The organism is Mesorhizobium sp. M1C.F.Ca.ET.210.01.1.1 (assembly GCF_004791585.1).
Classification (GTDB): domain Bacteria; phylum Pseudomonadota; class Alphaproteobacteria; order Rhizobiales; family Rhizobiaceae; genus Mesorhizobium.
The window spans coordinates 1-82,424 of sequence record NZ_SRUU01000029.1 but is presented as its reverse complement, the minus strand read 5'-3'; the positions used below and the strand labels follow the sequence as shown (position 1 = coordinate 82,424).

The following is an 82,424-nucleotide window of genomic DNA, read 5'->3' as shown; positions in this document are numbered from 1 at the left end:
ACCGACCTTGCGGCCCGCTCCGGCTCCAAGAAACTCGCCATCATCGCCGTCGCAAGGAAGCTCCTGGTCGTCCTCAACGCCATCATTCGAGATAAAACAGCTTTCGCATGAACACAGTTGCCATGCCGTGGCGCTAAGATGTTGCAACGATTACAGAATTCTGCGCCGTTGCGCTCTATGACTGAGGTCACGGCATGGATCCTCGGGTCAAACCGAGGTTAACGAAGTGCCAGGGGATGTCAGCTAGTTGCCGCGCTCCGGAAACATCGCTTTCAGGCTTTCGCGCGAGGCTTTCGCCACGCCGCGCTCTGTGATGAGTCCTGTCACCAATCGTGCCGGCGTTACGTCGAAGGCCGGATTTGCCGCAGGCGTTGCGTCGGGCGAGACACGCACCTGCGCGACCTTGCCATCGGCCGTCTTGCCCCACACCAGAGAGACCTCGTCGCCGGAGCGTTCCTCGATCGGGATCTCGGCAAGCCCGTCGGCCACCGTCCAGTCGATGGTGGGCGAGGGGAGCGCGACGTAGAAGGGCACGTCGTTGTCGGCGGCGGCCAAAGCCTTGAGATACGTGCCGATCTTGTTGCAGACGTCGCCATTGGCGGTGGTGCGGTCGGTGCCGACGATCACCATGTCGATGTCGCCATGCTGCATCAAGTGGCCGCCGGCATTGTCGACGATCAGCGTGTGCTGCACGCCGTGGCCGGCCATTTCCCAGGCGGTCAATTGGGCGCCCTGGTTGCGCGGCCTGGTCTCGTCGACATAGACGTGGACCGGAATGCCCGCCTCGGTCGCCAGGTAGATCGGCGCGGTGGCGGTGCCGTAGTCGACAGTCGCCAGCCAGCCGGCATTGCAATGGGTGAGGATGTTGACGGTCTCGCCCGGCTTCTTGCGCGCGGCGATCTCCCTGATGATGGCAAGTCCGTTCTCGCCGATGGCGCGGTTCAGCCCGACATCCTCGTCGGCGATCGCCGCGGCCCGCTTGTAAGCCGCCTCGGCGCGCTGCTCCGGCGCGAGCGGTTTCAGGAAGCGGCGCATCTCGTCCAGCGCCCAGCGCAAGTTGATCGCCGTCGGCCGCGTCCTGTGCAGCGTCTCCCACACCGCATCGAGCGCTTCGTCCGACGCATCGTCCGTCATCTGGATGGCGACGCCATAGGCGGCGGTGACGCCGATCAGCGGCGCGCCGCGCACCCACATGTCGCGGATCGCGGTGGCGATGCCGGCGACGGTTCCGATCTTCTCGATGCGGAACTCATGCGGCAGCCAGCGCTGGTCGATGATCTCGACCGAGCGCTTGTCGTCGCTGAGCCATATGGTGCGGTAGTGGCGTTCGCCGACGTTCAAATTCTATTCTCCTGTTCGACCAGCGCGGCCAGGGTGTTGACCTCGTCGATGCTGTGGATCTGGCGCCGGTTGACGGCGATGTGGCGGCCGAACTTGAGTGCCTTGGCTTCACAACTGGCGCGCAAGTCGGCGTCGGCAATGGTCTCGAAATCCGCATTGTGGGCGAGGCCGAGGATGCGCCGGTGCACCTCGATGCCGGCAAAGCCGAGCAGGTCGGTCCAGATGCCGGAAAGCATGTGGTCAAGCGCCTGCTCGGAACCGAGCAGGTCGCCCTGATCCTCGAACAGGCTCTTTTGGTACAGCATGCCGGTGCGCTCGGTGCGCCACAGATGCGAGAACTCGGCGCGGAATATCGCCCAGGTCTCGGCCGAGACCCTGAGCAGATAGGCGCGCATCGAGTCGCGGCTGCCGTTCTCCTGGTGGCCGCGCTGCGAGAAGAAGGCCATCCAGAAATTGGCAAGCAGCATGCCGACGTCGAAGGCGATCGGGCCGTAGAAGGCGAATTCCGGATCGATCATCCGGGTCTCGGTGTCGATCACCATGATCGAGCCGGAATGCAGGTCGCCATGCAGCAGCGTCTCGGCATTGGCGGCGAAGAGGTGCTTCAGCCGCTGCGCCTCGACCTTGAGGTCGCGGTCGGCGCGCAGTTCGGCCACCAGGCCATCGAGCTGCGGGCTGGTGTGCCGGTTCATCTCGGCGTCGAAATAGGGATCGGAGAACACCAGGTTCTCGGTGATGTCGCAGAGCTCGACATTGTCGGCGAACAGCGCGAGATCGGCCTTGCGCTCGCGCGTCACCATCGAAAGGTCGGAGCCGCGAAACAGCGTGCGCGCCATGAACAGGCCGATGTCGCGCGCGATGTTCGGCAGCTCGCGGCCCTCGATCAGCGCGCGCCTGAGGATGACGTGCGGCGACAGATACTCCATCACGATCAGCGCCTGGTCCTCGTCGAAATGGTAGATCGCCGGGACCGAACCGGGCGCCCGGCGCTCTTGTCTGGTCAGCGCATGGTATTCGAAGAAGGAGCGCTTCAGCGGCAGCGGCCAGCTGTCGCCGACCAGCCGCACATAGGGCAGCGCCTGTTTCACCACCGCTGCACCTCTGTCGCCCTCGACGATGAAGACGAGGTTCAAATTGCCGTCGCCGACCTCGCGTACCTTCCACTGGCTGGCGTCCTTGCCGATGCGCTCTGTCAGCGCCTCGTTGGCGCCGAGGCGCTTCGGCAGCGTTTCCACCGACAATGCTTCGAACTTCCCGGTCATCCTCTCCCCTCCTGCTCGTGGTCTGCGACGATAGCGGAGCCACGGCGGCAAGGCCAAGCTAGGTAGCACTCTGGCAATTGTCAATCGTGTTGACAATTGACGATGTAGCCCATAGCGTCATGGTCAGGGAGGAACGAATGGGCGCAGATGCCGTGTTCCGTGTGGAGGGCCTGAGGAAATACTTCGGCCAGAACGAGGTGCTTGGCGGCATCTCGCTCGACCTCTATGCAGGTGAAGTGACGGTGCTGATGGGCGCCAACGGCGCCGGCAAATCCACCCTCGTCAAGATCATCAGCGGTGTTTACACGCACGGCGGCGGCACGATGCGGCTCGCCGGCCGGGCCTTCGATCCGCAGACCCCCGCCGAAGCCATCCGTGCCGGTGTCGTTACCGTGCACCAGAACATCAATGACGGCGTGGTGGCCGATCTCGACGTCGCCACCAACCTGACGCTCGACCGGTTGAGCGGCAAGGGCGCGTCGTTGCTGTTCAAACCCGCCAATGTCCGCACCGAGGCCAGGGCTGTCGCCGACCGGATGGGGCTTGCCATCGACCTGGGAGCGCGTGTTGCCGACCTCTCGCTTGCCGACCGGCAGATGGTGGCGATTGCGCGGGCCATGGCGCACCAGCCCAAGGTGCTGATCCTCGACGAGCCGACCTCTTCGCTGTCGAGCGCCGAGGCCGACCGGCTGTTTTCGCTGATCGATCGGCTGCGCGGACATGGCGTCGCCATCCTCTACATTTCGCATCGCATGTCCGACATCAGGCGGCTCGCCGACCGCATCGTCTCGATGCGCGACGGCGTCATCTCCGGCGTCTTCGACAAGAAGCCGCTCGACTACGAGGGCGCCGTCAACGCCATGCTCGGCCGCAAGATCCATCTCGACCGGATCGTTGCCAGAAACTCGGCGCGCGCGGTCTTCACCGCTGAAGGCCTGCAGCTTTCACAGGGTTCGAAGCCGATCTCGATGACGCTCGGCGCCGGTGAGGTGGTGGCGATCACAGGCCTTGTCGGCGTCGGCAAGACGGCGCTGGCCGAAGCGCTGTTCGGCGTGCGCAGGCCGCTTGCCGGCACCATGCATTTGGACGGCAAGCCCTATGCGCCGCGATCGGCGCGCGAGGCGATCGCCGCCGGCGCCTTCCTCGTCGCCAAGGACCGCGCTGACAGCGGCATCGTCGGCGGCTTCAACATCGAGCGCAACATCAGCCTGCCGTTCCTCAAGCGCATGTCCGGCCTCAGTGTCATCAGGCGCCGCGCCGAGCGTGCGGCCGCCCGCCGCCAGATCGATGAGCTCGGCATCGTCTGCCGTTCGGAGAAGGACGAGCTGTCGGCGCTCTCCGGCGGCAACCAGCAGAAGGTGATGGTGGCGCGCTGGATGTCGCAGCCCTCGCGCCTGTTCATCCTCGACGAGCCGTTCCAGGGCGTCGACATCTCCGCAAGGCGCGACATTGCAGCCAAGCTGAGGGCAAGCGCCGATGGCCGCGCCACGCTCATCTTCGTCACCGAGCTCGACGAGGCGCTGGAGACCGCCGACCGCATCCTGGTGATGTCGGAACAGACGATCGTCGGCGAGCACAGGAACGCCGACATCGATCTCGATCGGCTGCTGGCGCAAGTGGCCGGCGGGCCGCTGCAAGGCGCTGCGTGAGATCGTGCGGATGACGAGACTTGGAGTGCAGGCATGAGTTCCAGTTTGGCGGAGAGGGCAACAGCGCGGGAGCGTTCGATGACATTGCGTGACTATGCCATCCGCTACGGCTTCATCGTCCTGTTGGTCGGGTTGATCGCCTATTTCGCGATCGCCGCCGACGGTTTCGTCTCGCCGCAGAGCGCGGTCTTCATCTTCCAGTCGGTGGCGATCACCGGCGTGCTGGCGCTCGGCGTCACCGCGACGCTGGTCGTTGGCGGCTTCGACCTGTCGATCGGCTCTGTCGCCACCAGCGCCATGATGGCGGCGTCCTATGCCATGGTGGTGTTGGAGCAGAACGCCATCGTTGCCGTCATCGCCTGCCTGGTGATCGGCGTGGTCGTCGGCCTGATCAACGGCTGGCTGATCGTCTATATGCGCGTGCCCGATCTCTTGGCGACGCTCGGCATGATGTTCCTGCTGCTCGGCCTGCAACGCATCCCGACCGAAGGCCGCTCGATCGCCACCGGCATGACCATGCCCGACGGCTCGGTCGCCAACGGCAAGTTCTCAGAGGCCTTCCTGGCGCTCGGACGCCACCGCATCGACTTCTTCATTCCGAGCCTCATCCCGGTGTCGGTCGTGGTGCTGATCGTGCTTGCGGTGCTGATCTGGTTCTTCCTCGAATACACCCGCTTCGGCCGCATGATGTATGCCGTCGGCAGCAACGAACGCGCCGCCGAACTCGCCGGCGCGCCTGTCAAGGCATACAAGATCTGGGCCTACGTCATTTCAGGAGTTTTTGCCTCGATCGGCGGGATTTTGCTCGCCGCCCGGCTTGGACGCGGCGACATCGCCTCGGGTAATAATCTGTTGCTCGACGCTGTCGCGGCGGCGCTCATCGGCTACGCGGTGCTCGGCGCCGCCAAGCCCAACGCCTTCGGCACCGCCGTCGGCGCGGTGTTTGTCGGCGTCCTGCTGCAAGGCCTGACGATGATGAACGCCCCTTACTACACGCAGGATTTCGTCAAGGGCGCCGTGCTCGTCGTCGCCCTTGTCTTCACCTTCGCCCTTTCCGGCAGGGGCAAGAGATAGTTTCGACCGGGGCAAACAACGGAGGAAAACGACGTGAGCATCACAAGAAGACTTTTGGGGAAGGCCGCACTTGGCCTTGCGGGCGCGGCGCTGCTGATGCAGGGCACGGCACTTGCAGCGGACCGCCCGGCGCCATTCGACAAGCCGGGCGTCAAGATCGCGCTGGTGCGGTACCTTTCGACCGGCGACTTCTTCCAGGCCTATCTCTCCGGCGTCGAGGCGCAGGCCAAGGCGCTCGGCGTCGACCTGCGCGTGCTGGACAGCCGCCAGGACGCGGCGCTCCAGGCCGACATGGTCGACCAGGCCATCGCGCTCGGCGTGCAGGGCATCATCATCCAGCACGGCCTCACGGAATCGATGAAGGACGCCGCCCAGCGCGCGGTCGATGCCGGCATCAAGGTCGTCGCCTTCGACGTCAATGTCGAGAACCCGAAGATCCCGCAGATTGAGCAGTCCGACCGCGACCTTGCGCGCCTGGCCCTCGAGCAGGCGGTGACGGACAATGGCGACAGCTGGAAGGCCGGCTATGTCTATGTCGCCGGCATCGCGCCGCTCGACCGCCGCAACGAGACATGGATCGACGTGAAGAAGAAGCATTCGGGCATCAGCGAGGTCGCCATGTTCGGCACGCTCGACAACCCGATCGCCAACTCGGTCGCCAACCAGGCGCGTTCGGTGCTGCAGGCGCATCCCGATATCAAGGTGATGTTCGCGCCCTATGACGAGTTCGCCAAGGGGGTGAAGATCGCCGTCGACGAGGCGGGGCTGAACAAGGGCATCAAGATCTACTCGGCCGACATCTCGACATCCGACATCGCCGCGATGCGCGAGCCGGACAGCGCCTGGGCCGCCACCGCCGCCACCAACCCGGCCGTCGTCGGCCAGGTCTCGGTGCGCGCGCTGGCACAGCTGCTTGCCGGCGAGGATCCCGGCCACAACGTCATCGTGCCGCCGACGCTGATCACCCAGAAGGAGCTTGTCGACAAGGACATCAAGAACATGGAGGACCTGTCGGCCAAGCTGCCGCAGTTCGCCCATGCCGATGTCGCGATGCCGGCCTGGATGCCGAACCCGAACGCCAAGTAGCGCTCGATCATCCGCCAAGGCAAAGAGTGGCTCTCGGGCCGCTCTTTTGCTTGCCGGGCTTGTTCTTGCTGCTTCTCAGGCCGATCGGGCGGCGCGCGCCAGCCCATGCGCCACCAGCCGGTCGATGACCTCCGGGTAGCTGACGCCGCTTGCCGCCATTGCCTTGGCATACATGCTGATGTCGGTGAAGCCTGGAATGGTGTTGAGCTCGTTGATCAGGAACGTCATGTCCGGCATCAGAAAGAAATCGACGCGGGCCATCGCGTCACAGCCCAGCGCCCGGAATGCTCTCGCCGCCGTCTCGCGCATCTTGCTTTCGACTTCGGCCGGCAATTCGGCCGGAACGATCAATGCCGCGCCATTTTCATCGATGTATTTGGCGTTGTAGTCGTAGAAGCCGTGACTTTCCGCGGGCACGATCTCGCCCGGCCGCGAGACGAAGAGTTCGCCCGTGGCATCTTCCAGCACGCTGTATTCGATCTCGCGGCCGCGAACGAACTCCTCCGCCAGCAGCTTGCGATCGTGCCGGAAGGCTTCCGCAAGCGCCCGATCGAATTCCTGGCTGGCGTTGACCTTTGCGACGCCGACCGACGAGCCTTGCCGCGCCGGCTTGATGAACAGCGGCAGGCCAAGCTGGTCTTCCAGAACGGCGAGGGAAGGCGCCGCACCCTGATCGATCGTCACCGAGCGCGCGACCGGCATCCCCGCCGCCTTCAGCAGGCGCTTGGCGATGTCCTTGTCCAGCGCCGTGGCGGAACCCAGGATGCCGCAGCCGGCAAGCGGCACGCGGGCGACTTCCGCCAGCCCCTGCACGGCGCCGTCCTCGCCATGCAGGCCGTGCAGTACGGGAAACAGGATGTCGATGGCCGGCAGATCGCGCGGCGGCCCGTCGGTCGGGACAGCCAGCATTCGCCCGTGCCCGCCCGGCACCAGGCAGACCTCGACGCCGCTTGAAGGGCTCGCCAGCGCGCCGTCCTCGAAGTGGCTGAGCAGCCATTGCCCTTCGCGGGTGACGAAGATCGGAACGGCATCGTATTTCGCCGGCTCCAAAGCGGCCATGACATTGGTCGCTGAAAGCACCGACACGTCGTGCTCGGCGGAACGCCCGCCGAAGAGCACGCCAATACGAAGTCTTTTCTTAGCCATCGACATCTCCACAATGGTCAAGGATGGAAACCGACGGCGATGCCGCGTCGGGCGAAATAGCGGTCGAAGGCAGCAAGCGGCAGCGTGACGTTCGCCTGGCTCTGCCGGTCGTGGCCGGACGGGTTGTGAAAGCGGATCGTCTCGGGCGAGGCCGCCGTCACCAGCACCAGGTGCCCACCCTTCAAAGGCGGCTCGCGCTCGGGCCAGCGAATCCCGGGATGCACGGAGGCGATGAAGTAGCGCCACCGCAAAAATAGCCCGGGCACCATGGCTACATCGACGTTCGTCATCGTCTCGGCGGACAGGTTGAAACGGTCGCTGACAAACCTGACGAAGGGCTCGTAGATCAATCCTTTGATCGAGCCGTCGATTTCATTGACGACATAACCGCCATAGGCCGTGCAGGCGCGGGCAAGTTCCAACGTGGGGTGGATTTCACCCCGCGCGGCAAGGATCATCTTCAGGCAGGCCATGCCGCAGGCATTGACGGCCCAGCGCGCATAATCCTCGATGGTCTCGGCGCCGGAGTTGCGCCACAGCGGATCGCGGTGCAACGCCGATGGTCCCTCCGCCAAGAGCGGCAAAGTCATGCCGGGCGATTCCCACTGGCTGAAATAAGGCACTTCCCTGGATTGCATGGCGGCTCCAGCCTTGTGTCTCACACGCGAGGCGCAAGCCACCCCCTTAACGCTGCTGGAGCAATAAGCGAAGGGTTTGAGCGGATTTTGACCAGTTAGAGCAGTTTTCCAACAGACGGGTCCGGAACTGCTTCAAACACAAGGGGAAAGTTGGAAAGAGCGGTTCGTCGTTTTCGTGAAACGACGAACCGCTCCAAGAGTGAGGTGCCCTTGCTTCGTCAGCGCAGCGCCGCCGCGATGTTGCCGCCGTCGACGGTCGTCACGTCGGCGGTGGTGCGTTCCGCGAGCGCCTGGTGCAGGAAGGCCTGCGCAACGTCGTCGGCCGTGACTTCCTGTCCAAGCAAATTGCCGGACATATATTCCTTTTCCGACACGCCGCGCGCGCCGGAGCGGCTGGCGATCATGGTGTCGGTCAAAAGCCCGGAGCGGATGCGGTCTGCGTTGACCGCATTCGAGCGGATGCCGTGCGCGCCGTAATCCAGCGCGTATTGCCTCGACAGGAACAGCGTCGCCGCCTTGGGCAGGCCGTAGGCGCCGAATTTCGGGCCTGGATTGACCGCCTGCTTGGAGGTGTTGAACAAGAGCACGCCGCCGGTGCCCTGCTCCAGCAAGATGCGCACGGCATTCTGCGCCGCCGACTGGTGGGCGAAGAAATTGAGCTCGAAGCTCTTGCGCAGCAGCGCGTCGTCGAGTTCGCCGATCCGGCCCTCCCAGGCCGCGCCCGCATTGGAGACCAGTATGTCGACGCCGCCATAGACGGCGACCGCCTTGTCGAAGGCGGCGCGCATCTCGGCCGGGTTGGTGATGTCGGCGCCGACGCCGATCGAATTGTTGCCGGCCGCCTTTGCCGCTTCCGCGGCCTTGGCCGGATCGAGATCGACGATGACCGCATGCGCGCCGTTGGCGGCGAACAGTTTTGCGGTCGCCGCGCCGATCGCGCCGGCGCCGCCGGTGATCAGCACCACCTGGCCGGTCAGCGGCTTGGGCTTGTTAGAGGCGAGCTTGGCCTGTTCCAGCGACCAGTATTCGAGCGGGAACAGGTCGGCCTTGGAAAGCGGCTGGAAATTGCCGATGGCCTCGGCGCCGCGCACCGCCTCGATCCACATCTCGCCGACGTCAGAGGCGATTTTCGCGTCCTTCAGCGTGCGGCCATGGCCGAACATGCCCAGCCCTGGAACCAGCGTCAGCCGCGGCATCGGGTCGAGCATGGTGCGCTTGACGTCGTCAAGCGCGTCGTTGCTCTCGAAATAGGCGCGGTAGTCCTTGGCGAAGGCCTCGACATGGCCGCGGATCACCGCCTTGTAATCGCCGAGCTTGTCGGCGTCCGGCGCCGGCACCGCCATCGGGCCGGTCTTGATGCGGATCGACAGATCCGGCGTCGACACGCCGCGCCCGGCATAGTCGGCGATCTTCGCTGAATTGATGAAATCGACGATCGCGTCCGAAGTGCGGAAGTCGCTGATCATGCGGTCGAAGCGGCCCTCGCCGCGCGCCACGGCCACCGCGCCGCGCAGCATCGGCGCGATGTCGCTCGCCTTGGCAAGCTTCGCCGGCAGCGCCGCCTTGGCCGTCTTCGGCGTGCCGTTTTTCGCGACATAGTCCTCGGCGACGGTCACATAGTGGATCATCCGGTCATAGGCCTGCCTGGCGTCGTCGCCGAAGGTGAAGATGCCATGCTTGTCGAGGATCAGGCCCTCGACGTTTCGGTCGGCGTCGAAAACTTCCGCCGCGACCTTTGCGAGGTCAAAGCCCGGCTTGATGTAAGGCACGTAGCCCATCTTGCCGCCGAACACCTTTCCCACCAGCGCCTCGCTGTCCTCCTGGTCGACGATGGCGAGGATCGCGGTCGAATGCGTGTGGTCGACGAATCTGTGCGGCAGGAAGGCGTGCAGCAGCGTTTCGACCGACGGGTTGGGGGAGGCCGGGTCGATGAGGTTGGAGCGCTGCAGCGCCACCATGTCCTCGTCGGAGAGACGTTCCAGCCCGCGCGCCTTGAGCAGCGCGCCCATCTTCACCGCCGGCAGGCCTTGCGGCTCGATGACCGCCATGTCCCAACCGCTGCCCTTGACGCAGAGCACATCCCATTCGTCGCCGACGAGATCGGTGGCCCTGGTCTTGCAGGAGGTGTTGCCGCCGCCATGCAGCACCAGCCGCGGCTCGCCGCCGAGCAGACGGGTCGTGTAGACGCGCAGCGCCAGAGCCCGGCCGACGCCCTTCTTGCCGTAGTCGGCGACCATCTTTTCCGCGTCGGCGTCGTTCCAAAGGTTCTTCATGTCGTCCCGTCCGATACTCGTCTTTTTGCTCATGAACAGAAAGCCGCGACGTCTTGATGACAGAAGCGGCGAGGGTGGTTTTTCCAGAGCATGATGCCGAAAAGTGTGCAGCGGTTTTCGGACGACATCATGCTCTATCTCTTTGATCTAGAGCCGGATTCAGATTTCAGGTCGATTCGACCTGAAATCATCCGGCTCTAGGGGGCCGTCTTGCTTGCCGCGCCCGCGTGTTCGAGAAGACGCCCGGCCATATGCGCGCCTATCACCAGATGCGTGCAGAGCCCGCCGGCGATTGCCGCCAGCAACGGCTCGAACTTGCTGTCCTCCTGCACCACCATCAGCCGCTTTTCGATGGCGCGCAGCGAGCCGAGCTCGGCGGAAATGACCCGCCGGTTGTAGTCGCAGTCGAGCACCTCGCCGCCGGCGTCGATGACCTGCCCGGCAATCACGCCGGCAGCACCTTGCTTGCGCAGCGCCGTCATCTCGGCCGGCGTCAGCGCGCCGCATTTCACCAGATGGCTGTCGGCGTCGACAGCGCCGACGGAGTAGAGCGCGAGATCGCAGTCGCTGATGCCGGCAAGCTGGTCGCGGATCACCGGCTCGGCGCGCAGGCCGCGCGCCAGTTCCTCCGTCGACAGCACCAGCGGCGCGTAGAAGTTCAGGCCCTTGGCGTTCAACCGCCGGGCGATCTCCATCGTGCATTGGTCGGGCCGGTAGGAATAGGGCGCGCCGAGATTGCCGCAGAGCTGCACCACGGTGACGTCCTGCAGGTCGGCATAGGACATGATGTCGGCGATGGTGTAGACGGTGCGGCCCCAGGCGACGCCGATACGGTCGCCCTTCTTCACCAGTTCGAGGAAGACGCTTGCCGCCAGCACCGCGATGTCGGTCGAGGGATCGGCGACATAGGCGTTTTCCGGCGCGATCCAGACGGCGTCGAGCTTGAAGGCGTCCTCCACCTTTCGCGCCATGACGTCGTCGGTGAAGAGCTGCGTCGAGGTCGAGATGTTGACGATGCCGGTCTCGCGCGCCTTGCGCAGATACATAGCGACCGATGCGCGCGAAATCTTGAGCTGGTTCGCCACCTCGTCCTGGCGAAGGCCATGGGCATAGTAGAGCCAGGCGGCCTTATGGATGAGCTGTTCTGCCGGTCTGATCGCCATGCCGCCTCCTCGGCTGACATTAGTCACGGCTCTCGACAAAAGTCAAATCAGGGGAGGGTCGGTGCGAATGCCTGCCGCTGCGGCCCGATCGAGACAACCGTTCTACCGAGCGCACATATCATAGCATTTCCCCGTCGTTCAGGGGGATGGCATGATCGCGGGCCTGGGGCTAGAAAGGTCGAAAAGACTTTTGGGGAGGACGGGATGGCCAATCCCTACGAACAGGATCTCGACCGGAACGCCGCCAACCATCAGGCACTGACGCCGCTGACCTATCTGGAGCGGGCGGCCAAGACCTATCCCGATCACATTGCCATTATCCATGGCAGCCAGCGCATCTCCTATCGCGATTTCTGGCGCCGCTCGCTGAAGCTCGCCTCGGCGCTGTCGAAGCACGGCATCGGCAAGGGCGACACGGTGACGGTGATGCTGTCGAACACGCCGCCGATGCTGGAAGCGCATTTCGGCGTGCCGATGGTGAAGGCGGTGCTGCATTCGCTGAACACAAGGCTGGACGCCGCCGTGATCGCCTTCCAACTCGATCATGCCGAAACGAAGGTGCTGATCGTCGACCGCGAATTTTCCGGCGTGATCAGGGAGGCGCTGGCATTGGCCAAGGCCAAGCCATTGGTCATCGACTATGACGATCCCGACTATGCCGCCGACGCGCCCTATCCGAAGGGCGAGCGGATCGGCACGCTCGACTACGAAGACTTCGTTGCCGGCGGCGACGTGGCTTTCGCCTGGTCCATGCCCGACGATGAATGGGACGCCATCTCGCTCAACTACACCTCCGGCACCACGGGCAATCCGAAGGGCGTCGTCTACCATCATCGCGGGGCTGCGCTGATGGCCTACACCAACACCATCCATGCCGGCATGGCCAAGCACGCCGTCTATCTCTGGACGCTGCCGATGTTCCACTGCAATGGCTGGTGCTTCCCCTGGACGCTCGCTGTCCAGGCCGGCACGCATGTCTGCCTGCGCTGGGTGCGGGCAAAGCCGATGTATGACGCAATCGCCGACCACGGCGTCACCCATCTCTGCGGCGCGCCGATCGTCATGTCGGTGCTGATCAATGCGAGGGACGAGGACAAGCGCCAGTTCCGGCAGACCGTCACCTTCAACACGGCCGCGGCGCCGCCGCCGGAGGCGGTGCTCTCCGGCATGGCCGACGCCGGCTTTGCCGTCACACATCTCTACGGCCTGACCGAGACCTATGGGCCGGCTGTCGTAAACGAATGGCACAATGAGTGGGATGCCCTGGAGAAGGGGCCGAGGACGGCGAAGAAGGCGCGCCAGGGCGTGCGCTACGCAGCGCTTGAAGGCCTCACGGTGATGAACCCCGAGACGATGACGGAGACACCGGCCGACGGCGAGACCATTGGCGAGGTCATGTTCCGCGGCAACATTGTCATGAAGGGCTATCTGAAAAACCGCAAGGCGACCGACGAGGCCTTCGCCGGCGGCTGGTTCCACTCCGGCGACCTCGGCGTCATGCACCCCGACGGCTATATCCAGCTCAAGGACCGCTCCAAGGACATCATCATCTCGGGCGGCGAGAACATCTCCTCCATCGAGGTCGAGGACGCACTCTACAAGCACCCTTCCGTCGCTTCCTGCGGCGTAGTCGCCCGCGCCGACGAGAAATGGGGCGAGGTGCCGGTCGCCTATGTCGAGCTGAAGCCGGGCAAGGCCGCGACAGAGGCCGAGATCATCGAGCATTGCCGTGGGTTGCTCGCCCGCTTCAAGGTGCCGAAGGCGGTGGTGTTTGCCGAGATTCCGAAGACCTCCACCGGGAAGATCCAGAAGTTCCGGTTGAGGGAAATGGCGAAGGGGGCGTAGTTCCCTCCTTCCAATGTGGCCGTGGCATTGATCGTTTAGCTCGAGCGCTCGCGACGTCGTCATCCTTGGGCGTAGCGACGCGAAGCGGAGCGAAGACCCAAGGATCCATGCCGTGACCTCGCGGCAGTGCTCCGGCGGTCGAGAATAGCCAGCCGCGGATGGCAGGCGCTGACCAGTGTAAGTTCTTGATCCGTCTCGACGTTGGCCGACGTTACGGCATGGATCCTAGGGTCTGAGCTGCGTCGCTTCGCTCCTTGCTTCGCCCTAGGATGACGAACGCGTCAGCGTCCGTCGCTAATCGCGAGCGTCGGTATCACTGTCACCATCTGTCACCAATTATACGCGTACGTCGATTCCGCGTTGACTCTTCGCCGTTTTCGATTTACGACTGACGAAAATTGAAATTCGTCACTCGTCAAACGAAAGCGCCAATGTCAGAAGCCGCCAACATCGTGGCCGACCCCGCCAGACAGGAGAATGTGACGCGCATTCTCGACTGCGCCGAGCGCCTGTTCCGGCATTACGGCTACGGCAAGACCAATGTCGCCGACATCGCCCGCGAGCTCGGCATGTCGCCGGCCAACATCTACCGCTTCTTCGCCTCCAAGGTTGAGATCCACCAGGCCGTCTGCGGCCGCATGCTCGGCGCCAGCTACGCGATGGCCTACGAGATCATGCGCCTGCCGCTCAGCGCCGAGGAGCGGCTGCGCCGCTATGTGCATGCGCAGTACAAGATGACGCTGGAGGTCATGCTCGACGACCAGAAGGTGCATGAGATGGTCATCGTCGCACTGGAGCGCGACTGGGGCGTCATCGACAAGCATGTCGACCGCATCCACGACCTGTTCGCCGAGGTTATCCGCGAGGGCATCGAAGCCGGCGAGTTCAGGAAGCAGGATCCGGTGATCGCTTCGCGCTGCTTCGGTGCCGCCACCGTCATCCTTTGCCATCCGCAAATGGTCGCGCAGTGCCTGGCCAAGACCAACCGGGCGATGCCAGACGATCTCATCGATTACGCAATCAGAGCCTTGAAATAGCCGCCGCCCGCCGGGTGCCGGTCGACATTCATCTCCATTTCGGGAGTGCTAAGGTGTCTTTGTCCAGTTCCATCCTCCACAGGCTGCCAGTCGCCGGTTTCCCAGCCGTCGGCCTCATTGTCGCCGCGCTCGGCCTTGCCGGCTGCAGTCAGGAGAAGGCGGCGGTCGTCCAGGAAGTCGTGCGGCCGGTGAAGGTCGTCGAGATCGGCAAGGCCGAGACAACGCGCCAGCTCGACTATTCCGGCTCGGTGCGCGCCCGCACCGAAATGAATCTCGGCTTCCGCATTGCCGGCAAGGTCACCGAGCGCCTTGTCGACATCGGCCAGCATGTGAATGAGGGTGACGTGCTAGCCCGCGTTGATCCTTCCGATTACGAGCTGTCGGTGAAGAGCGCCGAAGCGAGCCTCGACGCCGCCGAGAGGCAGGTCGAGACGGTCGATCTCGCCAGGAAGCGTGCCGAGCAGCTCTATGCCAAGAACTTCGCGCCGAAGTCGCAGCTCGATCAGGCGGCGCTGAGCTATGATCAGGCGGTGGCAACCCGCGATGCCGCCCGCTCGACGCTGGCCCAGGCGCAGAACCAGGTCCACTACACCGACCTCAAGGCCAGCAAGGCTGGCATCGTCACCGCCATCTCGGCCGATATCGGCCAGGTGGTTGGCGCCGGCACGCCTGTCATGACGGTCGCCGTCGACGGCGAGAAGGAAGTGCTGATCGCGGTGCCGGAAATGGACATCGCCGGCTTCCGCCCGGGCAAGGATGTCAAGGCGAGCTTCTGGTCGGACGACGCGCTGACCCTCGACGGCAAGGTCCGCGAAGTGGCCGGCAGCGCCGATCCGCAGTCGCGCACCTTCGCGGTCCGGGTGTCGCTGCCCAACGATCCGCGTGTGCTGCTCGGCATGACCGCCAATGTCGAGGCGACCGTCGACAGCAAGGCGCAACTCGTGTCGATCCCGCTGACCGCGATGGCCGAGAAGGACGGCAAGCAGATCGTCTGGACGGTCGACCGCGCGAGCGACACGGTCCACCCGCGCCCGATCAAGGTCGCAAATTTCACCGCCGATGGTGTCGCCGTGGCCGATGGCCTCAAGCAGGGCGACGTGGTGGTAGCCGCCGGCACTCAGTTCATGGCCGAGAACCTGAAGGTCAAACTTTCCAGCGACACTCAGCAATCCGCCTCGGCGGAGGATGACGTCGCGACCACCAGCAGCCTGCGCTAGCCAGGCTCAACGAAAGCCCGTCCCGTCGTCGCGGCGCGAGCCGCGAACCGGGGAGGGCATGGGTTCCGGGCGGCAGGCGCCCGATCGTGAGATGCCGGCGGCTGGCTCCCCCGCAGCAGTGCCGCGTCAAACGTGATTGCGAGTCTCTCCGCTGAGGTGCTCGCCGCCCGGAAGCCCGACCGAGAATTCATGAGCAGCACGGCAAGCGTGGCTTGCCGACCCAATTGGACTGGACTTGCGCCATGACCACCGACAGCAGCACCGAAAAGCGGCCCTTCAACCTCTCGCGCTGGGCGATCGGACATCCGAGCATCGCGCGCTTCCTGTTCGGCCTGATCATCCTGGCCGGCGCGCTCGGCCTGATGCGCATGGGTCAGAAGGAAGATCCGGATTTCACCTTCCGCGTCATGGTGGTGCAGGCGATCTGGCCGGGCGCCTCGATCCAGGACATGGAAGACCAGGTCGTCAACAAGATCGAGCGCAAGCTGCAGGAGACGCCGCATCTCGATTTCGTGCGCTCCTACACCCGCGCCGGCAGCGCCATCATCACCTTGCAGGTCAAGGGCGACACCAACGCCGACCAGGTGAAGGACGCCTTCTACCAGGTGCGCAAGAAGGTCGGCGATATCGCCAATGAACTGCCGCAGGGTCTGCTCGGGCCGTACTTCAACGACGAGTTCGGCGACACCTTCATCACGCTGCATTCGATCAGCGGCAACGGCTTCACCTATCCGGAGCTGAAGAAGTTCGCCATCCAGGCGCGCGACATGCTGTTGACGACGCCCGGGGTCGAGAAGGCCGTCATCATCGGCGACCAGCCCGAGAAGATCTATATCGACGTCTCGTCCAAGGCGCTCGCCGAGCGCGGCCTGACCATCGTCGACCTGCAGAACGCCGTGAAAGGACAGAACGCCGTCGATCCGGCCGGCTCGGTCGACACCGGCCTTCGCTCGGTCCGCATCTCGGTCGAGGGCGACGTCACCAGGGCCGCCGACATCCGCGAGCTGAGGCTGCGCGCCGGCAATCAGGTGACGCGCCTCGGCGACATCGCCACCGTCTCGTCCGGCCTCGAGGATCCGTACCAGCGCAAGTATCGCTTCAACGGCCACGAAAGCGTCCAGGTCGGCGTCGTCATGGCCAAGGGCTTCAACGTCAGGGACGTCGGCAAGGATGTCGAGGCGACCTACCAGCGCTTCGAGGAAGGCCTGCCTTACGGCGTCGCGGTCGATCAGATCTCCGACCAGCCCGAGGTCGTCAAGGACGCCGTCAACGAGTTCATGGAGGCGCTTGGCGAAGCGTTGCTCATCGTGCTCGTGGTGTCGTTCCTGTCGATCGGCTGGCGCTCCGGCCTGGTGATCGCGATCGCCATTCCGCTGGTGCTCGCCGCCACCTTCGCCATCATGTACGAGATCGGCATCGACCTGCAGCGCATCTCGCTCGGCGCGCTGATCATCGCGCTCGGCCTCCTCGTCGACGACGCCATGATCGTTGTCGAGATGATGGAGCGAAAGCTGGAGGAGGGGCTGGTCAAGATCGAGGCGGCGAGCTTCGCCTACTCCTCGACCGCCTTCCCGATGCTCACCGGCACGCTGATCACCACCGCCGGCTTCATCCCGGTCGGCTTCGCGGCCTCCACCGCCGGCGAATATGTGCGCACGCTGTTCTACGTCGTCGGCATCGCGCTGGTCGTGTCGTGGTTCGTCGCGGTCTATTTCACGCCCTGGCTCGGCTACATGATCCTGAAGCAGCGCAAGCACGCCGGCACCCACCACGATGTCTTCGACACGCGCTTCTACCGGCGGCTGCGCTCGACGGTCACCTGGGCCGTGCGCCATCGCATCATCGTGCTGGTGATGACGCTGGTCACCTTCGGCACCAGCCTGTGGGCCTTCCAGTTCATTCCGCAGAACTTCTTCCCGCAGTCTTCGCGCCCCGAAATCCTGGTCGATCTGTGGCTGCCGGAGGGCACCTCGATCAAGGAGGTCGAGACCCAGGCCAAGGCGCTGGAAGCCAAGATGATGGACGACCAGGACAAGCGCTTCATCGCTACCTATATCGGCGAGGGCGCGCCGCGCTTCTTCCTGCCGCTCGACCAGCAGCTCCGCAATCCGAACTTCGCCCAGCTCTTGGTGATGGCCAAGGACGAGCCGGCGCGCGAGCGGCTGATCGTCAAGCTGCGCGGCATTCTCGCCAAGGACTTCCCCTCGATCCGCGGCAAGGTCGACCGTCTGTTCCTCGGGCCGCCGACCGGCTGGCCGGTGCAGATGCGCATCATGGGTCCGGACCGCCAGGAAGTGCGCCGCATCGCCGACGAGGTGAAGGCAAGGTTCCAGGCCAATCCGCTGCTCGGCGCCGTCCATGACGACTGGCTGGAGCCGGTGCCGGCGATGAAGCTGGTGATCGACCAGGATCGCGCCCGGGCGCTCGGCGTCACCTCGCAGCGCATCCGCCAGATGCTGCAGGCCACCATGTCCGGCGCGCCGCTCGACGACTTCCGCGACGGCGAGGAAACGGTCTCGATCGTCGCCCGTGAGCCGGAGGCCAGCCGTCACCTGCTCTCCTCGGTCGACTCCGTCTACATCCCGACCGACTTCGGCGGCTCTGTCCCGCTGTCGCAGGTGGCCAAGGTCGTGCCCGTCATGGAGCAGGGCATCGAATGGCGGCGCGACCGCCTGCCGACGATCACCGTGCGCGGCACGCTGCCGGACGGCGTGCAGTCGAACGACGTCGTCACCAAGATGTACAACGACATGAAGGACCTGCGCGCCGGCCTTGCCCCCGGCTACAAGATCGAGATCCAGGGCGGCGCCGAAGACTCGGCTGAAAGCCAGGCCTCGATCGCCGCCAAGGCGCCGATCATGCTTGCCATCATCGTCATATTGCTGATGGTCCAGCTGCAGCATTTCGGCAAGTCGATGCTGGTGCTGGCCACCGGTCCGCTTGGCATCATCGGCGCCGCGGCGGCGCTTCTGATCAGCGGCGCGCCGTTCGGCTTCGTCGCCATCCTCGGCGTCATCGCGCTGCTTGGCATCATCATGCGAAACTCGATCATCCTGGTCGACCAGATCGACCAGGACATCGCGGCCGGCATGGAGCGATCGGAGGCGATCGTCGGCGCCGCCGTGCGCCGCTTCCGGCCGATCATGCTGACGGCGCTGACCGCGGTGCTGGCGCTGATCCCGATCTCGCGCGCCGTCTTCTGGGGTCCGCTGGCCTACGCCATGATGGGCGGCATTCTGGTCGCCACCGTGCTCACCATCCTGGTGCTGCCGGCGGGCTATGCCCTGTTCTTCGGCCGCGAGCCCAAGAAGGCGAAGACCGACGAGCAGGCGCCGGAGCCGGAGCAGATCGAAGGCATCGAAAGACCGCAGCTGGCCTTGGCTGCGGAATAAAGGTGGCAACCTCGGATCGTCCGCCATTGGCGAAAGTCGGTGGCGGACGATTTGCGTCTACAAGGCAACCAGTTCTCGGCGCCATCATGCGCAGGGCAGGCATTCCAACCGGCGTGAAAAGGTCGGGCGCGCCGACGCGCGCCCGATCCTCTTCGGCTTGCCACGTCAGATGACGAACAGCCAGTTGGCGATGAGCATCACAATCACGCCGGCGGCCAGCGTCAAGTAGGGCAGCATGCCCGCCTTTTTGACCGACAGGTCGGTTCCTGCCATGCCGAGATCGTCCAGCATGTGGTCGGGGAAGTTGCCGCCGTCCTGGATGTAGTGCCGGAAGCAGAACACCGGGATGATCAATTCCGCGGTGATCAACCCGGCCCACAGCGCCATCGGTTTTTGGCGTGCGCCCACCATGGCTGCCCGGGCGCCGGGCAGCCGACAGTCTCACGACATGATCAGGCCGCCATCGACATTGATGGTCTGGCCGGTGATGTAGGCTGCGTCGTCGCTGGCAAGGAAGCTGACCAGCCCGGAGACGTCCTCGCCGCTGCCGGCGCGGCCCATGGGGATGTTCTTCACCCATTCAGCCATCAGCTCGCCCGGCTTGTAGTCGCCGAGCAGCTGGCCCCAGGCGGTGTCGTTATAGGCCCACATGTCGGTGTCGATGATGCCGGGGCAGATGGCGTTGACGGTGATCTTCTCCTTGGCGACCTCCTTGGCGAGGCTCTGCGTGATGCCGACGACGCCGAACTTCGAGGCGGCATAGTGCGGCGTGTAGATGAAGCCCTGCCGCGCCTGGCCGGAGGCGGTGTTGATCAGCCGGCCGCCTTCGCCATGCTTGCGCATGCGCAGGATCGCTTCCTGGCAGCACAGGAACACGCCCTTGGTGTTCACCGCCATCACCTTGTCCCACTCGGCTTCCGTCATCGCCTCGATCCTGGCGATGGTGATGACGCCGGCGTTCTGAATGGAAATGTCGACGCGGCCGAATTCCTTCTCGGCGAGGTCGTAGAGCGCTGCGATCTCGTCCTTCTTCGTCACGTCCATGCGCATCGAGGCGACCTTCGCGCCCGCGGCCTTCAGTCCGGCGGCGACCTCGTCGACGCGCGGATCGATGGCACTGACGACGACCGCTGCACCCTCCGCCGCGAAGCGTTTCGCCATGGCCGCACCGATGCCGCCGCTGGCGCCCGTGACGACCGCCGTCTTTCCTTCAAAACGCTTCTGCATCTTCTCTCCCTACCAGCAGACGAAGCCGCCATCGACGATGAGGTCGACGCCGGTGACGAAACTCGCGGCGCGGCTCGCCAGGAACACGGTCGGCCCGACCATCTCCTCCGGCGTCGCCATGCGGCCCATCGGCGTGTCGCGTGCGAATATCTTGACCTGGTCGGCAACCTCCGGCCGCTTATTCATCGGCGTCAGCGTGTAGCCGGGGCTCACCACATTGACGCGCAGGCCGCGGTCGGCCCATTCCATGGCGAGGCTCTTCGACATGTGGATCACTGCCGCCTTCGACGAATTGTAGTGCGCCTGCGTCAGGCCGCGGTTGATGATCGAGCCGGACATCGAGGCGATGTTGACGATCGAGCCTTTGCGGCGCGGCAGCATCACCCGCGCCTCGGCCTGGCAGGACAGGAACACGCCGCTGACATTGACGTCGTAGATCTTCTGCCACTTTTCCATAGGCAGCGTTTCGGCCGGCTCGGCGCCGGCGACACCGGCATTGTTGACGGCAATCGTCAGCGCGCCGAGTTCCCTTTCGATACGATCGACCGCCGCTGCGAGGTCGCTCTCTGACGTCACCGTGCCGGTCAGCACCAGGGCCTTGCGGCCGAGCGCCTTGATCTTGCCGGCAGTCTCCTCCAGCCCGCCTTTCGAGCTGTGGCCGAAGCAGGCGACATCGGCGCCGGCTTCCGCCAGGCCGATGGCGATTGCCTGGCCGATGCCGCTGCCTGCCCCTGTCACCAATGCCACGTCGCCGTGAAGATCGAACAATCTCATCTTTTTCCCTCTCCTCAGATGAAGGGGCGCCAGTCCTGCTGGCGCCCCGCGCGGTCCGGTGCCTGGGAGGGTATCACCCGCTGCGCTTTGTTCCCATCCGCTGTGTCTCAGCTCGTGGCGAGTTCCATCACGGCGACATTGCTTGCTTCATCGCGGTCGAGGATGCCGCGCTGGCGGCCGCGGCTCAGCACCAGCACGCGGTGCGAAAGCCCCAGCACCTCCTCGAGGTCGGAACTCACCACCACCACAGCCATGCCGGAGCGGGCAAGGTCAGCGATGACGTCATAGATCGCCGCGCGCGCGCCGACATCGATGCCGCGCGTCGGCTCGTCGAGGATGAACACCTTGGGCGGTCGCGACACCCATTTGGCGATGATCACCTTCTGCTGGTTGCCGCCGGAAAGTTTTGACACAGCCTGGTTCGGCCTGCCCTTGACGCCGAGCCTTGAAATGCCGGCCTCGGCGAATTTCTGCACCGCCTTGGGAAACACCCAGCCCTTCGGCGCGACATGGTCGAAATTGCCGATGGCAAGGTTCTCGCCGATGGTCTGTTCGAGCACCACGCCTTGCGCCTTGCGGTCCTCCGGCACCAGCACGACACCGGCCTTGATCGCTGCCGCCGGCCCGCTGAGATGGATGGGCTGACCCGCGACGCGCACCGCGCCAGAAGAGATCGGGTCGGCGCCGGCGATCGCCCGCACCAGCTCCGTGCGGCCTGCGCCGATCAGTCCGGCGATGCCGAGGATCTCGCCCGATTTCACCGAGAAGGAAACGTTGTTGAAACTGCGCTCAGGCGACGACAGGTTCTCGACCTCGAGCAAGATCTTGTCGCCAGGCGGGGACAGCTTCGGGAACATGCGCTCGACGCTGCGCCCGACCATCTGCTCGACCACGGTGCGCACCGGGATATCAGCGCGCTCGTGCCGGGCGACGATGCGGCCGTCACGCATCACCACCACGCGGTCGGCGATCTGCGCGATCTCGTCGAGGCGGTGGCTGATATAGATGAAGGACATTCCTTCGGCCTTGAGCTTGCGGATCTGCTGGAACAGCAGTTCCGTCTCCTCACCGCCGAGGGCCGCGGTCGGCTCGTCGAGGATCAGGAGTTCGGCGTTCAGTGTCAGCGCCTTGGCGATCTCGACCTGCTGCTGGGCCGCGACGCGCAGCGTGCGCACCTTGCGTTCGGGCGAGACATCGAGGCCGAGGCGCTTCAATTGCGCCGAGGCCTTGGCGTTCATGGTCGTGCGGTCGATGCGGCCGCCGCGCATCGGCAGGCGCCCGACATAGACATTCTCCGCCACCGAAAGGTCAGGCAGCAGCTTCAATTCCTGGTGGATCATGCCGACGCCGGCCTCGATGGCCGCGGCGGGGTTGGCGGGGGAATAAGGCTTCCCCCGCCAGATGATGGTGCCGGCATCGGGCTTGATCGAACCGGCGATGATGTTGGAGACGGTAGACTTGCCAGCGCCGTTCTCGCCAAGCAGCGCCACGACTTCGCCCGGCCGCACCTCGAAGCTCGCATCGGCCAGGACCTGGACCGGTCCGTAGCTTTTGCAGAGGCCGTTGACGAAGAGCCCGTTGTGCGGGCTTCCGCCGGTGTGGGGATCAAGGGACATCGTGGCGCTCTTCAGGTCTCAGCCGTTCGCCCTTACGGATGCTTCTCGATGAACTGCGCGACATTGTCCTTGGTGGTCAGCGTCGCGTCCTGCAGCTGGTCGGCTGCCAGCTTGTCGCCGGCCACCAGCTTGATGGCCGAGTCGACGGCGAGCCGGCCCATGCCCTGGGTCTGCTGCGTCGCGGTCACGTCGAACACGCCGTCCTTCAGCGCCTTCAGCGCCGCCACGTCGCCGTCGAAGCCAGCGATCCAGATCTTGTGGTCGGGATTGGCGACCTTGACCGCCTGCGCGGCGCCCAGCGCCAGCGCGTCTGCCTGGCCGAAGATGATCGAGACATTGGGATGGGCCTGCAGCAGGTCCTGCGCCAGCTTGAAGCCCTCGTCCTGGTGCCACTGGTCGCTCCAGAGCTCGCCGACCACCTTGATGTCCGGATAGGCCTTCAGCGCTTCGCCGCAGCCCTTGGAGCGGTCGACTTCCGGCGTCGTGCCCTTCTGGCCATGGATGATCACCATCTCGCCCTTGCCGCCGGCCTGCTTGGCGATGTAGTCGCACACGCCCTTGGCCGAGTTGACGCTGTCGGTGGCGATGAAGGTGTCGCCGGGCGCGCCGTCGGCGTTGCGGTCGACATTGACCACCGGAATGCTGGCGGCCTTGGCGGTCTTGGTCGGAACGGTCGCAGCCGTGGCGCCGGCCGGGATGTAGATCAGCGCGTCGATGTTCTGCGTGACCAGGTCCTGCACCTGGCTGACCTGCGTTGCCGAGTCGCCCTTGGCGTCGACGGTGATGACCTCGATGCCCTTCTCCTTGGCATAGGCTTCTACCGACTGCTTGATCTGGTTGAAGAAGTCCGCCTGCAGGTTGGCGACGGCCAGCCCGAGCTTCTTGGCGTCCTTGGCCGAGGCGGCGTCGGACAGGCCGAGCAGCGGGACGATGGCTGCGGCCGCAAGCAGCAGTGAACGTTTGGTCAGCATGTTTTTCCTCCGTTGGTGTTCAATCCCGTCCAGCCTGCGCATCGCGGCGCCCCCGGCCGGACAGTCCAGTCTCGGATCGACCGATCCGTTTCGCCCGGACATCCGGGCGAATTCTCATTGCGCCCAGCTTCTCATTGCGTTCGGCGCCGCCAGGTGTCGGTGGCGACCGCCAGCGCGATGACCACGCCGATCACCACCTGCTGGACGAAGGGCGAGACGCCGAGCAGGTTGAGCCCGTTGCGCAGCACGCCGATGATCAGCACGCCGATCGCCGTGCCGCCGATCGAGCCGATACCGCCCGAAAGGCTGGCGCCGCCGATCACCACCGCCGCGATCGTGTCGAGCTCGTAGCCGACGCCCGAGCTCGGCTGCACGGAATCGAGCCGGGCTGCGAGCACGATGCCGGCGAGCCCCGCCAGCAGGCCGCAGATCGCATAGACCCAGTTGGTCAGCGATTTCACCGGAATGCCGGAAAGGCGGGCGACCTCGGCGCTGCCGCCGATCGCGTAAAGGCTGCGCCCGGTGGCGCGATAGTTGAGGAAGACGGCGAAGACGATCGCCAGCACGATCATCAGCCCGACGGTGACCGACAGGAAGCCGAAATGGCGCACGATCGACAGGTTGGTGAACCAGTCGGGAAAGCCGACGATCTGCGAGCCGTCGGTGATCATGTTGGCGAGGCCCCGCGCCACCGACATCATGGCGAGCGTCGCAATGAAGGGCGGCAGCTTCGTCACCGTCACCAGCAGGCCCGAGACCAGGCCGCAGAGGGCGGCGACGACCAGCGCCGCGGCGATGCCCACCGGAACGCCGAGATTGAGATAGTCGGGGTAGGCGACGTAGCCCATCACCATCGAGGCCAGCGCCAGAACAGAACCGACCGAAAGGTCGATCCCGCCGATCAGGATGACCAGCGTCATGCCGATCGCCATGATGCCGAGCACCGTCACCTGGTCGAGCACGTTGAGGATGTTGCGAAAGGTAAGGAACGTGTCGGTGGTCAGCGCCAGCGCCAGGCACAGAAGCACCAGGCCGATCATCGGCCCCATCGTTCCGGCAAACAGAGCCGAAAGCTTCGCACCTGAAGCGGCCTGCGCGGCGCCGGTGCCAGCCTTCAACTCGCTCGTCTCGTTGCTCACGGCCACTTCGTCTCCTCCGTCAGCGAGCCGGCGATGGCCCGCCGGCTGCTCTTGTTCACCAGGCACCTCCCTTGTGAACAATTTATCTTTGATATGCAATTTTGTTCAGCTAAAACGTTCATCAGAAAATTGTCAAGTGCCGCCGACGCTTTGGGCGGCGGTTTGCACGAACCGACGGTTTGCCATAGGGAAAGCCCAGCGCATGCGGGAGGCATAAGGATGGCGGTGATCGAGAACGAGAAGGCCTCGCGCTTCCCGGATGCCGAGCTCAAGGCCCGCGCCGCCTGGCACTATTATGTCGAAGGCCTGACGCAGGAGCGGATTTCAGAGATCCTCGGTGTTGGCCGCATCAAGGTGCACCGGATACTCTCCGCTGCCCGCGAGGAGGGCGTCGTCCAGTTCCGCATCCGCGACAGCGTCGTCGAATGCGTGCAATTGGAGGAAAGCCTGAAGCAGCGCTTCGGTCTCAGCCAAGCCGTGGTCGTGCCGTCGGCCGCCGACCGCAGCAACACGCCGCTGCTGATCGGTCATGCCGCCGCAGCCTATCTCGCAGACAACGTCAATCCCGGCGACGTGATCGCGCTCGGCTGGGGCAGGACGCTAAAATTCGCCATCAACGAATTGCCCAGGCGACCGATCGCCAGGACCACCGTGGTCTCGATGCTCGGCGGCCTCACCCATGCCCAGCCGCTCAACCCGACCGAGAGTGCCTGGGAATTCGCCGAGAAGATTGGCGCCGAATGCTATCTCTTGCCCGTGCCCGTCTATGCCGACAGGCCGGAGCAGCGTGATGCCTTCATGAGCCAGCGCAGCGTCCAGGACGTCGTCTTCCGGGCGCGGCGCGCCAACATCGCCGTGCTCAGCGTCGGCTCCTTTTCCAACGACAGCCCCATCGCCAATTACGGCTTCATCAAGCCGAGCGAGCTGGAGGAATTGCAGGCCGCCGGCGCGGTCGGCGATATCCTTTGCCATTTCATCGACGCCGAGGGCTGCACGGTCGACCATGAGGTCAACCGCCGCGTCTGCGCCTATCCGCTGCAGGACCTCTCCGACATCCCGACCACCATCCTGGTTTCGGGCGGGCAGGAGAAGATCGCCGTGATGCGCGCGGCGCTCGCCAACACGAAGGTTTCGGTGTTGATCACAGACGAGGACGCGGCCAAGGGCCTGCTCAGTCGTTAGTCCAGCCTGCTAGAAAGTCGCAGACCTTGGGGCGCTTCTCGTAAGACCAGTCTTTCAGCGGGACGGGCTTGAACCGGCCCTTGACCGGTTTGCCCTTTTCCAGGTCCCTGGAGACGGTGCCCTTGCCGGTGAGATAGTTGATGTCGCAGTCGCCGAGCATCGTCTCGACGGTGTCATCGGACGTCCGGTTGCCCCAGTCCCAACTGCGGCTGTAGCCGCCGACCATGAATTGGCCGTGGCGATAGACGATGGTCAGCGTCTCTTCGGTCGATTTGCTGGCGCCGCAGCCGAAGCAGGAGGTGATCGCCAGCGATCCCTTGCCCTTGGCCTCGAGATCGAGGATCCGGTCCTCGGTCAGCGCTTTCCTGACGAAGTCGGGCTTTCGCCAGGGACCGGGCTTTTCCGCTCCCACCCCCAGATAGATGTAGAGCTCGGCTGGACCATCGTCCTGGATCACCACGGCGCGGTCCATCGTGCCGTCCTGGTCGATGTCGAGCGAAAGCTCGAACGCCGGCTTGTCGCCGGCAAGCGCCGGCACGGGCATTGCCGCCAGCGCAACAAGCCAGGCCGCATGGTGAAGCGCTGTCGTCATGAGCAATCGTCCGCCGCGTGCCGGGAGCGTAGCACCGGCAGGGCAAGGCGCAATATGCGTCGGTTCACACAGGTTTCAGCCCGCGCCCAGCCGCGCGTGGATGTCGCGCGTCGCGTGGTAGAGGTCGCGGTAGATTTCCTTGCGGGCGCGATAGGTCGGCACCATTGCCTCGACGGGATCGACCTGCCGTGCCGGTTCTGCCGCCATCGCCTTGGCCGCCTCTTGCGGCGAAGCGAACCAGCCGATTGCCGAGGCCGCCAGCATGGCGGCGCCAAGCGCCGCCGCCTCGTTGACCGGCGACACCAGGAGCGGCCGTTCCAGCACGCTCGCCAAGATCTGCATCAGCAGCGTCGAATTGGTGCCGCCGCCTGCGGCGATCATCGCGCCGGCCTTGCCGGTCTGCTCCTCCATCGCATCGGTGGCGATCGCCTGCTCCAGCGCAATGCCTTCCAGCACGGCGCGGAAAAGATGTTTTGGCTCATGGTCGAGCGACAGGCCGACGATGGCGCCGCGCGCCGCGCCGTCCCAGTACGGGCTCATGACGCCGGCCCAGTAGGGCATGACGAGCAGCCCATCGCTGCCTGGCGCTACGTCCATCGCCGCCTTCTCCAGCACGGCGGCCGAAGGCGAGCCGGCGGTGCGCACGATCCAGTCGACCAGCTGCATGCCGGAGCGCAGCACCGTTTCCAGCATGAAGCCGGAGCCGGTCGGCGAGACCAGCGTGCGGAACGCGTCCGATGTCGTGACCTTGCCGGAATAATTGCCGCTGACCACGCCCGAGCCCAGCGACAGATAGCTCTTGCCGGCGCCGTAGACGCCCATGCCGAGCCCCATCGCCTGGCCATCGCCGGCGCCGGCGATGACTGGCGTGCCCGCCCTCAGGCCCGTCGCCGATGCGATGCTCTCGGAAAACTCGCCACAGACGCCACCCGGCCCGACCAGCTGGGGCAATTGCTCGGGCCGCAAGCCTGCAGCCTTGACCAGCCCGGGGTGCCAATTGCCGCTAGCGATGTTGAGCAGGCCGAGCGGATCGGCGCTCGCCGTGCTGGTGACCAGACGCCCCGTGAGCCGGCGGACGAAGAAGGCATGCACGTCGACCAGCGCCGCCGCCTGACCGAGCGCCTCCGGCCTGTGCTCCGCCAGCCAGGCCAATGCGTAGAGCGCCGGCGTCGGGTCCGGCGGCTTGCCGCTCCAGTCGCGGATCGCCTCGCGGCCGAGCTCTGCCGAAAGCCTGGCGACTTGCGGGCGGGCCCGCTCGTCCAGCCACAGGATCGCCGGGATGAGTGGTTTGCCGGCACCATCGATCAGCGTGAACGTCTCGCGCTGGTGGGCGATGGAAATCGCCTTGACGCGCGCCGCGCCGACCTTGTCGGCGACCTGCTTCAGCGCCGATAGCAGCGCCGTCCACCAGTGCTCGGCATCCTGCTCGAAATGGCCGGGCGCAGGATTGGACAGCGGATAGGTCTCGCGTGCCTGAAAAAGCTCCGCGCCGTCGCGCGCGAAGGCGATCGCCTTCACGGCCGTCGTCGAGGCGTCGATCCCGATTACGACATCGTCCATCACGCGGGGATCCGGAAGGTTAGTGCATGTCGCGCAAAAGTGTGCGGCGGTTTTGCGAAAACGACATGCATGAAAACAAAGACCTAAAGCGCGTCGCCTGGATCCGTTTCATCGCGGCGCGCTTTAGGCGGCGTTGGTAACGAACCGTCCGTCCGACTGGTCGAGACGACGACGGATCTGGGTTATCACCATCGAATCGTCGGGTACACAATTTTCATAGGTCAGGAAGTCGCCGGCCTTCACCGGCTTCACCACTCTGGCGCGTTCGGCCAGCCCGAGCGGCAGCGCGCCCTTGGCGCGCGCGTCCTCCCAGGTCATGGCGAAGCCGCGATAGTCGTTCTCGCCGATCATGCCGAGCGACTGGCCGGCGCCGAGGTTGGTCTTGGCGACCGCCACCGCCTCGGCGACCGGATGATCGAGCGGCTCCATGTCGGCGCGCTTGTAGACCACAGCGCGCGCCGCCGAGAGCGGCACTTCGAGGCTGGTGAGGTGATAGGGACGGAAGATCGTGAAATAGGGACCCTTGCCGACCTTGAGGTCGATCATGCGCTCCAGCACGCGCGGATGCTTGGTTTCGATGATGCAGAACACGCCGGGCGCCACGCCCTTGCCGATCGAATAGTCTACAACGCCCTTGCGGTGCAGCACGCCGCCATCCTCGCGCGGGCAGAGCACGCTGGCCAGTTCCTCCAGCGTCGCCGTCGGGCCGTGCATGCCGGGCACGTCGGGCACGAGGCCGGTGGCGTTGGCGATCGCCACCATCTCGATCGCCGTCTTCGAGCCATCGACGAACTCGACCAGCATGCGCGCATTCATGTTGCGCTCGGCCGCTTCCTTCTCGTAATCGGCAGGCACCGCGTCGATGTTCAGCGGATTGTTCTTGCCCTTGCCGGCGGCAACTATTGTGAAGCCGAGGCTTTTGGCGAAGCCGATGATCTCCAGCGTGCAGGCGGGCTCGTCGCCGGCGGCACCCGTGTAGATGACGCCGGCCTTGCGCGCCTCCTCTTTCAGGAAACGGCCGATGGTGATGTCGGCCTCGACATTGAGCATGACGATATGCTTGCCGTTCTTCATCACCTCGAGGGCAAACAGCGTGCCGATGTTGGGATTGCCGGTGGCGTCGATGATGACGTCAATGCGGCCGGCCGCGGCGAGCGCATGCAGATCCTCTGTGACGGCGATCTTGCCGGCCTCGATGGCGCGGTCGATGGCCGCCGCATTGGGCGCCTGCACGATGTCGGAACGATCGTGGCCGGCAAGCAGCGCGGCGTCGATTGCTGCCTGCGGCCGCACCTCCGAAATGGCGCCGATGCGCATGCCCGGCATCAGCGCGACCTGCACGACGATATCCGTTCCCATCTGCCCGGCGCCGGCGAGACCGATTGTGATCGGCCCTTGCTTCTCAGCGCGCTGCAGGAGTTCCGCTGCGAATTGCGGATGGGACATGTCGCTTCCTCCACTTGCTAGCGCGCCGAGGCGCCGCGATCGTTGGTTGAACATTCCTATTTCCATTTGAAAAATATTTCAACCGGCATTTCGGCATTACTCGGAGGAATCAATTCGAGGTTGGCCGGACAGCGCCCCCCTCTGTCCTGCCGGACATCTCCCCCACAAGGGCCCACAAGGGGGGGAGATCGGCCATCGCTGCCGTTTCGCTAATTTTCAACGTTGAGGAATGAGCGCATCGCCCAAGCTGCCAATCTCCCCCACAGTGGGGGAGATGTCCGGCAGGACAAAGATCCCATGATGAGTGGTGGACAGCGGCCTGAGGGAGATCAGAGTCGGTTTGCTACCAACCACTCTGAAGGGATTTGCCATGACAGCAGAACCAAACTCGCCCCGAGCCGCTATCCGGGTTGATCTTGGCGCAATATTCGTCTCGTTGGAACTGTCGAAGTCGACGTGGCTGGTGACGTCGCTATCGCCCGGCAGCGAGAAGATGTCGCGTCATTCGGTAGCCGGCGGCGATCTGCCGGCATTGCTGACATGCCTGAGCCTCTTGCGCGAGAAGGCGCGGGCGCGGGAGGGCAGGCTCTATCGCGTGGTTGTCATCCAAGAGGCGGGGCTCGATGGTTTCTGGCTTCACCGCGCGCTCGCGGCGGAATGCTGGATCACCAGCCATGTCGTGGATGCCGCCTCGATCGCGGTGTCGCGCCGGCACCGCCGGGCGAAGACCGACAGCATCGATGGGGAGACACTGGTTCGCACGCTGATGGCGTGGATGCGGGGTGAGCCTCGGGTCTGCGCGATGGTCCGTGTGCCGGCGATTGAGGATGAAGATCGCCGCCGGGTCGGCCGCGAGCGCAAGGCACTGGTTGAGGAGCGTAAGAGACACGTCAACCGGATCAAGGGGCTGCTCTTCACTGTGGGTGTGCGCGGTTATGAGCCTGCGCGTCGCGACCGGCGCGAGCGTTTGGATGACCTGCGCACGGGGGATGGCCGGCCGCTGCCCGCCCATCTCAAGGCGCAGCTGTGCCGTGAGCTCGACCGGCTCGAATTGGTGAACGAGCAGATCAAAGCAGGCGACCGCCCCGCAAGCGATGCTCGAAGAGATCAAGGGCATCGGCGCGGAGTTCGCCAGCACCCTGGCACACGAGGGGCTGTTCCGTCAGTTCGGCAACCGGCGCCAGATTGCAGCCTATGCAGGGCTCGCACCCTCGCCATGGCGAAGCGGCTCGATCGATCGTGAGCAGGGTGTCTCGAAGGCAGGCAATCCGAGGCTGCGCACGACGATGATCCAACTGGCCTGGCTCTGGCTGCGCTATCAGCCGGCCTCGGCCCTGACGCGCTGGTTCCATGAACGGGTCAGCATGAGCGGCGGGCGCAGCAAGAAGGTCGCGATCGTGGCGCTGGCGCGAAAACTGCTCGTCGCCTTGTGGAAATATGTGACCAACGGTGTCGTGATCGAGGGAGCCGTCATGGCCAGGGCCTGAGCAGCCTTTTGATCAACTCAATCCTCGGGGCCTGAGCAGCCCTGACGGATCCAGGCGAACGGACCGAAGCCCCCCATGGCTTCAAGCGCCGCTCCAAAGAATGGTCCCGTTCTCCTGAGCCCAGCCCCCGCACGCGGGATTGTGGTGCAGCCGCCTCCGAGCGGCGACCGGATATGAGGTGGTACAGGTTCATATGAGGGGGGCGCGAAGGAACGCGACGGGTGTCGATTCCTTGCTTCGTTTTCGGGGCGACGTGGAGCTTAGAAATACCCGTCGGACGCCGCAGTCGCTTCCTTGGGGATCTCCACCCCGTCGACCAGGATCTTGTCGACCAGCTCGTGATGGAAGCACACCAGCCCCTTGATGCGCTCGGCCTCGTGCACCGGCTCGGGATAGTACCAGACCAGGTTCTCGTGCCGCTTCTTGGGCGTCGTCACATGGTAGTAGTTGGAGATGCCCTTGTAGGGGCAGCGCGAGATGTAGCGGCTGGGCGAGAACATATCGAGCCGGGTGTCCGAGATCGGCAGATAGTGGCGCACCGGATGGCCGGTCTCGAACAGGAACACGCCGCGCCGTGAATCGGCGACCTGCTCGCCGTCGAGGATCACCTGCACGCGCCGCGACGAGGGCAGGCAGTCGACACGCCGGAACGGGTCGCGGGCATGCACGAAGATCTCCTCGTCCTCCTCCCACCAATGCGTCATCTTCGGCCAGTAGAAGGACATGTAGTCCGCTATCGGCGGGCAACCTTCGACCGGATCGAGGTAGCGCCAGGCGGCATCCTCGACCAGCGTGATGCCGGTGTTCAGCGAGTAATGCGTGGCGGTGCCCTTGAACGGATCCTCCGTCGTCGTCCTGCTCGGCAGCAGGAACTCCTCGCGCACGTCGCTCATCGGGAAGTAGTAGACCGGCAGATGGTCGCTCTCGTAGAACACCAGCGCCCTTGTGGTGTCGGCGACGATCATCGGCCCGACCTGCACGCGCAGCCGCTTGGGCGAGGGCATGGTGAAGGCGACATAGCCCGGCTCGAACTCGTACTGCACGATATTGTCGAGCAGCGGGAAATGCGGCCCGCGGCCGCGCAGATGAGGCTTGCGAATGGCAGTCGTCCTTTTCTCGTCTTTTGCGGCCAGGCTCTTGCGCGCGAGCATGGTCAACCTACCGATACCCGATCGAGCAGCAGCCCGGCGGCGATCGGTGGCAGGCCGCTGACGTTCTTGCGCACCGGCACCAAGAGATCCGGGAAATAGCTGAAGATCACCGGCGTCTCGTCGAGCAGCAGTTTTTGGATGTCGGAGGCAGCCTTGCGCTGCGCGTCGAGGTCGAGCGCCTTCAGGTAGCCGGTGACCAGCCCGTCATAGGCCGTGTTCTTGAAATGCGCCGCGTTCCACGGACCGTCGCTCACCAGTGGACTCTTCAGGAACACGTTCGGCACGCTGCGATGCGCGTAGTCGGTGATGCCGAGCGGGCTGTCCAGCCAGTCCGACTGGCCGAACACGGCCTTGCCGTAATATTTGTCCTGGTCCTCGATGTTGAGCGAAATGCGGGCGCCGATCTCCTTGGCGAAATTCTGGAAAAGCTGCGCGTAGCCGGGGATGTCGGAATAGCGCAGCGTCGTCAGCGTTATGTCGAAGCCGTTCGCTAGGCCTGCAGCTTCCATCAGTTGCTTGGCCTTGGCGATGTCCTGCGTGCGCTGCGCTACCGACTTGTCGGTGGCGGGGAAGGCCGGCGCGAACGGGCTGTCATTGCCGGTCGCCGCCATGCCGCGGCAGAGACCGTCGACCAGCTTGGAGCGGTCGATGCACAGCGCCAGCGCCTGGCGCACCCGCTTGTCGGTGAAGGGCGCCATGTCGCAGCGCATGTGGAGCTGGCGATGCGCGGTGGACGCCACGCGCAGCACCGTGATGTCTGGGTTGCCCAGAACCACCTGGCTGACGTCGAGCGGGATGGCGTCGAGCACGTCGACCTCGCCCGCCTGCAGCGCCAGGATGCGCGGCTGCACGTCGGCGTAGAACTTGAATTCGAGCCGATCGGGAAGGGCCTTCTCGCCCCAGTAGTCGGGGTTGCGCACGAAGCTGGCGCCGACCTTCGGCGTGTAGCTCTCGAGCCGGAACGGTCCGGTACCCTCGAAGGTCTTCTCGTAGTCCCCCTTGTAGCTCGCCGGCAGGATAACGGCGTTGTAGTTGTCGATCGACACCGAATAGGGGAAGCTGCCGTTCGGCGCGTCGAGATGGAACTCGACGGTTTGGTCGTCGACCTTGCGCGTGCCGCCCTTGGACAAGAGGCCCTTGAACACCGACAGCGCGTTGGACGTTCCGTTCGGGTCGGAGAGGCGGTCAAAGGTCGCCACGACGTCGTCGGCCTTAAAATCCTCGCCATTGTGAAATTTCACGCCCTTGCGCAGTTTGAAGGTCCACACGCTCCCGTCCGCGTTTGGCGACCAGCTCTCCGCCAGCACCGGCTTCAGCGTCAGGTCGGGCTGCGTGATGCACAGGAATTCCGCGGTCTGGAAGACAAGCTGGTAGCTGCCGCTGTCGTAGAAGGTGACCGGGTCGATGGCGCCGCCGGGTACGGCAATGCCGGCGCGCACCGTGCCGCCCGGCTTGCCTTCGGCGCGCGCTTGCGGCACGCCGAGTCCGAGCGCCGAAACGATGCCGCCGAGGAAGGGCAGGGAGAGGCCGAGCACGCTGCCGTGGCGCAGGAATTCGCGTCGGCCGATCCTGCCGGCGAGCAATTCGTCGATAGCGGAATTTTCGATTGCGCTGAGATTTCTGCGAGCGGCGTCGATCGTCCTGAAATGCTTTGGCATGGCGGCATTCCTTGGCTGGCGTGGGGGCTTTGCCATCTAGGTCACTGTTGACCACGCCCGAAAAGCGATATTTTTTGATGAGGGCCATCGGAATCTTCGATTGCCGCCGAGCCGAAAGCGAAAGCCATGGATACCGAGAATCTGCGCAGTTTCCTCGAGGTCGCGGAGCATGGCAGCTTCACCGTTGCCGCCCATCGGCTGAACCTGGCCCAGTCCACCGTCAGCGCGCGCATCCGCGGCCTGGAGGAACAGTTGGGGCGCAAGCTGTTCGTCCGCGACAGCGACGGCGTCACGCTGACGCCAGCCGGCCGGCAGTTCCTGCCGCACGCCTCCACGATCACCCGGACCTGGGAGCAATCGCGCCAGGACATCGCCGTTCCCGATGGCTACGAGACGTTGCTCAGGCTGACCGCGCCCGCCTATCTCTGGGACAGCATCACCTCGCCCTGGATCGACTGGATGCGGGCGAAGCGGCCGAACGTGGCATTGCGGCTGGAAGGCAGCTTCCCCGATCTGGCGATCGACCAGATGGCCGAAGGCCTGCTCGACATCTGCATCCTCTATCTGCCCAGGCCGCATCCCGGCATCGTCTATGAGACTCTTGCCGTCGATCAGGTGGTTCTCGTCCAGCACACGGCGCAGGTCGGGCCGTGGACGGACAACTACATCCTGATGGATTGGGGGCTGGAGTTCCGCGTCGAGCATGACCGCGCCTTTGCCGGCATGGTGAAGCCGGCGATCTCGGCCGGGCTGGTGTTCATCGGCCTGCAGCATGTGCTGTCGCAACGGGCGGCCGCCTATCTGCCGCTGAGCGCTGTCAGCGCTCATATTGAGCGCGGCGAACTGCGGCGCGTCGAGGATACGCCGGTGTTCCAGCGCCCGATCTATCTCGCCTATCCGGAGAATCCGGCATCGTCCGATGCCCTCGACGTTGCGCTCACCGGCCTGCGGACGCTCGCCGGGAACCTGTCGAGCGATCAAGCCTTCGCGGAGAGCGACCGCGCCTTCAGCATGGCGGGTGGGGCGGCATTCTGATCGCGATCACGCCGGCTCCACGGCTTTCGGCTTCTGCAGCCTTGCCAGTTCCGCGAAGGGAATATGGCAGCGGATCGTGTGCCCTGGCTCCGCCTCGGCCAGCTCCGGCTCCTGGGTCTCGCAGATGGCGCCGATCTTGCGCGGACAGCGCGTGTGGAAGACGCAACCCGTCGGCGGATTGGCAGCACTTGGGATCTCGCCATCGAGGCGGATGCGCGAGCTCTCCGCCCGGTCGAGTTTCGGCACGGCCGACAACAGCGCTTCCGTGTAGGGGTGGTGCGGCCCGGAGAAGACCGCTTCCGACGGCCCGAACTCCATGATGCGGCCGAGATAGAGCACGGCGATCTTGTCGGAGAGATAGCGCACCACGCCGAGGTCGTGCGAGATGAAGATGTAGCTGACATCCTGCTTCGACTGCAGGTCGGCCAAAAGGTTGAGGATCGCCGCCTGCACCGACACGTCGAGCGCCGAGGTCGGCTCGTCGCAAACGACGATGCGCGGATCGCCGGCGAAGGCGCGCGCGATCGCCACGCGCTGCTTCAGCCCGCCCGAGAGCTGGCGCGGCTTGACCGCGAGATGACGGTCGGTGAGGCGCACCGAACGGACAAGCTCTTCGAGGCGCGTGTCGAGCGTCTTGCCGGTGAGCCCGCCCAGCCGCTTCAAGGCGCGGCTGAGGATGTGCCGGATCGAATGCGAGCGGTTGAGCGCCGAATCCGGATTCTGGAAGACGATCTGCACCGCCTTGACCTGGTCCTCCGAGCGGCTCGCAAGCCGCGGCGCCAGCTGCTTGCCTTCGAGCTCGATGCTGCCGCCCTCGTCCGGCGGCACGAGGCCGAGCAGAAGCCTGGCGAAGGTGGTCTTGCCGCTGCCGGATTCGCCGACCAGGCCGAGCGTCTCGCCGGGCCTGAGGCTGACCGAGACATCCTTCACGGCCCTCAGCGGGCGGCCATGGCTGGCATAGGTCTTGTTGAGCCCCTCGACCTGCAGCACCGGTGGCGCCTGCTTCGGCGCGGTGGCGGGAATCTCGGCAGGCGTCGCGCGCGGCAGCGACTGCGCCTTGTCATGGTAGTGGCAGCGCGACAGCCGGCCGCCTCCAAGATCGTAGAGCGGCGGCGGCTCGCTGCGGCAGCGCTCCGTCGCAAGCGCGCAGCGGTCGGCGAAGGCGCAGCCGACGATATTGGCGCCGATGCCGGGCAGGAAGCCGGGGATCGTGTCGAGGCGGCCCTGGTCCTTGCGCTGGCCGCCGCGCGGCAGGCAGCGCAGCAGCGCCACGGTATAGGGGTGGCGCGGATCGTTGAAGACGTCCTTCGTCGAGCCTTCCTCGACCAGCATGCCGGCATAGAGCACGCCGACACGGTCGCACATCTTGGAGACGACGGCGAGGTTGTGGCTGATGAACAGGATCGAGGCCGACAGCTCGCGCCGCAATTGCGCGATCAGGTCGAGCACTTCGGCTTCCACCGTCGCGTCGAGACCCGTCGTCGGCTCGTCGAGGATCAGCATCGACGGATCGTTGGCCAAGGCCATGGCGATTGCCACGCGCTGCTGCATGCCGCCGGAGAGCTGGTGCGGATAGCGCTGCATCACGCTGGCCGGATCCGAGATCCGCACGAGGTTCAGCATGGCAATGGCCTTGTCGCTCGCCGCCTGTCCAGTGATACCGGCGAGCTCGAAGATCTCGGTCAGCTGGCGGCCGATGCGCAGCGACGGGTTCAGCGCCTTGCCCGGGTCCTGATAGACCATCGACACGCTTTCCGCCCGCGCCCGCCGCAGCGCTTCGCCATCGAGCTTCATCACGTCCTGGCCGTCGAGCGCGATCGAGCCGCCGGTGATCGAGCCGTTGCGCGGCAGGTAGCGCACCACGGCGAGCGCCGCCGTCGACTTGCCGCAGCCGGATTCCCCGACGAGCCCGTAGGCCTCGCCGCGGCCGATGGTGAGGTTGACATTGCGCAGCACCGCCCGGTTGCGGCCGCCAACGCGGTAGGCGACCGAGAGGTCTCGGAGCTCGAGCGCGTTCTTCTCAGTCATTGAACGCTCCATGGACGCCGTCGGCCACCAGGTTGACACCGATCACCAGCGAGGCGATGGCCAGCGCGTCGAACAGCACCGTCCACCAGAAGCCGCCGCCGATCATGCCGTAATTCGAGGAGATCGAGAGGCCCCAGTCGGGGGAGGGCGGCTGGATGCCGAAGCCCATGAACGAGAGCGTCGCGACCGCGAAGATCGCGTAGCCGAGCCGCACCGTCGTCTCGACCAGGATCGGCGGGATGACGTTGGGCAGGATCTCGACGAACATCGTGTGCAGCGCGCCTTCGTGGCGAAGCTTTGCCGCCGCGACATAGTCGAGCTCGCGTTCGGCGAGCACGGCCGAGCGCACGGTGCGGGCGATGATCGGCGCGAAGCTGAGGCCGATGACGACGATGACGGTGATCTTCGAGGTGCCGAGCGCGACGATGGCGAGCAGCGCGATGATCACCACCGGGATCGCCATGAAGGCTTCGAGCACCCGGCTGACGATGTCGTCGACGATGCCGCGGAAATAGCCGATGAGCAGGCCGAGCGCGGTGCCGGCGATGGTCGCCAGGATCGTGGCCAAAGGCGCCACCGTCAGGATGTCGCGCGAGCCGACGATGACGCGCGAGAAGACGTCGCGGCCGATCTGGTCGGTGCCGAACCAGTGCTCGGCCGAAGGCGGGGCGAGCGCGTTGATGATGTCGTCGACGAGCGGGTCGTAAGGCACGAAATGTTCGCCGAACAGCGCGCAGATGATCCAGAACAGGACGATGCCTAGTCCGGTGAGGAAAGTGCCCGACCGCAGCAGCGAATACAGCACTTCGCTCCACGGGCTGCGCCGTGCGGTGTCGGGCGCTGGAATGCTGGCGTCGGTTGCGCTCATTGTTCTGCCCCCAGCCGGATCCGCGGATTGAGCACGGAATAGAGGAAATCGGCGGCGAGTGTGGCCACAGCGTAGACGATGCCGATGGTGAGGATGCCGGCTTCGAGCATCGGGAAATCCTTGCCGCGCGCCGCGGTGAAGATCAGCGAGCCGATGCCCTGGTAGCGGAACAGCGTCTCGATCACGACCAGGCCGCCGATCAGATAGCCGGTCTGCGTGGCAATGACGGTGATGGTCGGCAGAAGCGCGTTGCGCAGCACGTGCCGCCAGATCACCGTGCGCCACGGCAGGCCCTTGAGAACGGCGGTGCGCGTATAGTCGGAATCAAGCGCCTCGATCATGCCGGACCGAGCCATGCGGGCGATGTAGCCGAACAGCACCAGGAACAGCGGCAGCGACGGCAGGATGAGATAATAGAGCTGGGTGAAGAACCCGGCTCCCTTCGGCCAGGCGGCCGCGATCGGCAGCCAGCGCAGCCAGACGCCGAAGATCAGGATCAGGATGATGCCTGTGACGAATTCCGGCAGGACCGTCACCGACAGCCCGCCGAGGCTGATGATGCGGTCGAGCGGCCGGTTGAGGTTGAGCGCGGCGATGACGCCGCCGAGGATGCCGATCGGCACCACCAGCACGAAGGCGACCAGCGCCAGCTTCATCGAATGGCCGAGCGCCTCGACGACGAAGGGCGCGACCGGCGCGCGGAAAATGTAGGACGTGCCCATGTCGCCCTGCAGGAAGTTCCAGATCCAGGTTCCGTATTGCACGAACAGCGGCCGGTCGACGCCCAGCGTGTGGTTGAGTGCCTCGACGGCGCGCTCGTCGGCAAACGGCCCCAATATGGCGCGCCCGACATTGCCGGGCAGCACCTGGCCGCCGAGGAACACCATGACGCTGAGCAGGAACAGCGTGACGAGCGACAGAGCCAGGCGCCGGACGAGGAAGGCGAGGATGGCCATTACTCCTATTGGAGCCGGCTCTCCGTGGAGAGCCGGCTGTCAGGGAAAAAGCTTGTTCGCTCTCAGGCCTTCGCCGCCTTGTCCAGGAACAGCTGCGACATGGCGGTCGGCTGCACGCCGGTCACACCCTTCGCCGTCGCCGTCAGGTAGTCGTAGAAATAGCCGAAGATCACCGGCGTTTCCTCGAGCAGCAGCTTCTGGATCTTGCCGGCGCTGGCCTTCTGCGCCTCGAGGTCGAGGGCCGCGATATAGCTGGTCGCCAGCTGGTCGTAGTCCTTGTTCTTGAAGTGGGCGGCATTCCAGGTGCCGTCGCTCTTCAGCGGCGCCGCGAGATAGACATTCGGCACGCCGCGATGGCCGTAGTCGGTGATGCCCATCACCGAGTCCAGCCAGTTCGACTTGCCGAACACCGCATCGCCGTAATAGGCGCCCTGGTCGAGGATGTTGAGCTCGAGCTCGATGCCGATCTCCTTGACCCAATTCTGGATGAGCTGGGCGTATTCGGGGATTTCCAGATAGCGCTCGGTGGTCAGCGTCACCTTGAAGCCCTTGCCGGCGCCGGCCGCTTCCATCAGCTGCTTGGCCTGCGCGATGTCCTGCTCGCGCTGCGGCACGCTGGTGTCGGTCGACGGATAGGCGCTCGCAAACGGGCTGTCGTTGCCTTCCTGGGCGCGGCCCTTCATCAGGCCGGCGACGAGCTTCTTGCGGTCGATGCTGAGCGCGATTGCCCGGCGCACGCGCGGATCCTTGAACGGATCGGAATCGCAGCGCAGATGCAGTTGCTGGTGTGCCACCGACTTCAGGCTGATGATGTCGACATTCGGATCGTTGAGCAGGCCGACGCCGGCCAGCACCGGCATCTGGTTGATGATGTCGATCTGGCCGCCCTGCAGCGCCAGGATCTGCGGCTGGATGTCGGTGAAGAAGGTGAATTCGGTGCGTTCCGGCAAGGCCTTCTCGCCCCAATAGTCCTCGTTGCGCACGAAGGAAGCGCCGACCTTGGGCGTGTACTTCTCCAGCTTGAACGGCCCCGTGCCGTCGAAGCTCTTCTCATAGTCGCCCTTGTAGCTCGCCGGGATGATCACGGCGTTGTAGTTGTCGGACGACACCATGTAGGGGAAGTTGCCGTTCGGCGCGTCGAGGTGGAATTCGACCGTGTAGTCGTCGACCTTCTTGGTGTTGCCCTTCTGCAGGATGCCGGTGAACACCGACAGCGCGTTGGACGAATTGGCGGGATCGGCAAGGCGGTCGATGCTGGCCACCACGTCCTCGGCCTTCATCTCGCCGCCTGAATGGAATTTCACGCCCTTGCGCAGCGTGAACGTCCACACCGTGCCGTCGGCATTCGGCTTCCAGCTTTCGGCCAGCGCCGGCTTCAGCACCAGGTCCGGACCGTCGATGCAGAGGAATTCGGCCACCTGCTGCATCACCAGCAGGCCGCCGGCGTCGGCGATGGTGACCGGGTCGATCGCCGCGGCCGGCACGCTGCTGCCGACGCGGATGGTGGCGCCGGGCGCCGCTTGAGCGCGGGCAAGCGATGGCGCGGCGCCGAAACCCGCGGCCATGCCGATGCGGCCGAGAAGCGGCAACGACAGGCCGAGCAGGCTGCCGTGGCGCACGAAATCGCGGCGGCTGACGCGGCCGTCGATAAGGCCATCGATGAGGTGGTTTTCGAGCGGCGTGCGGTTGCGCCGGATGAGATCGAGAATGCGGTAGTTCTTGCTCATGGGTCTAAGCCCTTCCCCAGTTCTTGTGGTTGGCGAGTGCGTTCCGGTCGACGAGTTCCGTGGAGTTCTCCTGTCCCGGCCATCGTCAGGAATTTCGGTCGAACGAACTTTAGCATGCAGTCTGGTCCGATCCATCCGCTCTTGGATGCGGGAAAATCAGATTTTCTTGATGCATGCCATCTCCGGTCTTGCGGTCCGATTGAAATCGCGGCCGCTTCTTCTACTCGGTCTGATGCCTCCTTTCCTTTGGCGGTCTCCTAGTTCAACGGCAGTCGGCGGTATGTGCCCGGCTTTTCCGGGTCGTGGTATTTGTTGCAGGGTCCGTTCTCGACGAAATCGCGATGACAGGCGGCGAGCCTGTCACGCGACAAGGTGATGCCGAGGCCATGGCCTTCCGGCACCGGCACGGTGTTGTTCTTCGGCGCGAACGGCCCTTCCTCGATGACGTCCGTCGGCCACATGCGGAAAAGCGACTGGTTGGGCTCCCTGATCCAGCCGAGCGCTGCGCAAAGATGCAGGTAGCAGGCGCTGCCGATGCCGGTGTCGCCGCTGTAGCACCAGTAGTCGATGCCGGCATGTTCGCAGGCCCCAACGAAGCGCAGCAAGCGGCCGATGCCGCCATGCGCCGTCGGGTTGCCGACGAAGGCATCCGGCACCTTGAGATCCATGGCGCGCGCGATGTCGATGTTGTGGGTCGAGAACGGGATCGAGGTGTGGCGGCGGAGCTCCCGCATCTCCTCGATCGTCGCCACCGGATTCTCCCAGTTGCGGACGCCCAACTCTTCCAGCGGCCGCGCCAGTTGCCTGGCGGTGGCGAGCGAATAGGCCTGGTTGGAATCGATGCGGATCATCGCATCGTCGCCGAGCTTGTCTCGGATCAGCTCGACCATCCTCAGCGAGACCTTCGGATCCTGCGTCGAGAACTTGCCTTCGAAGAAGGTCGTGCCGTGCCGCTCGTGGAGTTCGACGCAGTAATCGGCGACCGCTTCCGGCGTTTTTTCGCCCTTCACCTTCGCCCCGTCGCCGCGTAGCGAGAAATAATCGGTGAAGGGGATTTCCTTGCGCACCGCGCCGCCGAGCAACTGATAGAGCGGCTGCTTCCAGGCCTTGCCACGCAGGTCCCACAGCGCCATTTCGACGGCGCCGAAGGCCATGATGCGGGTGCGATCGTTGATCGACTGCACGCCGGTCCAGAAGGGCAGGCAGACATGCTCGGCGCCGGCGATGTCGAAGGCGTCATGGCCGGCTAGCCGGGGCGCCAGCGCGTCGTTGATGATCGCAGCGGCCGCTGGTGTCGGCGCTTCGCCGACGCCGACGAGCCCGTCCTCGGTCTCGACCTCGACAATGGTCGGCGAGAAGCCGTCGAGTTCGCCGAACACCCAGACGTAAGGCGCTTCCAGCCTGTAGTTGATCGGCGTTGCCTTGATGCGCCGGATCTTCATTGTCAGCCGATCTCGAAGAAGGGCTTGCCGAGCAAATCCGGCACAACATCGATGCCGAGGCCGGGACCATCGGGAATGCCCATGCGGCTGCCGGTTACCGGCGGCTTGTTGGAAGCGGTGCGCACCGTCACCCATTCGTGGAAGGCGATCGCATGCAGGCGGCGCTCCTCCGGCGTCGACAGCGACAGATGCGCCATGGCGGCGGTGTCGATCTCGGCGCCGCCGGTGTCTTCCACGGTGATCATGAAGCCGAGATCGACCGCGACGTCGCGGATCAGCCGTGTCTGCGTCACCCCGCCCAGTCGCGAGATCTTCAGCGTCAGCCCGTCCGCCGCGCCGCGGCGATGGATTTCCAGCATCTCACCCAGCGACGTGACGGATTCGTCGAGCACCATCGGCTTGTCCAGCATGCGGCGCACCGACATGTTCTCCTCAATCGTCGTGCAGGGCTGCTCGAACGTGTAGTCGATGCCGCGCGTGGCATCGGCAAACTGGCGCGCCTGATAGGGCGTCCAGCCGGCATTGGCGTCGCAGAAGATCACCGCGCCCTTCGGCACGGCGGCGGCAACGGCCGTGACCCGGTCGATGTCGTCGCGCACATTGCCGCCGACCTTGACCTGCAGCCGGTGGTAGCCTTCGGCGACGATACGCTTGGCAAGGGCCGCCATCTGGTCGACCGTGCCGTGGGTGACGACCCTGTAGAGTTCGGCCGTCTCGCTCTCGCGGCCGCCGAGCATGGTCACCAGCGGCACGTCGGCGGCGCGGGCGGCGAGATCCCAGCAAGCCATGTCGAGCGCGGCCTTCACATAAGGATGGCCCTTGAACACCGTGTCCATCAGCCTGCCGATGCCGGCAAGCCCGCGCGGATCGTGGCCGATGAGATGCGGCGCGATTTCCGGCACGCCGGCGCGGGTGCCGGCCGGAAACGCGGCGGAGTAGAAATTGCCGAGCGGCGCCATCTCGCCCCAGCCGGTCACGCCTGTGTCAGAGGTGATGGCGACGATCACCGCGTCGAAACAGTCGGCGACCCGCCCCTTCGACATGCGGTAAGGGCCGTCCACGAAGGGCTGCACGACATGATAGGCCTTTATGCTTTTGATCTTCACGTTGGGGTCCGTTGTCCGCGAGTGGGTCAGTTCTTCGAGGCGCGCTTTTCGAGGCCGCGCGCATAGGCAAGAAGCTCTTCGAAATCGAGGTCGATATGCTCGCGCGCGTGGCGCTGGGCGGCGCGCATGTCGGAGCCCTTGAGCAGCGCCACATAAGTCTCGTGCACATCCTCAGCCGGCACCGGCTCGTTGCGGGCCCGCTGATGCAGGGCGAAGTACATCTGCAGGCGGCTGGTCAGCCGCTGCCAGGTCTCGAGCAGCACGGAATTGTCGGCCCATTCGTAGATCAGCCCGTGCAACTGCAGCGCCGTCTCGATCTGGCGCGTGGTGTCGAGCGCCCGCGTCGCTTGTTTGACCGCTTCGTGGCGGCGGTCGAGCTCGTCGAAGAAGCGCCGGTCGCGCAGGGGCCAGGCGAGCTCGATGGCGAATTCATCGAGCACCTTGTTCAACGAATAGGCGTCGATGATGTCCTTGGCGGTGACGTCGATGACGAAGGTTCCGGCATAGGGAATGCTGGTCAGGATGCCTTCCTGCACCAGTTCGCGCATCGCCTCGCGCAATGGCGCGCGGCTTACCCGCATCTGCTCGGAAATCCTGAGCTCGTTGAGCTTCTGCCCGGGCTCCAACTGGCCGGTCAGGATGGCGCGCCTGAGCAGGGCGACGATCTCCGCCCTGCGCGTCGTATCCGCGATCGGACTGAAATCCAGTTTCGCCATGCGTCTCGCTCCGGGTGAACCGGCTGCAAGACAAGCAGATTGTCGACAATCTAACAAGAGACTATTTCGGGATTCTGGATGGCCGCAGGCTCGGCCTATGCAGCCCGACCATAAAAGCCGATCCGCTCCTCGTCGGTGAACATGACGCCGGGGCGCTCATAATAGGAGAAGACCGCTATCATACGCTCCCGCTCGCCTTCGACCGTTGTGACGCGGTGCGCGGTGTTCTTGCCGCGGAAGACATTGAGCGTGCCGGCCTTCATGCGCAGGATCTTCGCTTCCGGATCGCGCCCCTCGAGCAGCCTGGCGACGCCTTCGTAGTTCGGGTCGTCGTCCGAACGCAGGTCGGTGCGGTATTCGAGGTCGCCGCCGCGCTCCGGGCCCTGGAGCAGGAGCGTCGTGGTGAACTCCGAGCGGTCGAAGTGCCAGTTCAACGCCTCGCCGGCCCGATAGCCCATGACATTGGCGCGGGCGAGCGGATCCTGCATGACATGCAATTGCGGCTTGTCCATCGTCACCGCCAGGAACCGCACCAGCGGTTCATATTCGTAGATCGAGAGAACGATGCTGCCAGGAATCTGGTCGGCGCAGACCGTGTGGCTGATCGTCTCGACCTTGCGCAGCGCCGGGTGGTCGGGCGAAAGCTCCGGGATCGACGGTTTGAAGTAGATGTTGTGCATACGCCTGTGCTCGTGCGAGCGCGCGTCCATCACCGGCCGGATTTCCGCGACGGCTCTTTCGGCAATGCCCGGGCGCAGGAAGCCTTCCAGGTTGAACATGCCGTTGGCGTTGAGCGCAGCGGTCGATTCCTCCACCAGCCGCTGCGATTCGGGGCTGCCTTCGCGGTCGAGCGGGTAGCGGTCGAGGTCGAGAATGTCTTCGATCATTGTGTCCTCCAAAATCTGAGGTCACTAGACAGCAAGGAAATCTTTCTCTCAACGCGTAAAATTGTTAGGCTTCCGCAAGAAAAACTTGGTGAAGGTCCGTATGGAAAAGCTTCCGCCACTCAACGCGGTCAGGGCTTTCGAGGTCGCTGCGCGCGCCGGCAGCTTCACGCTTGCCGCCACCGAGCTTGGCGTGTCGTCGGCCGCGGTCAGCCAGCAGATCCGCAATCTGGAAGACTGGTTCGGCAAGCAATTGTTCGTGCGCAACGGCAACCGCATCGCGCTCACCGATGCCGGCCATGCCATCTACCCGCAGACGGCGCGGGCGCTGGGCGAGATCGCCGCGGTCGGCCGGCGCATGCTGGAAGGCGGCTTGCGCACCCGCCTTGTCGTCAGCGTGCCGTCCTCTCTGGCCGAACTGTGGCTGGCGCCGCGGCTCGCCATACTGCTCGACGGTTTTCCGCAGATGGCGATCGATGTCCGCGTCGAGGACGATCCCGTCGACGTCGTGCGCCAGAACATCGATCTCCGCATCTCCTACGGCGACTACCACTATCCCGCGCTGAAAATGGTCCGTCTCGTCCATGACGACGTGCTGCCCGTCGCGTCGCCGGAGTTCTGGCAGCGCCACGGCAACGAAGGTTTCGATCTGTCGAACGTGCATGAAAGCCAGTTCATCCACACCAACTGGGGGCCGAACTATGCCTCGCACCCGACCTGGGCGGACTGGTTCGCGGCGGCGGGCGGCAACCGCGCGCCGGATCCTTCGCACGGTCGCCGCGTCGGTCTCTCCAGCCTGGCGATCGGCACCGCAAGACTGGGGCTGGGCGTGGCACTCGGGCAGAGGATCATGGCCGCCGCCGATCTCGAAGCCGGCCGGCTGATCGCGCTGTCGTTCATCTCGGTTCGCCTCGGCCAGCCCTATTGCGCCTTCATGCTCCCGGCGAAGGCCGAGCGTGCCGACATCGCTGGGCTGGTAGGACTTCTTAGCAAAACGGCGCCCCCGGCGTGGGAGCCGGGGGCGCCGTCGGACCGGGACTGATGGGGGTTATCAGCTGGCCGGTTTCGGTTGCGGCAAGGGAGAAACCGGCATTCCGGGTCCGATCTTCTGCAAATTGCCCGTGATCACCTGATCGCTCTCGGAGATGCCGGAGGTCACGGAAATCAGATCGCCATCGGTCGGCCCGAGCGATACCAGCTTCTGGTCAACGGTGTTGCCCTTGCCCAGCACGTAGAGGTACTTGCCGAGCTGGCTGGAGCCGAGCGCCACCTGCGGCACCATCAGCGTGTTGGGCTGTTCCTTCACATGCAGCCGCACGCGCACATACTGGCCGGGAAGCAGTCTGAACTTGGCATTGCCGATCGTCGCCCGCGCCGTGATCGTGCCGGTCGAATGATCGATCGTGTTGTCGATGAAAGTGAGCTGGCCTTTCTGGCTGGGCTCGGTCTCGCCGGGCAGCAGCACGTCGACGGCGATCGGACCGGCGGCCTTTGCTTCCTCGATCTGGACGAGGTCGGTCTCGCTCGGATTGAAGGTGACGTAGATTGGGTCGAGCTGCACCAGTGTGTTGAGCACGGTGCCGGCGACGCTGACGAGCGTGCCGACCGAAGCCTGGTTGCGGCCGATGCGTCCCGGGAAGGGCGCCTTGATCTCGGCATAGCCGAGATTGAGCTCGGCCGTCCGCACCGCAGCCTGGTCGACGGCAAGCGCGGCTTGCGCCGTGCGCAGATTGCTGGTGCGTTGGTCGAAGCTGTCCTTGTCGAGATAGCCGGCTTTGGCGAGGTCGGTGCCGCGGCCGAGATTGGACTTTGCATATTCGAGCGTCGCGGTGTCGCGCTCGACCTGCGCCTTCGCCTGGTCGAGGGCTGCCTGGTAATCCTCAGGCGCGATCCTGTAGAGCCGGTCGCCCTGCTTGACGTCGCTGCCGTCGGCCGCGGTCTGCTCCTGCAGATAGCCCGGCACGCGCGCCTGCAGCGTGACGCTGCGGATCGATTCGACGCGCGCGGCGTAGTCGAGATAGATCGGCAGCGTCTTCTTGACCACGTTCACCACCGGCACCGGCATGACGAAGGCCGCAGGCGCGGGCGCGGCGCCCGCGGTGCCGCCGCTAAGGTTGCCCATGTCCAGCAGGTGGACGCTTGCCACCGAGATCGCGCCCAGCGCGACCGCCGTTCCCAAAGCGATTTTCCATCTACGCATGTTGATCTCCATCCTATTCGGCCGCCTGGGCGACCGGCTGAAGCGCCGGCTCGGCGGTAGGTTCAATCTCTTGTTGGTGCGGGGCATCCTGATGCCCCGCGGCAGGTTCGTTCTCGCCGCCGCGCTCGCGCAGCTTCTCGATCACCGCGTAGAAGACCGGCACGAAGACCAGCGACAGGACAGTCGCCGCCACCATGCCGCCGAAGACGGTGGTGCCGATCGACTGCCGGCTGGCCGCACCCGCGCCGGTCGCGAACATCAGCGGCAGCACGCCGAGGATGAAGGCGAAGGCCGTCATCAGGATCGGCCGCAGCCTCAGCCGCGCCGCTTCCATCGCCGCCTCGACGATGGTGAGCCCTTCCTCGCGCCGTCGCCTTGCGAACTCGACGATCAGGATGGCGTTCTTCGCCGCCAGGCCGATCAGCATGACGAAGCCGATCTGCGAGTAGACGTCGATCTGCATGCCGCGCAGCAACAGCACGACGAAGGCGCCGAACAGGGCCAGCGGCACGGCGAGCAGCACCATGAAGGGCATCGCGAAGCTTTCATACTGCGCCGCCAGGATCAGGAAGACGAAGACGATTGCCAGGCCGAACACGACCGAGGCGATCGATCCTGCCTTGAGCTCCTGAAAGGTGATGCCGGTCCACTCGTAGCCGAAGTCGCGCGGCAGCACGTTTGCGGCCGCCCGCTCCATCGCCGCCACCGCCTGTCCGGACGAGAAGCCCGGCGCGGCGCCGCCATTGATGAGGGCGGACGCATTGTTGTTGTAATGCGGCACGGTCTCCGGTCCGACGATCGGCACCAGCTTGCCCAGCGTGCTCAGCGGCACCATGCCGCCCGACGCGTTGCGCACATAGAGCCGCGAGATGTCGGTCGCATCCGCTCGCGCATCCTTGTCGGCTTGGATCGTCACCCGGAACGTGCGGCCGAACAGGTTGAAGTCGTTGACGTAGAGCGAGCCGAGATAGATCTGCAGCGTGTTGAACACGTCCGGCAGGGAGAGGCCGAGAAGCTTCGCCTTGCTGCGGTCGAGGTCGTAGTTGAACTGCGGCGTCGAGGTCGAGAAGGACGAGAACAGCTGCTGCGGGTTGAGTTCCGGCTGCTTGCGCGCCTCGGCGATCAGCGCCTGCGTGACCTCGTTGAGCGCGGCGCTGCCGCGTCCCGAAAGATCCTCCACCTGGAATTCGAAGCCACCGGTGGTGCCGAGGCCCGGGATCGACGGCGGATCGAAGGACAGCGCGAAGGCTTCCGGCATCTGCAGGAGCTTGCCGCGCACCTGCTCGACCAGCTTCGAAGCGTTCTGGTCGGGCCCGCGTTCGTCCCACGGCTTCAGGATGGCGAACTCGACAGCCGAATTCGACTGCGCGGCGCTGGTCAGGAAGTTCAGGCCGCTGATCGAGCCGACGATGTCAACGCCGGGCGTGTTCTGCAGGATGTCGCGCGCCTTCTGCGCTACCGCATCGGTCCGCTCCAGCGAGGCGCCGTCGGGCAGTTGGATGACGACGAAGAAATAGCCCTGGTCCTCCACGGGGAGGAAGGTCGAGGGCAGCTTCTGCCAGACGAAATAGGTCGCGACCAGGCCGGCCGCGAACAGGCCGAGCATGGCCCAGCGCAGCTTGATCAGGATGCGCACGCCATGGGCATAGGCATGCGACAGCCAGTCGAAGCCGGCGTTGAACCAGCGGAACAGCACGAACTGCGTCTCGCCGCGATGGCGCAGGAATGCGGCGCTCAGCGCCGGGCTCAGCGTCAGCGAGTTGAAAGCCGAGATGCCGACCGAGATCGCCACCGTCAGCGCGAACTGATTATAGAGCCGACCGGAAACGCCGGGGATGAAGGCGACAGGGATGAACACTGCCGCGAGCACCGCGGTGGTGGCGATGATCGGTCCCGTCACCTCGGCCATCGCCGCGCGTGTCGCGGCAAGCGGCTTGAGGCCCGCTTCCAGTTGTCGTTCGACATTCTCGACGACCACGATCGCGTCGTCGACGACAAGGCCGATCGCCAGCACCATGCCGAGCAGCGACAGCATGTTGAGCGAGAAGCCCAGCATGTACATCACCGCCAGCGTCGCGATCAGCGACACGGGAATGGCGATGGTGGGGATGATGGTGGTGCGCCAGCTTTGCAGGAAGATAAACACCACCGCCACGACCAGCACCAGCGCTTCGCCGAGCGTGATCAGTACGTCATGCATCGAGGCCGAGACGAAGCGCGTCGTATCGTAATGCATGGCGTAGTGGACGCCCTTCGGGAAGCGCGCCGACAGTTCCTGCATCTTGTCCTTGACCCGCTGCTGCAGGTCGAGCGCGTTGGAGCCGGGCATCTGGTAGACGGCGAGCACCACGGTCGGGTCCTTGCCGAAGAAGGCTGACGACGAATATTGCAGCGCGCCGAGCTCGATGCGCGCGACGTCGCGCAGCCGCACCAGCGAGCCGTTCTGCGAATTGGCGCGCACGACGATGTCGCCGAATTCCTTGGGGTCGCTGAGGCGGCCGACCGCGTTGACCTGCATCTCGAAGGCGGTGCCGGCCGGCGCCGGCGACTGGCCGATTTTGCCGGCCGCCACCTGCACGTTCTGCTCGGCGATGGCGTTCTGCACGTCGACGGCGGTGATGCCAAGATTGGCCAGTTTGTCCGGGTCGAGCCAGACGCGCATCGAATAGCGGCGCTCGCCGAAGATCTGCACGTCGCCGACGCCGGGCAGCCGCTTCAGCGGATCGACCACCTGCAGATAGGCGAGGTTGCTCAGCGCCACCGGGTCGACCGAGCCGTCCGGCGAGGTGAGGTCAACGATCAGGACGAAATTGGGGTTCTGCTTCTTGATCGTCACGCCGCCCTGGTTGACGATCGCCGGCAGGGAGGATGCGGCCTGGGAGACGCGGTTCTGCACGTCGACGGCCGCCGTGCTCAGCGGATAGCCGACATCGAAGGTGATGGTGATGGTCGAGGAGCCGTCATTCGAGCTCGTCGACGACATGTAGGTCATGCCCTGCACGCCGTTGATCTGCTGCTCGAGCGGCGTGGTGACCGTATCGGCCACTACCTGCGCGCTCGCGCCCGGGTAATGGGCGCTGACCACCACCTGCGGCGGCGTGATGTCGGGGAATTGCGACACCGGCAGCAGGAAATAGGCGATAGCGCCGGCGAGCACCATGATGATGGCGATCGCCGACGCGAAGATCGGGCGATGGATGAAGAAGTTTACCATGACGCGGATGCCTCGCCGAACGGTTTTGCGAAATGGCGCATGCGCTGGGCCCGGCCGGAGCCGGAGTCCTCCAGGAAGGACGGCAGGATCTCGTCGCCCGGCGCCTGTTTCGCCGCACGCGAGCGCAGCATCCATTCGAAGGCCTTGGGGTCGATCCCGTCCGCCTTCATCACCAGCCGTATCATTGGATCCCGGATGGCTTCGTCGATCGTCAGGTCTTTGCGCTTTTGCATAGGAGTGGCTCCTTGCTGCGGCCCGCATCGGATGATCACGCGCCGCTTTTTCTCTTTTTCACCGGCCGAAGCCGCATGACAGGCAGGTTTTCCGTCCTATCTCGCTCTGGCAGGCTCGTCGGAGGGCCTTGTCGTTGACGGCGAGCGACATAGGTGTTACCAGTAAGTAACATTCTAGAAGTTACAGACCGGTAACACCCTAGTCAAGAGGTGGCCGAGGGTTTTTTGGAAACGAAAGGAGATCATGATGACAGACGGCGTCGTGGAGCGTTCTCGCCCCCGGGATCGGATCCTGGAGACGGCGCAGGACATGTTCCACAAGCACGGCATCAAGGGCGTTGGCGTCGACGCCATCACGGAGGCTGCCGGCACCAACAAGATGACGCTCTATCGTCACTTCGAATCCAAGGACGATCTGATCATCGAATGCCTGCGCGCCACGGCGGCGAAGGCTTCGAGGATATGGGACGAGTTCGAGGCCGAGCACCCCGGCGACAAGCTTGCGCAGTTGCATGCCTGGGTTCGCAAGGCCTCGGAACTGCTTAGCGCCGACAGCCGCGGCTGCGACATGGCCAATGCCGCCGTCGAGCTCAGCGAGAGCGATCATCCGGCAAGGCGTGTCATCAAGGAATTGAAAGAAGCCCAGCGGGAGAAGCTCGTGGCACTCTGCCGCGATGCCGGCATTGGCCAGGCCGAGTTGCTCGCCGACACACTGTCGCTGCTGCTCGAAGGCGCGCGCGTCTCGATGCAGAGCGTCGGCGCCGAAGGCCCGAGCGCGCAGTTCGTGCGTATGGCCGAGAGCCTGATTGCGTCCTTCAGGGCGCGCTGACAGCGACTTCTTCGGGCTTTCGAATTCGGTATGGGCAAAGAAAAAGCCCGCTGCCGGGAGGAGGAGGCAGCGGGCTTCGATTTCGAATACGGCACGGGAGGAGGTGTACCGTATTCACCGTCGGTGTCTGGGAGGAGGAAGACATCCGACACGGCAAATAGTTACGATTTGCCCAACGATTCGGCAACTGCGAAACGTGCATAGCAGGTGTGCAGATTTGCGGGATCAATCGTCAGACAAATCAGCGACCGAGTCGCCGGGCGCCATTCGCGCGCTACTGCACCGGCACGTTTTCCTTGAAGATCAGCCGCGGCTCGATGAATTTCTTCGTCAGGTATGGCGCCGATGAGGCGATCGAGCCGAGCAGGCGGATAACGGCTTGCTCGGCGATCAGCCGCGCATTCTGGTCGATGACGACGTCGGCGAGATCGTCGACGAGATAGCGGCGCGTCTCCTTGGTCAGGTCATGGCAGATGAAGACCGGCTTGCGGCGCGGCCTGGATTCCAGCAACGCCCTCGCCACGCCCGAGCGTCCCGCGCCGACGCAATAGATGCCGAGCAGCTCCGGCTCGTTGTGTAGCGCCTTCATGGTCGCGCTGTAGCTGGCATCGGGCTCGTCGTTGATCTCGACAGCGCTGGACACGGTGAGATTGGGGAACTCTTCGGCGAGCACCGAGCGGAAGCCCATCTCGCGCTCCTCGTGGCCGCGATAGGAGCGCGAGCCGACCATCATCGCCAGATGCCCGGTCAGGCCGCCGAGGAAACGGCCCATCAAGAGCGCTGCCGTGCGTCCGGCAACCCGGTTGTCGATGCCGACATAGGCCGAGCGGGGCGCCGCCGGCACGTCGGAGACCAGCGTGACCAGCCGGATGCCTGCCTCGACCAGCTCGCGCAGGATGTTGCGCGTGCGCGGGTGGTCGACGGCGATGACGCCGACGCCGTTGGCTTTGAGCGACAGGTTCTCGACCGCGCCCTGCAGCGCGCGGGGCGAGATGCCGGCGAGGTTGTGGATGCGGCAGGAGGCGACCAGCGGCAGCCGCGCGGCATAGTCCTCGATATGATGGGCGAGATCCGCCATGAAGGCGTTGCTGCCGATCGGCAGGAAGAACTCCAGATGCGCCGGCTTCGACGGCAGCACGACCTGGTCGAGGGTCGGCAGGTAGCCGAGCTGCTTGGCCGCCTCCATCACCCGCTGCCGGTTGGCGGCGCTCGCCCCCGGCCGGTTGTTCAGCACCCTGTCGACGGTCGCGGTCGACAGGCCGCAGCTCCTGGCGATGTCGGCTACGGTGGCTTTCATGGGTCCAGTCATAGGATGGGATGCGAGCCCCTGTCAGGCCAAATCAACGCCAGGCCAAATCAACGCCAGGCCAATCAGCCATGCGGCTGCGGGCCGTCGGAAATCGCGTCGCGGATTTCCTTGTCGGACATGCCGGTGATAATGCGCTCGACCTCGGCGACTGTGGTCTGCTTCGGATCGATGTCGTCGGCAACCACCTTGCCGCGGCGCATCACCACGATGCGGTCGACCACCTGGAAGACGTGATGGATGTTGTGGGCGATGAAGATGCAGGAGTGCCCCGAATCGCGGGCGCTGCGCACGAAGCTCAAAACGCCTTGCGTCTCGGCGACGCCGAGATTGTTGGTCGGCTCGTCGAGGATGATGAGATCGCTGTCGAAATGCATGGCGCGCGCGATCGCCACCGCCTGCCGTTCGCCGCCCGACAGCGAGCCGATCGGCGTCGTCGGCGGTATGTTCTTCGAGATGCCGACCTGCTTGAGCAGATCGCGCGCCACCGTGTTCATCGCCTCCTGGTCCATGCGGTTGAGGAAACGCGGCGGCTTGATCGGCTCGCGTCCGAGGAACAGGTTGCGCGCGATCGACAGCTGCGTGACCAGCGCCGAGTCCTGGTAGATCGTCTCGATGCCCTGCGCGATCGCATCGCTGGTGCTGCGGAAATCCACCTTCTTGCCGCGCACGAAGATGTCGCCGCTGGTCAGCGGCACGGCGCCCGACAGCACCTTGATCAGCGTCGACTTGCCGGCGCCGTTGTCGCCGAGCAGGCCGACGATCTCCTTCTCGTTGACGTGGAAGTTGGCGTCCACCAGCGCCTGCACGCGTCCGTAGGACTTGCGGATGTTTGTCATGCGGATGAGCGGTTCGGCCATGGGTCACGTTCCTGCCTGGTGCCGGCGTTCGAGCCATGAATGCAGCGCCATCATGCCGAGGATGATCGCGCCGATGAAGATGTTGTAGGCGAGTCCCGGCACGCCGATCAGCACGATGCCGTTGCGCATGACGCGCAGGATCAGGATGCCGAGCACCGTGCCGATGATGGTGCCGCGCCCGCCGGTCAGCGCCGTGCCGCCGATCACCACCATGGCGATGACCTCGAGCTCGTAGCCGGTGCCGCTGTTGGGGTTGGCGGCCGAGGTGCGCAGCGACGAGATGACCCCGGCAAGCGAGGCCATCAGCGCTGAAAGGATGAACAGGCCGACCTTGACGCGGTCGACATTGACGCCGCGCGCACGCGCCGCATTTGGATTACCGCCGGCTGCCTGGATCCAGTTGCCGGTGCGGCTTTGCGTCAGCACGTAGCCGAGAGCGATCGCGGCTCCAATGAACCAGAACAGCGAGGCATAGATGCGGAACGGTCCGACATAGAAATCGCCGACCAGTATATCCGCCAGCCAGCTGCCCTCGGCGCTCCAGGTGCGTTGCGGAAAGCCGTCGGTGACGAAGAGCGCGGTGCCGCGCACCACCAGGAGCATGCCGAGCGTGACCAGGAAGGACGGGATCTTGAGCCGGGTGACGAACCAGCCGTTGACCAGACCGATGAAGGCCGCCACCGCCAGCGCGATCAGCAGGCCCATCTCCAGCGATGTGACGCCGCCGTTGTAGAGTGTCCACATCAACACCGGCGAGAAGCCGAACAGCGAGCCGACTGAAAGGTCGAATTCGCCCGACGTCATCAGCAAGGTCATCGCCAGCGCGATGAGGCCGAGCTCGACGGTGAAGGCCAGGATGTTCGAGATGTTCTGCGGCGAGAGGAAGTCGGGATTGATGCCCCAGAAGACGACAAGCTCGACGACGAGCAGGACGAAGGGCCCGAATTCCGGCCTCGCGATGAAACGTTGGATGAAGGAACGGTTTTCCATTGGGCCCGCGACGTGAATGAACTTGGCTAAAAGCGCGTCGCGATCTTTCAGGTTCGCTCCATGCGCTTTAGGTTTTTGATTATACGCATGTCTTTGTCCCGAAACCGGGTCCCGCTTTCGGGAGACATGCTTTAAGCCCGCGCGGCGGCAGGTCAGGCGAAAGAATGGCCGCGACCGCAACGGCGGTCACGGCCATCGGTCGCGGATTACTTGCCGGACAGGATCTTGTCGTAGACGCCGGCGGTGTCCTTCTCGTAGAGCGCGCCGGTGATGACGTTGAAGCCCGGAGGAATGCCGGCGGCGGCCATGTTGGCGAGCGAGAGCGCCACATAGCTGGTCGCCTGCGGGTCCTGCCACTGCGCGGCGTTGACATAGCCGTTCAGCACTTCCTGGGTGGTGTCGAGCGAGTTGCCCCAGCCGACGACCGGGATTTCGCCCGGCTTGACGCCGACCTGGTCGAACACGCGCTTGATCGAGCCGGTGACGAGGTCGCCGAGGCCGATGATGGCCTTCACCTTGCCTTTGTGCGCGGTGAGGTAGTCGACCATGCGGTTGATCACTTCGGCCTGGTCGAGCGTCGCTTCGGTCACCTCATAGGTGATGCCGAGCGGTTCGAACACGCTCTTGATGCCTTCCTCTTCCTGCACGCCGTAGGTGGCGCCGGGCACTTCGACCGGCATCCAGACGAAATCGCCCTTCTTCACCAGGCCCTTGTCGACCAGGTACTGCGCCCAGTGCTTGCCGAAGGTGACGTTGTCGCCGCCGACATAGGCGTTGAAGTTCGCCTTCGGGTCGGGCGTGTTGAAGTTGATGATCGGGATGTTGGCCGCGCGGGCCTCCTTGACGATTTCAACGAGGCTGCCCGGATCCGGGCTGGTGGTCACGATGCCGTCGGCCTTGGCCGAGATGGCGGCGCGAACGGCCTCCTGCTGGGACGCCACGTCGCCGTTGTGGAAGGACGTGTTGACGCTGTTGCCGGTGTCCGTCGCCCATTGCTTGGCGCCGGCCAGGAAGTAGGTCCAGACCGGATCGGCCGGCCCGCCATGCGAAATCCAGTAGAATGTCTTGGCCTGCGCCATCGCCGGAATGGCGAGCGCCGCGATCAAGCCAAGCGCGAGCAGTCTCAGCCTCGAAAGCATTCGATTTCCTCCCATGTTGAAAATTATCCTCCACGTCAGGCGCGATACGGCCCGAAAACCGTATCTCCTGCCAGCTCCGACCGGATGCTTCAGAGCATTCCCTTTTTCGATCGCTGACAAGCCTCCATCGCCAATGGATGTTGGCACAGGCGCGCACGCCATCAGCAATCCCATCAGATTGCATCAGTTACGACGGATATCTGCGGGCAAGCCCCCGGGATTGCGCTCCGTCAGCCTGCGGCGACGAGCACAAGCATTGCCCGCTTGCTAGATCAGACCGGCCCTGGCCAGATCGCGCATCAGGTGGCTGGCGCCGTAGGTCCAGTGCGGACAGTCCGGCGACAGGCGCACCCGGTTGACCAGCGCGCCGAGCTTCTCCGACGAGATGGTGACGACGTCGCCGACCTTGTGGGTGAAACCCTTGCCCTTCTCGCCGCGGTCCTTCGACGGCACGAACATGGTGCCGAGATAGAGCGCCAGTCCGTCCGGGTACTGGTGGTGCGGCCCCATCGCGGCCTTGACCAGATCTTCCGGCGAGCGGCTGATCTCGGCCATCGAGCTTGCGCCTTCCAGCGCGAAGCCGTCCTCGCCCTCGACGCTGAGCCGCACCGTCGCGCGCTTCACGTCGGCGATGGAAAAGGTCTCGTCGAACAGCCGAATGAAAGGCCCCAGCGAGGCGGAAGCATTGTTGTCCTTGGCCTTGCCGAGCAGCAGCGCCGAGCGTCCCTCGACGTCGCGCAGGTTGACGTCGTTGCCGAGCGTGGCGCCGACGATGCGGCCCGAGCTGTCGGCGATCATGGCGATCTCCGGTTCCGGATTGTTCCAGGTCGAGACGGGATGCAGGCCGACGTCGGCGCCGAAGCCGACGGAGGCCATCGGCTGGCATTTGGTGAAGATCTCGGCGTCCGGGCCGATGCCCACTTCCAGATATTGCGACCAGGCGCCGCGCTGGATCAGCTTGGCCTTGATCTCCATTGCTTCCGGCGAGCCGGGCTTCAGCTTCGAGAGGTCATGGCCGATCAGCCCGGCGATATCGGCGCGGATGGCGTCCGCCTTCTCCGCCGAGCCGCGCGCCTGCTCCTCGATGACGCGCTCGAGCAGGCTGACGACGAAGGTGACACCGGAGGCCTTCACCGCTTGCAGGTCGACGGGCGAAAGCAGAATGGGCTTTTTTGCATCGCGCCCGGCTTCAAAGCTGTTTGCCGCGATGTCTTCCAGCGCGCCGATCGCCTTGCCCTTGGTCGAACGTACATGCCCCGCGGGGTCCTTCAATTCGCAGAGATCGCGCACTGTGGGCGCCACGCTCGAGGTGATGTCGATGACCTGGCCGTCGCGCGCCGTGACCACAAGCGGATGGAAGGCGTCGCCGGTTCTGGCGCGGCCGACGAACAGGCCGTCGGCGGGCAGGCGGGTCGGGTCGGTCATGGTGTCGGTCCTCTCGATTTTTCGCGCGCGGCACTTTTCCCCGATTTCGCCCAGACGTCTATCCCGTCTATGGCAAGGTTATGGGCTTCAGGCATGCTGTCACATAGCCAAGGACACACTGGCCTATCGAGCGCTCTTTCAAGTTTGTGAAATCAGCAATAGAATTTTCACGAAGCTCCAGCGCCTCAGGTGAAACGCTTGCCCGCAACCTTTTCCGATCCGATCTGGCAGAAGCCCAAAACGGTCCCGGCGTTCCAGCCCGGGCTCTCAGGCGCCGGCACACTCGACGCGGTCATCGTTGGCGGCGGCATCATGGGTCTGTCGACCGCCTTGCATGCGGCCCGCGCCGGCCTTTCGGTGCAGGTGCTGGAGGCGGCGGCGATCGGGCAGGGTGCGTCCGGCTTGAACGGCGGCCAGGTCATTCCTGGCTTGAAGTACGATCCCGAATGGCTGATCGGGCATTTCGGCAAGGAGCGTGGCGAGGCCTTGGTCGACTTCGCCGCCTCGACGGCGGACGCGGTGTTCGATGTGATCCGCGACGAGAAGCTGGCCGTGCCGTTCACGCGCAATGGCTGGATCCAGGCGGCGCACACCGAGACTGCCCTGAAGGCTGCCGCCGGTCGCGACCGGCAATGGCGGGCGCGCGGCGCCGACGTCAAGCTGCTCGACCAGGCCGAGATCGCGGCGATGACCGGCGCCAAGGGCTATCTCGGCGGCTGGCTCGACCGTCGCGCCGGCGTCATCGATCCACTGTCCTACACGCTGGAGCTGGCGCGCATAGCCTCGGCGGCCGGCGCCAGGATTGCCGAGCGGCAGAAGGTGGTGAAGCTCAGCAGGGAAGCAGGCCTCTGGCGAGTATCAGTGCAAGGCGGAGGCGAATTGCGCGCCAAGTCGGTCGTGCTCGCCACCAATGCCTATACGGACGGCCTGCTGCCCGGCCTGGCGCAGACGATCGTGCCGCTGCACTCTTTCCAGATCGCCACCGCGCCACTGCCGCCCGAGCTTGCTTCCACGATCCTGCCTGGCGGCCAGGCTGTCTCCGACTCCCGCCGCATCCTTGTTTACTACCGCAAGAGCGCGGACGGCCGGCTGGTGCTCGGCGGCCGCGGACGCATGGCGCTGCCGTCCGGTGCTTCGGACTGGGCGCATCTCGAGCGCGCGCTCATCCGCCTCTATCCGGCGCTTGCCGGCATCGCCATCGAAAAGCGCTGGTTCGGCCGCGTGGCGATGACGCCCGATCATCTGCCGCACCTGCATGAACCGGAAAAGGGCCTGCTGGCCGTGGTCGGCTGCCAGGGCAGGGGCGTCGGCTTGATGAGCGCGCTGGGAAAGCGCATGGCGAACTATCTGGCGAGCGGTGATCTCGGGCAATTGCCGTTCCCGCTGTCGCCGATCCGGCCGATCCCGTTCCATGCCTTCCGGCAGGTCGGCGTCGCCGCCACGATAACCTGGTACCGGATGCTCGACGCGCTCGAGCGCTGACGCCGAACGCGTGCAGCGCACAAGCGATTCCGCTTGACAGTTTCATGACTATGAAAAATGATCGGTCGATTTCAAAAATCCGATGGGCAGTCCCAAAATAGGCAGTCAGATGTCGACCATCGTTGCAGTGCGGCCGTCGCCGGAAACCCGCATCTCGCCGGTCTTCCGCTTCGCCATGCTGCTGCCGGGGGGGCTGGTCACCTTCTTCCTGATCCTGTTCGCGCTCGGCCTGGTGATTTTTCTCGCCTTCAGGAGCAATGACGGCTCTCTGCTCGGCGCCGGCCTGACGGCGGCGAACTTCGTCACCGTGGCCACGGACCCGCTCTACTGGACGGTGACGCTGCGCTCACTGGTGATCGCCGGCCTGGTCACGCTGGCCACGGTGGCAACGGCCTATCCGGTCGCCTACTACCTCGCCTTCCATGCCGGGCGGCGGCGCAACCTGCTGCTCTTCCTGGTCACGCTGCCGTTCTGGACCAGCTACCTTTTGCGCGTCTTCGCCTGGAAGATCGTGCTTGCCTATAACGGTGTGCTGAACTCGGCCTTCATCGAAAGCGGCCTCTGGTCGGAGCCGACGCTTGCCTTCCTCAACACGCCGGCCGCGGTGGTCGTCACGCTCGCTCACGCCTACGCGCCCTTCGCCATCCTGCCGATCTATGTGGCGCTGGACACCATCCCGAAATCGCTGCTCGAAGCTGCGTCTGATCTCGGCGCGCGACCCTTTACGAGCTTCCGCCGCGTCGTGCTGCCCAACTCGATGCCGGGCGTGCTGGCCGCCGCCCTCGTCGTGTTCGTGCCGACCGTCGGCGACTATGTCACCCCGGCCATGGTCGGCGGGCCGGCCAGCACCATGATCGGCACGCTCATTCAGTCGCAGTTCGGCAAGGCCAATGACTGGCCTTTCGGCGCAGCACTCTCGGTCTGCGTCATGCTGGTCATCCTGTGCGTGGTGCTGGTCGCGCGCGGCGCCGACCGCAGATTTGGCAGCCGCACATGAGCAGCGCGCGCACCGACACCAACGCAGGCGGCCGCTGGCTCGGCCTCTATGTGCTTGCCTATCTGGTGTTCCTCTATCTGCCGACCTTGCTGATCCCGCTGTTTTCCTTCAACGATTCCATCCAGGCCGCGTTTCCGCTGCAGGGTTTCACGCTCGGCTGGTATGAGACGCTCTACGGCAATCCGGCGCTCTCCGGCGCTTTGGCCAACAGCCTGGTCATCGGCGTCATCGCCGCATCGGGCGCGACGCTTTGCGGCATCACCGTCTCCTACATGGACCTTTACGGCCGCTCGCCGCTGGCGGCCACCATCAGCGCCGTCGCCCGGCTGCCGATCCTGATCCCCGGCGTCATTGTCGGCATTTCGCTCTTGATCCTGGTCAACCTCGTTGGCCTCGGCCCCTCGCGCATCGCCATCGTGCTTGGCCATATCCTGGTCGCGCTGCCGACGACGGTCGTGGTGATGCGCAGCCGCTTCGCCGCCATCCCCAAAACCATCCGCGAGGCGGCGCTCGATCTCGGCGCCTCCGACTGGACGACGTTTAGGCGCGTCATGCTGCCGCTCAGCCTGCCGGCTGTGCTATCGGCCTTCATGCTCGCCTTCCTGACCTCCTTCGACGAGTTCATCGTCGTCTTCTTCCTCGCCGGCACCGAGCCGACGCTGCCGCTCTACATCTGGAGCCAGCTGCGCTTCCCGCGCTCGCTGCCGACCGTGATGGCGCTCGGCACCGTGATCCTCACCGTATCCTTCATCATCGCCGCCGCCGCCGAAATCCTGCGCCATCGCGGTCTCGGCGCCGCGCGCCGCAATCCAGCCTGAACCACAACAAAGAAAGAGGAGAACGAAAATGACATTTCATCTGAAATCGATCACCGGATACAAGGCCCGGGCCGGCCTTGCCGCTTTGGCTTTGGCGCTGTCGTCGACGGTCGCTCTTGCCGCCGACAAGCTGCAATATTTCACCTGGTCGGGCTACGAATTGCCGGACTTCAACAAGAGTTTCCTTGCCGCGCATCCGGACGGCGTCGAGGCGACGATCTTCGGCGACGATGACGATGCCTTCACCAAGGTCAAGGCCGGCTTCCGGCCGGACATCGCGCATCCCTGCTACGACAAGGTGGCGCGCTGGAACAAGGAAGGCCTGCTGCAGCCGATCGACACCAAGCGCATCAAGAACTGGGATTCGATTTTCCCGGTGTTCAAGAACCTGCCCGATCTGCAGGCCGGCGACGGCAAGGTGTGGATGGTGCCGTGGGACTGGGGCAACACCTCGATCCTCTACCGCACCGATCTGGTGAAGAACCCCGAGGCGAGCTGGAATCTTCTGTGGGACAAGCAGTATGCCGGCCGCATGGCGACCATCGATGCCGTGCATGACACGCCGATCGTCGCCGCACTTCTGGCGGGCGTGAACCCCTTCGACATGACGCCGGAGCAGATGGAGAAGGTCGCCGCGAAACTGCGTGAGCAGCGGCCGCTGCTGTCGAGCTACACCACCGACATGACCTCAGTCGAGCAGGCCCTGGCCAGCGGCCAGCTCGTCGCCGCCATGACCTGGAACGCGTCGGCCACCTCGCTCAAGAAGCAGGGCGTGCCGGTCGAGTTCATGAAGCCGAAGGAAGGCATGCTGACCTGGGCTTGCGGCTTCGTCATGCTGAAGGACGCCAAGAACGTCGATCTCGCCTATGACTTCATCAACAGCCGGCTCGACGCCGACTCGGGCAAATATCTGATCCAGTCCTACGGTTATGGCAGCTCGCTCTCGACCGCTTTCGCCGGCGTGTCGAAGGACGAGTTGGAGAAGCTGCAGCTGCCGGCCGATCCGGATGTGATGCTGAAGAGCACCATCTTCACCGGGCCAATGAAGCAGAATGACGACGTCGCCAAGATGTTCGAGAAGGTGAAGGCCGGCGGGTGAGCTTAGGCTCCCCCTTCTCCCCTTGTGGGAGAAGGTGTCGCCGAAGGCGACGGATGGGGGTGGTCCAGGGAATGCGGACGTCTCATTCCGTCACCCACCCCTCATCCGTCTCGGCGCTTCGCGCCGATCCACCTTCTCCCACAAGGGGAGAAGGGAAAGACAGCGAGGACGTATGCATGGATGTTCTTGACGAAGCCGCCGAAAGGTCGAAGGACGATGCCGACGTTCGCGTCGGCCGGCGCGTGCGGGCGCTGAGGTTGGAGCGCAAGCTCTCGCTGGCCGAGCTTGCCGCCAAGGCCGGCATCTCCATCGGCGCGCTCAGCCAGATCGAGCGCGGCATGTCCTCGCTACGCGTTAAGGTGATCTGGCCGCTGGCCGCCGCCCTCGACATAGAGCCGTCGGCGCTGATCGCCGAAGGCAACGAGGCGGTCAACGACCTCTATTGCGTGCGCGCCGACAAGCGGCGGCAGATTCCGGTGAAATCCGAAGGCATCGCCAAGGCGCTGCTTTCGCCGCCGGCTGCCACGCTCACCGGCATGCTGGTGACGGTCGAGGCGGGCGGCGGCACGGCGGAAGCCTACGCCCATGCCGGCCACGAGTTCGGCTTCGTGATGACCGGGGAAGTCGAGCTGGTAGTGGATGCCACGACGTATGTGCTGAAGGCAGGCGATAGCTTCGCCTTCAAGAGCACGCTGCTGCATGCCTTCCGCAACCCAGGCGCCGAGCGCTGCCAGATCCTGTGGGTCAACACCACCAAGCCGTCCGAGGTGCGCGATGGCGCCTGATGCGCTCGTTCGTCTTGAGAAAGTCTCGAAGGTCTTTCCCGGTGGCATCGTCGGTCTTGATGCCGTCGATCTCGACATCGCGCCGGGCGAGTTCCTGACCCTGCTCGGACCGTCCGGCTGCGGCAAGACGACGAGCCTGCGCGTCATCGCCGGCTTCGAGAGCCCGACCAGCGGCAATGTGCTGCTGGAGGGCCGCGACATCACCGGCTTGAGGCCCTTCGACCGCCCGGTCAACACCGTCTTCCAGGACTATGCGCTGTTCCCGCATATGGACGTCGCTGCCAATGTCGGCTTTGGCCTGTCGTTGCGCAAACTCACCGGCGCCGAGCAGGCGCGTCGCGTCGGCGAAGCGCTCGACATGGTCGGGCTCGCCGACAAGCTCCGCGCCCGCATCTCCGAGCTGTCCGGTGGCCAGCGCCAGCGCGTCGCGCTCGCCCGCGCCATCGTCTGCGAGCCGCGCGTGCTTCTTCTCGACGAGCCGCTCTCGGCGCTCGATGCGCATCTGCGCGAGCAGATGCAGGTCGAACTGAAAAGGCTGCAAGCCCGCCTCGGCACCACCTTCGTCATGGTCACCCATGACCAGACCGAGGCGCTGTCGATCTCCGACCGCATTGTCGTCATGAACAAGGGCCGCATCGAGCAGATCGCGGCGCCGGCAACACTCTACGACCGCCCCGCCACGCGCTTCGTCGCCTCCTTCATCGGCACGATGAATCTCCTGCAGTCACGCTTTGTCGGTCGTGACGGCGAGCGCCTGCGCTTCGCCGCGGGCGAGCTGCCGCTGGAGGCGGTCTCCGACACCGGCGAAACACCGGCCGCCGGCGACACGCGCACCATCGGCGTGCGGCCGGAGGATCTGCTGGCAGCCGCCGAGGCCGCCGACGGCACTGCGCCGGCCAGGGTGAGCGGCGTCGTCTTTCACGGCCGGACGCTGCGCCTTCACGCTGAGCTCGGGCAGGGGACCGCCATCGTCATCGATGCCCCGCGCCGCGCCGACGGTTCTCAATTCAGCGTCGGCGATGTAGCGCATGTCAGTCTGCGGCGCGGCGCCAACTGCCCTGTGCTTTCGAACTGACCCGCCAAAGGACCGGTCACGACGCCTTGGCGAAGAATCCCTGGTAGTCGGATTTGGCCTGCAGCAGGCGCAGGATGTTCTCGCGCGAGCCGCGCACATGCGCGCGGGCGCGCTCGCCGGCCAAAGCGACATCACCGTCGCAGATCGCGTCGACGATCCCGGTATGCTCCTCGCGGGTGAGCTTCCACTCGTCCAGCCACAGAAGCTCCGTCCACACATATTGCTGGCATTTGTCGAGGATGCCGCCGAGCATGCCGTGGAGCATCTCGTTGCCGCTCATTTCGGCGATCACCCGATGCAGGTCGATGCCGACCTGCAATTCCTCGAATTTCTCCCGTGTGCTGCGGTCGGGGATCGCCGCCAGGCGTTCACATTCGGCGAGCATCTCGCGCAGCCGCGCCTTGTCGGCGGGGGTGGCGTTGGCCGCCGCCAGCTCGGTCGCGCGCCCATCGAGGAGCTCGCGGATATCGAAGGCTTCGCGGAACATGGTCAGGTTGAACTCGGCTACGATATAGCCCTGGCGCGGCCGGCCGATGACCAAGCCGTCGCGTTCGAGCCGGTTGAAGGCCTCGCGCACCGGCGTGCGGCTCACCTTCAGGCGCTCGGCGATTTCGTTTTCCGTCACGCGGCCGCCCGGCGGAATCTGGCCGGTGATGATCATCGCCTTCAGCTTCTCGAATACCGAGTCGCGCAGCGTGTTTTTCCGTTCCTTGCTCAAGCGTCCCGCCTCCAACGGCCTGTCACGGATTCGCAATCTAGTGCCTTTTAGCTCCTGCTTGAAACTGGGCCGATTCGAGAAGAAGTCACCTCCGAAAATGCGCTCAGTTTCTCCGGTAGCCAAAAAGACCGATCATCTATGTTGACATCGGCTCCCGCCGAATTACACTCAAAATTGTATACAAATTCGCATACCAAATCAACTATAATGGGAACACGGTTGGAGAAGCGAAAATGACGAAGAGACTTTGCATTTACGGACTGGCCGTCGCGGGCCTGCTGGCCTCGGTCGCCGTTCCGGCATCGGCTGCCGACACCATCACTGTCGCCTCATGGGGCGGCACCTATCAGGATGCGGAGACCAAGGCCTTCTTCGATCCGACGGCCAAGGAACTCGGCATAACCATCAAGCAGGACACGACCAACGGCCTCGACGACGTGCGCCTGCAGGTCACCGGCAACGCCGTCAAATGGGACATCACGGAGCTCGGCGCCGACGAATGCGCGCGCGGCTCCAAGGAAGGCCTGTTCGAGAAACTCGATTACAGCGTCATCGACAAGAGCGGCATCAACCCGAAGCTCGTCCATGACGACTGGGTCGGCATCTCCTACACCTCCGTGGTGCTGATCTACCGGACCGACGTTTTCGGCGACAAGGGACCGAAGACCTGGGCCGATTTCTGGGATGTCGAGAAGTTTCCGGGCCGCCGCGCGCTCTCCGGCAGCCAGGCGACGGAGACGCTGAGCGTCGCCGCGCTCGCCAAGGGGCTCCCGATCGACAAGGTCTATCCGGTCGACATCGACGGCGCGCTGCAATCCGTCGACAAGGTCAAGGGGCATATCGACGCCTGGTGGACTTCCGGTGCGCAGGCCATGCAACTTGTCAAGGACGGCGAGGTCGACATGGCCAGCATCTGGAACGGCCGCGCCGGCACCTTGAAGAAGGAAGGCGCGCCCGTGAGCTTCTCCTTCGACCAGGGCGTGCTGACGGCCGACTGCATGGTCATCCCGAAGGGTTCGAAGAATAAGGACCTTGCCATGAAGGCGCTGGCCAAGTTCGTCAGCCCAGACCTCCAGGCCAACCTGCCGCTCTACGTCGACAACGGCCCGGCCAACGAGAAGGCCTTCGAGACCGGCAAGATCCCACAGGAGCGGATCAAGGACATCAACTCCTCGCCCGGGAACGTCAAAAAGCAGGTGCTGCAGGATCCCGAATTCTGGCGCGACACCCTCGTCGAGGCGACCGAGAAGTTCAACAACCTGATCCAGCAATAGCGACTGCGCCGGGGCGGCGCGAGGGTGCGCCGCTCCGTTCCGTTCCGCTACAATGATCCGGAGTTGAAGGAGATGCTCTTGTCTCTTGCGCCATCCGCGCTTCCCATCGGCATTCACGGCATCGAGAAACGCTTCGGCGCTGTCTCCATCTTGAGCGATCTCAGCCTCGATGTCGCGGCCGGAGAATTCCTGACGCTGCTCGGGCCGTCGGGATCGGGAAAGACGACGCTGCTGATGATCCTGGCGGGGTTCGTGCGAGCCAATGCCGGCTCAATCAAGGTCGGTGGCGAGGAGATCATCACCATGCCGCCGCACCAGCGCAACATCGGCATGGTGTTCCAGAACTATGCGCTCTTTCCCCATATGAACGTCTTCCACAACGTTGCCTTTCCGCTGAAGCAGCGGCGTGTTTCTGCTGCCGACACCAGAGAGCGCGTGGAAAAGGCCCTCGACCTCGTGCGCCTGCAAGGGCTGGGAGAGCGCCGGGTCGACCAGCTTTCCGGCGGCCAGCGCCAGCGCGTCGCCCTGGCCCGCGCCATCGTCTTCGAGCCGCGCATCGTCTTGATGGACGAGCCGCTGTCGGCGCTCGACAAGGGGCTGCGCGAGCATATGCAGATCGAATTGCGCAATCTCCATCGCCGGCTCGGCATGACGACGGTCTATGTCACGCACGACCAGCGCGAGGCGATCACCATGTCGGACCGCATCGCGGTCATGAATGCCGGCCGCATCGAGCAGATCGACCAGCCCGAGGCCCTCTACGCAAGGCCGAAGACGAAATTCGTCGCCGGCTTCATCGGCGAATCCAATTTCATTCCGGTCGAGTGCCGCAATGGCAGCGTCTGGCATGAGGACCGGAAACTGCGCATGAGCGATCCGATACCGGCCGTCGGCCGGCATCTCATGGTGGTGCGGCCGGAAAAGCTGCGGCTGGTCGCCGACGGCGAACAGGCCGGCGTCCTCAACATGCTGCCGGCGACCGTCGGCGACGTCATCTATCAGGGTGACAGCTTCATTTGCTATGCGACGCTGCGGGACGGCCGGCAGGTGACGCTGCGCGACTATTGCCGCTCCGACGTGCTGGCGAGGTTGCCGGCGCCGGGAGAGCCGATCACGCTCGGCATCGATGCGCAGGATGTCGTGCTGGTGGCGGACCAATGAGCGTCGGGTCCGCGAGCTTCGACCATGCCGGCAAGCCGGATGGCGTGCTGAACGCCGACGCGCTGCGCGCCGACGCCCGGCGGCAGGCGCTGGGGCTGCTGGCGCTGGTGTCGCCCGGGCTGTTCCTCGTCTTCGCCGTCATCATCGTGCCGATCGGCTGGCTGTTCTGGCTGTCGCTTTTCGACGAGACCGGTCAGCTCAGCTTCGCCAATTATGCGCGCTTCTTCGAGCAGGCGTCCTATATCAAGACCTTCGTCACCACCTTCAAGGTCGCCTTTGTCGTCACCGGCGCCAGCGTGCTGTTCGGCTATCCGCTGGCCTATATGCTGTCGCAGCTGCCGCGTCGCGCCGCCTCGATCTGCCTGATCTTCGTCATCCTGCCGTTCTGGACCTCCGTGCTGGTGCGCACCTATGCCTGGCTGGTCATCCTGCAGCGCAAGGGCCTGATCAACAATTGGCTGATCGATCTCGGCGTGATCGGCCAGCCGCTGCCGCTCGCCAACAATTTCACCGGCGTCGTCATCGGCATGACCCACATCATGCTGCCGTTCCTGGTGCTGCCGCTCTACGCATCGATGAAGACCATCGACGTCGACTGCCTGCGCGCCGGCATGAATCTCGGCGCCAGCCCCGCTGCCACCTTCCGGCAGATCTTCTTCCCGCTGTCGCTGCCCGGCCTTGCCTCGGGCGTGGTCATCGTGTTCGTGCTTTGCCTCGGCTTCTTCGTCACCCCGGCGCTGATGGGCGGCGGCAAGGTCATCATGTGGGCCATGCGCATGGAGCAGGCGACCAGCCTCTATTCGAACTGGGGCGCGGGCGCCGCGCTTGGCGTCGTGCTGCTTGCTGTCACGCTGGCGCTTCTCGGCCTGTTCCAGCGGCTGCTCGGCGCGCGCGCCACCGGCGTATGGAGCCGGCGATGAGCACTCAAAACAGCCTGCCCATCTCGCACTGGCAACGCCTCTGGCTTTATCTGCTGGGCGGCCTCGTCATGCTGTTTTTGATCGCGCCGTCGGTGATCATCGTCATCATGTCCTTCTCCGGTTCGACGCTGCTGCAGTTCCCGCCCGAGCAATGGTCGCTGCGCTGGTATGAAAGCTATTTCGGCTCCGTCGAATGGCGCGACGCGACCATCGTGTCGGTGAAGGTGGCGGTGATGACGGCGATCGCGGCGACGCCGCTCGGCACCGCCGCCGCCTATGCCATAAATGCCGGCACGCTCAGGCTGACCGGCGCCATCAACGCGCTGCTTACCGCCTCGCTCATCATCCCGGTCATCCTGATCGGCATCGGCACCTTCTTCCTCTACGCCCGCATCGGCCTCAACAACACGCTGACCGGCCTCGTCATCGCCCACACTGTCCAGGCCTTGCCGCTGGTCGTGCTCACCGTTCTGTCGGGGTTGCGCTCCTACGACATGAACCAGGAGATGGTGGCGCGCAGCCTCGGCGCCGGACGGTTCGCCGCTTTCTTCCAGGTGACCATGCCGCAGCTGCGCTTCTCGATCGTGTCGGGCGCGCTGTTCGCCTTCATCACCTCCTTCGACGAGGTGGTGGTCTCGCTCTTCATCTCGGGCGGCGAGACCACGACGCTGACGCGCCGCATGTTCAATGCGCTGCGCGACCAGATCGATCCGACGATTGCCGCCATTTCGACTTGCCTGATCGTGCTATCGATCGCTTTGTTGTCCGCCGCCCAGCTTTTCGGCCGCGAACGTTGATACAGGGATACCGACAACCGCATGCGTGATTTCCAGTTTCCAGGCCGCTCGCCGGTCCGCGCCACCGAGGCCATGGCCGCGACCTCGCACCCGCTTTCCACACTTGCCGCGATCGAGATGCTGCGCTCCGGCGGCAACGCGATGGACGCTGCCGTCTGCGCGGCGGCCGTGCAGGCTGTGGTCGAGCCGCAATCGACCGGCATCGGCGGCGACTGCTTCGTGCTCTACTGCCCGAAAGGTGACGGCAATGTTCTGGCCTTCAACGGCTCGGGCCGCGCGCCAAAGGCGGCGACGGTCGACTGGTACCTGGAAAAGGGTTTCAGCGAGCTGCCGAAGCAGGGCGCCCATGCCGTGACCGTTCCCGGCGCTGTCGACGCCTGGTGCCGGCTGCTGGAGGATCATGGCCGCAAGGGCATAGCCGATGCGCTGGCGCCGGCCATCCACTACGCCGAGAACGGCTATGTCGTGCACGACCGGGTCGCCTTCGACTGGGCTGACCCGGAAACCGATCTGTCGGCCGACGAGGTGGGGGCGCGCATCTTCCTGCCGGGCGGCAGGCCGCCGAAGGCCGGCGATGTCCATCGCCAGCCGGAACTGGCGCGGACGCTGCGCATCATCGCCGAAAAGGGCCGCGCCGGCTTCTATCAAGGTGAAGTCGCTGAAGACCTTGTCGAACGGCTTCGCGTGCTTGGCGGGCTGCACACGCTCGACGATTTCGCGGCCACAAAAGGCGATTACAGGACCGCGATCGGCACCTCCTATCGCGGCCATGACATTCATCAGATGCCGCCCAACAACCAGGGCCTGACCGCGCTGTTGATGCTGAACGTGCTCTCGGGCTTCGATCTTGGCGCGCTCGACCCGAACGGTGCCGAGCGCCTGCATCTGGAGATCGAAGCCGGGCGGCTGGCCTATCGCGACCGCGACAACCTGATCGCCGACCAGGACCTTGTCGCCGTGCCCGTGAACGCGCTTCTCTCCGCCGCCTATGCCGACCGACTGCGCGCCGCGATCGACCCGGGGCACGCCATGACCGATTTGCCGCGCCTGGAGCTACCGGGCAGCGACACCGTCTACATCACCGTCGTCGACCGCGACTTGAATGCGGTGAGCTTCATCAACTCGACCTATTATTCCTTCGGCAGCGGCGTCGTCGGCCCCAAGACCGGTGTCGTGCTGCAGAACCGCGGCTCGAGCTTCCGCCTCGATGCGAAGCACCCCAACGCAATAGCGCCGGGCAAGCGGCCGATGCACACGATCATGCCGGGCATGATGACCAGGAACGGTCGCGCCGTGATGCCGTTCGGTGTCATGGGCGGCGGCTACCAGCCCTTCGGACATGTGCATCTTTTGACCAACATGATCGACTTCGGCATGGACCCGCAACAGGCGCTGGATGCGGCGCGCGTCTTCTACAATCACGATGTCGTGGAAGCGGAACGAAGCGTGCGTCCCGACGCCGTCGAGGGCCTGCGTCGCCGTGGCCATCGCGTCGTCGAGCCCGATCATCCGCTCGGCGGCGGACAGGCTGTGCTGATCGATTGGGAAAAAGGCACGCTGACCGGCGCTTCCGATCCGCGCAAGGACGGCCTGGCGCTCGGATATTGAGCAGGCCTTTGCTGGACATCGGCCAATCGTTCGAAACATAGTCTGGAACCATGACAAGCAGCGCAAACTTCACAGACCTCGCCCATCGCCTGGCGCCCGGCGCCGAAGAGGCGCCGGCGATCGCCGCACCCGAACGGGCAGACCTTTCGCATGGCGGGCTGCGCCGGCTGATCCACGGGACTGTCGCGCGGCTCAACGCGCTCGGCATCGGCCGTGGCGACCGCGTCGCTATCGTTTTGCCGAACGGCCCGGAGATGGCGACGGCCTTCATCGCGATCGCCGCCGCCGCATCCACGGCGCCGCTCAATCCGGCCTATCGCGCCGACGAGGTCGATTTCTATCTGAGCGATATCGGCGTCAAGGCGATCCTCGTTGGCAAAGACGAGCAGGGGCCAGCCGTCGAGGTTGCCGGGCGTCTGGGCATCCCCGTGCTGCGGCTGGTCGTGCCGGATGGCGCGCCGGCAGGCGTCTTCACGATTGAGGGCGACTCGGCCGGTGCGCCTGTCGCGTCCGGATTGGCCGAGGACGGCGAGGTTGCGCTGCTGCTGCATACCTCCGGCACGACCTCGCGTCCCAAGCTGGTGCCGCTCAGCCACGGCAACCTTGCCGCCTCCGCCGCGCATATCGGGGCAACGCTTGGCCTGACCCCGGGCGACCGCTGCCTCAACATCATGCCGCTCTTCCACATCCACGGGCTGATCGCGGCGGTGCTCTCCTCGCTCGCCGCCGGCGGCAGCGTTTTCTGCGCGCCGGGCTTCAATGCGCTACGGTTCTTCCAGTGGCTCTCCGAAGCGAAGCCGAGTTGGTACACGGCGGTGCCCACCATGCATCAGGCGATCCTGCCGCGCGCCGCGCGCAATCCGGAGCAACTCGCCGAAGCGAAGCTGCGCTTCATCCGCTCGTCCTCGGCGTCGCTCCCTGCGCAGGTGATGGCCGAGCTGGAGGCGACTTTTGGTTGCCCGGTGATCGAATCCTACGGCATGACGGAAGCCGCGCACCAGATGGCGTCCAACCGCCTGCCGCCGGGTCAGCGCAAGCCTGGCAGTGTCGGCGCTTCTGCCGGGCCGGAAGTGGCCGTCATGGCGCCGGACGGGCGGTTGCTCGCAGCCGGTGAGACCGGTGAGATCGTCATCCGCGGCCCGAACGTGACGGCCGGCTACGAGAAGAACCCCGACGCCAATGCCAGCGCCTTTGCCCATGGCTGGTTCCACACCGGCGACCAGGGCGTGCTCGACGAGGACGGCTATTTGCGCGTCACCGGCCGGCTGAAGGAGATCATCAATCGCGGCGGCGAAAAGATCTCGCCGCTCGAGGTCGACGGCGTGCTGATGGACCATCCGGCAGTGGCGCAGGTCGTGACCTTCGCCATGCCGCATGACAAGCTCGGCGAGGAGGTTGCCGCGGCCGTTGTGCTGCGCGAAGGCCTGAGCGCCAGCGAGGCCGATATTCGCGGCTTCGCCGCGACGCGGCTCGCCGACTTCAAGGTGCCGCGCAAGGTGCTGATCCTGGACGAGATCCCCAAGGGCGCGACCGGTAAATTGCAGCGCATCGGCCTCGCGGCGAAACTCGGTCTCGGCTGATGCGCATCACGGTCTTTGGCGCCGGCGCTATCGGCGGCTACCTCGCCGCCAAGCTGGCGATCGCCGGCAACGTCGATCTGTCGATCGTGGCGCGCGGCGCCCATCTCGAGGCGATCAAGGCCGGCGGTCTTCGCCTGATCGAGAGCGGCAAGGAAACGGTGGCACCGGTGAGGGCGGCAGCGCGAGCGCAGGAGCTCGGCGAACAGGACTATGTCGTGCTGGCGCTCAAGGCACATTCGCTGGCGCCGGCGCTCACGGAGATCGCACCGCTGCTGGGCGAGGGGACGGCCGTCGTCACCATGCAGAACGGCGTGCCCTGGTGGTACTTCCACAAGGCGGGTGGCGCGCTCGAGGGCACACGGCTCGACACGGTCGATCCCGACGGAAGGATCTGGGAAACTATCGGGCCGCAACGCGTCATCGGTTCCGTCGTCTATCCGGCCGTCGAGGTCGATGCCCCCGGCCTGATCCGTCATGTCGAGGGCACGCGCTTCTCGCTCGGCGAGCCTTCCGGCGAAAAGAGCGAGCGCGTCGCGGGACTGGCGTGCGAGATGGTCAAGGCCGGGCTGCAGGCGCCGGTCCGCGAAGACATACGCTCGGAGATCTGGGTGAAGCTGTGGGGTAATCTCTCCTTCAACCCGATCTCGGCGCTGACCGGCAGCACGCTTGCGGCCATCGTGGCAGACGAGGGGACACGCGCTGTCGCCCGCGCCATGATGCTGGAGGCGCAGGCGATCGGCGAAAGCCTCGGCGTGCGCTTCCTCATTCCCGTTGACCGGCGCATCAAGGGCGCCGGCGATGTCGGCGAGCACAAGACCTCGATGCTGCAGGATCTCGAACGCGGCCGCCCGATGGAGATCGACGCGCTGGTGAGCGCCGTGCAGGAGCTCGGCCGCCTGACCGGCAAGCCGACACCGACCATCGACAGCGTGCTGGCGCTGGTGCGGCGACTCGCCATCGAACGCGGCTGCTACTGATTGGGCGGCGCTCGGTGCCGGCATCAGTCCTGACATGACTTGTCAGGTACCCGCCGTTTGGCGGTGGCAGGCTGATGGCAAGCTCCTTATTTGGACTCTGTCCAACCCCCGGGAGGAAATCATGACCACTGCCGAAATTGCCAAGGATTTCACCGAACTCCTCAAGCAGGGCGACAGCCACGGCGCTGCCGCGAAATACAATGCCGACGACATCGTCAGCTATGAGGCCATGGAAGGGCCGATGGCCATCTGCAACGGCAAGGAAGCCGTGAAGCAGAAGGGCCAATGGTGGGAAGCGAACCACGAGGTTCACGGCGGCTCTGTCGAAGGGCCATATGTCAACGGCGACCAGTTCGCGTTGCGCTTTACCTTCGACGTGACGCCCAAGTCTACCGGCGAACGCGTCAAAATGGACGAGGTTGGCCTCTACACGGTCACGAACGGCAAGATCAGCGAAGAGCGCTTCTATTATTGAGGCTGGACCGACGTCCGGCATCCCGCTTCTCTCGCTACATGATTTGAAAATCGGACATGGCGGCAGGATGATACTCCGGCCGCCATTGGGGGCGTTAAGTCGTCTTCACATAGTCCCGCTGGCAAAGCGGGCAGGGCAGGCCTAGGGTTCGGCCAGATTCGAAATCCCATTCGCCCGAGGTCCCAATTGACGATCACCATGTACGGCATCACCAACTGCGACACGATCAAGAAGGCGCGCGTCTGGCTGGAAAGCCGCGAAGTCCCCTACCGCTTCCACGATTACCGGGCCGAAGGGATCGAGGCGGCGAGGCTGGCCGGCTGGGTCGGCAAGGTCGGCTGGGAAAAACTGCTCAACAAGGGGAGCACCACGTTCCGCGAGCTGGCGGACAGGGACAAGGAAGCGCTCGACGAGAAGAAGGCGAAGAAGCTGATGCTCGCCAGGCCGACCATGATCAAGCGGCCGGTGCTTGAGGTCGGCGACCGTATTTTCGTTGGCTTCAAGCCGGAGGTTTATGAGGAGGCGGTTGGGTAGGGTTGCGGCCCTCATCGCTTCGTCATCCCATGGCGAAGCAAGGAGCCAAGCGACGCGGCGCAGATCATAGGATCCATGCCGTGACGTTCGAGCAATGGGACGGTGCAGGTTCTGCTGTCGCCGCATCCTTCGGCTGAGGGTCACGCCCCTCGCAAGTATCCCGCCAGCGCCACAGCGTTGTTGTGCGCCTCGTCATGCGCGCCGTAGAGCAGCGTCACCTTTCCCTCGCGAAGCACATCGCGCAGTTGCGCAACCGCCTCTTCGTTGCGCTCGAGCTCCATCCGGTACCGCTTCTGGAACTCCGCCCAGCGCTCGGGCTGATGCCCGAACCATTTGCGCAGCCCGTCGCTCGGCGCGATGTCCTTCAGCCAGAGCGCAAGCGCGGCATCCTTCCTGGCGATGCCGCGCGGCCAGACGCGGTCGACCAGAACCCGTTGGCCGTCCGCCTTCGCCGGCGCCTCGTAAATGCGCTTCACCGCAATGTCGAAGGCCATTACGCCTCCCTTGGCTGAACCTGTCAGGCCCACTCGCCCTTGCGCATGACCGGCACGCGGCTGCCGTCCTTGCCGATGCCGTCGATGTCGATCTTGTCCGAGCCGATCATCCAGTCGATGTGGATAAAGCTCTTGTTGCCGCCGCGCTGCGCAATCTCGTCCTGGCTGAGCGAAGCGCCGTTGACGAAGCATTTCGAATAGCATTGTCCGAGCGCGATGTGGCAGGCGGCGTTCTCGTCGAACAGCGTGTTGAAGAACAACAGCCCACTCTTGGCGATCGGCGAGGAATGCGGCACCAGCGCCACTTCGCCGAGGCGGCGCGCGCCCTCGTCGGTGTCGAGCACCTTCTTCAACACGTCCTCGCCCTTCGAGGCCTTGGCTCCGACGATCCGCCCGCCCTCGAAGCGCACCGAGATATCGTCGATCAGCGTGCCCTGATAGGAGAGCGGCTTGGTCGAGGAGACATGGCCTTCGACCCGCCAGGCATGCGGCGTGGTGAAGACCTCCTCGGTCGGGATGTTCGGGTTGCAGGTGACGCCGTTCTTGGCGGTCGAGGCGCCGCCCATCCATTCATGGCCTTCCGCCAGCCCGACCGTCAGGTCGGTGCCGGGGCCGGTGAAATGCAGAGAATGGAAATTGTGCTCGTTCAGCCATTTCGTGCGCTCGGCCAACGCCGCATTGTGCGCCTTCCAATTGCCGATCGGATCCTCGACGTCGACGCGCGAGGCCGAGAAGATCGCGTCCGCGAGCTTGGCCACCGCGACATCGTCGGGCTCGCCCGGAAACACCTGCCTTGCCCAGGCAAGCTCGGGGTAGGCGACGATGTTCCAGTTGATGTCGAAGCCGGTGATCTTCTCCAACGCCGGCCGGTAGGCCATCGAGTTCGCCTTGTTGGCGCGCGCCACTTTGGCCGGGTCCTGCGCCGAAAGCAGCGACGGGTCCTCGCCGCGCACCGCAAGCCGCGCGGCATTGTTTGAGAAGGCTTTCGCCATGCCTTCATAAAGCCAGCCGGCGGCGCGGTCGAAGCCGGCGTCGGCGCCGTAGCGGAAACGCGCCAGCGTGATCTCGTCGTCGTTGAAGATCGGCGTCACCAGCCCGGCGCCGGCCTTGTAGGCGTGTTCGACGATGCGCCGGGTCAGCGGCAGCGCCGCGATCGACGAGGTCAACACCAGGTCCTGTCCCGGCTGCAGCTGCAGTCCGACCTTGACGGAGACCTCGGCCAGCCTGTCGAGCTTCACCGGGTCGATCGTTGCCGAAACGCCGCGCGAATGTGTGGTCATGATCCTGCCTGCCGTGATTGTGGGGTCTGGTCCTTACATAGACCGCTGCGGTTGGCCTTTCCACCGCGATCGACTGGTCCTGTTCACGCCCAAACGAGCTTAAGCGGCGCTGTCGAGCGCGCGGAACTGCGCCATGGTGGCCGCGATCTCCTCGCGGATCCAGATCTTGAAGTCGCGCACCTTGCGGCTTTCGCTCTTGGTGGCCGAGGTGACCATCCAGTAGCCAAGCCCGCTCTCGGCGCGCACGCCGAAGGGCGCCACCAGCCTTCCGTCGGCGAGCGCATCGGCGGTGAGCAATTGCCAGGCAAGCATCACGCCATGGCCGGCAATCGCCGATTCCAGGCAGAGCATCGGATCGGTGAAGCGCGCCCCTTTCAGGAAAGTGACCGGTTCGACGCCCGCGGCCTCGAACCAGCTGTCCCAGCTGATCATCGACCGCTCGTCGGTGATGGCGCAGGTCTGCGCCAGGTCCTCGATCGACTTTAGCTTGGCCGCGATCGACGGCGCGCAGACCGGAAACACCTCTTGCCCCAGCAATAGCTCCGCCCGGCCGCCCGGCCATTTGCCGTCGCCGAGGCGGATGGCGATATCGATGTCGGAATGGTCGAGGTCGGCGATCCGGGCGGAAGCGTCGATACGCAGCAGAACGTTGGGGTGGCGGGCGAAATGCCGGGACAGCCTGGGCAGCAGCCATTTCGAGGCGAAGGCTGGCGCCACCGACACCACAAGCGTGCATTCGCTCGCTTCGTCGGCCAGCGCCACCGCTTGGGCAAGCTCGCGGAAGCCGGCGCTCAGCCTTGCGGTGAAGACGGTGCCGAATTCCGTCGGCACCAATCCTGCGGGCGTCCGCTCGAACACCGCCTGTCCCAGCTGCTTTTCGGTGCGCTTGATCTGCTGGCTGACGGCGCTGACCGAAACATTGAGTTCGGCGGCCGCGGCCGCGAGCGAGCCCAGCCGGGCGACGGTTTCGACGGCGCGCAGGCCGTTGAGATGGACGCGGTTCAGCATTGCCATTCAGTTTTTCTAAACCGGAACAGGTGAAATCTCAATTGAATCCTGGCGGGGAAAGGCAGATTTTAGCCAAAGTAGATCAGACCTTGGGAGGCAATCCAATGAAGATTTTATCTTTGCTGAAGGGGCTTTGCGTTGGTGCGCCGGCAACGGGCCGGCATGACGACGGCGACATCGCCCGCTGGGTCGTCGATCCGCTGTCGCACCCGGTGCTCGAAACCATGTCGGAACGCGAGCTTGGCGACATGCCGTTGCGGCTGACGGCGCGCCGAACGGCATACGAGACCGCCTGCCGCTGAAGGCGGCCTAGTCGAACTGGCCCAACACAAGCGCATTGTTTCGCCAGCGCACACACCTATGTTGCGCTGCAATGAACGCTTTCGCGCCATCTCCCTTGCGCCTCGGTATTGCTGGCATGACAGCGCTTGCCGTCGCCATGGGCATCGGCCGCTTCGTCTACACGCCGATCCTGCCCGGCATGATGGAGGAGTTGCATCTCACGCCGGCCGATGCCGGCTGGATCGCTTCCGCCAATTATCTCGGCTACCTCATCGGCGCGTTTGCCGCCGCCGGCGGCTGGGCGCATGGCCGTGAGCGCCTGCTGATGTTCGTCAGCCTGGCGGCCAGCGCAGTGCTCGCGGCTCTGATGGGACTGAACGAGACGATGGCCGCTTTTCTCGTCATTCGCTTCCTTGCCGGCCTCGCCAGCGCCTTCGTCATGGTGTTCATGGCCTCGATCGTCTTCAGCCATCTCGCCGTTGCCGGCCGCCGTGATTTGCAGGCACTGCACTTCGGCGGTGTCGGCCTAGGCATTGCGGTCTCTTCGGCGCTGCTCGCCATTCTCGTCACCGACCATGCCGGCTGGGCTGCTGGTTGGCTTTGGTCGGGAACGCTTTCGGCGGTCGGACTGCTCATCGTCGCGCTGCTCGCGGGGTCGGCCACGCCAGCCAACGGTGTCGACGGTCCCGAGCCGGTGCTGCCGAAGGACAGGTCGCTAGCCAAGATGATCGTCGCCTACGGGCTGTTCGGCTTCGGCTATGTGGTGACTGCGACATTCCTCGTTGCCATCGTTCGCCAGGGCGGCGGCGGTCGCGTCTTCGAGGCCGCCGTCTGGATGGTCGCCGGCCTTGCCGGTTTCCCGTCGACCTGGTTCTGGCAGAAGCTCGCCGGCCGGATCGGGCTCTATGCCGCTTATGCCATGACCTGCCTGATCGAGGTGGTCGGCGTCACCGCCAGCGTCGTCGTCAAAGGGGCCGCTGGGCCGCTGATTGCCGGCGTCCTGGTCGGCGGCACCTTCATCGCCATCACGGCGCTGGGGATACAGATGGGCAGGCAGCTTGCGCCGAAGGCGCCGCGCCGCATCTTCGCGGTGATGACGGCCGTCTTTGGCCTCGGCCAGATCATCGGCCCGATCGCTGCCGGCCTGCTCGCCCAGGCGTCAGGCAATTACGTGCTTGCTTCGATCATGGCGGCCGTCGCCTTGCTGGTTTCCGGCGCCGTTGGATGGTCGGCTGCGCCAAAATCGCCATGATTTGTGGTCTTGCTCGGTGCCGGGCACCGGGCAGGGCATTTTCTTTCCCGCTAATGTGTGACCTTATGCCCGCCAAACAGCAACGCCGCTGATTTGCGGTTCAGACCGAGGAAACCCGCCACAGTGTTCTTATCGTTCTTCCCAAAGCCGAGGCTGTTTTTCACCTCGGCCGCCCTCTGGAGTCTTGCGGGGATTCTGTTCTGGTTTTTCGGCGGTCAGCAGCTGGGTGCGGCCATCGGTCTGCCTCCGGCGGCGGCCGGCGCTCCGCCGATTATCGGCATCGCGGTGCTGTGGTCGAAGCCGTTCCTCTGGTTCTACATCTACTTCGCGGCCTGCGTGGCGATCTTCTACGCGTTCTGGAGCTGGTATGCACCGCATCCGTGGCAGAACTGGTCGATCCTGATGACTGCTGTCATCCTCTTCTTCATCTATTTCAACGTGCAGGTCTCCGTAGCGGTCAACAATTGGTACGGACCCTTCTTCGATTATGTGCAAGGATTGATGTCGGGAACGACAGCGTCGACCGACAGCGAATTCTACACGGGGTTGGCTGACTTCTCCTGGCTGGCGCTGCTCGGCATGAATGTGCAGGTGATCAACGCCTTCATCGTCAGCCATTGGATCTTCCGCTGGCGGACCGCGATGAACGATTACTTCATGGCGAACTGGGCCCGGCTGCGCCACATCGAAGGCGCCTCGCAGCGAATCCAGGAAGACACGATGCGCTTCTCGCGGATCATGGAGGACCTGGGTTCGAGCTTCGTCCAGTCGATCATGACCCTGATTGCCTTCCTTCCGGTGATGATCCAGCTACAGGCGCACATCACCGAGCTGCCGATCATCGGCGCGGTCCCGCAGCCTCTGGTCGTTGCGGCGCTGGGCTGGTGTGTGTTCGGGACGGCCTCGGTGATGCTCGCCGGTTTCAAGCTGCCCGGCCTGCAGTTCCGCAACCAGCGCGTCGAAGCCGCCTATCGCAAGGAACTTGTCTACGGCGAGGACCATCCAGACCGTGCGCAGCCTGCGACGACGACGGAATTGTTCGCCAACGTGCGTCGCAACTACTTCAGGCTCTATTTCCACTACATCTATTTTAACGTTGTCCGGTATACCTACCTGCAGGCCGACAACATCTTCTCGCTGCTGATCCTCGGACCGTCGCTGGTTGCGCACAAGATCACCTTCGGCGCGCTGAACCAGATCTCGAACGCCTTCGGCAAGGTGACGAATTCACTGCAATTCCTGCTGAATTCCTGGTCGACCATCGTCGAACTGCAGTCGGTGCATAAGCGCCTGCGTGCCTTCGAGGCGACGCTTCAGGGTGAGCCGCTGCCCGATATCGACCAGCGTTACCTTGCAGGGCAGAGCGCCGAGGATGCCGCTTGATACTGAGCAGCAGGTGGGTGGCTTAGCCGCCCGCGACTGCCTGTTTTTGCTCGGCGCGTTGCCGTGCGACATAATCGCGAAGACTGATGCATTCGACGTCGGCCTTCACGCAGGCCTCGCCGGCAAAGCGCTCCAGCGCGTCCCAGTAGGCGCCGTTGTTCATCTGCGTGAAGTGGAAGCCGAGCTCGAGCGGCAGGCGCTTGCCGCTGTACTGCGCATCGAAGGCGGCGCGGAACGCCTGGTAGGCGCGGTCGGCAAACTCGCCCGCCATCGACGGCTTCTCGAAGCCGCCTGAATGGCGGACATAGAGATTGTAGTCCATGGCGACCACCGGCTTCGCCTTCGGCCCCTCCGGTATCAGCGGTAATGCAAAGCGGGTGGTACCGTTCTTCGTCGGCGGCACGGCAGGGCCGTTCGAGACCCCGCTCGCGTCGTACTCGAAGCCGGCCCCCGGCAGCGCTTCGTAAAGCGTCTTGTCGGTCGAAAGGTACGGCGCGCGAAAACCGGTCACGGCATGGCGGGCGAAATCGCGCCAGCCGGGCGGCTCGGGCGAGATGCCGTTGATCGCATAGGCATTTTCGACGATGCGCCGGAACGCGCCGAACTCGGCCAGCCAGTCGGCCTTGCTCCAGTCCTTGCCGTCGAAATGGCCGCAGGCATGACTGCCGATGTCGTGGCCTTCGGCGGCCGCGAGCCGGATCTGTTCGAGCCGGTCCGCCACCTCCTGCTTCGAGGCGGCAAAGCCGATTTTCGATTTGCCGGCACCCTTGCCGGGCGCCGTATACTCGGTGCGCGTATCCGGCGAGAGCAGGAAGACGCAGGACAGAAAATAGGTGAAATGCGCGCCGGTGCGCTTCGCCAATGCACGGCTGCGTTCCCACTGCGAGATCTCGCGCGCGCTGTCGAAGGAGATCAGCACGATCTGCTTCGGCTTCGCCTGCATGGGCGCAGCCGGCTTGGGCGGATCGGCCATGGCCGCGACGAGGGAGGCGGCGAGCGAAGCGAGGCTGAGCGCAAGGACTCGGAACGGGTTTGGCACTGGCAACCTTTCGGGGGCAACTTTCGGGCCGTTGGAAAGCCGGCTATCGGCCAAATGTGGCATCGATGCGTTCCGCCCGGCTCTGGCCGCCCTCGGCTTGTCCCGCCGATTTTCCGGGCATCCCCCTTCCATGCCGACAAAATTTCGCTAAAACGCGGGGCTCAAGAAGCGCCCCGTTCCGGGGCAGCAATGGTTTTTGATTGATGTCGGACGACAGTTTTATCCGCGAAGTGAACGAAGAGATTCGTCGCGAGCAGGCGCAGGCGCTGTGGGACCGTTTTGGTCCGGCCTTGCTTGCTCTGGCGATCCTGGTCGTGCTGGCGACCGCTGGCGTCGTCGGCTACCGCTATTGGGACGAGACCCGCGCCAACCGCTCGGGCGATGCGTTCTCGGCTGCGCTTAAGCTTGCCAATGACGGCAAGAACGACGAGGCGATCGCAGCGCTCGATCAGCTGGAAAAGGACGGCTACGGCGCCTATCCGCTGCTCGCCCGCATGCGCGCCGCGACTGTCAAGGCCGACAAGGGCGACGTCGACGCCGCCGTCAAGGATTTCGACGAGGTCGCCGCCGACAGCGCCATTCCCGCCGGCATCCGCGACATGGCGCGCCTGAGGGCGGCGCTGCTGCTGGTCGACCACGGCTCGTTTGCCGATGTCTCCAGCCGTGTCGAGGCGCTGACCGCCGACACCAACCCGCTGCGCAGCTCGGCGCGCGAGGCGCTCGGCCTCGCCGCCTGGAAGGAAGGCAAGTCGGCGGACGCGCTGAAACTGTTCGACCAGATCGCTTCGGATGACGGCGCCCCGCGCAATGCGCGCCAGCGGGCACAGTTGATGGCCGAACTGATCCGCGGGTCGGGCAACGCTTCGTGACCTCGGATGGGCTTCAAAGTCGCCATTATCGGCCGGCCTAACGTCGGCAAATCGACTCTTTTCAATCGGCTGGTGGGAAAGAAGCTGGCGCTCGTCGACGACACGCCCGGCGTGACGCGCGACCGTCGCGTCCACGCCGCCAAGCTATACGACTTGCACTTCGACGTCATCGACACCGCCGGTTTCGAGGACGCGGCGGCTTCGACGCTGCCCGGCCGCATGCGCCAGCAGACCGAGATCGCGATCCGCGAGGCGGACCTGATCTTCTTCACTGTCGATGCCAAGTCAGGCCTGATGCCCGACGACCGGACCTTTGCCGACGTGGTGCGAAAATCCGGCAAGCCGGTCGTGCTGGTCGCCAACAAGGCGGAAGCGCGCGGCGCCCAGGGCGGCATGCTGGAAGCCTGGGAGCTTGGCCTCGGTGAGCCGATCCCGGTCTCGGCCGAGCATGGCCAGGGCATGCCCGACCTGCGCGATGCGGTGATTGCCGCGCTCGGCGAGGAACGCGCCTTCGGCGAGGATGAGGAAGAGCCGGGCGACGAGATCGCCGTCAGCGAGGCGCTGATCGGCGAGGATATCTCCGACCCCGACGCCGAGCCCGCCTATGACGACACCAAGCCGCTGCGCATCGCTGTCGTCGGCCGCCCCAATGCCGGCAAGTCGACACTGATCAACGCGCTGATCGGCGAGGAGCGGCTGCTGACCGGCCCGGAGGCCGGCATCACCCGCGATTCCATCTCGGTCGACTGGGATTGGCGCGGCCGCCGGATAAAGCTGTTCGACACGGCCGGCATGCGGCGCAAGTCCAAGGTGCAGGAGAAGCTCGAGAAGCTTTCCGTGCAGGACGGCCTGCGCGCCATCCGCTTCGCCGAGATCGTCATCATCGTGCTCGACGCCACCATCCCTTTCGAGAAGCAGGATCTGCAGATCGCCGACCTGATCATCCGCGAGGGCCGGGCGCCGGTGATCGCCTTCAACAAATGGGACCTGATCGACAACCCGCAGGAGCTTCTGGCCGAGCTGCGCGAGAAGACCGAACGGCTTCTTCCCCAGGTGCGCGGCATCCAGGCGGTGACGGTCTCGGCCGAGACCGGGCGCGGCCTCGACCGGCTGATGGACGCCGTCATCAAGACGCACAAGGTCTGGAACAGCCGCGTCTCCACCGGCAAGCTCAACCGCTGGCTGGAAGGGATCCTCGCCCATCATCCGCCGCCCGCCGTCGCCGGCCGCCGGCTGAAGATCAAATATGTCACGCAGGCCAAGACCCGCCCGCCGGGCTTCGTCGTCTCCTGCTCGCGTCCGGATGTGATGCCGCAATCCTATGTCCGCTACCTGTCGAACAGCCTGCGCGAAGCCTTCGACATGCCCGGCGTGCCGATCCGCGTGGCGCTGCGCACCTCGGACAATCCTTTCGCCGGCAGGGCGAAGAAGCGCTGAGGCCACAAGTGGATAGGCGGCAACGCCCTTCCGGTCGTCATTCTAGGGCGAAGCGAAGCGGAGACCCTTGGATCCTGTGTGTTGGTTCCGGTGTATGGTTGAAGTGGGAAGGAGACCGAGTGGATCCTGGTCGTCCTTTCGGACAGGCCGTGGCATGGCCCGGTCCCTTCCCACCGGTAAAACCATCAACCTGAAC

The 82,424-nt window shown here is 64.9% G+C and carries 67 protein-coding genes and 3 pseudogenes; 32 read left to right on the top strand and 38 right to left on the bottom strand.

The window, feature by feature from the left end; all coding sequences use genetic code 11:
* Nucleotides 1-243 precede the first annotated feature (243 nt).
* Nucleotides 244-1,341: an S-methyl-5-thioribose-1-phosphate isomerase gene (gene mtnA, locus EN853_RS26065; RefSeq protein WP_127862042.1), complete on the bottom strand. Its 1,098-nt coding sequence runs from the start codon at nucleotides 1,339-1,341 to the stop codon at nucleotides 244-246.
* A complete protein-coding gene (mtnK, locus tag EN853_RS26060; protein WP_127862041.1) occupies nucleotides 1,338-2,603 on the bottom strand; it encodes an S-methyl-5-thioribose kinase in 1,266 nt (421 codons plus the stop codon). The genes mtnA and mtnK overlap by 4 nt, the downstream gene beginning before the upstream one ends.
* Before the next feature lie 137 nt (nucleotides 2,604-2,740).
* On the opposite strand from mtnK, the gene EN853_RS26055 reads away from it, so the two are divergent.
* The 3 genes from EN853_RS26055 (at nucleotide 2,741) to EN853_RS26045 (ending at nucleotide 6,412) form a co-directional block, all read left to right on the top strand.
* Nucleotides 2,741-4,252 (top strand): sugar ABC transporter ATP-binding protein, encoded by a 1,512-nt coding sequence (locus EN853_RS26055; protein WP_127862040.1) that lies wholly within the window; start codon nucleotides 2,741-2,743, stop codon nucleotides 4,250-4,252.
* A 78-nt stretch (nucleotides 4,253-4,330) separates the two neighbouring features.
* Nucleotides 4,331-5,326 (top strand): ABC transporter permease, encoded by a 996-nt coding sequence (locus EN853_RS26050; RefSeq protein ID WP_127862039.1) that lies wholly within the window; start codon nucleotides 4,331-4,333, stop codon nucleotides 5,324-5,326.
* Nucleotides 5,327-5,359: 33 nt separating this feature from the next.
* Entirely contained in the window at nucleotides 5,360-6,412 is a 1,053-nt protein-coding gene (locus EN853_RS26045) for a substrate-binding domain-containing protein (RefSeq protein ID WP_127862038.1), read from the top strand.
* Between the two features lie 75 nt (nucleotides 6,413-6,487).
* On the opposite strand, the gene EN853_RS26040 is transcribed toward EN853_RS26045, so the two are convergent.
* The 4 genes from EN853_RS26040 to EN853_RS26025 all read right to left on the bottom strand — a co-directional run bounded on the left by EN853_RS26040 (nucleotide 6,488) and on the right by EN853_RS26025 (nucleotide 11,632).
* Nucleotides 6,488-7,564: a D-alanine--D-alanine ligase family protein gene (locus tag EN853_RS26040; protein WP_127862048.1), complete on the bottom strand. Its 1,077-nt coding sequence runs from the start codon at nucleotides 7,562-7,564 to the stop codon at nucleotides 6,488-6,490.
* An 11-nt stretch (nucleotides 7,565-7,575) separates the two neighbouring features.
* Complete coding sequence (locus EN853_RS26035; RefSeq protein ID WP_127862037.1) at nucleotides 7,576-8,196, bottom strand: hypothetical protein; 621 nt, start codon at nucleotides 8,194-8,196, stop codon at nucleotides 7,576-7,578.
* Between the two features lie 218 nt (nucleotides 8,197-8,414).
* Nucleotides 8,415-10,469, bottom strand: a complete 2,055-nt coding sequence (locus EN853_RS26030) for a bifunctional aldolase/short-chain dehydrogenase (protein ID WP_127862036.1) — start codon at nucleotides 10,467-10,469, stop codon at nucleotides 8,415-8,417.
* A 197-nt stretch (nucleotides 10,470-10,666) separates the two neighbouring features.
* Complete coding sequence (locus EN853_RS26025; RefSeq protein ID WP_127862035.1) at nucleotides 10,667-11,632, bottom strand: sugar-binding transcriptional regulator; 966 nt, start codon at nucleotides 11,630-11,632, stop codon at nucleotides 10,667-10,669.
* 204 nt (nucleotides 11,633-11,836) lie between these two features.
* Between EN853_RS26025 and EN853_RS26020 the strand changes: the two genes are divergently transcribed.
* The 4 genes from EN853_RS26020 to EN853_RS26005 all read left to right on the top strand — a co-directional run bounded on the left by EN853_RS26020 (nucleotide 11,837) and on the right by EN853_RS26005 (nucleotide 19,123).
* Nucleotides 11,837-13,477, top strand: a complete 1,641-nt coding sequence (locus tag EN853_RS26020; protein WP_127862034.1) for an acyl-CoA synthetase — start codon at nucleotides 11,837-11,839, stop codon at nucleotides 13,475-13,477.
* Between the two features lie 431 nt (nucleotides 13,478-13,908).
* A complete protein-coding gene (locus tag EN853_RS26015) occupies nucleotides 13,909-14,514 on the top strand; it encodes a TetR family transcriptional regulator (RefSeq protein WP_127862033.1) in 606 nt (201 codons plus the stop codon).
* Nucleotides 14,515-14,567: 53 nt separating this feature from the next.
* Nucleotides 14,568-15,731 carry an efflux RND transporter periplasmic adaptor subunit gene (locus EN853_RS26010; RefSeq protein ID WP_127862032.1) on the top strand — a complete coding sequence of 388 codons (1,164 nt, stop codon included), beginning with the start codon at nucleotides 14,568-14,570 and terminating at the stop codon, nucleotides 15,729-15,731.
* A 242-nt stretch (nucleotides 15,732-15,973) separates the two neighbouring features.
* Entirely contained in the window at nucleotides 15,974-19,123 is a 3,150-nt protein-coding gene (locus tag EN853_RS26005; RefSeq protein ID WP_127862031.1) for an efflux RND transporter permease subunit, read from the top strand.
* Between the two features lie 165 nt (nucleotides 19,124-19,288).
* Here the strand turns inward: EN853_RS26005 and EN853_RS26000 are convergent.
* The 6 genes and pseudogenes from EN853_RS26000 to EN853_RS25975 form a co-directional block, all read right to left on the bottom strand.
* A pseudogene (locus EN853_RS26000) lies at nucleotides 19,289-19,513 on the bottom strand (amino acid permease); the annotation flags it as partial.
* 51 nt (nucleotides 19,514-19,564) lie between these two features.
* Complete coding sequence (locus EN853_RS25995; protein ID WP_127862030.1) at nucleotides 19,565-20,350, bottom strand: SDR family oxidoreductase; 786 nt, start codon at nucleotides 20,348-20,350, stop codon at nucleotides 19,565-19,567.
* 9 nt (nucleotides 20,351-20,359) lie between these two features.
* Nucleotides 20,360-21,124 (bottom strand): SDR family oxidoreductase, encoded by a 765-nt coding sequence (locus EN853_RS25990; RefSeq protein WP_127862029.1) that lies wholly within the window; start codon nucleotides 21,122-21,124, stop codon nucleotides 20,360-20,362.
* A 107-nt stretch (nucleotides 21,125-21,231) separates the two neighbouring features.
* The gene (locus tag EN853_RS25985; RefSeq protein ID WP_127862028.1) at nucleotides 21,232-22,740 is read right to left on the bottom strand and encodes a sugar ABC transporter ATP-binding protein; all 1,509 of its coding nucleotides are present in this window, start codon (nucleotides 22,738-22,740) and stop codon (nucleotides 21,232-21,234) included.
* A 32-nt stretch (nucleotides 22,741-22,772) separates the two neighbouring features.
* A complete protein-coding gene (locus EN853_RS25980; RefSeq protein WP_127862027.1) occupies nucleotides 22,773-23,711 on the bottom strand; it encodes a sugar ABC transporter substrate-binding protein in 939 nt (312 codons plus the stop codon).
* A gap of 131 nt (nucleotides 23,712-23,842) precedes the next feature.
* Nucleotides 23,843-24,760, bottom strand: coding sequence for an ABC transporter permease (locus EN853_RS25975; RefSeq protein WP_245517187.1), 918 nt, complete (start codon nucleotides 24,758-24,760; stop codon nucleotides 23,843-23,845).
* A 309-nt stretch (nucleotides 24,761-25,069) separates the two neighbouring features.
* Here EN853_RS25975 and EN853_RS25970 point away from each other — a divergent pair, with 309 nt between their 5' ends.
* The gene (locus EN853_RS25970; RefSeq protein WP_127862025.1) at nucleotides 25,070-26,032 is read left to right on the top strand and encodes a sugar-binding transcriptional regulator; all 963 of its coding nucleotides are present in this window, start codon (nucleotides 25,070-25,072) and stop codon (nucleotides 26,030-26,032) included.
* Here EN853_RS25970 and EN853_RS25965 read toward each other — a convergent pair.
* The 3 genes from EN853_RS25965 to EN853_RS25955 form a co-directional block, all read right to left on the bottom strand.
* Nucleotides 26,022-26,624: a hypothetical protein gene (locus EN853_RS25965; RefSeq protein WP_127862024.1), complete on the bottom strand. Its 603-nt coding sequence runs from the start codon at nucleotides 26,622-26,624 to the stop codon at nucleotides 26,022-26,024. The genes EN853_RS25970 and EN853_RS25965 overlap by 11 nt on opposite strands.
* 75 nt (nucleotides 26,625-26,699) lie before the next feature.
* A complete protein-coding gene (locus EN853_RS25960) occupies nucleotides 26,700-28,184 on the bottom strand; it encodes an FGGY family carbohydrate kinase (RefSeq protein ID WP_127862023.1) in 1,485 nt (494 codons plus the stop codon).
* Between the two features lie 123 nt (nucleotides 28,185-28,307).
* On the bottom strand, nucleotides 28,308-29,630 hold the full coding sequence (locus tag EN853_RS25955; protein WP_127862022.1) for a homoserine dehydrogenase: 1,323 nt from the start codon (nucleotides 29,628-29,630) through the stop codon (nucleotides 28,308-28,310).
* A gap of 370 nt (nucleotides 29,631-30,000) precedes the next feature.
* On the opposite strand from EN853_RS25955, the pseudogene EN853_RS25945 reads away from it, so the two are divergent.
* Nucleotides 30,001-31,117, top strand: a pseudogene (locus EN853_RS25945) (IS110 family transposase).
* A 260-nt stretch (nucleotides 31,118-31,377) separates the two neighbouring features.
* Here EN853_RS25945 and EN853_RS25940 read toward each other — a convergent pair.
* Nucleotides 31,378-32,268 (bottom strand): DUF427 domain-containing protein, encoded by an 891-nt coding sequence (locus tag EN853_RS25940; protein ID WP_127862021.1) that lies wholly within the window; start codon nucleotides 32,266-32,268, stop codon nucleotides 31,378-31,380.
* Nucleotides 32,269-32,270: 2 nt separating this feature from the next.
* Entirely contained in the window at nucleotides 32,271-33,926 is a 1,656-nt protein-coding gene (locus tag EN853_RS25935) for an ABC transporter substrate-binding protein (protein WP_127862020.1), read from the bottom strand.
* A gap of 126 nt (nucleotides 33,927-34,052) precedes the next feature.
* On the opposite strand from EN853_RS25935, the gene EN853_RS25930 reads away from it, so the two are divergent.
* Nucleotides 34,053-34,961 carry a LysR family transcriptional regulator gene (locus EN853_RS25930; protein ID WP_127862019.1) on the top strand — a complete coding sequence of 303 codons (909 nt, stop codon included), beginning with the start codon at nucleotides 34,053-34,055 and terminating at the stop codon, nucleotides 34,959-34,961.
* 6 nt (nucleotides 34,962-34,967) lie between these two features.
* Here the strand turns inward: EN853_RS25930 and EN853_RS25925 are convergent, their stop codons facing one another.
* From EN853_RS25925 to EN853_RS25890, 8 genes are all read right to left on the bottom strand, one after another.
* On the bottom strand, nucleotides 34,968-36,989 hold the full coding sequence (locus tag EN853_RS25925) for an ABC transporter ATP-binding protein (protein ID WP_167524598.1): 2,022 nt from the start codon (nucleotides 36,987-36,989) through the stop codon (nucleotides 34,968-34,970).
* Nucleotides 36,982-37,857: an ABC transporter permease gene (locus EN853_RS25920; RefSeq protein ID WP_127862017.1), complete on the bottom strand. Its 876-nt coding sequence runs from the start codon at nucleotides 37,855-37,857 to the stop codon at nucleotides 36,982-36,984. Before EN853_RS25920 ends, EN853_RS25925 begins: the two co-directional genes overlap by 8 nt.
* Nucleotides 37,854-38,813 (bottom strand): ABC transporter permease, encoded by a 960-nt coding sequence (locus EN853_RS25915; protein WP_189343910.1) that lies wholly within the window; start codon nucleotides 38,811-38,813, stop codon nucleotides 37,854-37,856. The genes EN853_RS25920 and EN853_RS25915 overlap by 4 nt, the downstream gene beginning before the upstream one ends.
* A gap of 62 nt (nucleotides 38,814-38,875) precedes the next feature.
* On the bottom strand, nucleotides 38,876-40,540 hold the full coding sequence (locus EN853_RS25910; protein WP_127862016.1) for an ABC transporter substrate-binding protein: 1,665 nt from the start codon (nucleotides 40,538-40,540) through the stop codon (nucleotides 38,876-38,878).
* Nucleotides 40,541-40,797: 257 nt separating this feature from the next.
* Nucleotides 40,798-41,982 carry a mandelate racemase/muconate lactonizing enzyme family protein gene (locus EN853_RS25905; RefSeq protein ID WP_127862015.1) on the bottom strand — a complete coding sequence of 395 codons (1,185 nt, stop codon included), beginning with the start codon at nucleotides 41,980-41,982 and terminating at the stop codon, nucleotides 40,798-40,800.
* 2 nt (nucleotides 41,983-41,984) lie between these two features.
* Nucleotides 41,985-43,088, bottom strand: coding sequence for a mandelate racemase/muconate lactonizing enzyme family protein (locus EN853_RS25900; protein ID WP_127862014.1), 1,104 nt, complete (start codon nucleotides 43,086-43,088; stop codon nucleotides 41,985-41,987).
* 26 nt (nucleotides 43,089-43,114) lie between these two features.
* Complete coding sequence (locus tag EN853_RS25895) at nucleotides 43,115-43,804, bottom strand: GntR family transcriptional regulator (protein WP_127862013.1); 690 nt, start codon at nucleotides 43,802-43,804, stop codon at nucleotides 43,115-43,117.
* Nucleotides 43,805-43,899: 95 nt separating this feature from the next.
* Nucleotides 43,900-44,691, bottom strand: a complete 792-nt coding sequence (locus EN853_RS25890) for a 2OG-Fe(II) oxygenase (RefSeq protein ID WP_245517186.1) — start codon at nucleotides 44,689-44,691, stop codon at nucleotides 43,900-43,902.
* A 100-nt stretch (nucleotides 44,692-44,791) separates the two neighbouring features.
* Between EN853_RS25890 and EN853_RS25885 the strand changes: the two genes are divergently transcribed.
* Nucleotides 44,792-45,730 (top strand): LysR substrate-binding domain-containing protein, encoded by a 939-nt coding sequence (locus EN853_RS25885; RefSeq protein ID WP_127862012.1) that lies wholly within the window; start codon nucleotides 44,792-44,794, stop codon nucleotides 45,728-45,730.
* A 9-nt stretch (nucleotides 45,731-45,739) separates the two neighbouring features.
* Here the strand turns inward: EN853_RS25885 and EN853_RS25880 are convergent, their stop codons facing one another.
* From EN853_RS25880 to EN853_RS25870, 3 genes are read right to left on the bottom strand one after another with little or no spacing between them, the layout of a single operon-like run.
* Entirely contained in the window at nucleotides 45,740-46,888 is a 1,149-nt protein-coding gene (locus tag EN853_RS25880; protein WP_127862011.1) for an efflux RND transporter periplasmic adaptor subunit, read from the bottom strand.
* A 13-nt stretch (nucleotides 46,889-46,901) separates the two neighbouring features.
* Entirely contained in the window at nucleotides 46,902-50,102 is a 3,201-nt protein-coding gene (locus EN853_RS25875) for a multidrug efflux RND transporter permease subunit (RefSeq protein WP_127862010.1), read from the bottom strand.
* Nucleotides 50,096-50,335 carry a hypothetical protein gene (locus EN853_RS25870; RefSeq protein WP_127862009.1) on the bottom strand — a complete coding sequence of 80 codons (240 nt, stop codon included), beginning with the start codon at nucleotides 50,333-50,335 and terminating at the stop codon, nucleotides 50,096-50,098. The genes EN853_RS25875 and EN853_RS25870 overlap by 7 nt, the downstream gene beginning before the upstream one ends.
* A gap of 247 nt (nucleotides 50,336-50,582) precedes the next feature.
* On the opposite strand from EN853_RS25870, the gene EN853_RS25865 reads away from it, so the two are divergent.
* Complete coding sequence (locus tag EN853_RS25865; RefSeq protein ID WP_127862008.1) at nucleotides 50,583-51,164, top strand: TetR/AcrR family transcriptional regulator; 582 nt, start codon at nucleotides 50,583-50,585, stop codon at nucleotides 51,162-51,164.
* 274 nt (nucleotides 51,165-51,438) lie between these two features.
* Here EN853_RS25865 and EN853_RS25855 read toward each other — a convergent pair whose 3' ends face one another.
* The 5 genes from EN853_RS25855 to EN853_RS25835 form a co-directional block, all read right to left on the bottom strand.
* Nucleotides 51,439-52,461 (bottom strand): LacI family DNA-binding transcriptional regulator, encoded by a 1,023-nt coding sequence (locus EN853_RS25855; protein ID WP_127862007.1) that lies wholly within the window; start codon nucleotides 52,459-52,461, stop codon nucleotides 51,439-51,441.
* Between the two features lie 74 nt (nucleotides 52,462-52,535).
* Complete coding sequence (locus EN853_RS25850) at nucleotides 52,536-53,330, bottom strand: ATP-binding cassette domain-containing protein (protein WP_127862006.1); 795 nt, start codon at nucleotides 53,328-53,330, stop codon at nucleotides 52,536-52,538.
* A gap of 3 nt (nucleotides 53,331-53,333) precedes the next feature.
* Complete coding sequence (locus EN853_RS25845) at nucleotides 53,334-54,320, bottom strand: ABC transporter permease (RefSeq protein WP_127862005.1); 987 nt, start codon at nucleotides 54,318-54,320, stop codon at nucleotides 53,334-53,336.
* Between the two features lie 206 nt (nucleotides 54,321-54,526).
* A complete protein-coding gene (locus EN853_RS25840; RefSeq protein ID WP_127862004.1) occupies nucleotides 54,527-55,459 on the bottom strand; it encodes a substrate-binding domain-containing protein in 933 nt (310 codons plus the stop codon).
* Nucleotides 55,460-55,726: 267 nt separating this feature from the next.
* Nucleotides 55,727-56,884 (bottom strand): fumarylacetoacetate hydrolase family protein, encoded by a 1,158-nt coding sequence (locus EN853_RS25835; RefSeq protein ID WP_127862003.1) that lies wholly within the window; start codon nucleotides 56,882-56,884, stop codon nucleotides 55,727-55,729.
* Between the two features lie 198 nt (nucleotides 56,885-57,082).
* On the opposite strand from EN853_RS25835, the gene EN853_RS25830 reads away from it, so the two are divergent.
* From EN853_RS25830 to EN853_RS25805, 6 genes are all read left to right on the top strand, one after another.
* A complete protein-coding gene (locus EN853_RS25830; protein WP_127862002.1) occupies nucleotides 57,083-58,366 on the top strand; it encodes an FAD-dependent oxidoreductase in 1,284 nt (427 codons plus the stop codon).
* A gap of 109 nt (nucleotides 58,367-58,475) precedes the next feature.
* Nucleotides 58,476-59,363: an ABC transporter permease gene (locus EN853_RS25825; RefSeq protein ID WP_127862001.1), complete on the top strand. Its 888-nt coding sequence runs from the start codon at nucleotides 58,476-58,478 to the stop codon at nucleotides 59,361-59,363.
* Nucleotides 59,360-60,181 (top strand): ABC transporter permease, encoded by an 822-nt coding sequence (locus tag EN853_RS25820; RefSeq protein ID WP_127862000.1) that lies wholly within the window; start codon nucleotides 59,360-59,362, stop codon nucleotides 60,179-60,181. Before EN853_RS25825 ends, EN853_RS25820 begins: the two co-directional genes overlap by 4 nt.
* A gap of 28 nt (nucleotides 60,182-60,209) precedes the next feature.
* On the top strand, nucleotides 60,210-61,280 hold the full coding sequence (locus EN853_RS25815; RefSeq protein WP_127861999.1) for an ABC transporter substrate-binding protein: 1,071 nt from the start codon (nucleotides 60,210-60,212) through the stop codon (nucleotides 61,278-61,280).
* Between the two features lie 176 nt (nucleotides 61,281-61,456).
* The gene (locus EN853_RS25810; protein ID WP_127861998.1) at nucleotides 61,457-62,065 is read left to right on the top strand and encodes a cupin domain-containing protein; all 609 of its coding nucleotides are present in this window, start codon (nucleotides 61,457-61,459) and stop codon (nucleotides 62,063-62,065) included.
* Entirely contained in the window at nucleotides 62,055-63,140 is a 1,086-nt protein-coding gene (locus tag EN853_RS25805; RefSeq protein WP_127861997.1) for an ABC transporter ATP-binding protein, read from the top strand. Before EN853_RS25810 ends, EN853_RS25805 begins: the two co-directional genes overlap by 11 nt.
* A 16-nt stretch (nucleotides 63,141-63,156) precedes the next feature.
* Here the strand turns inward: EN853_RS25805 and EN853_RS25800 are convergent, their stop codons facing one another.
* Nucleotides 63,157-63,858 carry a GntR family transcriptional regulator gene (locus EN853_RS25800; protein WP_167524597.1) on the bottom strand — a complete coding sequence of 234 codons (702 nt, stop codon included), beginning with the start codon at nucleotides 63,856-63,858 and terminating at the stop codon, nucleotides 63,157-63,159.
* A gap of 233 nt (nucleotides 63,859-64,091) precedes the next feature.
* On the opposite strand from EN853_RS25800, the gene EN853_RS25795 reads away from it, so the two are divergent.
* The 9 genes from EN853_RS25795 (at nucleotide 64,092) to EN853_RS25755 (ending at nucleotide 73,184) form a co-directional block, all read left to right on the top strand.
* On the top strand, nucleotides 64,092-65,132 hold the full coding sequence (locus EN853_RS25795) for an ABC transporter substrate-binding protein (protein WP_127861996.1): 1,041 nt from the start codon (nucleotides 64,092-64,094) through the stop codon (nucleotides 65,130-65,132).
* A 78-nt stretch (nucleotides 65,133-65,210) separates the two neighbouring features.
* On the top strand, nucleotides 65,211-66,293 hold the full coding sequence (locus EN853_RS25790; RefSeq protein ID WP_127862044.1) for an ABC transporter ATP-binding protein: 1,083 nt from the start codon (nucleotides 65,211-65,213) through the stop codon (nucleotides 66,291-66,293).
* Complete coding sequence (locus tag EN853_RS25785) at nucleotides 66,290-67,213, top strand: ABC transporter permease (RefSeq protein ID WP_127861995.1); 924 nt, start codon at nucleotides 66,290-66,292, stop codon at nucleotides 67,211-67,213. The genes EN853_RS25790 and EN853_RS25785 overlap by 4 nt, the downstream gene beginning before the upstream one ends.
* On the top strand, nucleotides 67,210-68,010 hold the full coding sequence (locus tag EN853_RS25780) for an ABC transporter permease (protein ID WP_127861994.1): 801 nt from the start codon (nucleotides 67,210-67,212) through the stop codon (nucleotides 68,008-68,010). Before EN853_RS25785 ends, EN853_RS25780 begins: the two co-directional genes overlap by 4 nt.
* Before the next feature lie 21 nt (nucleotides 68,011-68,031).
* Nucleotides 68,032-69,618: a gamma-glutamyltransferase gene (gene ggt / locus EN853_RS25775; RefSeq protein WP_127861993.1), complete on the top strand. Its 1,587-nt coding sequence runs from the start codon at nucleotides 68,032-68,034 to the stop codon at nucleotides 69,616-69,618.
* A gap of 50 nt (nucleotides 69,619-69,668) precedes the next feature.
* Nucleotides 69,669-71,198: an acyl--CoA ligase gene (locus EN853_RS25770; protein ID WP_127861992.1), complete on the top strand. Its 1,530-nt coding sequence runs from the start codon at nucleotides 69,669-69,671 to the stop codon at nucleotides 71,196-71,198.
* A complete protein-coding gene (locus EN853_RS25765; protein ID WP_127861991.1) occupies nucleotides 71,198-72,175 on the top strand; it encodes a 2-dehydropantoate 2-reductase in 978 nt (325 codons plus the stop codon). The genes EN853_RS25770 and EN853_RS25765 overlap by 1 nt, the downstream gene beginning before the upstream one ends.
* Nucleotides 72,176-72,296: 121 nt before the next feature.
* A complete protein-coding gene (locus tag EN853_RS25760) occupies nucleotides 72,297-72,650 on the top strand; it encodes a nuclear transport factor 2 family protein (RefSeq protein WP_127861990.1) in 354 nt (117 codons plus the stop codon).
* Nucleotides 72,651-72,836: 186 nt separating this feature from the next.
* Nucleotides 72,837-73,184: an ArsC family reductase gene (locus EN853_RS25755; protein ID WP_127861989.1), complete on the top strand. Its 348-nt coding sequence runs from the start codon at nucleotides 72,837-72,839 to the stop codon at nucleotides 73,182-73,184.
* A 140-nt stretch (nucleotides 73,185-73,324) separates the two neighbouring features.
* Here the strand turns inward: EN853_RS25755 and EN853_RS25750 are convergent, their stop codons facing one another.
* From EN853_RS25750 to EN853_RS25740, 3 genes and pseudogenes are all read right to left on the bottom strand, one after another.
* On the bottom strand, nucleotides 73,325-73,678 hold the full coding sequence (locus EN853_RS25750) for a DUF488 domain-containing protein (RefSeq protein WP_127861988.1): 354 nt from the start codon (nucleotides 73,676-73,678) through the stop codon (nucleotides 73,325-73,327).
* A 23-nt stretch (nucleotides 73,679-73,701) separates the two neighbouring features.
* A complete protein-coding gene (locus EN853_RS25745) occupies nucleotides 73,702-74,958 on the bottom strand; it encodes an aminopeptidase (RefSeq protein WP_127861987.1) in 1,257 nt (418 codons plus the stop codon).
* 102 nt (nucleotides 74,959-75,060) lie between these two features.
* Nucleotides 75,061-75,972, bottom strand: a pseudogene (locus EN853_RS25740) (LysR substrate-binding domain-containing protein); the annotation flags it as partial.
* A gap of 98 nt (nucleotides 75,973-76,070) precedes the next feature.
* Here EN853_RS25740 and EN853_RS25735 point away from each other — a divergent pair.
* From EN853_RS25735 to sbmA, 3 genes are all read left to right on the top strand, one after another.
* Nucleotides 76,071-76,268 (top strand): hypothetical protein, encoded by a 198-nt coding sequence (locus tag EN853_RS25735; RefSeq protein ID WP_127861985.1) that lies wholly within the window; start codon nucleotides 76,071-76,073, stop codon nucleotides 76,266-76,268.
* Nucleotides 76,269-76,384: 116 nt separating this feature from the next.
* On the top strand, nucleotides 76,385-77,500 hold the full coding sequence (locus tag EN853_RS25730) for a YbfB/YjiJ family MFS transporter (RefSeq protein ID WP_127861984.1): 1,116 nt from the start codon (nucleotides 76,385-76,387) through the stop codon (nucleotides 77,498-77,500).
* 123 nt (nucleotides 77,501-77,623) lie between these two features.
* Entirely contained in the window at nucleotides 77,624-78,883 is a 1,260-nt protein-coding gene (sbmA, locus tag EN853_RS25725; protein ID WP_127861983.1) for a peptide antibiotic transporter SbmA, read from the top strand.
* Between the two features lie 22 nt (nucleotides 78,884-78,905).
* On the opposite strand, the gene EN853_RS25720 is transcribed toward sbmA, so the two are convergent.
* Nucleotides 78,906-79,922 (bottom strand): polysaccharide deacetylase family protein, encoded by a 1,017-nt coding sequence (locus EN853_RS25720; protein ID WP_127862043.1) that lies wholly within the window; start codon nucleotides 79,920-79,922, stop codon nucleotides 78,906-78,908.
* Between the two features lie 203 nt (nucleotides 79,923-80,125).
* On the opposite strand from EN853_RS25720, the gene EN853_RS25715 reads away from it, so the two are divergent.
* Nucleotides 80,126-80,791: a tetratricopeptide repeat protein gene (locus EN853_RS25715; RefSeq protein ID WP_127861982.1), complete on the top strand. Its 666-nt coding sequence runs from the start codon at nucleotides 80,126-80,128 to the stop codon at nucleotides 80,789-80,791.
* A gap of 6 nt (nucleotides 80,792-80,797) precedes the next feature.
* Nucleotides 80,798-82,228, top strand: a complete 1,431-nt coding sequence (der, locus tag EN853_RS25710) for a ribosome biogenesis GTPase Der (RefSeq protein WP_127861981.1) — start codon at nucleotides 80,798-80,800, stop codon at nucleotides 82,226-82,228.
* Nucleotides 82,229-82,424: the final 196 nt, after the last annotated feature.

What these genes read in the sequence shown, in the direction of transcription:
- EN853_RS25795 (WP_127861996.1), top strand. Translation starts at nt 64,092, where the DNA reads ATGACGAAGAGACTTTGCATTTACGGACTGGCCGTCGCGGGCCTGCTG.
- EN853_RS25765 (WP_127861991.1), top strand. Translation starts at nt 71,198, where the DNA reads ATGCGCATCACGGTCTTTGGCGCCGGCGCTATCGGCGGCTACCTCGCC.
- EN853_RS25870 (WP_127862009.1), bottom strand. Translation starts at nt 50,335, where the DNA reads ATGCAAAAGCGCAAAGACCTGACGATCGACGAAGCCATCCGGGATCCA.
- EN853_RS25745 (WP_127861987.1), bottom strand. Translation starts at nt 74,958, where the DNA reads ATGACCACACATTCGCGCGGCGTTTCGGCAACGATCGACCCGGTGAAG.
- EN853_RS25815 (WP_127861999.1), top strand. Translation starts at nt 60,210, where the DNA reads ATGACATTTCATCTGAAATCGATCACCGGATACAAGGCCCGGGCCGGC.
- EN853_RS25760 (WP_127861990.1), top strand. Translation starts at nt 72,297, where the DNA reads ATGACCACTGCCGAAATTGCCAAGGATTTCACCGAACTCCTCAAGCAG.
- EN853_RS25935 (WP_127862020.1), bottom strand. Translation starts at nt 33,926, where the DNA reads ATGCCAAAGCATTTCAGGACGATCGACGCCGCTCGCAGAAATCTCAGC.
- EN853_RS25855 (WP_127862007.1), bottom strand. Translation starts at nt 52,461, where the DNA reads ATGAAAGCCACCGTAGCCGACATCGCCAGGAGCTGCGGCCTGTCGACC.
- EN853_RS25845 (WP_127862005.1), bottom strand. Translation starts at nt 54,320, where the DNA reads ATGGAAAACCGTTCCTTCATCCAACGTTTCATCGCGAGGCCGGAATTC.
- EN853_RS25780 (WP_127861994.1), top strand. Translation starts at nt 67,210, where the DNA reads ATGAGCACTCAAAACAGCCTGCCCATCTCGCACTGGCAACGCCTCTGG.
- EN853_RS25890 (WP_245517186.1), bottom strand. Translation starts at nt 44,691, where the DNA reads ATGATCGAAGACATTCTCGACCTCGACCGCTACCCGCTCGACCGCGAA.
- EN853_RS25735 (WP_127861985.1), top strand. Translation starts at nt 76,071, where the DNA reads ATGAAGATTTTATCTTTGCTGAAGGGGCTTTGCGTTGGTGCGCCGGCA.
- EN853_RS26005 (WP_127862031.1), top strand. Translation starts at nt 15,974, where the DNA reads ATGACCACCGACAGCAGCACCGAAAAGCGGCCCTTCAACCTCTCGCGC.
- EN853_RS25730 (WP_127861984.1), top strand. Translation starts at nt 76,385, where the DNA reads ATGACAGCGCTTGCCGTCGCCATGGGCATCGGCCGCTTCGTCTACACG.
- EN853_RS25975 (WP_245517187.1), bottom strand. Translation starts at nt 24,760, where the DNA reads ATGGGGCCGATGATCGGCCTGGTGCTTCTGTGCCTGGCGCTGGCGCTG.
- EN853_RS25940 (WP_127862021.1), bottom strand. Translation starts at nt 32,268, where the DNA reads ATGCTCGCGCGCAAGAGCCTGGCCGCAAAAGACGAGAAAAGGACGACT.
- EN853_RS25970 (WP_127862025.1), top strand. Translation starts at nt 25,070, where the DNA reads ATGGCGGTGATCGAGAACGAGAAGGCCTCGCGCTTCCCGGATGCCGAG.
- EN853_RS25910 (WP_127862016.1), bottom strand. Translation starts at nt 40,540, where the DNA reads ATGAGCAAGAACTACCGCATTCTCGATCTCATCCGGCGCAACCGCACG.
- EN853_RS25930 (WP_127862019.1), top strand. Translation starts at nt 34,053, where the DNA reads ATGGATACCGAGAATCTGCGCAGTTTCCTCGAGGTCGCGGAGCATGGC.
- EN853_RS25825 (WP_127862001.1), top strand. Translation starts at nt 58,476, where the DNA reads ATGTCGACCATCGTTGCAGTGCGGCCGTCGCCGGAAACCCGCATCTCG.
- der (WP_127861981.1), top strand. Translation starts at nt 80,798, where the DNA reads ATGGGCTTCAAAGTCGCCATTATCGGCCGGCCTAACGTCGGCAAATCG.
- EN853_RS26030 (WP_127862036.1), bottom strand. Translation starts at nt 10,469, where the DNA reads ATGAAGAACCTTTGGAACGACGCCGACGCGGAAAAGATGGTCGCCGAC.
- EN853_RS25850 (WP_127862006.1), bottom strand. Translation starts at nt 53,330, where the DNA reads ATGGCCGAACCGCTCATCCGCATGACAAACATCCGCAAGTCCTACGGA.
- EN853_RS25990 (WP_127862029.1), bottom strand. Translation starts at nt 21,124, where the DNA reads ATGAGATTGTTCGATCTTCACGGCGACGTGGCATTGGTGACAGGGGCA.
- EN853_RS25995 (WP_127862030.1), bottom strand. Translation starts at nt 20,350, where the DNA reads ATGCAGAAGCGTTTTGAAGGAAAGACGGCGGTCGTCACGGGCGCCAGC.
- EN853_RS26020 (WP_127862034.1), top strand. Translation starts at nt 11,837, where the DNA reads ATGGCCAATCCCTACGAACAGGATCTCGACCGGAACGCCGCCAACCAT.
- EN853_RS26035 (WP_127862037.1), bottom strand. Translation starts at nt 8,196, where the DNA reads ATGCAATCCAGGGAAGTGCCTTATTTCAGCCAGTGGGAATCGCCCGGC.
- EN853_RS25960 (WP_127862023.1), bottom strand. Translation starts at nt 28,184, where the DNA reads ATGGACGATGTCGTAATCGGGATCGACGCCTCGACGACGGCCGTGAAG.
- mtnK (WP_127862041.1), bottom strand. Translation starts at nt 2,603, where the DNA reads ATGACCGGGAAGTTCGAAGCATTGTCGGTGGAAACGCTGCCGAAGCGC.
- EN853_RS25905 (WP_127862015.1), bottom strand. Translation starts at nt 41,982, where the DNA reads ATGAAGATCCGGCGCATCAAGGCAACGCCGATCAACTACAGGCTGGAA.
- EN853_RS25865 (WP_127862008.1), top strand. Translation starts at nt 50,583, where the DNA reads ATGACAGACGGCGTCGTGGAGCGTTCTCGCCCCCGGGATCGGATCCTG.
- EN853_RS26015 (WP_127862033.1), top strand. Translation starts at nt 13,909, where the DNA reads ATGTCAGAAGCCGCCAACATCGTGGCCGACCCCGCCAGACAGGAGAAT.
- EN853_RS25715 (WP_127861982.1), top strand. Translation starts at nt 80,126, where the DNA reads ATGTCGGACGACAGTTTTATCCGCGAAGTGAACGAAGAGATTCGTCGC.
- EN853_RS25880 (WP_127862011.1), bottom strand. Translation starts at nt 46,888, where the DNA reads ATGCGTAGATGGAAAATCGCTTTGGGAACGGCGGTCGCGCTGGGCGCG.
- EN853_RS26040 (WP_127862048.1), bottom strand. Translation starts at nt 7,564, where the DNA reads ATGTCGATGGCTAAGAAAAGACTTCGTATTGGCGTGCTCTTCGGCGGG.
- EN853_RS26050 (WP_127862039.1), top strand. Translation starts at nt 4,331, where the DNA reads ATGACATTGCGTGACTATGCCATCCGCTACGGCTTCATCGTCCTGTTG.
- EN853_RS25835 (WP_127862003.1), bottom strand. Translation starts at nt 56,884, where the DNA reads ATGACCGACCCGACCCGCCTGCCCGCCGACGGCCTGTTCGTCGGCCGC.
- EN853_RS25925 (WP_167524598.1), bottom strand. Translation starts at nt 36,989, where the DNA reads ATGACTGAGAAGAACGCGCTCGAGCTCCGAGACCTCTCGGTCGCCTAC.
- EN853_RS25985 (WP_127862028.1), bottom strand. Translation starts at nt 22,740, where the DNA reads ATGTCCCTTGATCCCCACACCGGCGGAAGCCCGCACAACGGGCTCTTC.
- EN853_RS26055 (WP_127862040.1), top strand. Translation starts at nt 2,741, where the DNA reads ATGGGCGCAGATGCCGTGTTCCGTGTGGAGGGCCTGAGGAAATACTTC.
- ggt (WP_127861993.1), top strand. Translation starts at nt 68,032, where the DNA reads ATGCGTGATTTCCAGTTTCCAGGCCGCTCGCCGGTCCGCGCCACCGAG.
- EN853_RS25750 (WP_127861988.1), bottom strand. Translation starts at nt 73,678, where the DNA reads ATGGCCTTCGACATTGCGGTGAAGCGCATTTACGAGGCGCCGGCGAAG.
- EN853_RS25820 (WP_127862000.1), top strand. Translation starts at nt 59,360, where the DNA reads ATGAGCAGCGCGCGCACCGACACCAACGCAGGCGGCCGCTGGCTCGGC.
- EN853_RS25875 (WP_127862010.1), bottom strand. Translation starts at nt 50,102, where the DNA reads ATGGTAAACTTCTTCATCCATCGCCCGATCTTCGCGTCGGCGATCGCC.
- EN853_RS25915 (WP_189343910.1), bottom strand. Translation starts at nt 38,813, where the DNA reads ATGGCCATCCTCGCCTTCCTCGTCCGGCGCCTGGCTCTGTCGCTCGTC.
- EN853_RS25980 (WP_127862027.1), bottom strand. Translation starts at nt 23,711, where the DNA reads ATGCTGACCAAACGTTCACTGCTGCTTGCGGCCGCAGCCATCGTCCCG.
- EN853_RS25965 (WP_127862024.1), bottom strand. Translation starts at nt 26,624, where the DNA reads ATGACGACAGCGCTTCACCATGCGGCCTGGCTTGTTGCGCTGGCGGCA.
- EN853_RS25840 (WP_127862004.1), bottom strand. Translation starts at nt 55,459, where the DNA reads ATGCTTTCGAGGCTGAGACTGCTCGCGCTTGGCTTGATCGCGGCGCTC.
- EN853_RS25885 (WP_127862012.1), top strand. Translation starts at nt 44,792, where the DNA reads ATGGAAAAGCTTCCGCCACTCAACGCGGTCAGGGCTTTCGAGGTCGCT.
- EN853_RS25955 (WP_127862022.1), bottom strand. Translation starts at nt 29,630, where the DNA reads ATGTCCCATCCGCAATTCGCAGCGGAACTCCTGCAGCGCGCTGAGAAG.
- EN853_RS25770 (WP_127861992.1), top strand. Translation starts at nt 69,669, where the DNA reads ATGACAAGCAGCGCAAACTTCACAGACCTCGCCCATCGCCTGGCGCCC.
- EN853_RS25805 (WP_127861997.1), top strand. Translation starts at nt 62,055, where the DNA reads ATGGCGCCTGATGCGCTCGTTCGTCTTGAGAAAGTCTCGAAGGTCTTT.
- EN853_RS25810 (WP_127861998.1), top strand. Translation starts at nt 61,457, where the DNA reads ATGGATGTTCTTGACGAAGCCGCCGAAAGGTCGAAGGACGATGCCGAC.
- EN853_RS26025 (WP_127862035.1), bottom strand. Translation starts at nt 11,632, where the DNA reads ATGGCGATCAGACCGGCAGAACAGCTCATCCATAAGGCCGCCTGGCTC.
- EN853_RS25785 (WP_127861995.1), top strand. Translation starts at nt 66,290, where the DNA reads ATGAGCGTCGGGTCCGCGAGCTTCGACCATGCCGGCAAGCCGGATGGC.
- EN853_RS25895 (WP_127862013.1), bottom strand. Translation starts at nt 43,804, where the DNA reads ATGGCGAAACTGGATTTCAGTCCGATCGCGGATACGACGCGCAGGGCG.
- EN853_RS25920 (WP_127862017.1), bottom strand. Translation starts at nt 37,857, where the DNA reads ATGAGCGCAACCGACGCCAGCATTCCAGCGCCCGACACCGCACGGCGC.